General features: G+C 44.3%; 89 protein-coding genes and 3 pseudogenes (2 of these 92 running past the window's edge). 43 read left to right on the top strand and 49 right to left on the bottom strand.

Annotated features, from left to right (window positions below; translation table 11 throughout):
* From purU to C9I43_RS03765, 3 genes are all read right to left on the bottom strand, one after another.
* Positions 1-830, bottom strand: the 5' portion of a protein-coding gene (gene purU / locus C9I43_RS03775) for a formyltetrahydrofolate deformylase (RefSeq protein WP_083948130.1). It extends 37 nt beyond the left edge of the window; only the first 830 of its 867 coding nucleotides appear in the window; it begins with the start codon at positions 828-830; its stop codon lies off the left edge, out of view.
* A 185-nt stretch (positions 831-1015) separates the two neighbouring features.
* Positions 1016-2497: a PTS transporter subunit EIIC gene (locus tag C9I43_RS03770; protein ID WP_107882205.1), complete on the bottom strand. Its 1482-nt coding sequence runs from the start codon at positions 2495-2497 to the stop codon at positions 1016-1018.
* Positions 2449-2913, bottom strand: coding sequence for a flavodoxin (locus C9I43_RS03765; protein WP_076496796.1), 465 nt, complete (start codon positions 2911-2913; stop codon positions 2449-2451). Before C9I43_RS03765 ends, C9I43_RS03770 begins: the two co-directional genes overlap by 49 nt.
* A 120-nt stretch (positions 2914-3033) precedes the next feature.
* Between C9I43_RS03765 and C9I43_RS03760 the strand changes: the two genes are divergently transcribed.
* A complete protein-coding gene (locus C9I43_RS03760) occupies positions 3034-3216 on the top strand; it encodes a hypothetical protein (RefSeq protein ID WP_076496797.1) in 183 nt (60 codons plus the stop codon).
* Between the two features lie 137 nt (positions 3217-3353).
* Here C9I43_RS03760 and truC read toward each other — a convergent pair whose 3' ends face one another.
* Together truC and C9I43_RS03750 are read right to left on the bottom strand one after the other, a co-directional pair.
* Positions 3354-4196 (bottom strand): tRNA pseudouridine(65) synthase TruC, encoded by an 843-nt coding sequence (gene truC, locus C9I43_RS03755; protein WP_107882203.1) that lies wholly within the window; start codon positions 4194-4196, stop codon positions 3354-3356.
* Positions 4183-4503, bottom strand: coding sequence for a YqcC family protein (locus C9I43_RS03750; RefSeq protein WP_076496799.1), 321 nt, complete (start codon positions 4501-4503; stop codon positions 4183-4185). Before C9I43_RS03750 ends, truC begins: the two co-directional genes overlap by 14 nt.
* 159 nt (positions 4504-4662) lie before the next feature.
* Between C9I43_RS03750 and C9I43_RS03745 the strand changes: the two genes are divergently transcribed.
* Both C9I43_RS03745 and C9I43_RS03740 read left to right on the top strand, forming a co-directional pair.
* A complete protein-coding gene (locus C9I43_RS03745) occupies positions 4663-5676 on the top strand; it encodes a DUF3549 family protein (RefSeq protein WP_107882201.1) in 1014 nt (337 codons plus the stop codon).
* Positions 5673-6059 carry a DUF3301 domain-containing protein gene (locus tag C9I43_RS03740; RefSeq protein WP_076496801.1) on the top strand — a complete coding sequence of 129 codons (387 nt, stop codon included), beginning with the start codon at positions 5673-5675 and terminating at the stop codon, positions 6057-6059. The genes C9I43_RS03745 and C9I43_RS03740 overlap by 4 nt, the downstream gene beginning before the upstream one ends.
* A 279-nt stretch (positions 6060-6338) precedes the next feature.
* Here the strand turns inward: C9I43_RS03740 and C9I43_RS18870 are convergent, their stop codons facing one another.
* From C9I43_RS18870 to C9I43_RS03725, 4 genes and pseudogenes are all read right to left on the bottom strand, one after another.
* On the bottom strand, positions 6339-6479 hold the full coding sequence (locus tag C9I43_RS18870; protein WP_181317847.1) for a hypothetical protein: 141 nt from the start codon (positions 6477-6479) through the stop codon (positions 6339-6341).
* A 552-nt stretch (positions 6480-7031) separates the two neighbouring features.
* Positions 7032-7960: pseudogene (locus C9I43_RS03735) on the bottom strand (IS3 family transposase); the annotation flags it as partial.
* A 786-nt stretch (positions 7961-8746) separates the two neighbouring features.
* Positions 8747-9100, bottom strand: a complete 354-nt coding sequence (locus tag C9I43_RS03730; RefSeq protein WP_107882199.1) for an Mpo1-like protein — start codon at positions 9098-9100, stop codon at positions 8747-8749.
* Positions 9078-9716, bottom strand: a complete 639-nt coding sequence (locus C9I43_RS03725; protein ID WP_107882197.1) for a GNAT family N-acetyltransferase — start codon at positions 9714-9716, stop codon at positions 9078-9080. The genes C9I43_RS03730 and C9I43_RS03725 overlap by 23 nt, the downstream gene beginning before the upstream one ends.
* Before the next feature lie 148 nt (positions 9717-9864).
* Here C9I43_RS03725 and C9I43_RS03720 point away from each other — a divergent pair, with 148 nt between their 5' ends.
* Entirely contained in the window at positions 9865-10098 is a 234-nt protein-coding gene (locus tag C9I43_RS03720) for a DUF2789 domain-containing protein (protein WP_076496804.1), read from the top strand.
* Here the strand turns inward: C9I43_RS03720 and C9I43_RS19200 are convergent.
* Positions 10061-10174, bottom strand: a pseudogene (locus tag C9I43_RS19200) (hypothetical protein); the annotation flags it as partial. The gene C9I43_RS03720 and the pseudogene C9I43_RS19200 sit on opposite strands and share 38 nt — an antisense overlap.
* A gap of 491 nt (positions 10175-10665) precedes the next feature.
* Here C9I43_RS19200 and C9I43_RS03710 point away from each other — a divergent pair.
* Both C9I43_RS03710 and C9I43_RS03705 read left to right on the top strand, forming a co-directional pair.
* The gene (locus tag C9I43_RS03710; protein WP_107884023.1) at positions 10666-11049 is read left to right on the top strand and encodes a hypothetical protein; all 384 of its coding nucleotides are present in this window, start codon (positions 10666-10668) and stop codon (positions 11047-11049) included.
* On the top strand, positions 11049-11822 hold the full coding sequence (locus tag C9I43_RS03705) for a Zn-ribbon-containing protein (RefSeq protein ID WP_076496805.1): 774 nt from the start codon (positions 11049-11051) through the stop codon (positions 11820-11822). Before C9I43_RS03710 ends, C9I43_RS03705 begins: the two co-directional genes overlap by 1 nt.
* Positions 11823-11910: 88 nt before the next feature.
* Here the strand turns inward: C9I43_RS03705 and syd are convergent, their stop codons facing one another.
* Positions 11911-12561: a SecY-interacting protein gene (gene syd / locus C9I43_RS03700; RefSeq protein WP_107882194.1), complete on the bottom strand. Its 651-nt coding sequence runs from the start codon at positions 12559-12561 to the stop codon at positions 11911-11913.
* 59 nt (positions 12562-12620) lie between these two features.
* Here syd and queF point away from each other — a divergent pair, with 59 nt between their 5' ends.
* On the top strand, positions 12621-13478 hold the full coding sequence (gene queF, locus C9I43_RS03695; RefSeq protein WP_076496807.1) for an NADPH-dependent 7-cyano-7-deazaguanine reductase QueF: 858 nt from the start codon (positions 12621-12623) through the stop codon (positions 13476-13478).
* A gap of 234 nt (positions 13479-13712) precedes the next feature.
* On the opposite strand, the gene C9I43_RS03690 is transcribed toward queF, so the two are convergent.
* On the bottom strand, positions 13713-14258 hold the full coding sequence (locus C9I43_RS03690) for a hypothetical protein (protein ID WP_107882192.1): 546 nt from the start codon (positions 14256-14258) through the stop codon (positions 13713-13715).
* Positions 14259-14438: 180 nt separating this feature from the next.
* On the bottom strand, positions 14439-15404 hold the full coding sequence (locus C9I43_RS03685; RefSeq protein WP_107882190.1) for a 4'-phosphopantetheinyl transferase family protein: 966 nt from the start codon (positions 15402-15404) through the stop codon (positions 14439-14441).
* Between the two features lie 519 nt (positions 15405-15923).
* On the opposite strand from C9I43_RS03685, the gene C9I43_RS03680 reads away from it, so the two are divergent.
* The 8 genes from C9I43_RS03680 (at position 15924) to C9I43_RS03645 (ending at position 37266) form a co-directional block, all read left to right on the top strand.
* Positions 15924-16793: a DNA-binding protein gene (locus C9I43_RS03680; RefSeq protein ID WP_076496809.1), complete on the top strand. Its 870-nt coding sequence runs from the start codon at positions 15924-15926 to the stop codon at positions 16791-16793.
* Positions 16790-24778 (top strand): type I polyketide synthase, encoded by a 7989-nt coding sequence (locus tag C9I43_RS03675; RefSeq protein WP_107882187.1) that lies wholly within the window; start codon positions 16790-16792, stop codon positions 24776-24778. Before C9I43_RS03680 ends, C9I43_RS03675 begins: the two co-directional genes overlap by 4 nt.
* A gap of 32 nt (positions 24779-24810) precedes the next feature.
* Positions 24811-26967, top strand: coding sequence for a PfaB family protein (locus C9I43_RS03670; RefSeq protein WP_107884021.1), 2157 nt, complete (start codon positions 24811-24813; stop codon positions 26965-26967).
* A complete protein-coding gene (locus C9I43_RS03665) occupies positions 26964-32942 on the top strand; it encodes a hotdog fold thioesterase (RefSeq protein WP_107882185.1) in 5979 nt (1992 codons plus the stop codon). Before C9I43_RS03670 ends, C9I43_RS03665 begins: the two co-directional genes overlap by 4 nt.
* Positions 32943-33058: 116 nt before the next feature.
* A complete protein-coding gene (gene pfaD / locus C9I43_RS03660) occupies positions 33059-34705 on the top strand; it encodes an eicosapentaenoate synthase subunit PfaD (protein ID WP_107882183.1) in 1647 nt (548 codons plus the stop codon).
* Between the two features lie 337 nt (positions 34706-35042).
* Positions 35043-35219 carry a DUF1328 domain-containing protein gene (locus C9I43_RS03655; RefSeq protein WP_076496813.1) on the top strand — a complete coding sequence of 59 codons (177 nt, stop codon included), beginning with the start codon at positions 35043-35045 and terminating at the stop codon, positions 35217-35219.
* A gap of 27 nt (positions 35220-35246) precedes the next feature.
* The gene (locus tag C9I43_RS03650; protein WP_076496814.1) at positions 35247-35441 is read left to right on the top strand and encodes a hypothetical protein; all 195 of its coding nucleotides are present in this window, start codon (positions 35247-35249) and stop codon (positions 35439-35441) included.
* 112 nt (positions 35442-35553) lie between these two features.
* Entirely contained in the window at positions 35554-37266 is a 1713-nt protein-coding gene (locus C9I43_RS03645; protein ID WP_107882181.1) for a diacylglycerol kinase family protein, read from the top strand.
* A 712-nt stretch (positions 37267-37978) separates the two neighbouring features.
* Here the strand turns inward: C9I43_RS03645 and C9I43_RS03635 are convergent.
* Positions 37979-39352: a sigma-54 interaction domain-containing protein gene (locus tag C9I43_RS03635; protein ID WP_107882179.1), complete on the bottom strand. Its 1374-nt coding sequence runs from the start codon at positions 39350-39352 to the stop codon at positions 37979-37981.
* Positions 39353-39586: 234 nt separating this feature from the next.
* Here C9I43_RS03635 and C9I43_RS03630 point away from each other — a divergent pair, with 234 nt between their 5' ends.
* Both C9I43_RS03630 and C9I43_RS03625 read left to right on the top strand, forming a co-directional pair.
* Positions 39587-40066, top strand: coding sequence for a glutamyl-tRNA reductase (locus C9I43_RS03630; RefSeq protein WP_107882177.1), 480 nt, complete (start codon positions 39587-39589; stop codon positions 40064-40066).
* Between the two features lie 258 nt (positions 40067-40324).
* The gene (locus C9I43_RS03625; RefSeq protein ID WP_076496819.1) at positions 40325-40882 is read left to right on the top strand and encodes a BON domain-containing protein; all 558 of its coding nucleotides are present in this window, start codon (positions 40325-40327) and stop codon (positions 40880-40882) included.
* 257 nt (positions 40883-41139) lie between these two features.
* Here the strand turns inward: C9I43_RS03625 and C9I43_RS03620 are convergent, their stop codons facing one another.
* The 5 genes and pseudogenes from C9I43_RS03620 to C9I43_RS03600 all read right to left on the bottom strand — a co-directional run bounded on the left by C9I43_RS03620 (position 41140) and on the right by C9I43_RS03600 (position 44276).
* Positions 41140-41937, bottom strand: coding sequence for a hypothetical protein (locus C9I43_RS03620; protein WP_107882175.1), 798 nt, complete (start codon positions 41935-41937; stop codon positions 41140-41142).
* Between the two features lie 268 nt (positions 41938-42205).
* Positions 42206-42634 carry a PaaI family thioesterase gene (locus C9I43_RS03615; RefSeq protein ID WP_107882173.1) on the bottom strand — a complete coding sequence of 143 codons (429 nt, stop codon included), beginning with the start codon at positions 42632-42634 and terminating at the stop codon, positions 42206-42208.
* Between the two features lie 63 nt (positions 42635-42697).
* Positions 42698-43432 (bottom strand): annotated as a pseudogene (locus C9I43_RS03610) (rhodanese-like domain-containing protein); the annotation flags it as partial.
* 85 nt (positions 43433-43517) lie between these two features.
* Positions 43518-43949 carry a transcriptional repressor gene (locus tag C9I43_RS03605; RefSeq protein WP_076496822.1) on the bottom strand — a complete coding sequence of 144 codons (432 nt, stop codon included), beginning with the start codon at positions 43947-43949 and terminating at the stop codon, positions 43518-43520.
* Between the two features lie 45 nt (positions 43950-43994).
* On the bottom strand, positions 43995-44276 hold the full coding sequence (locus C9I43_RS03600) for a DUF134 domain-containing protein (protein WP_107882171.1): 282 nt from the start codon (positions 44274-44276) through the stop codon (positions 43995-43997).
* Between the two features lie 255 nt (positions 44277-44531).
* Here C9I43_RS03600 and C9I43_RS03595 point away from each other — a divergent pair, with 255 nt between their 5' ends.
* A complete protein-coding gene (locus tag C9I43_RS03595; protein ID WP_107882169.1) occupies positions 44532-44774 on the top strand; it encodes a hypothetical protein in 243 nt (80 codons plus the stop codon).
* A gap of 34 nt (positions 44775-44808) precedes the next feature.
* On the opposite strand, the gene C9I43_RS03590 is transcribed toward C9I43_RS03595, so the two are convergent.
* The 3 genes from C9I43_RS03590 to C9I43_RS03580 form a co-directional block, all read right to left on the bottom strand.
* Positions 44809-45435, bottom strand: a complete 627-nt coding sequence (locus C9I43_RS03590) for a fumarylacetoacetate hydrolase family protein (RefSeq protein WP_107882167.1) — start codon at positions 45433-45435, stop codon at positions 44809-44811.
* A gap of 22 nt (positions 45436-45457) precedes the next feature.
* On the bottom strand, positions 45458-46471 hold the full coding sequence (locus tag C9I43_RS03585; RefSeq protein ID WP_076496827.1) for a succinylglutamate desuccinylase/aspartoacylase family protein: 1014 nt from the start codon (positions 46469-46471) through the stop codon (positions 45458-45460).
* Positions 46472-46605: 134 nt separating this feature from the next.
* Entirely contained in the window at positions 46606-47142 is a 537-nt protein-coding gene (locus C9I43_RS03580) for a MarR family winged helix-turn-helix transcriptional regulator (RefSeq protein WP_076497069.1), read from the bottom strand.
* Between the two features lie 265 nt (positions 47143-47407).
* Here C9I43_RS03580 and C9I43_RS03575 point away from each other — a divergent pair, with 265 nt between their 5' ends.
* Positions 47408-48598, top strand: coding sequence for an MFS transporter (locus C9I43_RS03575; protein ID WP_107882165.1), 1191 nt, complete (start codon positions 47408-47410; stop codon positions 48596-48598).
* Positions 48599-48717: 119 nt separating this feature from the next.
* Here C9I43_RS03575 and C9I43_RS03570 read toward each other — a convergent pair whose 3' ends face one another.
* Together C9I43_RS03570 and C9I43_RS03565 are read right to left on the bottom strand one after the other, a co-directional pair.
* Entirely contained in the window at positions 48718-49281 is a 564-nt protein-coding gene (locus C9I43_RS03570; RefSeq protein ID WP_076496829.1) for a PhnA domain-containing protein, read from the bottom strand.
* A gap of 134 nt (positions 49282-49415) precedes the next feature.
* A complete protein-coding gene (locus tag C9I43_RS03565; protein WP_107882163.1) occupies positions 49416-51635 on the bottom strand; it encodes a TonB-dependent receptor domain-containing protein in 2220 nt (739 codons plus the stop codon).
* 327 nt (positions 51636-51962) lie between these two features.
* On the opposite strand from C9I43_RS03565, the gene C9I43_RS03560 reads away from it, so the two are divergent.
* The 5 genes from C9I43_RS03560 to C9I43_RS03540 all read left to right on the top strand — a co-directional run bounded on the left by C9I43_RS03560 (position 51963) and on the right by C9I43_RS03540 (position 56329).
* Complete coding sequence (locus C9I43_RS03560) at positions 51963-52676, top strand: DUF2461 domain-containing protein (RefSeq protein ID WP_107882161.1); 714 nt, start codon at positions 51963-51965, stop codon at positions 52674-52676.
* Between the two features lie 215 nt (positions 52677-52891).
* Positions 52892-53518 (top strand): glutathione S-transferase family protein, encoded by a 627-nt coding sequence (locus C9I43_RS03555; protein WP_107882158.1) that lies wholly within the window; start codon positions 52892-52894, stop codon positions 53516-53518.
* A gap of 66 nt (positions 53519-53584) precedes the next feature.
* Positions 53585-54253: a glutathione S-transferase family protein gene (locus tag C9I43_RS03550; RefSeq protein ID WP_107882156.1), complete on the top strand. Its 669-nt coding sequence runs from the start codon at positions 53585-53587 to the stop codon at positions 54251-54253.
* Between the two features lie 238 nt (positions 54254-54491).
* Positions 54492-55883: an RsmB/NOP family class I SAM-dependent RNA methyltransferase gene (locus C9I43_RS03545; protein ID WP_107882154.1), complete on the top strand. Its 1392-nt coding sequence runs from the start codon at positions 54492-54494 to the stop codon at positions 55881-55883.
* Between the two features lie 287 nt (positions 55884-56170).
* Positions 56171-56329 carry a small highly charged protein gene (locus C9I43_RS03540; protein WP_076496836.1) on the top strand — a complete coding sequence of 53 codons (159 nt, stop codon included), beginning with the start codon at positions 56171-56173 and terminating at the stop codon, positions 56327-56329.
* A gap of 336 nt (positions 56330-56665) precedes the next feature.
* Here the strand turns inward: C9I43_RS03540 and C9I43_RS03535 are convergent, their stop codons facing one another.
* The 3 genes from C9I43_RS03535 to C9I43_RS03525 form a co-directional block, all read right to left on the bottom strand.
* The gene (locus tag C9I43_RS03535) at positions 56666-57205 is read right to left on the bottom strand and encodes a YfaZ family outer membrane protein (protein WP_107882152.1); all 540 of its coding nucleotides are present in this window, start codon (positions 57203-57205) and stop codon (positions 56666-56668) included.
* A gap of 174 nt (positions 57206-57379) precedes the next feature.
* Positions 57380-57883, bottom strand: a complete 504-nt coding sequence (locus C9I43_RS03530) for a GNAT family N-acetyltransferase (protein ID WP_107882151.1) — start codon at positions 57881-57883, stop codon at positions 57380-57382.
* An 88-nt stretch (positions 57884-57971) separates the two neighbouring features.
* Positions 57972-59342, bottom strand: coding sequence for a magnesium transporter (locus C9I43_RS03525; RefSeq protein ID WP_076496839.1), 1371 nt, complete (start codon positions 59340-59342; stop codon positions 57972-57974).
* A gap of 149 nt (positions 59343-59491) precedes the next feature.
* Here C9I43_RS03525 and C9I43_RS03520 point away from each other — a divergent pair, with 149 nt between their 5' ends.
* Entirely contained in the window at positions 59492-59977 is a 486-nt protein-coding gene (locus C9I43_RS03520) for a glutathione peroxidase (RefSeq protein ID WP_107882149.1), read from the top strand.
* 565 nt (positions 59978-60542) lie between these two features.
* Here the strand turns inward: C9I43_RS03520 and C9I43_RS03515 are convergent.
* The 5 genes from C9I43_RS03515 to C9I43_RS03495 form a co-directional block, all read right to left on the bottom strand.
* Positions 60543-62387 (bottom strand): M1 family metallopeptidase, encoded by a 1845-nt coding sequence (locus C9I43_RS03515; protein WP_107882147.1) that lies wholly within the window; start codon positions 62385-62387, stop codon positions 60543-60545.
* Between the two features lie 710 nt (positions 62388-63097).
* Entirely contained in the window at positions 63098-64069 is a 972-nt protein-coding gene (locus C9I43_RS03510) for a PstS family phosphate ABC transporter substrate-binding protein (RefSeq protein ID WP_107882144.1), read from the bottom strand.
* A 226-nt stretch (positions 64070-64295) separates the two neighbouring features.
* Positions 64296-65594, bottom strand: coding sequence for a phosphate regulon sensor histidine kinase PhoR (gene phoR / locus C9I43_RS03505; RefSeq protein WP_107882142.1), 1299 nt, complete (start codon positions 65592-65594; stop codon positions 64296-64298).
* An 81-nt stretch (positions 65595-65675) separates the two neighbouring features.
* Positions 65676-66365, bottom strand: a complete 690-nt coding sequence (phoB, locus tag C9I43_RS03500; RefSeq protein ID WP_076496844.1) for a phosphate regulon transcriptional regulator PhoB — start codon at positions 66363-66365, stop codon at positions 65676-65678.
* 186 nt (positions 66366-66551) lie between these two features.
* Complete coding sequence (locus C9I43_RS03495) at positions 66552-67520, bottom strand: porin (RefSeq protein WP_181317846.1); 969 nt, start codon at positions 67518-67520, stop codon at positions 66552-66554.
* Between the two features lie 291 nt (positions 67521-67811).
* Here C9I43_RS03495 and rdgC point away from each other — a divergent pair, with 291 nt between their 5' ends.
* Positions 67812-68726, top strand: coding sequence for a recombination-associated protein RdgC (gene rdgC / locus C9I43_RS03490; protein ID WP_107882138.1), 915 nt, complete (start codon positions 67812-67814; stop codon positions 68724-68726).
* 171 nt (positions 68727-68897) lie between these two features.
* On the opposite strand, the gene C9I43_RS03485 is transcribed toward rdgC, so the two are convergent.
* Positions 68898-70709, bottom strand: coding sequence for a M61 family metallopeptidase (locus tag C9I43_RS03485; protein ID WP_107882136.1), 1812 nt, complete (start codon positions 70707-70709; stop codon positions 68898-68900).
* A gap of 134 nt (positions 70710-70843) precedes the next feature.
* Here C9I43_RS03485 and C9I43_RS03480 point away from each other — a divergent pair, with 134 nt between their 5' ends.
* The 5 genes from C9I43_RS03480 to C9I43_RS03460 all read left to right on the top strand — a co-directional run bounded on the left by C9I43_RS03480 (position 70844) and on the right by C9I43_RS03460 (position 77499).
* Positions 70844-73000, top strand: a complete 2157-nt coding sequence (locus C9I43_RS03480; RefSeq protein ID WP_107882134.1) for a tetratricopeptide repeat protein — start codon at positions 70844-70846, stop codon at positions 72998-73000.
* A 151-nt stretch (positions 73001-73151) separates the two neighbouring features.
* The gene (locus C9I43_RS03475; RefSeq protein WP_107882132.1) at positions 73152-74708 is read left to right on the top strand and encodes a GGDEF domain-containing protein; all 1557 of its coding nucleotides are present in this window, start codon (positions 73152-73154) and stop codon (positions 74706-74708) included.
* A gap of 56 nt (positions 74709-74764) precedes the next feature.
* Positions 74765-76120: a nucleotide 5'-monophosphate nucleosidase PpnN gene (gene ppnN, locus C9I43_RS03470; RefSeq protein ID WP_107882130.1), complete on the top strand. Its 1356-nt coding sequence runs from the start codon at positions 74765-74767 to the stop codon at positions 76118-76120.
* A gap of 59 nt (positions 76121-76179) precedes the next feature.
* On the top strand, positions 76180-76962 hold the full coding sequence (gene xni, locus C9I43_RS03465) for a flap endonuclease Xni (RefSeq protein WP_107882128.1): 783 nt from the start codon (positions 76180-76182) through the stop codon (positions 76960-76962).
* A 114-nt stretch (positions 76963-77076) separates the two neighbouring features.
* Positions 77077-77499 carry a DUF3192 domain-containing protein gene (locus C9I43_RS03460; protein WP_107882127.1) on the top strand — a complete coding sequence of 141 codons (423 nt, stop codon included), beginning with the start codon at positions 77077-77079 and terminating at the stop codon, positions 77497-77499.
* Positions 77500-77620: 121 nt separating this feature from the next.
* Here C9I43_RS03460 and C9I43_RS03455 read toward each other — a convergent pair whose 3' ends face one another.
* The gene (locus tag C9I43_RS03455) at positions 77621-80455 is read right to left on the bottom strand and encodes a S9 family peptidase (protein ID WP_107882125.1); all 2835 of its coding nucleotides are present in this window, start codon (positions 80453-80455) and stop codon (positions 77621-77623) included.
* Positions 80456-80707: 252 nt separating this feature from the next.
* On the opposite strand from C9I43_RS03455, the gene C9I43_RS03450 reads away from it, so the two are divergent.
* The gene (locus C9I43_RS03450) at positions 80708-81715 is read left to right on the top strand and encodes an isocitrate dehydrogenase (protein ID WP_076496854.1); all 1008 of its coding nucleotides are present in this window, start codon (positions 80708-80710) and stop codon (positions 81713-81715) included.
* 166 nt (positions 81716-81881) lie between these two features.
* Here the strand turns inward: C9I43_RS03450 and rlmM are convergent, their stop codons facing one another.
* The 4 genes from rlmM to C9I43_RS03430 form a co-directional block, all read right to left on the bottom strand.
* Positions 81882-82967 (bottom strand): 23S rRNA (cytidine(2498)-2'-O)-methyltransferase RlmM, encoded by a 1086-nt coding sequence (rlmM, locus tag C9I43_RS03445; protein ID WP_107882123.1) that lies wholly within the window; start codon positions 82965-82967, stop codon positions 81882-81884.
* Positions 82968-83145: 178 nt separating this feature from the next.
* The gene (locus C9I43_RS03440; protein ID WP_107882121.1) at positions 83146-83538 is read right to left on the bottom strand and encodes a DUF423 domain-containing protein; all 393 of its coding nucleotides are present in this window, start codon (positions 83536-83538) and stop codon (positions 83146-83148) included.
* Positions 83539-83577: 39 nt separating this feature from the next.
* Complete coding sequence (locus C9I43_RS03435; protein WP_107882119.1) at positions 83578-84240, bottom strand: alpha/beta family hydrolase; 663 nt, start codon at positions 84238-84240, stop codon at positions 83578-83580.
* The gene (locus C9I43_RS03430; protein WP_076496858.1) at positions 84221-85132 is read right to left on the bottom strand and encodes a transcriptional regulator GcvA; all 912 of its coding nucleotides are present in this window, start codon (positions 85130-85132) and stop codon (positions 84221-84223) included. The genes C9I43_RS03435 and C9I43_RS03430 overlap by 20 nt, the downstream gene beginning before the upstream one ends.
* A gap of 176 nt (positions 85133-85308) precedes the next feature.
* Between C9I43_RS03430 and C9I43_RS03425 the strand changes: the two genes are divergently transcribed.
* Positions 85309-85545, top strand: coding sequence for a hypothetical protein (locus C9I43_RS03425; protein ID WP_076496859.1), 237 nt, complete (start codon positions 85309-85311; stop codon positions 85543-85545).
* A 145-nt stretch (positions 85546-85690) separates the two neighbouring features.
* On the opposite strand, the gene thiI is transcribed toward C9I43_RS03425, so the two are convergent.
* The 3 genes from thiI to pomA form a co-directional block, all read right to left on the bottom strand.
* A complete protein-coding gene (gene thiI, locus C9I43_RS03420) occupies positions 85691-87145 on the bottom strand; it encodes a tRNA uracil 4-sulfurtransferase ThiI (protein WP_107882117.1) in 1455 nt (484 codons plus the stop codon).
* 357 nt (positions 87146-87502) lie between these two features.
* The gene (locus C9I43_RS03415; RefSeq protein WP_107882115.1) at positions 87503-88423 is read right to left on the bottom strand and encodes a flagellar motor protein MotB; all 921 of its coding nucleotides are present in this window, start codon (positions 88421-88423) and stop codon (positions 87503-87505) included.
* Positions 88424-88426: 3 nt separating this feature from the next.
* Positions 88427-89194 (bottom strand): flagellar motor protein PomA, encoded by a 768-nt coding sequence (pomA, locus tag C9I43_RS03410; protein ID WP_076496862.1) that lies wholly within the window; start codon positions 89192-89194, stop codon positions 88427-88429.
* Between the two features lie 313 nt (positions 89195-89507).
* Here pomA and xseB point away from each other — a divergent pair, with 313 nt between their 5' ends.
* Genes xseB through dxs form a run of 3 tightly spaced genes read left to right on the top strand, consistent with a single transcriptional unit; the run spans position 89508 to position 92521 of the window.
* The gene (gene xseB / locus C9I43_RS03405) at positions 89508-89747 is read left to right on the top strand and encodes an exodeoxyribonuclease VII small subunit (protein WP_076496863.1); all 240 of its coding nucleotides are present in this window, start codon (positions 89508-89510) and stop codon (positions 89745-89747) included.
* 2 nt (positions 89748-89749) lie between these two features.
* Entirely contained in the window at positions 89750-90631 is an 882-nt protein-coding gene (gene ispA, locus C9I43_RS03400) for a (2E,6E)-farnesyl diphosphate synthase (protein ID WP_076496864.1), read from the top strand.
* 21 nt (positions 90632-90652) lie between these two features.
* A complete protein-coding gene (gene dxs, locus C9I43_RS03395) occupies positions 90653-92521 on the top strand; it encodes a 1-deoxy-D-xylulose-5-phosphate synthase (RefSeq protein WP_107882113.1) in 1869 nt (622 codons plus the stop codon).
* 132 nt (positions 92522-92653) lie between these two features.
* Here the strand turns inward: dxs and grpE are convergent, their stop codons facing one another.
* Positions 92654-93274: a nucleotide exchange factor GrpE gene (gene grpE, locus C9I43_RS03390; protein WP_107882111.1), complete on the bottom strand. Its 621-nt coding sequence runs from the start codon at positions 93272-93274 to the stop codon at positions 92654-92656.
* 100 nt (positions 93275-93374) lie between these two features.
* On the opposite strand from grpE, the gene nadK reads away from it, so the two are divergent.
* From nadK to C9I43_RS03360, 6 genes are all read left to right on the top strand, one after another.
* Positions 93375-94253, top strand: a complete 879-nt coding sequence (gene nadK / locus C9I43_RS03385) for an NAD(+) kinase (RefSeq protein WP_107882108.1) — start codon at positions 93375-93377, stop codon at positions 94251-94253.
* 830 nt (positions 94254-95083) lie between these two features.
* Positions 95084-96727: an L-lactate permease gene (locus C9I43_RS03380; protein ID WP_107882107.1), complete on the top strand. Its 1644-nt coding sequence runs from the start codon at positions 95084-95086 to the stop codon at positions 96725-96727.
* Between the two features lie 64 nt (positions 96728-96791).
* Positions 96792-99596, top strand: a complete 2805-nt coding sequence (locus C9I43_RS03375) for an FAD-binding and (Fe-S)-binding domain-containing protein (protein ID WP_107882105.1) — start codon at positions 96792-96794, stop codon at positions 99594-99596.
* A 305-nt stretch (positions 99597-99901) separates the two neighbouring features.
* The gene (locus tag C9I43_RS03370; RefSeq protein ID WP_107882103.1) at positions 99902-100645 is read left to right on the top strand and encodes a (Fe-S)-binding protein; all 744 of its coding nucleotides are present in this window, start codon (positions 99902-99904) and stop codon (positions 100643-100645) included.
* Between the two features lie 10 nt (positions 100646-100655).
* Positions 100656-102053, top strand: a complete 1398-nt coding sequence (locus C9I43_RS03365; protein WP_076496871.1) for a lactate utilization protein B — start codon at positions 100656-100658, stop codon at positions 102051-102053.
* A gap of 1 nt (position 102054) precedes the next feature.
* Positions 102055-102624, top strand: coding sequence for a LutC/YkgG family protein (locus C9I43_RS03360; RefSeq protein WP_107882101.1), 570 nt, complete (start codon positions 102055-102057; stop codon positions 102622-102624).
* A 505-nt stretch (positions 102625-103129) separates the two neighbouring features.
* On the opposite strand, the gene C9I43_RS03355 is transcribed toward C9I43_RS03360, so the two are convergent.
* From C9I43_RS03355 to C9I43_RS03345, 3 genes are all read right to left on the bottom strand, one after another.
* Positions 103130-103999: a tetratricopeptide repeat protein gene (locus C9I43_RS03355; protein ID WP_107882099.1), complete on the bottom strand. Its 870-nt coding sequence runs from the start codon at positions 103997-103999 to the stop codon at positions 103130-103132.
* Positions 104000-104112: 113 nt separating this feature from the next.
* A complete protein-coding gene (gene bdpA / locus C9I43_RS03350; protein WP_107884019.1) occupies positions 104113-105624 on the bottom strand; it encodes a BAR domain-like protein A BdpA in 1512 nt (503 codons plus the stop codon).
* Between the two features lie 266 nt (positions 105625-105890).
* Positions 105891-107246, bottom strand: coding sequence for an MATE family efflux transporter (locus tag C9I43_RS03345; RefSeq protein WP_107882097.1), 1356 nt, complete (start codon positions 107244-107246; stop codon positions 105891-105893).
* Positions 107247-107638: 392 nt separating this feature from the next.
* Between C9I43_RS03345 and C9I43_RS03340 the strand changes: the two genes are divergently transcribed.
* A complete protein-coding gene (locus C9I43_RS03340) occupies positions 107639-109180 on the top strand; it encodes an MFS transporter (protein WP_107882095.1) in 1542 nt (513 codons plus the stop codon).
* 106 nt (positions 109181-109286) lie between these two features.
* Here the strand turns inward: C9I43_RS03340 and C9I43_RS03335 are convergent, their stop codons facing one another.
* The 4 genes from C9I43_RS03335 to C9I43_RS03320 form a co-directional block, all read right to left on the bottom strand.
* Entirely contained in the window at positions 109287-109802 is a 516-nt protein-coding gene (locus tag C9I43_RS03335; RefSeq protein WP_107882093.1) for a DUF3087 domain-containing protein, read from the bottom strand.
* A 149-nt stretch (positions 109803-109951) separates the two neighbouring features.
* The gene (locus C9I43_RS03330) at positions 109952-111073 is read right to left on the bottom strand and encodes a CobW family GTP-binding protein (protein WP_107884018.1); all 1122 of its coding nucleotides are present in this window, start codon (positions 111071-111073) and stop codon (positions 109952-109954) included.
* 203 nt (positions 111074-111276) lie between these two features.
* A complete protein-coding gene (locus tag C9I43_RS03325; protein WP_107882091.1) occupies positions 111277-112695 on the bottom strand; it encodes a DEAD/DEAH box helicase in 1419 nt (472 codons plus the stop codon).
* Positions 112696-112834: 139 nt separating this feature from the next.
* A protein-coding gene (locus C9I43_RS03320; RefSeq protein ID WP_107882089.1) for an EAL domain-containing protein crosses the window boundary here: on the bottom strand, positions 112835-115343 show its 3' portion. It continues 539 nt past the right edge of the window; the window shows 2509 of its 3048 coding nt (coding positions 540-3048); its start codon lies off the right edge, out of view — the gene reads right to left on this strand; it ends in the stop codon at positions 112835-112837.

Here is a 115343-nt window from a genome sequence, read left to right as displayed (position 1 = left end):
TGTTCATTCAATACTAATTGCAGTGCTTTACTCAAGACGCTTTTTTCCACATCGCGCCCTGCTCGCGCCATTTCTAAGGCACTGTAGCTGTGATCGACGGGGATGACATCCTGTTTAATAATAGGGCCTTCATCGAGGCAGTTATTGACAAAATGCGCTGTCGCGCCAATGATTTTCACCCCACGTTCCCAAGCTTGTCGATAGGGCGCTGCGCCGATAAAGGCGGGTAAGAAGGAATGGTGAATATTGATAATTCGATTAGGATATTGCGCCACAAAATCAGGGGTTAACACCCGCATGTATTTAGCCAACACCAGATAATCAGGCTCGTATTGAGATACCGCGGCTAATAAGGCTTGCTCATGTTGAATTCTGTCTAAGCCTTCGTGGCTGACCAGATGAAAGGGAATATTAAATTTTTCGGTTAATTCACGTAGTGCATCATGATTGCCCACTACTGCGGTAATTTCGACACTTAGGCCACCATAATAGGCTTTCATGAGTAAGTCGCCTAAACAGTGGGCTTCTTTTGTCACCAACACCACAATACGTTTTTTTCCAGCACTGACTAAGGTCATATGATTTTTCGCAGGCAGCACTTGTCGCAGATCCTGCAATAACTGTTCGCTGTTAAAAATGCCTTCTAATTCAGTACGCATAAAAAAACGTCCTTGGGCATTGTCGACAAACTCACTATTTTTGATGATATTAAGCTTATGGTTAAAACAAACGCTGGTGATTTTAGCAATTAAGCCTTGGGCATCGGCACAATCTGTCAGTAAGATTTTACGGGTTATGGTTGGCGGAGTATTCGTCTGATTTTCGGTCATTTGTTGCAAAGTTGGATCTCCTATATTGTCCCTAGCTTGAGTTTGCCATAGCACCCCCCACTGGCAGTATAAAAATCCTATAATGCGATAATAAAAACAACATTTCAGAAGCTTAAATCAATAAAATGCAAAATTTAAGCTATTTATGTTGTAAAAATATAATTATTGCGGCGTCTGTTACTTCCTTAACCACGTGTATCTAAATAACGCTGTAATACTTTACGCAGGTTTTCTGCCTTCGTGCCATAAACCACCTGTACGCCTTTACCCATAACGATCACCCCTTTTGCCCCCAACTGACTCAAACGTACTTTATTGACTAACTCAGGTCGGTGCACGCTTAGGCGCAAACGAGTCAAACAGGCATTAAGATCAACAATATTGTCACGCCCACCGAGCGCAGTAATAATCGCCCGCAAACTTTCTTTCGGTCCGTTATGATGAGGGTGCTCAAACCGGCCAGGCGTTTTTAAGTTAAAAGCCAAAATACTTATCCTAAACAATAGGTAATATATCATTGCCGTTAACGGACCAAGGAAAATAAACCAGCTAACATTACGGGATAATGGAAATAACAGCGTAAAGTCTACCAACCCTTGGGAAAATACAATACTGTGATGGATATCAAGCGTAATACAGACAAAATAAGCCAGCCCTGTGAGTAAGGCGTGAATGATAAATAAAATCGGCGCCACAAACATAAAAGCAAACTCGATAGGTTCAGTCACCCCAGTTAACCAACTCGCCGCCCCCGCTGACAACATAATACCAGCGACGCGATTACGCTCTGATTTATCAGCGCAGCGCCACATCGCTAAAGCCGCAGCTGGTAATCCCCACATTTTAATCAGATATCCACCGGCTAAATTACCTGCCTGCGGATCGCCCGCTAAATAGCGCGCAACTTCACCACGAACAATCTCATTCCCTAATAACTGATATTGGCCTACTTCTAAGTAAAAGGGCGCATTCCAAATATGATGCAGTCCAAGGGGAATGAGTAACCGCTCTAACGCGCCGTACACGCCAAAGGCAATAGCTGGTTTTTGATAAACCGCCCAGTCAGATAAACGCTCAATTAACAATGCCAGTGGTGGCCACATATGGGCAAGCACGTACCCAAGTCCCATCGCTAAAGGAATAATCAATAAAGAGGCGCTGCGACGCCCCTCAAAAAATGAGAAAATCGCTGGTAAGCGAATATATTGGCTCCAATGCACGGCAAGGCAGGTAATACCGCCGAGTAACATGCCGCCGGCAATCCCAGTATCTAAGGTGTCCATTCCCAATAAAGACTGAGTTGGGAGTCGATACAAATCAGCGAGAGCGGCTAACGTCGCTGTCATGACCCCATAACCAAATACGGCTGTAAATGCAGCAATGCCCTGATCGCGGCAAAAACCGATGGCCACAGCAACCGCAAATAGCATCGGCATAATAGCAAAAATGAGTTTGCCTACTGCCAGCATAAGTACTGTCAGCTCATCGGGCATAAAGGGAATAGGGCTAACCGTTAAGCCAAGCATCACCCCAGCAGCGGGTAAAATGGCAATAGGAATAAGTAGCGCTTGACTTAAGCGCTGGGCAAATTTAAACCATTGCTGAGTGACGAATCTTCCTAAGCGGCGAGCTCGGATTTGACGATTTGATTCCAGCGTTCTAGCCATTTTATTGCTTCAACCTCAGGTTCCATGGTTTCACAGGCATCAATTTCAAATAATTCCACTAACGGTTTAGCACCAAGCTCAGTCAACAGAACATCAACTGATTTACCCGCACCACAAAAAGTCTCATAACCTGAGTCCCCCAGCGCTATAACGCTATATTTAAGCGCAGGCAAATAGGGAGCGTTAGTTTTAAGATGATGATACCAAGGTTGAATATCCTCAGGTAAATCTCCTTGGCCGGTTGTTGATGTGACAACGATTAATAATTCATCTTGCGGAGGAGTAAAGTTTACGACCGCATCGGGTTGCCACAATGTCACATCATAACCTAGAGTTTTCAGCTCTTTCTCTAGGGTTTCGGCAGTAAATTGTGCGTTGCCGTACACAGTGCCAAACACCAGATTGACCTTTTTCATGATACACTCCACATTCTATTGCAAACCTTAATAGACTGACCTTACTTTATTGTTAAGTCTATGGGCAAGCTAAGGCGTAAATTTTTATAAATCAAGTCATTGAGCATGAGGAAATATCTGATGCGACAGTCTGCCCGGCAAAAACACCTCAAACAACACTACAAAACGATCCAAACTCGACGTAAAAATTATTTCCATTCCGCCCAACAAAATTTAGCATCGCGACTCGTATTAAGCTCAGGTTCTTCAACCTTGGCCGTGATGATGCCAGAAACTACGCAGACACCACAACACTCAGATTAATAAGTGTAATTCTTTTAAAACACCAGCTTGCACAGCGAAGCTAATGATTTCACAGCTTCACTGCGCGCTAATTTATCCAATTGCGGATAATAGGCTTAAATTGCCTTAATCAATACGACAGTGCCAACATTGACGGTTTATTTATCTTTGGCAATTAACAGTTCGGCTTGCTGGCTCAAGGTCATATCGTCCCAACCTAGCTCGGCAAATACGATTTCCCACAAAGGCTCAAGCTCGGTTTCAATATTAAGTCGAGTTTGAGTCACTGGATGAATAAAGGAGAGTTTTTTTGCGATAAGCCACAGACGATTAATGCCAAAATGCTCACGAAAAAATGCATTCTGCTTACCGTCTCCATGCGTAGTATCACCGAGGATAGGGTGGCGTAAATGTGCCATATGTCTTCTTAGTTGATGCTTACGTCCCGTTTTAGGAGTCAAACGTACCAACGCAAAACGACTACTGGGATAACGGCCCGACGAATAAGGAATTTCAGTATTAAGAAGTGGCTGATAAGCCGTCACCGCTTCCTGCGCCGCTTTGTTAGGACTGGCATTTTTATCACCCAGCTCATCTAACTCAACCTTAAGCGCATAGTCTAAAATACCGCTCTCATGCATATTGCCGCGCACTAAGGCCAGATATTGCTTTTCAACCGTATGGGCAGCAAATTGCTCACAGAGTGCATTGGCCACTTCACTACTTTTCGCAAATAACAATACACCGGATGTCGGCCTATCAAGGCGATGTACGGGAAATACATGACACCCCACTAAATCACGGGTGAGCTGCATCGCAAAAAATCGTTCTCGACGGGCTAAATAGCTGCGGTGGACCAATAAACCTGCGGGTTTATGAATTGCCACTAGGTGCTCATCTTCATAGAGAATGTTAATCTCAGGTGCCAGTTCATCAGTATCATCTTGGGAGGTATTCATTGCATTTTCGGGCGTTTCAAGCCAGATATCATCTTGATTCATTTAACAACATATCCAATTCATTCAATACACTTATCAGGTTTTGCCGTAGGGGCATATTCAGCCAAACATGTTCAGCCATAGGCGCTATCGCAATTTGTGTTGGTAAAGGAGCTGCGGCATCAATTAAGTTTCGCATTTTAGGTAACAACACAAACTGTAGCCACTGCTCAAGGGGCATAAGATCGCAAGCAAAAGGCGCAGTGCTTGCCATCGCATCAAGAGACGGCGCTTGCTCAGACCAGAGATTGGCCTCTTGTAGCGCTTGGGTAAGCTGAGTTAATTTAGCTTGGGTTTGACGGTATAGCATACATTCAGATCCATTCTTATTTAGCCGTTATGATTGAGAAACTTTCCATAATTACAGGCCGAATAGGTCGATTAAAGTCCAGCAATTATACCATCCAGACGCGCTTCCCCCTATAATAGCGCCAATTTATTGAGCCTCTTTGATTGATATGGCAACCAAATGACTGAAATAACCACTTTAAGCCAATTTTTAACCACAGCCAAAACCCAGTTCCAAGTGTATGATCTTGGTCGTAGGGTACAACATATCGATATGCTCGCATTTCACCAAATTGAATCTCTTGCAACACCTTATCCTTATCCAACTCAGGGGCATGCACAATTTGCTATCGTCTTTTGGGATGCAAGCCAACAACATTTTATTTGGTTTCTAAAACTGGCATTAGATGAGCAAGGGTTACTGTCACCCGCGCCGCGCTCACAATTTATCGAAATGATATTAGCCGCATTAGGGCAAGACCCCACCCAGCCACTTAGCGATGAGCAGCAAGAACGACTTACGCATAATCCGTTTAACTTCAAGCCAAGCCAGGAAAAACTCGCCGTATTTAATGCTCTTGTTCGTAAACAGCTCGGGCAACGCGCATCGTCGCAATACGAATTTGCGCTGCTATATCTGTCGGGCCAAGTTGCGCCAGCGCAATGGCAACATATTGGGATGCAAGGCATCGCCGATGTGTGCATCAGAGCAAATGAGTTAGATCATCAACAACACTTGGTATCGAGTTTTGATACGGGTGCAATCGAAGTTCAAATAGCCCTATGCCAATGTCTTGAGCATTTGTCTGTCAGCGACACGCTGGCCGATAAAATTCTTACAAAACTTCAAGATGCAGCCCCAGAACATCAAGCCTATTTCCTCCGAGCTCTAGCTTCTAGCGCCAAACACAGCCAACAGGCCTTCGAACATCTTCATCGCCAATCTTATTTAGATGCTAACACTTTAATTAGCATTGCCGGGCGTAACTGGTCGATATTAAAACACGATGCAAGTCGCAGTCTTTACTTAGAAGCTCTAGCACTACAGCCCCAAGCCTTTTTTAATCAGGTATTTGCTGATATTGTGGCTATTCCTAGTTTGCGCAATCAATTACTAAGCGAATTAAGAAATCCCAATCGAAGTGTTCAACTATCACAAGCCATCGGTGGTTTGTTTAAGGCAACGAATAAATGATGTCAGATCTACTGTTAATTATTGGCCTCGTCGTAATTGCCGCATTTTTCTGGCAATTACGCCAAATGGCAGAACTTAGCCGTGTTTTTGCTGAAAAAGAATGTTGGCGTCAAAAGGTACAATTATTAGCGATAGCAATGGAAACTGCCCGCCCGAGCGTTGGCGGCACCACAGGTATTTGTTGGAAAGCGAAATATTTATTTGAATTTAGTACAGATGGCATTAACCAATACTGTGGTCATATTTGGATGCAAGGCAAGAAAATTCAGAAAATAGAATGGCCTATCTTCCCTGAGCCAGAATGGCAAGAAGCGCCAACAGCGCAGGGCAAATTTGGCGGTTGTGGTACACAAAGCGGTTGTAGTTCAGGCAAGTGTCATTAAACTTTGATGAATAAATTGAACCCTTTGTAACTTAACTATCATTCGTCATTCGTCATTCGTCATTCGTCATTCGTGTTAGCAGATAACTCACATCAAAAATTAACAAGTAAAGGCGCGGCTATAAAGCCGCGCCTTTCTGTTCTCTGTTAAGCTATCCTGCTATTTTTGTGCTCCCTGCACCATCCATGCGTCAATCTGCATCCTGCTTCATCCCTGCTCAATCCTTGATATTCCTTGTACTTGCGTACGTCCCTATTTCTTGGTCATCCCATACCAAGCTTACTCATCCTGAGCGGTTCCATCATCATCCATGAAAAATAAGTGGTGCATCCATTCAATTTCATTCCATGTACTATTGCCATCCAGTGCAATGAGTCCATCAGTCCTTGTTCCCTTCCATGGCTGTTGACGCTGTTTCATCCTGAATAGCCTATATCCCTATCACTCCTTTAGTCACATTCCTTTGTCACTGCTCAATCATCCTTATCGCCAACATCCTGTTGCTCGTCATTCCTTGTACCAGATGAATTCTACGGCAATCACAAATTTACTCATCGAGGATTATTTAATAATGTTACCAACCATGTAAAAACCAACATGACCATCACATCCTAATATTATGATAAATATGGAATATTAATTAATATAGCGCCATTATCAACCTAATGACTTACAAATCACTTACGTGATTGTGAGAGATCTCTCACAAGAATAATGGCAATTAGAATGAAATTCATTCGTAGTTTAGTTTTGCCCCTCTGAAAATATTTTCCATTGCTTCCGTTTATCTATCAACATGAATCAAGCTTTCGGCAAATATTCAGCATTTACAGAGGGAGGGCACTACAAAATGTATAAAATAATGCGGATAAAAAACACTACAACAAAAACCATAAGAGGCTTTTCATAATTCCGTGTCAGATTAAGGCTCACACTGTCCAGTTGTAATGGTCAAGTTTTTCTGGAGGGATGTTAAGCCGCTTTTTTTAACTCATTATATTTTTGATGTGGCGTCTTATAATCTATTGCTGAATGCCTACGTTTGTAATTGTAAAACTGGATATATTGCTCAACCACGCTCACTACAGAGCTGTGATTGATAAAGGCTAAATGGTTTAATCGTTCAGTCTTTAAGCTCCTAAAAAATCGTTCCATCACCGCATTATCCCAACAATTTCCTCTACGACTCATACTTTGTTCAATACCTAAGCCCCTTAGCTTTTCTCTGAACACCTTAGCCGAGTACTGGCAACCTTGGTCAGAGTGAAACATCAACGCCTGTGTATTTGGCCTCTGGCGTTGTAGCGCGTTATTTAAGGCCGCTGTCGCTAACGCTGCATTGGGTTGGCTTGATAAGGCATACCCAACAATTTCTTTGGTGCCTAAATCAAGCACACAAGCTAAATAACTCCACCCTTGATGGGATTTTATGTAGGTAATATCACCCACCCAATGAGTATTATACGTCGTAGGGTTAAACTGCCGCTTGAGCAAATTAGGTGCGTAAACTTGCTCATCACCTGAGTTAGGATAGTAATGCTTTTTCTTTGGCCTAATCGCTATTAACCCCATACTTTTCATTATGCTAGCAATAGCGTAAACCCCTACCTTACAATCTAAATCGACTAAGTCTGCCTGTATTCGACGTTTACCATACGTCGAATTTGAGTCAGAGAACGCTTGTTCTACTAATTGTATCCGTGCCTGCTTTTCAGCGCTTTGGGGGATCGGTTTGTAATATAAACTACTGCAACTGAGCTCGAATACTCGGCACAACTCACTCATTCTAAAGCCTAGATTTGCTTTCTTTACTTCGCGGATCATTTTAAGTTTTGATTGTCTCAAATGAAGAAAGCTGCAGCCTTTTTTAGGATGTCATTATCCCTCATGGCTTGTTTTAGTGTAATGGGGGCAACAGGCAAAACAGAATTAACCATATACAATCGTAAAAATTAGCCAAAGAAAAGGGCGCAACTATATAGTGCGCCCCATTTATCCTTTGTAAGCCTTCCTGCTCGATTTGTGCTCCCTGCACCATCCATGCGTTTGTTTGCGTCCAGCATCATCCCTGTAATCCTTTTTTGTCCCTGTGTATCTAACTTTCGCGAGATAACACTCAATCCTTTGACCTGTAAATCCGTTTACAGAGCCAGTCACTTCCTATGACGTTTCCCTATTGCATCCTTCCATATATGAGTACAAGCTGTTCACCCTTATACCCCATCCTTGACTCGACACGTCCTGCATCGAGCTCATGCTTAATCCTTAAGCGTGTCCTTTTTCATCCTGATAATCATCATCCTGACAATTCAACTCGCTATCCCTAATAATCTTTGAAAAGCAACCTAGCTTTTCATTAGCCAGTCCTAGGCAGTTAACAGCTACCATGCTGTCGGCGATTTCAACCATGAAATCTAATTAATTTGTTGCGTCTTGCGTCCATTAAGCCTGTTTCGCTTTCCTTGCTATCCATTCATCTTGGCTATGAATGAATATTACGTTAACTTACACCTCTTTGTTCGGCTAAAAGAACACAATGCAAAACTTTAAGATATAACAATGGAGCGATTAAACCTTTATAAGTTGATTTAATTGGATATTAAGCCACTGAGAACAAAAAACAATCAAAAATAAAGCTAGATATCCTACAGTAGGTGTAAGCGATCTCTCACACGAAAGTGAGCACCTTACTTAACATCATTTTTTCTACCTAAAAAGTGCCAAATCATTTGAGCAAACATTACCCAATCAGCCATCAAGCTATAAAATGGATATTGAAATGTTGCGGGGCGATTTCTCTCAAATACAAAGTGTCCTATCCAAGCAAAACCATAACCAACCAATGGAACAAACCAACATAACCACCACGTTTGTGTAAATATCGTGATAGTAACCAGCAATAACACGATGCCACTACCAGCAAAGTGTAATTGTCGACAAATAGGGTTTTGGTGCTGTGATAAATAAAAAGGGTAAAAATCAGTGAAACAGCGATACAAACGAACTGAACGGTTTGAATTATGCGTGCTGTTGGCCTGCATAAAATAACAACTGTCCATCGATACTGCCAATATTCAACTCGCCCAACGAAACAAAGTCATGTTGGGTAAATAATTGCGTATGGCTCTCTTGTGTCACAAACACACCAATACCTTCGACGTCAGGCTGCTCATCACACCAACTCACAACCGCTTGAACTAAACGATGTCCAAGTCCTTTGTGCCGCTCATTAGATACCAGTGCAATAAACTGCAAAATGCCACAGTGATCATTGGGCAACAACTCAATAATACTCGACTCTTTTTTTATTAAAGCTTGTGTGGATTGCCTGCCAGTACCTAACAACATCTTTAAACGCCAATGCCAATAACGTCCTTCTCCTAAGGGGATTTTCTGGGTAACAACACAGGCTAAACCAACCAGCCTTTCACCGTTAAACAAACCAATGAGTGCTTGTTTTTGTTGCCATAAAGTATTGAGTTCTTCACGGATCGCAGCACGTAATTTTTGTTCATAAGCCGCTTTATCTGAGGAAAACAGTGATTCAATAAAAAAGGGGTCATCGTGATAAGCGTTATAAAGAATAGAAGCTGCAATACGTAAATCTTCCGCAGTCAAATAGACTGCTCGATAATTTTCCAAGGTCTGATTTTCCATTATTCGTATTCCTTGAATTAGCTCACACTTTTTACGAGTACCATTAATTTACCAAGGAAACGAAAAAGTGCAAATTTTAATCATAGATTGCATTTTTTAATCAGACGCTTACTCTAAACACTGGCAACATACTGAAAAGGAAATAATGATGGACACAACTCCAGTCGACTTAAGCCACTTATTCGAACAACTCGGTTTAGACAATAGCGATGAAGCTATAAAACAGTTTATTGAAACCCATGAGATTGACCATCATATTCATCTAAATCAAGCACCCTTTTGGAACTCCGCCCAAAAGAGTTTTCTAACTGAAGCCCTAGAAGCGGATGCTGAATGGACGCCACTTATTGAAAAATTAGATACTCGGCTGCGTAAATTATAAGGTTATTCGATTCTATTTTACCGTAAGCCGTTGCACTCCAACCCACTAAGGCATTGTTTCTGTGCACGATAGGCGTGCATTCATCCTTAGTGGTTTTTCCATCGTTATTATTGCGCTGGGTACATAAAACAAGATTAAGGTTTGTTGATTAGAACCGCCTTTTTTAACTCTTTGTTGGATGTCAGCTTCACTAAAATCAGTAATTGGCATTAAGTTCATCACTTGTTTCTGGGCATTACTAAGCTCATTTCGGATAAATTAATAAGATTTTCATTCTAAACTGCCTCCCAAGATTAACTGCAATTCCAGTCCGATTCTCCCCTCCTCCATATTGACCACACTGCCACTAAGACCTAAGCTTGCAAGCCCTAAAAAGTGATAGCGATAAGTGCGTTATTCCATTTATGGTTAATCATGTAGCCTCGGTGTAATTATTGTTTTGCTTAAAAATGATTACCACTGGACAACAAATAAAGCGAAAACAAACATAACACACTATTTTTTATTAAAAACTCAAGTGTCACTATGTAATTTGCTTAAATTATTAAAAAAGGAACTTTGCTAATGATGAGTCCTATCGACCAAGTATTAGCGGCTGCACGTTCGCTCGAAGCCAGCGGAAAAACACCCAGCCTAGCCTTAATTAAAACCCGTGTAAGCAGCCGCTTACCGCTACCGATATTGATACAAGGTTTACAACAATTTAAATCAATGCCTAAGGCGGAGCGAGAACGTTTAACCGAGTTGCAAGCAGCGTCCCCGACAGAAGAAGCCCCCATAACTCAGGACGCCATAACTCTTGTTACACTTGCTGAGCGCCTATTGACGCAACAGACATATTTTGACCGCTATGCCGAACAGCAAACAGCAGAAATAGTGCAACTAAAAAATGAGTTACTCAAACTTCAACAACGCATCAACCTACTAGAATCCCAAGGGAAAAAAGCTTAATGTTTGTCACTGAACTGCGCTTCGAATGTTTTGCCGACACGACTATTTCTGCAGCCGAAAAAGCCATTAATCAACTTCTCGAAGCCTATCGAGCCAACGGTCAAATCTTAGGGCGAGAATTTGCGGTCGCCTTTAATGACGGTGAATTTAGAGTGCGTTTGTTAATGCCAGAAAAAAACAGTTTGGCGCACAAATACCACAGCCCTTGGGTCAAAAAAGCGTTAACAGAATTAACTGAAGCCAAGCTACTGGCCCCGCGAGAAAAGTTTATCGGTCAGGACATCAACTCTGAGGTCAGCAATACCCAAACCCCAAGCTGGCAGTTACTCTATACTAGCTTTGTGCATATGTGCTCACCCCTGCGCAGTGGCGATAATTTATTGCCCATTCCCTTGTACCAAATTCCCGCCACCTTTAATGGCGATCATAAGCGCGTTATTCGTTGGCAGAGTGAATGGCAAGCCTGTGACGAGCTACAAATGGCGGCGGCGACAAAAGCTGAATTTGCCGCATTAGAGGAATTATCGAGTCCAGAGAGTGATTTATTTCGTCGAGGTTGGGATTTACGCGGTCGTATCGAATATCTCACGAAAATCCCGACCTATTACTATTTATATCGCGTTGGTGGCCAAGATCTTGCCTCTGAAATGACACGGGCTTGCCCACGTTGTCACAGTCAAGATTGGAAACTTGATGAACCACTGTTAGATATGTTTCATTTTCGCTGCGAGCCTTGTCGCATAGTGTCCAATCTGTCTTGGGATCATCAATAGCATCATAGTATCCCGCAGTAGAACTCAACCTAAGATAAGCCGTACTTAGCTTGAGTTCACTCTGATTGATGAGCGTCGCTCACGCTAGTTAGCGTTTACCCATCAAGTTTTGCCACATTAGTTTAAAACGAGCGAAAATACCGGGATGCTCTAATGCCGGCATAGGTAATTCTTCATGCTTTACTGGCGGTGCTATCCGTGGCGATAGCGCCTCAATAAATTCAGCTAAACTTGCCGATAATTGCTGCGAAGGCAACTCACCTGGTAGCTCTATCCATACACTGCCGTCATTGTTATCAATGGTGAGCATTTTATCGCCATCATCTAACAGGCCAATAAACCAAGTAGGTGGCTGCTTGAGCTTTTTTTTCATCATCAGATGGCCAATCAGGTTTTGCTGCAGGCAATCAAAATCGTTTTCATTCCATACTTGCAGCAACTCACCCGTACCCCATTTTGAGTCAAATAAGAGTGGTGCAGAGAAATATTGACCATAAAAGTGATTGATTTCTGGCCATAAAGTTAATTCTAGCGCATGCTCAACATTGGCGAAACTCCCTTCGACCTCGCGTTTAACAGGCTGCCAAAAAACCGCCTGTTCTAGTTCGGGGTGAAATTCGCCCTGAATACACACAGAAGGTTCACCCTGCGGGTAATAACGCGGTAGTTCACTTAAGCTCGTTAAGTAAGCTTTATGATAGTTTTGCAAAAATTTATCGAGTGCAGGCAGACAAGACACTTAAGCACAATCCAATTTCAGGTATAATGTATGCCTATTTTGACATGGAAACAGTATTGATGACACAGAATCACGATCCCTATAGTGATGCGCAAGCGCTTGCTGGCCTGACGTTAGGTAAAGCCACAGACTATCAAGCTGAATATGACGCGTCGCTGTTACAAGGGGTTCCACGCTCACTAAACCGTAACGCTATAGCACTCACGGAGACGCTACCATTTCATGGTGCCGATATCTGGACGGGTTATGAACTATCTTGGTTAAATACCAAAGGTAAGCCTATGGTGGCCATAGTAGAAGTGTATTTGAGCTATGAAAGCCTGAACCTGATTGAGTCAAAATCGTTTAAACTGTATCTCAATAGTTTTAATCAAACCAAGTTCGATAACATAGATTCACTGCAAAAAACGTTAACGCAAGACCTAGGCCAATGCGCCCAAGGTGATGTTAACATTAAGATTATCGAACCGAAAAACTTTGCTATTCAGCGAATCATTGAGTTACCAGGCACTTGTATTGACGATCTTGATATTGAAGTTAGTGATTATACTTTTAATCCTGATTATTTAGAAAACAGTACCGATGAGAAACAAATTGTTGCAGAAACGCTCAATTCTAATTTGCTAAAATCGAACTGCTTAATTACTTCGCAACCCGATTGGGGTAGCGTGATGATCCGCTACCAAGGGCCTAAAATCGATCGCGAGAAGCTACTGCGCTATTTGATTTCTTTTCGCCAACATAACGAGTTCCACGAGCAGTGTGTCGAGCGGATTTTTGTCGACCTAAAACGTTTTTGTCATTGCACCAAACTCACCGTTTATGCGCGTTATACTCGCCGTGGTGGTTTAGACATAAACCCGTATCGTAGCGATTTTGAGCAACCTGGTGAAAATCACAGGCTTGCGAGACAGTAAATCAAGATAACGTCAAAGGTTTACAGTAAAGTGGCTAGCTAAATAAAAGCCCAAAAAGCCCTGAATTATCAGGGCTTTTTATTGCGTTAACATGTTAATAAACCGTGACACTCCCAAATTTTCCACGCGATTCAATAACGAAATAATGCTTCAACATAGGCTTATTTATCGAGAAAGATCACTCGTACTTAATAGGCACTACCTTAAAGGCGATTTGTTTACTGAAATAGAAATTTAATTTACTGAGGTGGACGTTGGCTCGGTAGTTTTGCACTCAAGCAATAATTGCTGAAAATGTGCCCCTAAGTCTTGCTTGGCAAATTGTTCACTCGCGAGCGCCATTTGCTTAAGACTTTGTAATGCTTGCTCTAATCCCTGCTGCTCAATCAAACTCTTTGCATAAACGGCAGCATCGGCACCTTTTTGCAGAAGACTTGCAAACTTTTCAAAACTCACGTCCTGCTCCATCACTTTCTGTAAATCACCTAACAGTTCAGCTACCTTAGCCGATTCCACTAGCGAGCCTTCAACATTAACTAATTTTCCAAGCGGATCCTGCACAAGCTTTTGCGTCACGCAGGCTGAAACTGTGCCTGCCGCAGCGCTTTGTGCCACAACATCTAATCCATTAGTACGAATTTGCTCAACCACTTGCTGCAATTGTGGATCTTGAGCTAACCAAGCCTGCTCTAATTGTTGTTTATCATCACTACCAAAATAGCCACAGCCAGACAGCACCCCCAGCATAGTAGCCGATAACACGCAGTTAATCCGTTTCATGGTGAGCCTCATTTATTGCATCCCAATGCAAAATATTATGGACGTGACTATACCCAGCAATGTTTAACCGAAGATGAATAAAACAGGCTAAAAAATAGATAAAGACAGAAAGAATCATGACTAAAAGGGCTATTACAACTTAGCGGTTTACGCAGTTTTTGTACGAGTAAAGCTCATGATTTACGCGCTGACGATTAAGCTCTCAATACTGCTTAGTTGCGCTGTTAACTTCACCGCAATAGCAACATTACTAGCATGGGCTAAGCTCACTGCAAAACGGTATTCGTTGGTCAAACGCCCAAAATATGTCTGCCAATATAAAACGTCAGTATCGGAGCTTTGTAGTGGGATATTAGGATAAATGCTGAGCATAGGCGCTATGTCATAGGACTGTCTCACTTCGGCATTTTGACCTGACAGCTTAAGTGATACGTTAGCTAATTGCTCAAACGGCTTAAGCTCAAAGGCAAAAGATTTAAGCGACTGCGCTAAACCTAGGCCAGTGGCCTTAATATAGGACTCCTTTAATGCCCATAAATCGAAAAAGCGTTGCCGCTGGCTCGATTCATCAGCTAGCGCTAGCAATGCTGTGGTTTCTTGGGATGAAAAATAGTGATTTAAAATGGGAAAAATATCCGTCTTTGGCCGCGACCTTTCAATATCAACGCCGAATAAACCTGACTCAAGGCCATGAAACTGAACTACACCAATCACCAGCCAATCGCCGCTATGACTTAAATTAAACTCAAGCCCCGTTTGTTGGCGTAATTGCGCCGTTAAGCTTGGCTTTCCCTTAGCACTATATTCAAAACACCATTCTTTGGGTGATAAATCCGCATAGCAAGATAATACGGCTCGCAGCGCTGCTCTCACCTGCAATCCCTTCCTTTGCGCTTTGGGGTCGCGATAACGCGCCACCTTAGTGCGCTCATCATCACTTAACCAAGACTGGGCCAGCACGGTATGCAGCGATGACATCTCGCTAAACGGAATAAAAAATAGATCTACATTTACACTGCGCTCGCCCTTGCCCAATGTTTGAGCATCAGATACGGCAGGGTTAGGCTTTTCAGTATTTTGCGGCTGATGCTCGGTCATATTTTGGCTTTGGGGAGCACACACTGCAGCGTTATGATCTGGATTCATTCTTCATCTTAAATAGTGTTAACGACGTTTTAGAGTCACTTTAAATCGTATAATATTTTAATCGTATAATATTTTAATCGCGTAAAAATAGTCGCACGATAGCGAAATTATCAGTTTAAGGGTGAGAAAATCTAACGATAACATCAAATTCGTCACCAATAAAACCTAAGCAGCTTAAGCCAGTAGGTGCTATTTTACCCTGTAAACTCAAAAAACGGTTTTCATCTACATTACAAATCTTACGCTAGATTTATCAAAGGATTAAAAGCTAAAAACCACAAACCAACATCTAACTGACCGCACAAAAAACAGGCTCAGCTCACAAAAGCCTACAATTCACAGTCCCACATGATTGTATCGAACCAAAACCTCATGTAATCTGCTTTCCCATTAAATGACACTGATGATAAGTGCTGAGCTGACAACAAGCGCCACCCTTTTCATAAAGACTGACTGTGGTAACTTCGTAAAAACCGCTTACCAGTCCCAATAGATTATGTCGGATGATAATTATTATTAATGGCAACTCACGACGCTCAATCTAAAACGCCGTCTTACGCTCCAAAGAGTACAACTCAAGCAGCGAAAAAAGGCAGTACACCTCGGCATCGCAACGCCACCACTACGCCAGAAATGCGGCTTTTTATTCAGCAATCGGATTTAAGCGTGAGCCAACTGGCAAAGATTTTAAATATCACCGAAGTTACCGTCCGTAAGTGGCGTAAACGCGAATCCATCAGCAACAGTTCAAACACTCCTCACCATCTCAACACCACACTCACGCCGATGGAAGAATATGTGGTGGTAGGACTGCGTTACCAGTTAAGGCTGACCTTAGATAGATTACTCAGCGTCACTCAAACTTATATTAACCCCAATGTGTCGCGCTCTGGTCTTGCCCGTTGCTTAAAGCGTTATGGCATATCCCGACTCGATGAATTTGAAGCCCCACAAGTACCCGAACGCTATTTTAATCAATTGCCTGTGACTCAAGGCAGCGATATCCAAACCTATACGGTCAATCCAGAAACATTAGCCAAGGCGCTGGCACTGCCCAGTACCGACGGCGATACCGTGGTGCAAGTGGTGTCACTCACCATACCGCCGCAGCTCACGCAGCAAGCACCAAGCTCTGTGCTATTAGGCATAGACACGGCAAGTGATTGGATTTATCTCGATATTTATCAAGACAGTAACACCCAAGCAACCAATAGATATATCGCCTATGTCCTTAGACATGGGCCGTTTCATTTACGAAAGTTGCTCGTTCGCAACTATCACACTTTCTTAGCCCGTTTTCCCGGTGCCCATGGCACTCCAATGACAAGCGCGGCTGGATCCCAAAACAAGGTCACCGTATCCAGGTCGACCCGTGGAGACTCTTTATGAGCCATACCCCTTCTGTACCAAATTCTGCGACTGAGTCAAAAAAAGATAAACGACTCAACAAACGTTTGAAAGATATGCCCGTTGCCATCGTCGGCATGGCTAGTATCTTTGCCAACTCGCGTTATTTAAATAAATTTTGGGATTTGATCAGCGAAAAAATCGATGCCATTACTGACATCCCTGACACCCATTGGCGCGCCGAAGATTATTACGATGCCGACAAAAGTAAAGCCGACAAAAGCTACTGTAAACGCGGTGGTTTTTTGCCTGAAGTCGACTTTAATCCAATGGAGTTCGGTCTGCCGCCTAATATTCTTGAGCTGACAGATACCTCGCAGCTGCTGTCGCTAATTGTTGCTAAAGAAGTGCTCGCCGATGCCAATCTGCCAACCGATTACGATCGCGATCGTATCGGTATCACGCTAGGCGTAGGCGGTGGTCAAAAAATCAGTCAGAGCTTAAACTCGCGCCTGCAATATCCAGTATTGAAAAAAGTGTTCAAAAGCAGCGGCCTGAGCGATGAAGACAGCGAAATGCTGATCAAAAAGTTCCAAGACCAATATATCCACTGGGAAGAAAACTCTTTCCCTGGATCGCTCGGCAACGTAATTGCGGGCCGTATTGCCAACCGTTTTGATTTTGGCGGCATGAACTGCGTGGTCGATGCTGCCTGCGCGGGCTCGCTTGCCGCCATGCGTATGGCGTTAACTGAACTGACCGAAGGTCGCAGCGACATGATGATTACTGGCGGCGTCTGTACCGACAACTCGCCATCCATGTACATGAGCTTCTCAAAAACGCCAGCCTTCACCACCAATGAAACCATTCAACCCTTCGATATCGATTCAAAGGGCATGATGATCGGCGAAGGTATCGGCATGGTCGCACTTAAACGCCTTGAAGATGCTGAACGTGATGGCGACCGTATTTATGCCGTCATCAAAGGTGTTGGCGCCTCATCGGACGGTAAGTTTAAGAGTATTTATGCGCCGCGCCCTGAGGGCCAAGCTAAAGCATTAGAGCGCGCTTATGACGATGCAGGCTTTGCACCGCACAGCATTGGCTTAGTTGAAGCCCACGGCACAGGCACGGCCGCGGGTGATGTGGCCGAATTTAATGGTTTAAAATCGGTCTTTGCCCAAGGCAACGACACCAATCAGCATATCGCGTTAGGTTCAGTAAAATCCCAAGTGGGCCACACTAAATCAACTGCGGGCACAGCGGGAGTTATCAAAGCTGCGCTGGCACTGCATCATAAGGTATTGCCTGCGACCATTAACGTCAGTAAGCCCAATCCAAAACTGAATATCGAAAGCTCGCCATTCTATTTAAATACCGAAACGCGCCCATGGTTTCAGCGCGTCGATGCAACGCCGCGCCGCGCTGGCGTGAGCTCCTTTGGCTTTGGCGGTACTAACTTTCATTTAGTATTAGAAGAATACAAACCTGAACACAGCTCAGGCGATAAATACCGTCAGCGCAGTGTGCCGCAAACGCTATTGTTTGCCGCCGCCAATAAAGCCACACTGCTTAGCGAGTTAAAGGCGGCGTTGAGCCAAAGTAACAACGCAGGCGAAAGTGATAACACCCACCTGCGCCATATCGCCCTGCAGTATCCGCTGCGCGTATTGGCAAACAATGATGCCCGTTTAGGTTTTGTGGCTAAGGATATCGCTCAGCTACAAGCTCAATTGAATCAATCGATTGCACACCTAGAAACCAGTGCAAGCGAGGCGTGGCAGTTACCTTCTGGCATCAGTTACCGTGCGCAAGCATTAGTTGAAAAAAATGCAGCCAATAAAGTAGCCGCCCTGTTTGCCGGTCAAGGTTCACAGTACCTGAACATGGGCCGCGAACTTGCCTGTCATTTCCCTGAGATGCGCCAACAAGTGATGGCCAGCGATAAGGTATTTGCTCACCACGGCCAAACACCGTTATCGAGCATCCTTTACCCTATTCCGGCATTCGATGCCGATGCGATTAAAGCCCAAGAAGCAGCGCTGACCAATACTATGTTCGCCCAAAGCGCCATAGGCGCGATTTCAATGGCGCAATATTCGCTATTAACTCAAGCGGGGTTCGCCCCCGATATGGTGGCAGGTCACAGCTTTGGTGAACTGTCAGCGCTGTGCGCGACAGGCGTGATTTCGAGTGTTGATTATGTCGAACTGGCCTTCGCCCGTGGGCACGCTATGGCGCAAAACCCGAGCGATACAGCGAGTAAAGCAGCAGACACTGGAACCATGTACGCCATTATTCTTAAGCAAAAGAATGATATCGATGCGCTCAATAGCTGTTTAGCCCAGTTTGATGGCGTTAAAATTGCCAACTACAACGCGCCAACGCAATTAGTTATCGCAGGTGGCACAGAGCAAACTCAGCTGGCCGCTAAAGCCATTAGCGAACTGGGCTTTAAAGCGATTGCCCTGCCCGTCTCAGGCGCGTTCCATACCCCATTGGTTGGACACGCACAAAAGCCATTTGCCAAAGCCATTGATAAAGCTAAATTCAGCGCGCCAAAAGTGATGCTTTATGCCAACGGCACGGGTCAATTGCACCCAAGTGATGGCAAAGCGATTAAAGCAGAATTTAAGCAACACATGCTGCAATCGGTTCGTTTTAGCGAGCAACTACAAGCCATGTATGACGCTGGCGCCCGTGTGTTTGTTGAGTTTGGCCCTAAGAACATACTGCAAAAGTTAGTTGAAAATACCTTAGGTGAACACTTAAATGAGCTTTGCCTTGTCAGCATGAACCCGAATCCTAAGGGCGATAGTGACAGTCAATTACGCTTAGCCGCAGTTCAATTAGCCGTAGCCGGTGTGGCGTTAACTGAGGTTGACCCCTATCAAGCCGTCACGTCACAAGAGATTGGCGAACGTGAAGCACCATCAGCAATGAACATTAAACTCACTGCCACTAACCATATTAGTGCTGCGACCAAAGCGAAGATGGCTAAATCCCTCGCCACAGGCAGCGTGACTAGCCAAGTGCAATATGTGGATCGCATCGTTGAAACAATTCTCGAAAAAGAAGTCGAAAAAATTGTTGAGAAAGAAGTCGTCGTTGAAAAAATCGTAGAGAAGGTTGTTGAAGTGGAAGCTATTAAAGTGGAAAAAATATCTCAGGGCATCGCGCAAGGCTTAAACAATAACGCACAACAAGCGTCTGCACCGTTAAGCTTAAGCACACCAAGCGTTAGCGGCGATGCGTTAACGGCATTTTTCAGCGCACAATCGCAAGCGGCGCAGTTACATCAGCAGTTTTTAGCTATCCCGCAGCAATATGGCGATACTTTCACGACACTGATGACAGCACAAGCCCAAATGGCGAGCCAAGGCATTGCCATTCCAGAAAGCCTGCAACGCTCGATGGAAATGTTCCACCAGCATCAAGCACAAACTCTGCAAAGCCATAGCGATTTTATGCAGCTACAAAGCAGTAGCAGCCAAGCGGCCTTGGCGATGTTAAACAATGCGCCGATTAACTTTACCCCTGCGGTTGCTCAGCCACGTCCTGTCGCACCAGCTCAAACGGTTCCAGCGCCTGTTGCTACAACGACAGTGGCACACAATGGAGCACCAGTAGCTACTCAGGCTGTACTGACGAGACCAGCGGTTAGCACACCTGTTGCGCCTGTTGTACAAACAGCTCCTGTTGCGCCTGCGGTGACAGTACAAGTTGCACCAGTTTTAGTTGCACCTGCGGCGCCAGCAACGAGCAGTTTAAGTGCAGCCTTAGTACAACAAACCATGATGGCTGTGGTTGCCGATAAAACAGGCTACCCCACTGAAATGTTGGAACTCTCTATGGATATGGAAGCCGATCTTGGTATCGATTCCATCAAGCGCGTTGAAATCTTAGGCACAGTGCAAGACGAACTGCCGGGCTTACCTGAACTCAGCCCAGAAGATCTGGCCGAGTGTCGTACCTTAGGTGAAATCGTTGACTACATGAACAGCAAACTAGTTGCAGTTAGCTCGGTTTCAGCTACAACAGCAGCGCAAGTCACTGTTACCGCGACAACAGATAACGGTTTAAGCGCTGCCTTAGTGCAACAAACTATGATGGCTGTAGTCGCTGACAAGACAGGCTACCCCACTGAAATGTTGGAACTCTCTATGGATATGGAAGCCGATCTTGGTATCGATTCCATCAAGCGCGTTGAAATCTTAGGCACAGTGCAAGACGAACTGCCGGGCTTACCTGAACTCAGCCCAGAAGATCTGGCTGAGTGTCGTACCTTAGGTGAAATCGTTGACTACATGCAAAGTAAGCTTACACAAAACGACAAGCTGCCAGCAGCGGGAGCTGTTATTGCCCCAATAGCAGTGCCTACCGCTAACGGCTTAAGCTCTGCCTTAGTGCAACAAACCATGATGGCTGTAGTCGCTGACAAGACGGGCTACCCCACTGAAATGCTCGAACTCAGCATGGATATGGAAGCCGATCTTGGTATCGATTCCATCAAGCGCGTTGAAATCTTAGGCACAGTGCAAGACGAACTGCCGAGCTTACCTGAGCTGAATCCTGAAGATCTCGCCGAATGTCGCACCTTAGGTGAAATCGTTGACTACATGAACAGCAAACTAGTTGCAGCTGGCTCGGTTTCATCTACAACAGCAGCGCAAGTCACTGTTACCGCGACAACAAATAACGGCTTAAGTGCTGCACTTGTCCAACAAACCATGATGGCTGTGGTGGCCGACAAGACAGGCTATCCCACTGAAATGCTCGAACTCTCAATGGATATGGAAGCCGATCTTGGTATCGACTCCATCAAGCGCGTTGAAATTTTAGGCACAGTGCAAGATGAGCTACCGAGCTTACCTGAGCTGAATCCTGAAGATTTAGCTGAGTGTCGCACCTTAGGCGAAATCGTTGGCTATATGAATAGCAAATTACCCGCAACGGTCTCTGTTGTAGTTTCTCCAACAGCACCAACGACTCCTGCTGCAAACGGCTTAAGCGCTGCCTTAGTGCAACAAACCATGATGGCTGTGGTTGCCGACAAGACAGGCTACCCCACTGAAATGTTAGAACTCTCCATGGATATGGAAGCCGATCTTGGTATCGATTCCATTAAGCGCGTGGAGATTTTAGGCACAGTTCAAGATGAGCTACCAGGCTTACCTGAGCTGAATCCTGAAGATCTAGCTGAATGTCGTACCTTGGGTGAAATCGTTGGCTATATGCAAAGTAAGCTAGGCCAGAATACTACGGCAAATGTGGTAAACGTCGCTGTCGCGGCTGAGCCAGTTATCGATTTGCCACCCCATGACTTACCACCCCATAGCGAGGTGGTGCTAAAAAAGTTGCCAGCGGCGGCTGAGCTAACGCAAAAAGCAGCGCAACTATCAGCACAACAATCAGCGCAACAAGCTGTGACACGCGTTTTTGCTAAAGATGCCTGCATTATCATTAGCGATGATGGTCACAATGCTGGCGTACTTGCCGAGAAATTGCATGCTCAAGGTCTAACGGTTGCGGTTGTGCGCTCGCCAGAAAGCCTTGTAGCCAGTGCATCACCGCTCAATAGCCACATTGCCAGCTTCACATTAGCGGCGATTGACGATGCCAGCATCAGCGCAGTGATTAATGAGATCAAAAGCTTAGGTACGGTTGCAGGCTTTATTCATCTGCAACCACAACATAAAACTTCAGCCAATGCGAAAGGTTTAGTGTTGTCCAGTGCCGCCAAAGCATCGGTCGAGCAAGCATTCTTGTTCGCCAAACACTTACAACCGCTTTTAACAGCAGCAACTGCCAATAGTGGCAGCAGCTTTATCAGCGTCAGTCGTATCGACGGTGGTTTTGGTTATCTTAACCATAATCTGATAGCTAACAGCGAGTTAAACCAAGCAGCATTGGCAGGTCTAACTAAAACCTTGAGCCACGAGTGGCCAAACGTACATTGCCGTGCCTTAGATATCGCGCCAGCACTTGATGCCAAGCAACTGGCCAATGCGGTGATCGCTGAGCTATTTGCAACCGATAAGCTATTAGAAGTTGGCATCGGTGAGGATCTGACACGCGTAACCTTAGTTGCAGGTAAGGCTGATACCCGCCACGGCGCAGCTAACTTGACGAGTGCAGATAAAATTCTAGTTACTGGCGGCGCAAAAGGCGTGACCTTTGAATGTGCCTTAAGTCTCGCAAAACGCTGTAAGGCGCACTTTATCCTTGCCGGCAGAAGCAGCCAACAAGCTATTCCCACTTGGGCACAGGGTAAAAATAACAGCGAACTTAAAGCCGCTGCTATTGCCCACATCCAAAGCCTAGGCGAGAAACCTACGCCAAAACAAGTGGATGCTTTAGTCTGGCCAGTTCAAAGCAGCCTGGAGATTGCATCTGCATTGCAAGCCTTTACTGCCGTAGGCGCCAGCGCAGAGTACTTAAGCCTCGATGTTAATAATCCAGACGCGATCGCCAGCACTATCGTGCCGATCACTGAGTTATCACCTATAACTGGCATCATCCATGGTGCGGGCGTACTCGCCGATAAACACATCCAAGACAAAACCTTAGATGAGTTAGCACGGGTTTATGGCACTAAAGTCACTGGTATTAGCAATCTACTTACTGCACTGGATTTAGATAAAGTAAAACTGATCGCCCTGTTCTCTTCGGCGGCGGGATTTTACGGTAATAGCGGCCAGAGCGATTACGCTATGTCCAACGACATACTCAACAAAGCCGCACTACAACTGGCACAGCAACTACCAAACGCTAAAGTGATGAGCTTCGATTGGGGGCCGTGGGACGGCGGTATGGTGAATCCAGCGCTGAAAAAGATGTTTATCGATCGCGGTGTTTATGTGATCCCGCTAAAGGCGGGTGCTGAGTTATTTGCCAGCCAATTACTGAGCAACACAGGCGCACAATTACTGGTCGGTACGGACATGCAAGGCAGCGCGCCCCATGACGACACGCCTAACGAAGTGCAAGAAACTGAAGGTAGCAATCTAAAAAAGCCTGAAGCGGATCTGACCACTGACTCGTCGGGTCCGCATGCTTTGACCGACATGCTAAAACTAGGCACGGTAAAACTACAGCGCACACTGGACCCTAAGGCAATGATCTTTATTGAAGATCACTGCATTAATGGTAATCCCGTATTACCCACTGTGTGCGCGATTCAGTGGATGCGTGAAGCCGCCTTTGATGTGCTCAAGCAGCCGGTCAAAGTGCAAAGCTACAAGCTGTTGAAGGGCATTATTTTCGACACTGCCGTGTTACAAAATGGAGCGTTAGAAAGTGCAGCCCCCATCACGTTAGAACTTGAGCTTGCACCGATTGCGTTAACGGATACAGCCGCGAAAGACACAGACGAGTGCTTGAGTGGACAATTCAGTGCCTTAATCAGCTTTGAAGATCGTCCGCAATATCAAGCCATCCTAGTCGTTGATGATGCAGCGATTGATGATTTAGCCACTGACAGCAAAGCAAAAGCTTTCGACGCACAAAGTTTGATGGGACTTTCTGCCATCGCAACAGCGAGCAGCCTTTACAGCGACGGCACGCTTTTCCACGGTCCAAGACTGCAAGGTATTGAGTCTGTGGTGAAGTTTGACGATGCGAGCTTAGTCGCCAAGGTGAGTATTCCCCATGTTGCGTTAGCAGACTGCGGAAGTTTTGTGCCTAATCTAGCATCTAAAGGCTCGCAAGCCTTTGCAGAAGATTTGCTGCTGCAGGCGATGCTGGTATGGGCGAGGCTCAAGTATGGCGCGGCGAGTTTGCCATCAAGCATTGGTGAGTTTATCTCCCATGCGCCGTTTGCCTTTGGCGATAAAGGGTATCTAGTGCTCGAAGTAGTGAAACACTCTGGCCGCGCCCTTGAAGCCCATATCGCGCTATATCATCAAGATGGCCGCTTAAGCTGTGAGATGAACAACGCCAAAGTCACCGTCAGCAAAAGCCTTAACAATGCATTTTTAGCCAATAAAGTTGTAGTGGCAAAAAACGTAGAGGCAAAGGTCGGGTGAACTTAGCCAACACACACAGCAACCAAGCTGATATGACGATAAAAAAGCTTGCCAAGCCACTGCGTATTGCAGTGTTGCTTGGCGATACGGCCAATCTTGCAGCTCACTCCGTATCCAAATCCCCCGCCGCCAAATTAAGTAGCACTAAGCTAGCGCAAACTGGCGCTAAGCTAGAACAGCTTGAGCGGTTAGAAATTTGTGCGGCCGATATCGCCCAGTCGACATTACATGAACCAACATCAGTCACCGCATTATTAAGTCACGCGATTAGCGCTATTGAACAAGGCAAGCTAATTGAACTTAAATTCGATGATGGCAATCAGCCGCAGTCTTTATATTTGCTCGATGGTTTACGCGCCGCCAAACTGCGCCTACACGCACATGCGTTTATAGCTGGCTTTGCCGCTGGCAGTGAGATAACAAGCGTTGCCGATGAGGCGTTAACGATAGCAAAACGTAGCCCAGCGCAAACTGTTCAACATCAAATCATCATTGACTCGCTGAACGAGGCCTTTATTGCACTGCGCCAAGGCGTGATGGCCTTAGCGGCACGAACACAAGCGCCGCTAAAAGGTAAAGACGATACACATCATCAAGCTGGCTATTGGTTTAGCGGCCAACACCAAGCGCGGGTTTTATGTCTGAATTTAATAACAAAAAGTTTAATGACCAAAACTCTCAATCAAGTAGATATTTGCCAAAGTGTTGTACTGACCCAAGGCACACAACTATTAGCACCCAAGGCACTTGTCGATACAAGTAGGCTTTTTGTGCCGATAAGTGGTGACAATATTGATAATCTCATCGCGCAAGTATTGCAGATAGATAACACACTAAAAAATGGCACGGACTATCATGCTGAACAGCTCAAACCTTGGTTTGAACGCTATGATGCCAACGCGCCACTGGCGTTAGTCTTGATGGCGGCATCGATTGATGACCTAAAACTTGAAGCCAAAGCCATGCTTGGCGCGCTTGAAAATGATGCTGTTCATCATGGTCAACCCTTTAAGACACCAGCGGGTAGTTGTTTTAGCGCTAAGCCGCTAGGGGATGCGGGACTGACCTTTGTTTATCCTGGCGTTGGCACCGTTTACGCCAATATGTTCAATAACTTGCATGAATATTTCCCCGCGCTGTATCACCAGCTAGAACGAGAAGGCGATTTAAGCGCCATGCTGCAATCACCGCAGATTTATGCGGCAGATGTAAAAACTGCGGCTGGCATGAGCCTAAGTCAACAAGCTATTAGCGGCGTGGGCGCCAGTTACCTATTCACCAAGTTGTTAACCCAAGCCTTTAATATTAAGCCAAAAATGGCGCTCGGTTACTCCATGGGCGAAGCGGCAATGTGGGCAAGCCTTGATGTGTGGCAAACGCCCCACGGAATGATTACCGCCACTGAAAATAGCGATATTTTCAACCATGCGATTTCTGGTGAGCTAACCGCTGTCCGCCGAGCCTGGCAGCTTGCAGATAATGAAGCCATAGTGTGGAACAGCTTTGTAGTGCGCGCGGATAGCAACGAAATTAAGGCATTATTGCCAGAGTTTCCTCGCGCCTACTTAGCCATCACTCAAGGTGATACTTGTGTCATTGCAGGCTGCGAAGCGAGCTGTAAAGCCCTACTTGCCAAATTAGGTAAGCGCGGGATTGCCGCCAATCGCGTCACTGCAATGCATACCGCGCCTGCCATGTTAGTCCATGGACAAGTACAAGATTTCTATACTCAAGCACTAAACGCCGATGCCGAGTATTCGCCGATCCGCTTTATTAGCGCAGCGCAAACTGCGCCAGTAATTGTGGATAGCCACAGCATTGGCCGCGCGATTGCCGATACCTTTTGCTCGCCACTCGACTTTAGTGCACTCATTCAAAATGCCACTGAGCAAGGCGCAAGGCTATTTGTTGAAGTGGGCGCCGATAGGCAAACCAGTACACTCATCGATAAAATTAGCCACGCACACGCATGTCAACACAGTGACCAACATCAAAGCAGTACAAACGCTACCACTACCGCCATTGCTTGCAATGCCAAAGGTGCTGATGCGATCACCAGCTTACTCAAGTGTTTAGCTCAGCTGATAAGCCACAGAGTGCCGCTTTCGCTGGCGCCGCTCATGCAGCCATTAAGTGCTAATGCAGCCCCTTTATCATCAGCAGTATCACCAGAAGGAGAACCCCTGTGAGTTCTCAGCATTCCTCGACTATTGATAAAACTACCGAGCCTATGATTGCATCAAAAAGTGCGTCAAAAAGCGCATCAAAAATTGCGATTGTCGGTCTCGCAACTCAATATCCTGACGCCGATAATCCCCAAACCTTCTGGCAAAATCTGCTGGATAAAAAAGACTCACGCACCCAAATCAGTCGCGAAAAGCTCAATGCCAATCCCGTCGATTATCAAGGTGTGCAGGGTCAGTCTGACCGTTTTTACTGTGATAAAGGCGGCTACATCCAACACTTCCAGTTTGATGCCAAGGGTTATCAACTGCCTGAGTCTGCCTTTGACGGTTTAGATGAAAGCTTTTTATGGGCACTCGATTGCAGTCGTAAAGCCCTTCAAGACGCAGGGATTGCCCCAAACGATACCGTACTGGCGCGCACAGGTATCGTGATGGGAACCTTGTCGTTCCCGACCGCCCGCTCCAATGAATTATTTTTGCCGCTGTATCATCAAACCGTTGAAAAGGCGCTGCAAAACAAACTTAATCAAAGCGCTTTTCAACTGGCTGACTTTAACCAAGCTCATGCGGGTAAAGAGTTCAACGTCGAGCCAGCATTAAACGTCGCCAATGGCGCCGTTGCCCACACAGCCTCAAAGCTGGTCAGCGATGCACTCGGTTTAGGTGGCACTCAGTTAAGTCTGGACGCCGCCTGCGCTAGCTCAGTTTATGCGCTCAAACTCGCCTGCGATTACCTGACCACAGGCAAGGCCGATATGATGCTTGCGGGCGCAGTATCGGGCGCAGATCCCTTCTTTATCAACATGGGATTCTCGATTTTCCACGCCTATCCAGATCACGGTATTTCGGCGCCCTTTGATAGTAACAGCAAGGGTTTATTCGCCGGCGAAGGCGCTGGGGTTTTAGTGTTAAAACGCTTGGAAGATGCGCAGCGCGATGGTGATAACATCTATGCGGTCGTTAGCGGCATTGGTTTATCGAACGACGGTAAAGGCCAGTTTGTATTAAGTCCCAACAGCAAAGGCCAAGTGCAAGCCTTCGAGCGCGCCTATAGTGCGGCAAATACACTGCCCGCCAATATCGAAGTGATTGAATGCCATGCCACTGGCACACCGCTTGGCGATAAGGTCGAACTTGCCTCGATGGAGCGCTTTTTTGAGGACAAACTCGCGGGCTCTGCAGTGCCGCTTATCGGTTCGGCAAAATCCAACTTAGGCCATTTACTCACCGCCGCGGGCATGCCGGGGATCATGAAAATGATTTTTGCCATGCGCTCGGGTCGACTGCCGCCAAGTATTAACTTATCAGCGCCGATATCCTCGCCTAAGGGCTTATTTAGCGCTAAAAATTTACCGACAGAATTGCATGCTTGGCCAGATAAAGCCGGCAATGACCGCCGCCACGCGGGTGTTTCTGTGTTTGGTTTTGGCGGTTGTAACGCGCATTTATTGCTGGAATCCTATATTGCCAATACCTCCAATGCTGACAACCAGAGTGAACAGTCTACTGCTACTGTCAGTTACCAGCACACTCCATTAAATATCATTGGTTTAGCATCGCACTTCGGTCCTTTATCCTCAATTAGTGCACTGGATAACACGATAAGCGCGAAGCAAGATGCCTTTATCCCGCTGCCTGCTAAACGCTGGAAAGGCTTAGATAAACATCCAGAGATCTTAGCTAACTTTGGCTTGCCTGCTGTACCACAGGGTGCGTATATCGACCAGTTCGATTTTGACTTCCTGCGCTTTAAAGTGCCGCCCAATGAAGACGACCGCCTGATCTCCCAGCAACTGCTGCTGATCAAAGTGGCCGATGAAGCGATTCGTGATGCGAACTTAAAACCCGGCGGCAAGGTCGCCGTATTAGTGGCAATGGAAACCGAGCTTGAATTGCACCAGTTCCGTGGCCGAGTGAATCTGCACACTCAACTGGCTGACAGCCTTAAAAACCAAGGAATAACACTCACACAAGCTGAGTATGTTGCCCTTGAAAAAATCGCCATGGATAGCGTGCTCGATGCTGCCAAACTAAATCAATACACCAGTTTTATTGGCAATATTATGGCATCACGCATCGCATCCCTTTGGGACTTTAACGGCCCAGCCTTTACGATTTCGGCGGCTGAGCTTTCTGTCGCACGCTGTATTGATGTGGCCGAGAATCTGTTGTCCCAAGAATCCTTAGATGCCGTGGTGATTGCCGCCGTCGATTTAAGTGGCAGCCTTGAGCAAGTGATCCTCAAAAATGCCGTATCGCCAGTGGCATTTACTCCAACTGACACTGGTTGGAAAGTCGGTGAAGGTGCTGGCGCGTTAGTGCTCACTACAACACAATCAAGTACAGCCCAATCAAGCACTGCCGCTGACAATACCCAAAGTAATAGCGACAGTTATGGTCACATCAGCGGTCAAGTGTTTGGTGCTATGTGTGATATGCAAGGTAACAACAACACAGCGCGCATTTGCAATGACTTGTTAACCCAAGCCAAGGTGAATAGCAGTCAGATTAGCTTGATTGAAACCAGTATTGCAGTTGAGCAACGTGCCGATTCAGAGGCGCTCAATACGCAGCTGCCGAGTGTGAACCAGCGCAGCCAAGCCGCTGATACTGTGGGACATTGCTTTGCCGCGGCGGGTATGGCGAGTATGTTGAGCGCGCTGTTACAGCTTAAAAACCATGTTCCCCAGCATCAACCAATGCAGCACGCACTCGTTGCCACGTTTAGCCAAGGTAAATGCTCGCAGTTATTGCTCAGCCAAAGTGCCACGCAAGCGCACAGTTTGCAGCAAAGGCTTGAACAAGACTTAACGCTTTCTGAGCAAAAACACTTAATTAAACAAGTGACACTCGGTGGCCGCGATATCTATCAGCATATCCTAGATACGCCGTTGGCGGACATAGATGCAATACAGCAAAAAGCCCAAGCTATGACAGCATTGCCAGCGCGCAGCCAGCGCAAGCATTTGGTTCAAATAGCTAACCAAGGCACTCAGGGCTTTGCCACACGCAGCCAAACTACTGAACAACAAAAAGAGACATTAAGCAGCATGCCAATTAATGCCCTAAGCACGCCCAATAACAACGCCGCTCAAGCAGAGCTAAAAGACGCTGCATTTTTAAGAAACCAGCAACTTGCCAGTGAAGCACATTTAGCTTTTTTACACAGCCGAGCTGAAGGCTTAAAACTGGCCGATGTTTTGATGAAAGCCCAGCTTGCCAGCGAGTTAGCCACCCATGGCCAAACTACTACTGTACAACAGCAAGCCATCGTTCCTGCGTATGCATCGGCTCATACACCAGAGCTAGCCGCTGTTGTTAACTCAGAAGCAAACCCAGCTGCGTCTAATCCAAAACATGCACTCTATCCCAATCATGCAAAAGTGCCGCAGTACACGCCGCCAACACCGATAAGCAAGCCTTGTATTTGGGATTATGCAGATTTAGTTGAATACGCCGAAGGTGATATCGCTAAAGTATTTGGCCAAGATTACGCCATTATCGACAGCTACGCCCGCCGCGTACGCCTGCCAACCACCGACTATTTACTGGTATCTCGGGTGACAAAATTAAACGCCCAGATGAACCAATATCAGCCTTGCACTATGACCACCGAATACGACATCCCTGTCGATGCACCGTATTTAATTGATGGCCAAATTCCGTGGGCTGTGGCGGTTGAATCAGGCCAATGTGACTTGATGTTAATCAGCTATTTAGGTATCGATTTTGAGAATAAGGGCGAGCGCGTTTACCGCCTACTCGATTGCACCCTGACCTTCCTTGGCGACTTACCGCGCGGCGGCGACACCCTGCGCTACGATATTTCTATCAATCACTTTGCCCGCAATGGCGATACCTTACTGTTTTTCTTCTCCTACGAATGTTTCGTGGGTGATAAATTAATTCTTAAGATGGATGGTGGCTGCGCGGGCTTCTTTACTGACAAAGAGCTAGCCGACGGCAAAGGCGTTATTCACACTGAAGCTGAAATCAAAGCTCGCAACCTTGCATTGAACAATCCGAATAAGCCGCGCTTTAATCCGCTGCTTAACTGCGCGCAAAACCAATTTGATTACAACCAAATCCATAAATTGCTCAGTGCCGATATCGGCGGCTGTTTTGGCGGCGCGCACGCAGCGCATCAAGCGCAATATGGTTTGCAGCCATCCTTAAGTTTTGCATCCGAAAAATTCCTGATGATTGAACAAGTCAGCAATCTTGAGGTGCATGGCGGCGCGTGGGGCTTAGGTGCAGTACAAGGTCATAAGCAGCTCGAAGCTGATCATTGGTATTTCCCGTGTCATTTTAAGGGTGACCAAGTGATGGCGGGGTCATTAATGGCCGAAGGCTGTGGGCAATTACTGCAATTTTTTATGCTGCATATTGGGATGCACGCCAGTACAGAAGAAGGGGGCGTCAAAAACGGTCGTTTCCAGCCGCTCGAAAACGCGTCACAAAAAGTGCGCTGTCGTGGTCAAGTGTTGCCGCAATCTGGCCTACTCACCTATCGTATGGAAGTTACTGAAATAGGCATGAGCCCGCGCCCTTACGCTAAGGCGAATATCGATATTCTGCTTAATGGCAAAGTGGTGGTGGATTTCCAAAACCTTGGGGTGATGATCAAAGATGAAGCCGAATGCACCCGCTACCCTGCAGATAATACCGTCAGCACAGTTAACAATGCATCGCTTGATTGGACAACGCCAGCATCATTAGCCGCGCCGCTGATGCAGCAGCGACCTGATTTAACCGCGCCAAGTAATAAAGGCGTAGTACCACTTAAGCATGTGCCCGCACCGATTGCGCCAGCAGGTTCTAAGTACGCCAACCGCGTGCCAGATAGCCTGCCATTTACGCCGTACCACATGTTCGAATTTGCCACGGGCGATATCGAAAACTGCTTCGGCCCCGATTTCAGCATCTATCGCGGCTTTATTCCACCGCGCACGCCTTGCGGCGATTTACAGCTCACTACCCGCGTAATTGCGATTGACGGTAAACGTGGCGAGCTGAAAAAGCCATCATCTTGTGTTGCCGAATACGAAGTACCCGCAAATGCTTGGTATTACGATAAAAACAGCCATCCAAGCGTGATGCCCTATTCTGTGCTGATGGAAATATCACTGCAGCCAAACGGCTTTATCTCGGGTTATATGGGCACCACCTTGGGCTTCCCCGGCCAAGAGCTGTTTTTCCGTAACTTAGACGGTAGCGGTAAGCTGCTGCGCCATGTGGATTTGCGCGGTAAAACAATCGTGAACGACTCACGTTTGTTATCGACTGTGATTGCTGGCAGCAACATCATCCAAAATTTCAGCTTCGAGTTAAGCTGCGATGGCGAGCCTTTCTACCAAGGTAAAGCGGTATTTGGTTACTTCAAGGGCGATGCGCTGAAAAACCAACTCGGCATAGACAACGGCAAGATCACACAGCCTTGGCATGTGCAAAATGGCATAGCCGCCGATAGCCAAATCAATCTGTTAGATAAGCAGCATCGCAGCTTTAACGCGCCAGACGGTCAACCGCATTACCGTTTAGCCGGCGGCCAGCTTAACTTTATCGACAAGGCCGAAATCGTGAAAGCCGGCGGTAAAGCGGGCCTTGGCTATTTATACGCCGAGCGCACCATTGACCCGAGTGATTGGTTCTTCCAATTCCACTTCCATCAAGATCCTGTGATGCCAGGCTCATTAGGGGTTGAAGCCATTATCGAGCTGATGCAAACCTATGCGATTGACCAAAACCTTGGTGCGGGCTTTAAGAGTCCTAAATTTGGCCAAATTTTATCAGATATCAAATGGAAGTATCGCGGCCAAATTAATCCATTAAACAAGCAGATGTCGCTGGATGTACATATTACCAGCGTGACAGACGATAATGGCAAACGCATCATTATGGGCGATGCCAACTTGAGTAAAGATGGCCTGCGAATTTATGAAGTTAAAGATATCGCCATCTGTATTGAAGAAGCTTAATGCGTTAAATTCTATTTATTGAATCACTTAAAATAATCCTGTCGCTGCGTTGGCTTTACACCCGAACTTTTTACTCAAGTAATAGCAACGTAGCGGCAATAAAAACGAGACCCAAGATGACTAGCCATACTCTAGATCAATTCAATAGCAATAATGAAAAACTCAGCCCTTGGCCGTGGCAAGTCAACGATGCAGCGCTGAGCTTTGATATCGACTCATTAGGTAAAAAACTCAAAGATTTAACCCAAGCCTGCTACTTAGTTAATCACAGCGAAAAAGGCTTAGGCATTGCGCAAACGGCCGAAGTGACCACCAGTGACAGCCAAGCGCCATTTGGCTCACACCCTGTTAGCGCCTTTGCCCCTGCCCTTGGCACCCAAAGTTTAGGTGACAGTAATTTTCGCCGCGTTCACGGCGTTAAATACGCTTACTACGCCGGCGCTATGGCTAACGGGATTGCTTCGGAAGAGCTGGTTATTGCGCTGGGTCAAGCGGGCATCTTATGCTCCTTTGGCGCAGCTGGGTTAATTCCATCGCGCGTTGAAGCAGCCATTACCCGTATTCAAGCGGCGCTGCCCAATGGCCCTTACGCCTTTAACTTAATTCACAGCCCAAGCGAGCCGGCATTAGAGCGCGGCAGTGTTGAGCTGTTTTTAAAACATAAAGTACGCACGGTCGAAGCCTCAGCATTTTTAGGCTTAACGCCGCAGATCGTCTATTACCGTGCAGCGGGCTTGAGCCGTGATGCGCACGGCGAGATTGTTATTGGTAATAAAGTCATCGCAAAAATCAGCCGCACTGAAGTCGCAACTAAGTTTATGGAGCCGGCGCCTGCCAAAATTCTGCAGCAATTAGTGAGTGACGGTCTTATCAGCCAAGATCAAATGGCGATGGCATTACTTGTGCCTATGGCAGACGACATCACCGCCGAAGCCGACTCAGGCGGTCATACCGACAATCGTCCATTGGTCACGCTATTGCCGACCATTTTGGCGCTTAAAGATGAAATCCAAGCTAAGTATCAATATAAAACGCCCATCCGTGTGGGTGCTGGCGGCGGCGTTGGTACACCCGATGCAGCATTAGCCACCTTCAACATGGGCGCGGCGTTTATCGTCACAGGTTCAATCAACCAAGCTTGCATTGAAGCGGGCGCGAGCGAACACACGCGTAAGTTACTCGCCACTACCGAAATGGCCGATGTCACTATGGCGCCAGCGGCGGATATGTTCGAAATGGGCGTGAAATTACAAGTGGTTAAGCGCGGGACCTTATTCCCGATGCGCGCCAATAAATTATACGAAATCTACACCCGTTACGATTCAATAGAAGCCATCCCTGCGGACGAGCGTAAAAAGCTTGAAGAGCAAGTGTTCCGCGCATCACTCGATGATATTTGGACAGGCACTGTCGCCCACTTTAATGAGCGCGATCCTAAGCAAATCGAGCGTGCGCTGGATAATCCAAAACGCAAAATGGCGCTGATTTTCCGTTGGTATTTAGGTTTATCGAGCCGCTGGTCAAATGTTGGTGAAATCGGCCGCGAGATGGATTACCAAATTTGGGCAGGCCCGGCGCTCGGTGCATTTAACGCGTGGGCTAAAGGCAGTTATTTAGATGACTATAAAGCCCGTAACGCGGTGGATTTAGCCAAACATTTAATGGTGGGCGCGGCGTATCAAGCGCGCATAAACCTATTGCAGTCCCAAGGTGCGAGTATTCCCGTGACACTACAGCGCTGGAAACCGCTGAATCGTTTTTAAGCGCTAGCAGTAAGCGTCTTTAAAGCCGATGCTTATCTGTGTCGGCTTTTTTAATGGGCTGTCTTTTAAAATAAATTGTGCATGATGCACTTTTTGGACATTTTACGACTGAAACTCTTACCGAAGATTAGGTAAAAATTGCCTACTACATCACTACCAGCGCTAATCTGCAGCAACACGTAAATATTAATAATAACTAAAAATCAAAAGCTTAATAGATATTTATAAAGTTGGCACTAAGATAGCAATATAACTATTACCATTAACCAGTAGCCATTAACCTTCAGATGATACCAAAGATCAGATGCAGGATTAATACAAGGGCAAGGAGGTTTATATGTTAGGTTGGACATTGATATTTCTAATTGTTGCACTGATTGCAGGTGTATTTGGATTTACCGGTATTGCGGGCGCCGCAGCGGGGATCGCAAAAATTATTTTCTTTTTGTTTATTGTATTACTGGTGATTTCATTGCTGATCAACGCCTTTAAAGGTAAAGGGCCGCGACTTTAATTTTAATTTTTTAGAAAGGAGATAGATATGAAACCATTTACCCTGATGAGCACCGCAGCACTAACCTTATTCCTCGCTTTAGGTTTATCAGCCTGTAGTGATAACAATGCCGAAAGTGCTGGTGAGAAAATTGATGACGCGATTACCGATACAGGTAATGCCATCGAAGATGCCTGTGAAGATATTAAAGAAGGCGTTAATGCTAAAGATAAAAAGTGCTAATAGCCGTTAAGTTTAGGGTGGCAATGGATAAATCCATTGCCACCCTTTTTGATCCACTTGAACTGCAATAATTTACCTACATAACGGATACCAATAACCTTGGAGGAGACCTATGCTAGCCAACATTCACATTAAGTATTTCTACTTTGCGGGTGCTGTGATATTGGCCAGCTTAGCGATTATAGGTAGCTCCCCCCTACTGACGTTTATATGTGCTTGGATAAGTTTGTCATTATTTTTAGTCGGATCAGCATACTGGTTTAATCTGGCGAACATTTTTAGAAAGCGTCAAGATGGCACAATTCCTTGGTATATTCGCTGGGGTTTTATTCCCTTTTTACTGGGTAGTCATTTCTATAACTACTGGGCCAGAAAATATGATTCTGTGCCATCAATACAAAAAATTGACGAGCAACTTTACCTCGGTAGCAGGTTAGTCCCTGCCGATCTTGCCAACATAAAAGCCAATGGGATCACAGCAATTCTTGATGTTACTGCTGAATTTGATGCGCTGGACTGGTCACAATTTGAAGATCATATCGAGTATTTAAATATTCCCATCCTCGACCATAGTGTGCCAACGAGTGCCCAGATCAATCAAGCGGTTAACTGGTTACATCGCCAAGTTAGAGCTCAAAAAAACGTGCTTATTCATTGTGCTATGGGCCGTGGCCGCTCAGTATTAGTTCTGGCAGCCTATCTGGTTTGCCAAGATAAACACCAAAGTTTCCCAAAGGTTTTGCAACGCATAAAACAAGCTCGAAAAACGGCGGGATTAAATAAATGGCAATTAAGAGCCGTTGAAAAAATGTACCACCAAAAACAAATTAACATTCATAAAGTGGTATGGATTATCGCTAACCCTGTCTCGGGTGGCGGAAAATGGCAAGAATATAACGAACAAATTCAAAGTGAGCTTAAGGCATATTTTGATGTTCATTTAGCGTTAACAACAGAGGATGTTTCAGCCAACACCCTCACCAAACAAGCCCGTGGTGCTGGCGCTGATATTATTATCGCCTGCGGAGGTGATGGCACTGTCACTGAGGTTGCCTCAGAAATTGTCGATACCGATATCGCATTGGGCATAATACCTTTAGGTACGACTAACGCCTTAAGTCACGCTCTATTTGGCTTAAGCAGTAAACTGATCCCAGTATCTCAAGCCTTGGATAACATTATCCAAGGCCATTACCAAGCCATAGATACCGCCCGCTGCAATGGACAGTTAGTGTTATTACTTGTGGGTATCGGCTTTGAGCAACAAATGATTGAATCAGCGAGCCGTGAGCGTAAAAATGCCCTAGGGCAACTCGCCTATCTCGATGGGTTATGGCGCGCGGTCAATGCCAATAATGCGCTGACTATCCAGCTGAGTTTAGATGATGCAGAGCCGCTAAATATCACCACCCATAGCCTTGTTGTTGCTAATGCGGCGCCCTTCACTAGCGTACTCGCGCAGGGGGATGGCGAGCCAAATATGACAGATGGCTTGCTTGATATTACCTGGTTAAATTCGGCGGATGACCCTAGTGATAAACTCTTGAGCCTGGCAGAGCTGATGATGGCCGGATGGATAAAAGAAGACCGTTCTGAGACACATAAAAAAGCAGCCATAACCGAGCAGTCTCAGCAAACTCGCAGCAGTAAAGTTAACCACGCCCATGCAAAAAAAGTGCGTATTAGCTGTCAACCAAAGTGTAAGTACGTGATTGATGGCGAACTATTTGAGCCAGACGACATATATATTGAAGTCCAGCCCACATCGCTTAAGGTTTTTATTCCCTATCAAGAACCAGCTATAGAAACTGAATCGTTTTTATAATGAATGTTTAAATCAATTAACTGACATAAAGCCAAGATCACCACTGGCGTAAAACATAAGTATTCAATATCTAATAATCTCGGAGTAATGGTGCTAAGCCACTCAATGTTAGGCTCTAAACACATCTCTATTAGCACTCAAAAACTGGGTTTATAACGATGTAATCGTAAGCGTAGATGGCGCCGCGACCTGCTCAAAAATGATGTCGCAGGCAGCCAAATACCCACTACTGTTTAAACCATGAAATATGACCACATTTAGCACAACTGACATGTGCTGCGCTCCGATTTGCCCAATCAAACTTAAAAAACGTAGCCAATGCCGTATTTAACTGAGCCCGGCCTAACCAAAATAAATCATGATGACACACCAGACAGCGAAATGGCCGGCCCAAAACGTCAACCGTTTGGGGCTCCTTTTTCTTAAAAAACATTATTTATTCCTCAATTAATACCCGATTACAACCCACATAGCGTCTTCGTAAATTTTATTAGACCAGTAAAACTCACATTCTTAACAGCCTAAATTTACCAGCTTGTTATCCGTTTTGGGATATCAGATGCGCCGCGAGAAAAATATGGATCAACTTTTTAAGCTAACAATTCCTTAAGCTAACTATTTAAGGCGGTAATGTTTAAGTAATAACTGTAATTTTTCGATTTTCACTACATAAAGTCATCAAAAAATTTCAGTTTAATGTGAGTGATGATAGCTATTCCACAGTGGGCTCATCTGACTCAACTTGCTGCTCATATTTGCTGAGTTTGTTATAAAGAGTTTTAACACTGATACCAAGTTGTTCTGCTGTATCGGTTTTATTACCCTGCGTTGTTTCCAGTGCCTGATAAATAGCAATCCTTTCTAAATCATCTAAACGCATTCCTTGGGGGATCACCACGTGTTCGACTTCAAGGCTATTTGTTTCGCTTGCGGTGGTTAATTGCAAATGACTAGGGAGAATCTCTTGATCCGCCAAAATATACGCCCGCTCAATGGCATGCTTTAACTCACGCACATTGCCACACCAAGGGTGAGCACTAATAAGTTGAATACTCGCGTCAGTGAAATATTTACTTTGTTTTTCCGCCACATTACGGTAAGCCAGAAAATGCCGTGCCAGCCCGATGATATCATCGCCACGCTCCCGTAGGGGAGGCACTCGAATAGGGAACTGAGCTAAGCGAAAGTATAAATCTTCTCGAAACAACCCTTCTTCTATCGCCGCAATAGGATCGCGGTTTGTAGCTGCTACAATACGCACATTGGCTAATTGCACTTTGGCGCCGCCCACAGGACGATATTCACTATTTTCAAGCACTCGCAGCAACTTGACTTGATGCTCAATGGGCATTTCAGTGACCTCATCAAGAAATAGCGTTCCTCCTTCTGCTTGCTCAAACACTCCTTTGTGATCACGGTTAGCACCGGTAAAAGCCCCTTTTACATGGCCAAACAACTCACTGTCCACTAATTCAGGGCTCAGAGCTCCGCAGTTAATAGCAATAAAAGGCGCATTTACCCGTGGACTGGCAAGATGAATCGTATTAGCGACCAGCTCTTTACCCGCACCACTTTCACCGATGATCAGCACATTACTATCCGTCACTGAAACTCGGCGAATGGTACGATACAATTTATGCATCGCGCCCGACGAGCCAACCAGTACACCGTATTGGTCTAATTCACTCGAAAAAGGTCGTGGACGATGAGCAGAAGTCGAGACTAAATACTGTGCAAACTCGGCTAAGGTATCGCTAATGAGTGCCATATCGTAGGGCTGACGAAAATGATAACCCGCACACTGGGACATTAATTTATCCAAATGCGGATTAGGCTGCCCATCAGATAAAAAGATAAACTCGATATGCGTCATCGCAGCACTTTCTATTAAGCTTAAATAATCTTCATGGCTAAGGCGGGGTAACTCAATAATTGCGACGTCAATTCGATTCGACTCAAGCTGTGCTAACCAAGACATATCATCAACACTGCGTAATTTATTGAACTCTTTTGCTCCTTCAAGTTGGATTAAGGCTTGCTCGGTACCGATGTCATGCAGATGATAAAAAAGTGTGGGTCGAGTCATGCGTGCTTCACTCCCTGTGTGTAGACAGCAACTGTATGTTAACCGTGAAATATTAACAATATGAGCGGTAATAGTTTCCTAGTCAGTGGCGTAAATTTAATAAGAATAAAAAATATCAGTCTAGAAATCAGCCTCTTAAAATATCACTAAAAATGAGAACAAAAAATGCATGGTAGCTGAACAACACTGAATTATTTACTAGCATGTTAGCTACACGCATTAAGGAGGCACATTATGAAGTCTAATGTTGTGCAACATCAGACCGATATCAACACAGACATCACATTAATTGATGAGGTGGTGGCATCTAGCCAGCATAGTCTGGCGTTTTACACTCAGGCGATAACGGCCATTGATGACTATAAGCTGAAACGCATTTTTTCAATGCAGATAAATATTTACCAGCGAATATTAGCCTTATTGACTTCACCACAACAGCATATGGTGTTATCAAGTACAGCACAGCAAACCTTGTCGGCGCGCGCGCGGCAAACACAAAAGCACGCGACTTACACTCAAGCACAAACCTTATTGCACCAAGAATATTTTTACGAAGGAGTCGCCCACTTGATTGATATTGAACAGGGCAGATTAACAGTGTTAAAACAAGCCGTTAAGCAAGCATATCAACCGCACACAGCCCAAAACCTTGCCGAAAGTGCCGCTTGGCTACAAAGTAGTTGTGATGAAATGACCTCTTTTTGCCGACGTTAACATTCGAGTTAGTCTTATCCCATACCGCACCCAAAGTGCGGTTTTTTATTGCTTAAACTTCATATTTTCACAAATCCCCCGCGGCTCAACACCAGCTCTGCAACAATTACATTGAGTCGGTAAAAAAGACCGGAAAGAACGGCTAAAAAAGTAAGTCATCATAATAAAAAACACAAAAAACCTTTAAAATCATTAAAATAAAAAACTGGCACGATTAAAGCATTATCTCCATTCGAGAAAACAACGGAGGATATTCTTATGAAAACCACAACAGTAGCAGCATCAGTAATCGCCACCTTACTTGTCGGTTCAATCAGCTTAAATGTCGCCGCTCAAGATTGGAAAGACGGAACTAAAGATGCATGGATCGATGGTAAAGCTGAAACCACTTTACTACTTAACACCAACCTGAATTCCTTTGACATCAATACCGATGTGAAAGACGGAAAGGTGACACTAACAGGTAAAGTAGAAAGTAGTGTCGATAAAGCACTTGCCACTGAACTGATTAAAAGTTTAGACGGTGTGAAAGATGTCGATAATCAACTCACAGTAATGAATGAGAAAGAAGGCACCAGTGAAGTTGTCGCCACTTTAACCGATTCTAAAGTTGCTACCGTCGTCAAGACTCGCTTATTATTTTCAACCGATGTCTCTGGCACCCAGATTGATGTTGATGTCGCCAATGGTGTTGTTACGTTAAAAGGTGAAGTTGCCAGCGATGCTGAGCGTCAATTAGCACTTAAAATCGCAGAGAATACCGACGATGTGAAAAAGGTCGTTGATAAGATTAAAGTGGTTAAAAAAGCCTCTTAGATCTCGCCAATACTCGCAATTTAAACTGTACGTTAATGTAGACTCTTTTTTAGAGCACCCCATAAAAAGAGTCATAAAAAACCAGCTTAAGCTGGTTTTTTATGACTGCTCCACAATCATTCAGAATAATTACCCCGCTCACCTTAAAATACTTTATCTCAAAATATACAAACACATACGATAAAAAGTGACGTGAGCAATAATCATGAAATTTACTCGTAGCTGTACTGTGCACTCAAGGTGAGCCAAGCACTAAGTTAGTGTATGCCAGTTTCGCTCACATTCACCTCTAAAGTTTTTACTATTTCAGGGCTGGCTGACATCGGTTGATTTGGCGCTCTGTCTCGATAGGTGACTAACAGTTTATAGGGCGCTTCGAAAGGATAGATAGGCTCAATACTGTCAATTTCAACTCTATCGCCAAGCATTACACTGCTTAAATGCTTGAGACTTTTGTATTCGTAATCGAGATTAAAGAATCCAAGATACCAAAATGCTCCCGAGCCTTGGGTCGTAACCATAAAAGGGGCAACAAAGGGCATAATTTGTACTTTGGGATCGTCTTGAATTGGAGCACTACTTTGAGTATCAGGCTCAAGGGCTGGATCAAAATTAAGTGGCGTAATACGCAAATAATCAAGTAATACCCGACCTTTTACCTCGCCATCTTGATAATCTCCTATAGCAAACTCGGTCTGATTAATCTTAATAAAATGAGTTAATTTAATAGACTTGCTATTTTCTGGCAGATTTACTTCAAAATGGTTAACCGTTTGTAGACTAAAGAGTTTTTGCATCACTTCCGATGCATTAGCAACCGACTCAACTTCAACAGGCGTTGCCGCTTCAATATCATTCGTTTGTGGTGCTATTTTTGGTAGGACCGTAGTGTCATCATTAGCCTCATTATTCGTTTTATCATCTAACATAATCTGCTCAGCTTCGAACGCATCATAAAGACCATCATTGGTTAGGTTAAAACGGTAAATACCCGCAGCGAGTATGGTCAATATTACTAGGGTTGCAGCTATCGTTAACTTTGAAAACATACTCATTTATTTCCCCCAACCACGTATTTTACGTGCTACGTTTTAGACACAAATAAACATCAAATCAATACTGCTGCAGTATTACAGATATCGGGCTAAAACGGAGTGGAGAAAAATCAAAAATATAAAATTTTTTAACTTTAGTCAGATTAAGTTCAGTTATTTAACCGCTTGTTCTAGTGCCTAACCTATCAAATTCAAATAACTATCCTGTATCACAAGATATTTTAGTGCGACTTTAGACTCACCCTAAATGACTAACAAATAAAAAAGATTAATTTATTACACCTTTCCTAGGTTGAATAAATTTTGCCTTAGCAGTCACACACGCGATATCAGCCACATAAAGTGAGGCTTCCAATTGGTACATTCCCATACGTTGGCTCACGATTCGGCCGACAATTTTAATGGCATCTCCCACCTTTATTGGCGCAACAAAACGCACAGTCATTTCAGCAGTTAATGCTTTTATGCCCTGCATAAACAAACAATGGGTCATGGCAGCATCCACTAAAGAGCTTGCTACGCCACCATGTAATAGGCTGTTATAACCCTGAAGCTGGCGACTGACTTTGTGATAACCCACGACTTGATCTTTACCATCGGCAAAAAACTTACACTGCAAAGACAAAGAGTTTTGAGCTGCATCACCACAGACAACGCATTGACTGTGGCTTTGTTTACAATCTTGATAACGGTTCACGCTGCACCTTTTTATTAATCAATATGGATGGGTTTTGAATGCCAACTTAAATACGGTTCTTAGCTAAAAATGCGCATTAACCATTTGATAAGTTTTATAGCCACCACTGAGGTTGCGCACCTTAAAGCCATGTTGTACCAACATCCGATAAGCGATATGTCCTCGCAAACCCACTTGGCAAAATACGAGCAATTCTTTGTCTTTAGGGAGTTCGTTGAGTCTGTCTCTCAGTGCTGGCAGCGGAATATTAATTGCACCTGCAATAGCACTAACAGGCGTTAATTCGCTTGGATTACGCACATCAACAATAACTTGTTCAGCCGTTAAGTTGTTTAGATCTTGAGAATGACAAATGGCTTCATCACCAAGTAATACGTTAGCGGCTACCATTCCGGCTTGATTCACCGCATCACGCGCAGAACCAAAAGGCGGCGCATAGGTGAGTTCAAGATCGGCTAAATCATAAATAGTTAAACCTGCGCGCTGCGCCACAGCTAACACATCAATACGTTTATTTACACCATCAAGCCCTGCTGCCTGAGCCCCTAAAATGCGGCCATTATCAGGACAAAACAACAGCTTTAAGGTAATTGGATGCGCTCCAGGGTAATAACTGGCATGGCTAGCGGTGTGTACATAAATCTTTTCATACGGGATAGCTTGCCTTAGCAAACTCTTTTCATTTAACCCAGTTGAGGCGATGGCTATATCAAACAATTTACAGATGGCAGCGCCTTGGGTAGCACGATATTACTTATTGCCACCCAGCATATTATCCGCGGCTAATCGTCCTTGCTGCTGCAGATGCACCACCAGCAACACCACCTACAATAACGATTTTAACCATGATCTTCTCCAATGAAATTAACAAATAAGGTTATGGCTATTGGCCAGATTTGCTCTCAAGTTTTTTCTTACAATCAAAACAGTGACCATAAATATTAAGGCTGTGATGATCGATAACCACACCGTGGCGCTCTGCAGCTAGCCATAAACGTAGGTCAATCAATGGATCGGAAAACTCTATTAACTTGCCACAGGTTAAGCAAATTAAATGATCATGACGCGGTTTTCCGCTGAGCTCATAAACCGCACTTTCAGACTCAAATAGTCGCCTTATCACTAAGCCTGCTTGCTCAAAATGCGTCATAATGCGATACACAGTATTTAAGCCCATAGCCTCACCCTGTGCATTTAACCCTTTGTAAATATTTTCTACGGTTAAATGTTGCTTATCGACCTGAGTTAAAAACTTAAGCAACTTACATCTTTGAGTGGTTACTTTGAGGCCGGAATCTTTCAATACTGCTTGCATTACACTTACCTAAACACGTCAATACGCGCTACCAGTGTTTAATACTCAGCTGATATGGTTTGTCATCAGCGCTTTACCGTTGATTAAACTATCAACCACCTTATACCTAGCCCCTTTGACTAAATTCGCCAACGTTTGACGGGATACGCCCATAGACTTAGCCGCTTCTTGTTGCTGCATTCCAAGCAAATCAACTAGGCGCATAGCTTCAATTTCGTCCTCGGCCAGCGGCACTTGTTCTAACTGAATCATCGGAATGCCATTAGGCTTAAAACAGATATTGGCTCTTTGGCCACAAATAGTTCGGGGGATTTTTGGTCTGACCATGTTACACCTCGTTTATAGCATATGCTATTTATATTCAGTTTACTTCTTACATGCAACCTTTATCACAGAACGAGGGAAATGATGACAATATGCTAAGCCATGAAACCACGATGTCATCGTTTGTATTTGAGTTTTTCAGTAATGACTAAACTCAGGCTATAATCCCCACAAGCAAAGTAAATGCCGATGGCAGTATTGCTAGCAGTCCAAATTAGTACCACTTTATTGACTTAATCATTAAGGATTTTTTAGCCCATGACAACAGCTTCCACTAGCCCTTTTGCTGTGTTGAATCAAACCACTGCGACCTCATTCAATGAGCAAAAAAACCTGATTAAACGGGTATTTAAGGGTAAACCAGTACAATGTCCTAGCTGTAAACAAACACTAAAAGTGATATTGCCTGAGCAGGCAAAAATAGAACAAGCGGCAGGCATTTACTGTGCTAAAGGCTGCACTGATATCGAACTTGATATGGAAGCCGTTGCAGGACTGTAACTATCCTCCTAGTTCGACTTCATTTAAAATACGATCAAACACTTAACCATTGCCATTTAAGCAAAAGCTCAGCGCTGGCTTGTGCGCCACGGCTCAGCGTGACATTAAATACACTATTAGCTGGAATACTCCCTACACCTTTTGGGGTGCCTGTCATCACAATATCGCCTTCATCGAGACTGATAAACGCTTGCAGCTCGGACAATATGGTCTGAGGTTTGTAGATCATTAAATCGATATGTCCCTCTTGAACCAAGTTATCGTTGATACTCAAGGTAAAATGCAGCGGTGCCTCGGCATCATCAATCGCCACAAAGGGGCTAAATAATGCGGCACCATCAAAGGCCTTTGCCCGTTCCCAAGGTAATCCCTTAGCTTTTAACTGGTTTTGCAAATCACGCTTGGTGAGATCTAAACCAATCGCTACGCTACTAAAATGGCCATCTTGAAACATAAAACACAGTTCGGTTTCATAGTGCAGAGTTTCACCTTGATGCTCGGCAAGTAACACGGTCGAAATAGCCGAGTTTGGCTTTAAAAACACCACCATATCGTCGGGCATTTCATTGCCTAATTCATGGATATGATCCACATAGTTGCGCCCAATACAGATAATTTTTGTTGGTACTACGGCGTTCTCACCTAACACGACTGATTTCATCTTTTATCCTCACGCTGTCTAATCAAGCATATTCATTCAAAAATTCATCGAGTTGTTCGTTGGCAATTTCAATTTCGTCACCTTCAAACTGAGCAATATGGAACATACCCTCACCTTCATTGGTGACGGGAATATTGCTGATCCCAATAATAATGCCATCGGTAGGCGCGCGAATAGCCACACTATCACCACCATGTGGGCTGACAATATGGGCGATAATATAGCCTTTAGTGACACGTTGACCGAGCTTGAGCTTCATATTCACTAAACCGTCAGATTCACTCCGCACCCAATAACTGCGGATAGCACTAACACTTGCGCTTTTATTACTTACACGTCCCTTTTGCATACCTAAACTGCGCATCACGTTAAGCACACCTTTTAGGCCTGACTTTATTGATAACTCACTAAAACGCAGCGCTTCGCCGGCCTCGTACAAAATACAAGGGATGCCTTGTTGATTCGCATAGCCGCGCATAGAGACACTGCGTGCTTTGGAGTGCATGATCAACGGTGCACCAAAGGCATTTGCCATAGCGAGCATCGTCTCGTTATTGGTATCACAGCGAATCTGTGGCAAGTTATCTCGATGGATGGCACCGGTGTGTAAATCAATCACATGGGTAGCATGGACTAACAGTTGAGTCGCAAATAAATTCGCTAAACGGCTAGCTAGCGCTCCTTTACTCGAACCAGGGAAGCAGCGATTAAGATCGCGTCTATCGGGTAAATAACGGGATTGTTGAATAAAACCAAACACATTGACTATCGGCACCACAATTAACGTGCCTGTTAAGTTTTTGGGATTTACTCTGGCTAATAAACGACGACAAATTTCAATGCCATTAAGCTCATCCCCATGAATGGCAGCACAAACTAGCAAAGTTGGGCCGGGTTTAGCCCCGTGAAACACTTCCACATGGATATCAAGTTGTGTATCGGTGTACAGCTTAGCGGCGGCCAGCTTGATCCCCAGTTGAGTCCCTGCTGTGACTCGTTTACCCGCTAACTCGAATGCTTCACGTCTTTTTACCATGGCAACTCCCTTGTTCTATTGAATGTTGTCCCGCGCGGCTAATTTACATTGGCCAATAACGCTCGGCTATCGTTTATCGCTTAATTTCTAACACTAGAAACTAAAACTAAATGATCACGTAAAGTCTAAACGATTTATTGCGGCTCAAATTGATTCAGCCAAGATTTTAAAATTTGCAACAACATAGGTCTATCTTCAACGCTCACGCCCGCTAACAACGCACTCTGACATTGAATGTGCTGCGGCAATGCCTTATCGATAAGCGCCTTACCTTCAGCAGTTAACGAGACATGTACGCCGCGGCGATCTTCCTTACTGTGCGCCCGTTCAATCAGCCCTTTATTTTCGAGTCTGTCTAAACGGCTCGTCATAGCACCAGAACTTAACATCATGCTCTGATAAAGCTGTGAAGGCGAGAGTGTAAACGGCTCACCCGAGCGCCTTAGGGTGGCAAGTACATCGAACTCGCCTTGTCCCAAACCAAATTCAGCATGGCATTGCAGTAGTATTACTTCGATATGTTTCGTTAAACGCGCGATACGGCCAAGCGCCTCCATAGGGATCAAATCCGCTATAACGCCTTGCTGTTGCCACTGCTTAACGATTTGGTCAAGACCATCTTGTTGATTGGTTATTGTTGGATCCGTTATTGAGGGGCTGGTTTTAGCCATCTGAATATTTGTTGCCATAGGTTTTGCCACCATAGGTTTATCTCTACGCAAAGATTCTTTACATAGTAGACATTTTCACGCAAAATTAAAATAGCTTCATATAAAGATACACTTTAAAGAGATTATTTCGTGCTACTGCTTTTTTTAACCATAAAACTCATCATTGTCGATAAAAATCTAGACTGTGCAACTACATACGTATTACAACACCATGCACACCAATTGACTTTTGGTAAGCTTATATCCGTTTTCATTGGAGAAACCCATGCCATCAACCCAGTCTGAGAAAGCGAATTTATTGCTACTCGGCTTCGCTTTTATCCTTATTGGCCTCAATTTGCGCCCCATTCTTGCGTCTGTGGGTCCACTGTTACCGACAATACAACAGAATATTACATTAAGTTTTACCTTAGCTTCTATGCTGACATTATTGCCTGTTTTAGCGATGGGATTAGGCTGCTTTGTCGGTTTTAGCATTGTTAAACGCTTAGGCTTTAATTTGGTGATGACCAGTTCGATTTCTCTGCTCGTTATTGCTACAGCAATGCGATTTTGGGCAATTGACGCCTCTTGGTTGATTAGTTCAGCATTACTGGCTGGGGTCGGTATTGCGCTGATTCAAACGATTATGCCAACCATGATTAAACAAAATTTCGGTGAGCGAGCACCGGTAATGATGGGCTTGTATGTTACAGCGATCATGGCTGGTGCGGCGTTATCTGCCAGTAGTGTTTCTTATATCAGTATCAATTATGGATGGCGAGCAGGTTTAGGTCATTGGACTTGGTTAGCGGTTATAGCATTAGCACTGTGGCTAATGGTTAAACGCCTTACAATACAACAAAATAACACAGTGCTTCCTCTTGCTGAATATCGTTTTTGGCGTTTTTCTCGTAGCTGGGTGTTAGCGATATTTTTTGCTTTAGGTACCAGTTGTTATGTTTGCGCACTGGCTTGGCTTGCCCCTTATGCCACCGAACTGGGTTATAGCCAAACTCAATCAGGTTTAGTGCTCGGTTTTTTGACCAGTATGCAAGTGGTTGCTGGATTAGTGTTTCCTTGGTGGGCACATAAATCAACCGATAGACGCACTATTATCGCGCTACTTTGCCTATTACAGCTGATTGGTTTTATAGGGCTTGCGCTTGCTCCATCCGTCTCATTGTTTTTATGGGCTGGACTGACTGGATTAGGCATTGGCGGAATTTTTCCACTGGGCTTAATTGTGACTATGGATCATCAACAAAATCCGATGTTAGCGGGTAAATTAACCGCTTTTGTGCAAGGAGTGGGTTATACCATTGCAGCCATATCACCTTGGATTGCGGGGATGATCCGCGATCATTTTCATCGTTTTGATAGCGCTTGGCTATTGCTTGCCGGATTAAGCATTATAGCGTGGTTGCTGTCGCGACAATTTAATCCATTGAGTTATGCACGCCAATACCCGCAATGATGTTCAATTATCTTCTATAAAATGATGCTAATAACATAAAAAAACCGCCTAATTAAAACAAATTAGGCGGTTTTTATCGTATTGATTATTGATAAATAGTATTAATTAGCGCGAAGCCGTTAAGACTTTTTAACAAAACACGTCAGGATCACGATGCGAGTACCGTTAACACGGCCTTCGATATGTTCTGGGTTGTTGGTCAACGCAATGTTACGCACAGCTGTGCCGCGCTTAGCCACAAAGCTAGTACCTTTCACGTTTAAATCTTTGATAATCACTACCGTATCGCCAGCGTTGATTACGGCACCATTACTGTCTAAGGTTGGAGTAGTGTCGTCACCTGCGGCGGCAACTTCAGCATCGCCCCACGCTTTGACATCATCTTCAAGATACAGCATATCCAGTAAATCTTGCGCCCAACCTTCGCCATTTAAGCGCTTAAGCATACGATATGACATCACTTGAACTGCTGGTACTGGGCTCCACATGCTGTCGTTCAGACAACGCCAGTGGTTCATGTCCATAGTATCCGCTACCGCAATTTGGCCACTGCAGGTTTCACAAATCATGATCTCATTTTCATGGCCATCTGAAGCCGGCAGATCATAAATAGAGAGTTCAAGCTCGCTACCACACAGTTCACACTTGCCGCCACAGCGACTTAGCAATTCATTTTCAGTCATTTTTCTGTTCTATATGCCTAGTAAAACGCGGATTATGCCATAAACCGGCTTTTTTCGGCAGGGGGCTGAGACAATATAACCCTATTTTTTATAAGTTTTATAAACTATTCCCACACTACCTTGTTAATTAATCTTTAAAATTCATAGGCTAAACTCAAGCGAATATCGCGCCCCGCAGCAGGGATCCCATCGGAGAGAAACGGCACCACTTGCAGATTGGTGAGGTTTTTCACCATCAAACGCACACTCAATCCCTTTAAACTGGCTTGAGGTTCATAGGCGAGGTACAGGTTCTGCAAGAAGTAATTTTCGCTCGGCGATTCGGCATTAAAGATATCGTCATGGGGAACATTGGTTTGCGCATCATACCAAGCGCCCTGCCAAGCCACTGAAATATCATCAGTAACATACATGCCTAAACGCAGACGAATATCGAGCGGTGCTATGTTAGCTAAATACTCGTCGTCATCTTGGCTATCTCTAAGTGAGCCATTGTGTTGTCCTTGCAGCCATGAAACCGCCAGATCACTGAACATGTTTTGATAGCGATATTGGGCCTCAAAATCGGCACCGTAAATATGGTAACCATCAAGATTAGTATAACCACTTTGAATTAACTGGGTTTTATCAGACTTAGCCCCACGGCGCTGGGCGATATCATCGCGGCCTTGGTTGGCAAACAGAGTCAGCTGTGTCGACAATGCATCATCATTGGCAAGCAGATGCTGGTGCTGCGTCATTAGGCCTAACTTAAAAGCGTGTAAGCGTTCGACATCGATATCGCGACTCGTGCCGGTTATGCTGGCTTTTGCATATTGCACGGCGTAAATCTCATCCACCACAGGGGCTTGCAGACTATAGGCGTAATCAAAGTTTAACCGAGCGTAGTTTGTCAGCTGGTAATCTATGCCTAATCTTGGTGAGAACCCCGAGTGATGAGTCGAGCTATAATCGTGGCCTGCGATGATATCGTTATAATCTGGCGCAATATTTGGCCGACCTATGCTGTAAATAAAATCATATCGTAGCGAGGGAGTGACAGTTAAGTCATTGGTGAGATGAATCGCATCGCGAACATACACGGCATAGGTATCTTGGCGACCTTCGGGTTGATAATAAGGTGTGTACCAGCCAAAGTTTTTCTCGGGATTCTTCTCATAGCTCTTGTTAAACACAAGCGAAGTGCGGTCGAGACTGCGGTACTGTAATCCAGTGGTGATTTCGTGATCGCCAATCAAACTTAAGTTATTGATATCAAAATAATCACGTTTGTAATCCAGCCAAGATTCGTGGCCGAAATTGCCTACGGAAACCGTCATTTTTTCCCACGCGATATCGGGTCTTACCCAGTGGCGCGCATTCGCCGAATGGGAGATCACCACTTGGGTATCGATCAGCTGATTGCTTGGCGAATAACGATAATTGGCAGACCAAGTGTTGTCTTCATAGGTGTTGTAGGCGGTAGTGGCATACAGCGCCTGCTCGTAGGAACCATACTTTTTGATGTTGTAGTCTGAGATGGCAGGCATGGGGCCACGGCGATTAGCCCAAGGTTTGCGGCCTTCATCAAGATAATGGGTCACACTCAAGGCAAGTTGGTGATCGCCCTGCTCATAATCAATCTTGCCTAGATAGTTATCTTGCTCATAGCCCGAATATTCAAACTCATCGCCATTGGCTAAAGTCACATCTCCCGCATCACGGCGTGTAAGGTGCAACAACCCCGATAAATGTGGATTGACCCTGCCATAGACAGTCCCCGTATAACCCATAGCGTCATTATTGCTGGCGTAGCTGGTTTTGACTCGAGCGCCAACCGCTTGATCGTATTTGAGAAAGTCATCGGCCGATTTAGTGACTACATACATGGCGCCACCAAAAGCACCATTACCCGAGCGCACATCATGAGCACCTTTAATCACTTCCACTCGTTTAATGAGGTCAGGATCGAGAAAAAATGAGCCATAGCGATACTGCTCAAATCCCACTGGGGCATTATCTACATAAACGTTAAAATCTTCAGTCTCGCCAAAACCCCAGATATTTATCCGCTCACCGCCGCTGCGAGTGCCACCATCGATATGCGCCCCAGCCATATCATCAATCACTTCGGCAAAGGTCGTTGCCTGCATCTCCTCGATTTGTTCCATGGAAATAATTGCTTCACCGGGTTTAGCGACTGTGATGGCCCTACGATATTGCTGCCCATGAACCTGCAGGATTTCAATCGGCTCAACCTTAGGCTCGCCCAATACCTCAACTGCGTACAACGGTATTGAGGGTAACAAACATAATCCCATAAGCGACAGATTTCTATTCACTTTCCATTTTCCAAACTTAGGCAGGCAACCCATTCAACGTATTCCTATTAGCAAGCTAATCTAAAAATAGGCCGGCATTATAGGCATCAACCAATAAAATGAGAATAGTTCTCACTTGGGTTTACATGTAAATAACTGGCTGGTTGAAAACAAGGTAGAAGTGGCGCAATCCAAAAAATTTAAGTGAAGATCTTGCCGAAGAATGGCAGTATTAGTGCCATATTTGATAGCCTTTCATCCTCTTAAGAGTGCACGGTCTTGCTGTACGAGTGAATATACAGCAGGTTTTCCTCACGTTCGCCCTGCTTGCATCCAGGCTGTTTGCACTCATTTCAAATGCATTAATAAGGTTCAATGATAATGGCCACGCTCACGACTAAAATCCCTATTGCGACAGGTGCAACGTTCAGCGCTGCGAGTTTGCAATTTTTAAATCAACTGGCGCAAAACAACTCCCGCGACTGGTTTAAAGCCCATCAGGCGGAATACGAAGAGACAGTGCGAACCCCTGCGCTACAGTTTATCGAACAAATGCAGCCCAGTATTCTCGCCCTCTCACCTCGGCTGACGGCCGTGCCGAAAAAAGTCGGTGGCAGTCTGATGCGCCCCCAGCGAGACAGCCGTTTCAGCAAGGATAAAACACCTTACAAAACCAATGTCGGCATTCAATTTCGTCATTTTCAGGGCAAAGACGTGCATGCGCCGGGGCTGTACTTACACATTGCCGAAGATAGCTGTTTTATTGCCGCGGGGATTTGGCACCCAGAATCGAAAGCCTTAAATGCCATTCGCACTTGCATCGATGAGAATCCCAACGGCTATAAAAAGGCACTACAAACCTTGCAGAGTCATGGATTTAATATGGAGGGTGATAATTTAATTCGTCCACCAAAGGGGTTTGATAAAAACCACCCTATGCTGGCAGAGCTAAAACGCAAAGATTTTATCGCTATAAAAAATATCGCCTTTGAGGAGCTCTGCCGCCCAGATGCCGCCAGTTTTTGCACAGAGCAATTTGCGCATTGCACTCAATTAATGGCCTATTTGTGTTTTGCGCTGGACTTGGACTTCTAAACATAGGCTTTTGAAAATAGGCTTTTGAAAATAGATTTCTAAAAAGATGGCCTAGGCAAAACTAGGCCAATCAAGCGATATCTTTTACCACTATACAATCTGATGTGTACTTAACCTACGTAAGCGACTCTGTAATATCGCAAATATATTATCTATCCGTTCATATTCGTCGGCCTTACCGCATAATCTAATGCATTGCAATTAAAGGACTATAAATGAAACTCTACGAATTAGCCCCAACTCCCAGCGCGCGCCGCGTTAGCATTTTTCTTGCGGAAAAAGGCATAGAAATACCGAGAGTTAACGTCGATATTCGCAGCGGGGAGAATTTAAGCGCTGAATTTAAAGCCAAAAGTTTAAACGGCCGCATTCCATTACTCGAACTCGATGATGGCAGCTACCTGTGTGAATCGGTTGCCATTTGCCGTTATTTAGAAGAAATCCACCCAAGTGTTAACTCACTGTTTGGCAATACACCACTTGAGCGCGCCAACGTAGAAATGTGGCAACGTATCATAGAGTTGCAAGGATTGATGGTCGGGTTTCAAGCTTTTCGCAATTTAAGCGGCGTCTATAAAGATAGGGAAAACTGTATCGAGTCTTGGGGTACAGAATCACGCCAAAGGGTCATTGACTTTTTACCGACCTTAAACCAAAAATTAGGAAAGTCCCCGTTTATGGCGGGCGACAAATTCAGCATTGCCGATATTTCGGCTTATGTTTTTATCAGCTTTATTAAGAATTTAGACATTGAGGTCACCGACAGCTTGCCGCATCTTAAAGCTTGGTTCATCACTATGGCGCAGCGTCCCGCCATAGTGTCATTAACCCCTAAAAAATAGCAGCACGAATGCCTGAATGGGTACTAAAGTGAGTAACTATAAGCGTTATAACCTAAAGGAATCATCATGATCGATTTATACACTGCCGCGACCCCTAACGGTTTTAAAATCTCCATAGCACTGGAAGAAATGGGGCTAGAGTATCGTGTCCACAAGCTAGATTTCAGCACTAATGAGCAAAAACAACCTGAGTTCATTGCCATTAATCCTAATGGTCGAATTCCAGCCATTATCGACCGCGACAATGAAGATTTTGTGGTATTCGAATCGGGTGCAATTCTGCTGTATCTCGCCGAAAAAACAGGTAAATTCCTGCCTGCCGAACCGAAAAAACGCTCACAGGTGATCCAATGGTTAATGTTTCAAATGAGCGGCGTCGGCCCCATGATGGGGCAGGCAAACGTATTCTTCCGATATTTCCCTGAAAAAATCCCCGCTGCCATTGACCGTTATCAAAAAGAAGGCCGACGTTTATTCGAAGTCATGAATACTCAACTCGCGACAAATCAATATCTTGCAGGTGAAGAATACACAATTGCCGACATCGCTACTTGGCCTTGGGTACGTATCCACGAGTGGAGCGGCATCAATATGGACGGGCTGACGCATTTGCAACGTTGGTTAGATGAGTTAGCGCTCAGACCTGCGTGCCAAAAAGGCATAGTCACGCCGCCACCGGTGGAAATGAGCGATGAAGAACGGGCTAAACAAATCCAAAAGATGGTGACTAAATAACCATCGGCTAAATGGCAATTACGCCAATAGCCTGCAAATAACCGTTAACGGCTAAATGCATTATGAGTCTGACTGACTCAACCATAAAAGCCCCTTTGGCTCAGGCTAATTCAGGGCTTTTTTACTGCCTGTTATCGGGCAAAACTGCTACACTCTGCGCCACTTATTTTTTCACCTCTGTTACCGCCATGCCTCTCGCATAAGGTGCTGTCACAGAAGCATGATCTAGGCTAAATTTATGGGTAATCCAAGCAGCTTTTCATCCGGTAAAGCATCTAACTCAAACACATCATCAGTGTTAAATGTTCAAACAAACACGCCCGCACAAAAACGTGCACTTAGTTACGCCAGTACAATTAAGCAATTATTCGATGAAATTCAAAGCAGTAAAATGCCCGCCGACCGTATTCTGGCAAATTACTTTAGAGAACATAAAAAACACGGCTCTAAGGATCGTAAAGTCATCCGTGAATCCTTGTTTAGTCTGTTTCGCTGGTGGGGATGGTTTCAGCGATTAGGTGATCAGCAAGAATCTGCTGTTTATTTTGCCAGCCTAAGCGCCTGCGCCCTATTGGAAGCCCATGCTTGGCAAGATATCGCCAGGGCTTGGCATGAGTTATCGCAATCGACTATCGATTTTCAGCAAGCTCAAGCACTTGCCGTTGAAAGTATCGATAACAAACTAACGCTAATGCAGTATTTATTCCCAGTGACTGAGTTTAAACCACAGGATTTATTACCCGATTGGTTCTGGCAAGTGTGCCCTGTTGATACAGCGCAACAAACACGACTCATTGCCGCTATGTCTAGTCGCCCACCGATTTGGGGACGCGCGCAAGGGATCACTAGCCAAGATGCGGCGACACAACTTCAAGTGCTCGGCATAGACGCAAGTTATGGTCATTACTTTAGCGATACCATCAATCTTGGCAGCAAGAGCATGAATCTTAATGAAATAGCCCTGTATAAAGACGGTAACATTGAGATCCAAGATTTGGCTTCACAGGTCATAGGACAAATTTGCGTGCCAGAACCCGATGCCCATTGGTGGGATGCCTGTAGCGGTGCCGGCGGAAAAACCCTGCAGTTGCGCTCTTTGATGTTAGCTAAAGCTACTGATAAGCAAACGCCATCTACGGGCAGCATCATATCATCCGATATTCGCTCCAATGCCCTAGAAGAACTCACTAAACGTGCTCAAAGAGCCCATTTTAACGGCATTAGCGTAGCCCGTTGGAAAAGTGATGCCCTGCCCGTACCTACGGCTCATTTCGACGGTGTATTAGTCGATGCACCGTGCAGTTGCACAGGCACTTGGCGACGTAATCCTGATATGCGTTGGTTAGATGGTGTTGAATCTGTGGCCGATAAAGCCTCGTTACAACTTGATATTTTAAGCCGTAGTAGCCGCGCAGTTAAGGCCGGCGGCGCATTGGTTTACGCCACTTGCTCCTTGTCGCCCATTGAGAACCAAGACGTGGTGACGGCGTTTTTACAGCAACATCCAGAGTTCACTCTCACGCCGATACGCCACCCTTTTAGCGGTGAACAAACAGAAATGTTGACCGTGTGGCCCTTTGAGGCTAACAGTGATGGCATGTTCGTCGCGCGTATGCAACGCAGTAAGTAACACTAACTCATTATTTTATATCAAAACTTCGCGCCCTAAATTCTGGGCGCTTATTTTAAACGTATAATGTTCTTTTCAATGCTCATTCATTTATTCCTTATTTATCATGTGGATAAATATTCCCACCTTCAACGCCTCTCCTATTTAGCTCATTCCAGAGTCAAGATATCGCTCTTGTACAAAATATTTCACCATCAATGATGAAATATTTCGCTTTAGCTTCATCTCACCTTTGGGTAAAAAGATCGGGTGCTGCAAATGGCACAGGTATTTTTGGAATTTTGACCATGTCACACTCTTATGAATTTGACGACGATGATGCGCCATGGGGCGATAACGTCAAAGGTAAACAAAAAAGCAAGCGTGTAAAACAACGCCGTAGAGATACAAAGCGTAGTTATTCGGACGATACAGAGGTGAATGTTTATCAGAATAAAACCAAATAACGTGTTTTTAGCGAGTTTACCTAAATAAATTAGTGCTTTATGAAAGTTGACCAAATCCGAGCAAGTTGCAGTCATTGTAACTTGCTAATTCATTTACTCCCCCAACGTTATTATTCATCGAATTCCTCCACTAAATCGCGGCTAATAAATAATCAGTGCAGAGTACACACTCAAGATGAAGTAAATTTTGTCGCAGTACATAAGCTATTAAAAATTCTACTTAATGTGTCAACTGATAACAGTTCATTGTGATTGAATACACGGGTCAAAATGTTTACCAATAAAAAATCGGCTAAGGTTGCCCTTAGCCGATTTTTATAAGTAATGAATAATCACTTAAAAGCGATATTTACCACCAATATAAACACCATCTTCAAAGGTAAAATCACGCGCGTGGTCATATTCAAAGGCAATTTTACGGTAACCGACATACAGTGCCATATTTGGCGTTACACGATATTGCACTTTTGAATCTAGCTCATAATGGCCATCAACATTACCAAAAGACAAAACTGAAGGCGCATAATAAGCCGCAGCATGTAAAGAAATTTTTGGTCCCATCGTGAGTACATAACGACCGCCAACAGACAGCGCGCTACCATTGGGCGCATAATCTGCCCAAAGCTGGCTTAACTGTGCGCCCACTTCAACATGATGCACACCCGAATCATGGGTCATATGCATTGCACCTTGAGCAATATGGCCGCTCTCATCTCCGTAGATATAATTTAACACTGCATTGGTATCTTTGCTTAGTTGCAGTTCTAATTCTGTATAAACAACATCATTGTTCAACCCGAGATTAAATTCTGAAGCATTCACGTGCAGCGCCGCTGCACTCAATAATAAGACACTTGCCACTTTGAACTTAGCCATAAAAAACACCTCTATAATGACTGTGGGTAATAAGCGCAGATCATACCGAATCAACAGAGAAAATCAGCTTTTTTACTGTTAAATATTCAAAAATGGAGATAACTCATAACTAACAAACAAGTAGTAAGCAATTTGCACACACAAAACAAACCAAGTTACATCACTGAACTAACATTACACTACAGGAATACGATCGCCAACCAAAGACTGCATCACCTTACTTGCATCAATATCATCTGTTAGCGCTAAAAAATACCACCCTACGGTATTACCCGTGCCACGAATACTCAAATAGTCACGCCAAAATTGAAAACCCATCTTGAGCAAATTTGCTTTACTTGCAACATTTTCGTCACGAATCGTGGCATATAAAATAGAAATACCCAGCGTTTGTGCGACTTCGATACGCTTTTGGGTAAGCTGCTGGGCAATTCCCTGCCGCCTATAGTGACGCGATACCACCAAATAACCCAACTCACCGACAATACCCTCTCCCGCTTTAATCGCAGCACAACCAATAATATCTCCCGCGACCGTTTTAGCTAAGATAACGGCTCGAGATTTATAAAAATCTTTATGGTTAAGAGGGTGGGCATTATCATCGCGATTATCGATTAACTGTGCTGCTAAAGCTAACTCAGCAGGTACATTACTGATCACAAAATTAATTTTGCTCATAAGCTAACTCAAATCAAACGGTGATAAATACGAATGCTCATTCAGCAACGAGTGTATCGTGCTAGCCGCCACGATACACTGCGTGATTTTAGAGATACAGTAACGTAGCCACCCCTAAAAAAGTAAAAAAGCCAATCACATCAGTTACCGTAGTTAATATCACTGACCCTGACAGCGCCGCATCTTGCTTAAACTTTTGCAACACCATAGGCACCACAACGCCAGCTATCGCCGCAACGGCCATATTGATAAGAATTGCACTGCCTATCACAATGCCAATTGTAACTTCATTAAACCACCAACCTGCGACTAATCCGATAACAACAGCCCACAACAGTCCATTAACGATACCAATACCCAGTTCATTCTTCATCAATGAAAAGAGGTTACCTGCTGATATCTGTCCCATAGCCATACCGCGGATCATCAGCGTCAACGACTGACTGCCAGCGATACCACCCATAGATGCCACTATCGGCATTAATACGGCTAGAGCGACAACTTGAGATAATACGTTTTCAAATAAACCTATGGTCGCGGAGGCGAGAAAAGCCGTCAGCAAGTTTATTCCGAGCCACACAGCACGGCGCTGAGCGCCTTTCATAATCGGCGCGAACAAGTCATCGGATTCATCCATACCAGCAGTTGCCATCAATTGCGCTTCATAGTGCTCGCGTACTAATGCGGTTGCAGTACGTAAGGTAACTCGACCAATAAGCTCGCCTGCGTCGTCGATTATAGGCAATTCAATTTCACGGCTATGCTCAATCGCTTCAGCAGCTTCAAGTAAACTGGTGTCGGCAGATAAAGCGCGACTGTCATCAGCCAATAATGAAATCAATAATTCATCGGGATTGTGTTTAAAAATATCATAACGACGAACGGTACCTTGATACCTGTCTTTATCATCGACGATAAACAAATTATCGTTACAGTCGAGTTCTATACGACGGAAAAAACGCTGTGCCTGAGCAACGCTGGCCTTATCACTGAGCACCAACATTTGATGATCGGTATAGCGACCGATTTCATTCTCTGAATATTTATCATATAACTCAAATCGTTGTCGCTGGCGTTCGCCCATTTGCGCTAAAGCACGATCGGTAAAACTCTCAGGAAGATAGTCACTCCACTCAATCAAGTCTTCTGGACTTAACTGTGCGAATAGCAAATCCACTTCTTCAGTGGGCATCCGATTAAGGATCCCCATACGAGGATCTGCGCGCATTAAGCTCAGTACCGTTACGCGGTCAGCAAACTCAATTTGTTGCCATCGCTCATAACGTTCATCTAATGGCAAGGATTCAAGGGCTAGCGCAATAGTGCCTGGCTCTGAATCATTTAAGATTTCATTGAATACTTCCGCTTGCTCTTCGCCTTCCGCTTCAGTGAGTTGTTGAACAACTTGACCCACATCAGTTGGCATATTGGTTTCATATTCGGCCTCATGTTCTGTCACACAGACGCCCTTATCTTTAGCTACAAAATTATCGTAACTATATTGATAGTTAAGTAAATTAGCAAATACACAAGTAAGTTGTGCGCAATTATATTGTGCATATTGATATTTAAGTTTATGCTTGCAACTAGAACTTAATGGAGGTGAATATGACGACGAATATATACAGCCAGTCAGCAATAGATATTCAGGGCAACACAGTAAGCTTAGACCAGTATCATGACAAAGTGCTTTTGATCGTAAATACGGCCAGTGAGTGTGGATTTACACCGCAATACAAAGGATTAGAAATACTGTATCAACAATACAAAGACAAAGGATTTATAATTTTGGGGTTTCCTTGTAATCAATTTGGCGCCCAAGAAAAAGCTGACGAACAGAATATTCAAGCTTTCTGCGAACTCAACTTTGGTGTGACGTTTCCACTGTTTTCAAAAGTAGAGGTTAATGGCGAACATACTCATCCTCTGTATCAATACCTTAAAAAAGCAGCCCCAGGAATATTAGGTACTGAAGCTATAAAATGGAATTTCACTAAGTTTTTAATCAACCGGCAAGGTGAGGCAATTGAGCGCTTTGCATCAACGACAAAACCAGAAGCACTCGAAAGTAAAATTGCCGCTCTATTAAAATAACGTTTTATAAACTTGAAATGATTAAACTTATTTATTTTTAAATTTATTTTTAATTTTTTATGGAACTTAACCGTACACGCGCCCTCAAATGTATTGAACAGTGAATGTCTTTTTCATGTTCATCATCTCCCTGGAGCTTCTAGCGCAGCTCCCTTGATCTAGTAATAGGTCACTAGGCAACCATTTGGTTGCCTTTTTTTATCTGCACATCAATTTGTAAAATAAATGTACTCATTGTTGTGCAATAGGAATTTTGCAAAAAGATCATATTTTTTCTGTTCTAAAGGAACTTAATTAAAAACCATGACTCTGAGTATAGGTAAGGGTTAATAGATAAGATTAAATGCACATTGAACCATGAGATTGTTTATCGTTTCATAATTTCAAATGACACAGTTTCTGTTTTATCGCATTTTGGCTAATTTGTTGATCGTTCATCATCATCTCCCTTTGGGACACAATAGAAAACACGCTAGCGCACTGAATTCTATTTGTATTCCGCACTGATTTACTTGTGGCAACCATTGGTTGCCATTTTTTTTGCTTATTTTTTCTCAGTTCATTTTTACTCAGTTTTTATATTTAATGCTTTGTCGAGTTGCACTTGAATCGACGGGTGATATGTCGCGCGGGCTTTAGCATAAATGTCAGCTAATTCTTTATGGTATCCAGCAATTTGCAGCTCTGCATAAAGAGGTCGAACAAATTTACCTCGACCGATGTGAGTCAAAAAAGCACTTAAGGAAGGTAATACCGGATCATAGTGATTACGAATCGCTACCCTAAACCAGTCACAGGCTATCTCTGTATTGGTGGATTGCGTGAAATGGAACGTATCGTCCAAATCCATCAATTGCACTTGGCTGATGACCTCAGGTAATTGAGTCAGAAAATATTGCCAATGATGTACTCGCCATCCCTTAACAATTAAGTGAGTTGCGGCGGTACCTTGCAAAAAATGCGCGAGTGCATCATCCACTTTATCTAAACTCGATGAAGTCGGAGCACAATAATCCTTGGGTAAACCTACACCATAAACCCAAGTTAACAACTCAGTTTCAGTAATTTTATCTGGGTGTAATTGCACTAAGGTTTGCTGTGCATATTCGACAAACACTTCAGTCGTAATCGCCTGAAAAGCAAAATGTTTCACGTAGTTGAATAAGAATTTATCGAACTCTACTCGTCCGAGCCTGCGCTCTAAATCATGGACGAACATTGACGCTTTATCGTAAGTAAAACGATTAAAAGCTAAGTTAGGATCGTCCAGCTGTACATTGGAAGGTAAGGTTTGCTTATCCTTAGACAAAGATACCACTTCCTCTTTTAAGCGACCAAACTCAAGCACCCACTCAAGTTCAGCTTGTTCTTTACCGTAAACAGCTTCGACGATGCGATTAGTAAAATAAGTGGTAAAACCTTCATTTAACCAAAGATCACGCCAAGTCGCATTACTCACTAAATTACCGGTCCACGAATGCGCTAGCTCATGGGCGACGGTGGATACTAAACTCTTATCACCCGCGATTAGTGTGGGTGTTAAAAATGCTAAACGGGGATTTTCCATACCACCAAAGGGAAAACTCGGTGGCAAAATAAGCATGTCGTAGCGATCCCACGCGTAAGGACCGAGTAATGATTCGGCAACCTCCAGCATATATTCGGTATCTTCAAACTCCGCAGCGGCAGCACTGAGCATGTTCGGTTCAGCATATACGCCGCACCTTGGACCAACTGCTTTGAAAGCAATATCACCCACCGCCAACGCCATTAAATGCGTGGGAATAGGCAATTCCATTTCAAAATAAAACACACCATCAAGTGGTGTTTCGGGAGTATTCATCGCACTCATCACTGCCCGCAATCCTTTAGGCACTTGCACCTTAGCATCAAAAGTAATGCGTGCCTTCGGCGTATCTTGCAAGGGGATCCAACTGCGAGCATTAATGGGTTGTGACTGGCTAAAAAGATAAGGTAAATGTTTCCCTGCTGTTTGTTCGGGCATTAGCCACTGTAGCCCTTGGGCTGCGGGAGAGGTTTGATAGTGAATACAAACCTTCTCACAATCTAGCTTTAGTAAATTGATACACAGCTTTTGCCCTAAAATGGAACTCACTTCACTAAAAACATAATCAAGCGGTTCACCATTAACGGTTGTGACAGAAAGCACGGTCAAATCTCGGCTATCCAGCCACAATTCAGTCACATTATGTTGAAGGTATTTTAAAGACAACGTCGCGTAACCAGAAAGACACTGCACGTCAAAATCGACCACTAAGTCCAAAGATACATGGGTGACTTGCACTTGTTCAGTGTTTGCAAAAGAATGGTAATCTTGGGTTAAATCTAAAGTGGGGCTATTGGTTAATCTGCCTGTAGCTCGCTTATTTGGCTTTAACTGATTGTGCATTGATTGGACCACTGTCGCCTCGGTAGCTAAGTTCTGATATTGCAGCGCCGTATTGTTATGGCGCTGCGTTTAATAATTGATAGTAGGGTTGGATTATCAACGGCAAATTTGTTCAGAAGCAAATGACAATCACGCTTTCTATGACGTTATTGACATGTTGCAGGCGACTTTTTTGTAACCATCCGTATTATATACGTCGCCCATGGGATCTGCATTCGCAACCGTCACAACTATAGTTACAGTTACAGTTACAGCTATAATTATAGTTAGCGCCAATGGGTGCATACAGCTTAGTTAAGCGTGTATGCGAGCGAATTAAAAATAAATATTTAAAATATTTCACCGTTTCACTGAACTAATTTAGTTATGTTGAGTCTGATATTATGAACCGAATTTTTGTAATGATTGTTTGTGTTCATCATCATTCTCCTTTAGATGGTTTCTAGCGCGACCATCCCAAGATTCCGATTTGGAATTTATAGCAACCTATTTAGGTTGCTTTTTTTATGCCTTTTATCTCAGTATATTGCTGTTTAATGATTGAAGCTTAGTCGCGGTAAAAACTAAAATGCCAGCACACCTAACTTAGATAAAATATTTTACTTAACCAAATGTGATGGTCTTCTCCCACTACGGCATCACATCTGGTTGCTTATCATTAAAACAAAAAAGGATCTCCGAGGAGATCCTTAATTATCAAGCGCTTTAGTTTACAAACTGATACCGACTTGTTCTAAATCTTTAGCCACTACGCTCTTAGGTACAGTCACATAGCCATCTTTCTCAACCACTTGCTGACCTTGCTTAGACAAAACATAACGTAGGAATTCTTTTTCCATTGGCGCTAAGTCTTTGTTGGGTTGCTTATTCACGTAAACATATAAGTAACGTGATAGCGGATAAGTACCGTTAGCCGCATTTTCAGCCGTTGCTTCAATAAACTCGTTACCTTTTTTGGCAATCGCAACCGCTTTAACTCCGGCCGTTTTGTAACCAATGCCAGAGTAACCAATAGCATTTAAAGATTGAGATACTGATTGCACCACAGAGGCTGAACCCGGTTGTTCATTCACGTTTGCTTTAAAGTCTCCCTTACACAGGGCGTGTTCTTTAAAATAACCGTAAGTTCCAGAAACCGAGTTGCGACCGTAAAGCTGAACATCTTTTGCTGACCAGTTACCGTCTAAGCCCAAATCACCCCAACGTTGGATATCACTGCTACCACACTTGTGCGTAGAAGAGAAAATACCATCAACTTGCTCAAGGTTTAAGCCTTTGATTGGGTTATCTTTGTGTACGAAAACAGCTAAAGCATCGATAGCAACACGTATCGCAGTAGGTTTATAGCCATAATGCTTTTCAAACGCTTCTATTTCATTAGGCTTCATCTTACGGCTCATTGGGCCAAATTGTGAGGTGCCTTCAGTTAATGCCGGTGGCGCCGTGGAAGAACCCGCCGCCTGAATTTGAATATTCACGTTAGGATAAATATGTTTAAACTCTTCAGCCCACAGTGTCATCATGTTGGCTAAGGTATCTGAACCTACCGATGATAAATTGCCTGACACGCCGCTGGCTTTTTCATACGTTGGCAAAGATGCATCTACCGATGCCATCGCAGTGGCAGAGAATACACCCGCGGCTGTAAGGGTCATTGCGCCGACAAGTTTTTTCAGTTTCATTATGTGCTCCAGTAATAAGCTAACTAATTTGTAACTTAAGTTTCTTCAGACGCAGCCAGTATCAATCGCTACAATGACAATTCTATGTCCGTGATGTGACACTTAGATGACAATGTAATCTTTTTCGCTTTTTACTGTCATTTATTGAACATAATGTCTAAAAATGAAAAACAGGCTCTAATGGCCTGTTTTTATTGTCAATATTGATAATGTTAAATCCGCTATTTTATTTTTTACGTTCGATAAGATGCTGCGGGATCACAAAACTAAAAATGCTACCCTTGCCTACTTCACTCTGGATATTAAGCTCACTATGGTGGTGACTCAGTGCATGTTTAACTATCGCAAGCCCTAAACCACTACCACCAGTTTGCCTTGAACGGGCACTATCTACTCGATAAAAACGCTCCGTTAATCGTCCTGTGTGCTGCGCAGCAATGCCTTCACCAGTGTCGGTGACACTAAAAAGCCCTCCGCTTGCAACACTGCGCCACTGCACGGTGATTTTACCGCCAGGTTCTGTGTACCGAATCGCATTAGAAATCAAATTAGAACAAGCGCTTCTCAGTTGTAATTCATTCCCGTGGGGATTAAGGCCCGGTTCGCAATAGAAACTGAGCTCGTATCTATCTTGTGCCAACGCCTTTGCCTCTTCCTTAAGCACCTCGATTAACTGATTCATATTAACCGTATTTTCAAGGTTAATATCCGCTGCATCTTCAATCCGCGATAGCACTAAAAGCTGTTCAACCATTGATTGCATCCGCTTTGTTTGCTGCTGCATTAATATCAACGGCTTAATATTCAATGAATCGGCCTCTTCCATGCTCTGCATCATTTCGAGGTAGCCCTGCAGCACTGTCAGCGGCGTTTTCAGCTCATGTGACACATTAGCGACAAACTCTTTACGCATGCCTTCAAGCTGACGTATGCGGGTAATATCCCGCGCAATAAGCAGTAATTGTCTATCGCCATAAGCCATAATACGAATTTCGAGTAACCGTCTTTCAGACACTGGAGAGGGCAACTCCAGTGGTTCTTGGTATTGTGCAGTTTTAATATAAGCGGAAAAGTCAGGATGACGGATCAAGTTATCAATACGCTGACCATTATCCTGTGGCCAAACAAAGCCGAGAATAAGTTGCGCTAACTTATTGCACCATAAAATATTATGCTCTGAGTCGAGCACTACAGCGGCATCTGGCAGGGCTTCTGCACCTTGGCGAAATCGCGCCAGCAATGTGGCGAGTTGACCAACTCGTCGACGATTTTTCCCTTGAAGGCGATAAATGCCGTTAAACACCCCTTCCCAACTCCCATTACCCTGCGGCGGTGTGAGTTTTCTATCTTGCCATAACCAAAAGTTAAGCCGAGATAGCTGCCGATAATGCCAGATAATTAATCCTAGCATGCCGATAATAAGTATCCAGAGGGGCTTACCTATCAATAAACCTATAAACGCACAAAGCAGTAAAAACACAGCTAAGCGCGTAAACAACCGGTACCCAGAATAAGCATTAGACATAAATAAACCCAAACATCTTATCTAAATAAGAGGAGCGCAAGATAGCTTAAAAGCTAACTTGCACCTATCACTTATTTGGTACTAGATGCGCGTAGAAAAACGATAACCAGCACCACGAACGGTCTGGATCAAGCGGTCATGTCCGTATTCTTCGACGGCCTTGCGCAGCCGTCTAATATGCACATCAACGGTTCTGTCTTCAACATACACGTTTGTGCCCCATACATTATCGAGCAATTGTTCGCGGCTGTAGACACGTTCAGGGTGAGTCATAAAAAAGTGTAATAAACGAAATTCTGTTGGGCCCATCTCTAATACCGCCTCACCCACACTCACCCTATGGCTTACAGGATCAAGCATTAATCCTTGCACATCAATGGTATCTTCTAAACGCGTTGGTGCACTACGACGCAATACCGCCTTAATACGCGCAACCAGTTCTTTAGGGGAAAAAGGTTTAGTGATGTAGTCATCGGCACCAACTTCAAGGCCTTTGACTTTATCTTCCTCTTCACCGCGCGCGGTCAGCATAATGATCGGGATTTGGCGCGTAAACTCATCTTGCTTTAAACGTTTCGCCAGTTGAATACCACTGCCACCGGGGAACATCCAATCTAATAAAATTAGATCGGGGTAAGGCTCCTTGAGTAGTGCAATAGCCGAATCAAAATCTTCTGCGGCAGAGGTAGTAAACCCATGCTGCTCCATTACAAAAGTCAGCATCTCACGGATCGCTAACTCGTCTTCAACTATCAATATCCTTGCAGTCATAAGTGATTTTCTGTCAGTGAATGTCAACACAGCTATTATTCGTCATTTTTATTACAGATTTATGAATAAGCACGCTACTAATGCCATTTAGTCGTAATAATTGTCACAATAAGTTTATATAACTGTTTGTTTATAGCAATAAAAAAGGAGGCTATATGCCTCCTAAATTAAGTTTTGCTGCTGAATTTAGAATTTGTGTTCTAAACCAACACCGATATATTTATCATCATCGTTAGACGCCTCTAACGAACGATTAGTGTAAAAAGCAAGAATTTTAGTCGGCTTAGCTAATGCATAATCTGCACCGACTGACCATGAGTCACCAAGGTCTTCCATATCTTGGAACTGAGCTTTTAAAGTAACAGCATCAATATCATAAGCAGCACTTAATAGATAACCGTTAGCACTTTCTGCTGTGACTTCTACTGGCATCGATGTTGCTGAATCATATTTATAGGTTTGTTCTTGTTGCTGGTACATACCACCCAGTTTAATACCGGCTAACTTAGCTTGTAAGCTGGCACGAACAATCTCATATCCCGAAACATCTGAGTCATAGGCAAGAGATGCATAAACAGGGGTTTTCTTCAGTTTCGCATCGCCATACATGGCCGCGACACTAAAACCATCTTGAGCAAATTGACCTTTTACATCATTGCCTTCAGCAACATAGGTAACACCGAATACAAAATCACCAAAGGAAGGTGTAAGGTAAGTCGCCGTTTGAGCCGCGCGAACTTCACCCTTGAACAGTTTACCTAAGTCACCTGAAAGGTCGTTAAACTGATCAACATCACCTTGAGAAATTTTCAACAAGGTATCATTACGCCCCACTGAGAACGAACCAAAAGCGCCTTTCAAACCAACAAATTGGTTACGTGCAGTGAAGTTATCGCTTGATGCTGCTCCCGTATCAACTTGATATTCCACTGTGTAGAAAGCTTCTAACGAGCTAGACAACGCAAAATCACCCTTCACACCAAAACGAGAAGCATTACTTTGAATCGTTGTTGTTGCATCACCTTTCTCATCATTTGATTGAGCAGTAACATTCAACTTACCATACACAGTAAGTGGCTCAGCGGCATAAGCCGAAGCCAGAGTTGCAGAGGCTAGCGCAGAAGCAAGTAGAGTTTTACTAAAAACGTTCATCATTTAATCCTTTGGACGTTATGTTCGTCTTGGTTATTGGTTTGGAACGACCGAAAGTGTGCAATGAATGTGTTTCAGTTTTATTTCATTTGTGACCGTTTAGTTTGCAAGGTAAAAAAACTGACACTAAACTTGGCAGGAAACCCAGTAAAAATAAGGGCTGTAGCTGAGGTAATTCTTATATTACAGTTTGATGAATTTTGATCCGCCGCTAAAAATCAGCTGTTGAACACAGGTTTACCCCGCTCAAACTATGCCGTAAACTGCCACTTTAATTTTCAATGAGCGCCTCTTATGTGGTTTAAAAATCTTACTCTTTATCGTTTCAATAAACCTTTTGCCGTCGAAACCGAAGCGCTAGAAACTGCGTTGGCCGATTTCACTTTTTCGCCATGTTCAAGCCAAGATGTCAGTAAATTTGGTTTTTCTAACGCGTTAGGTAAAAAAGGCAGCTCGTTGGTACACAGCGCCGACAATCGCCACCTGATCTGTGTGACAAAAGAAGATAAAATTCTCCCTGGCCAAGTCATCAAAGAAGTCTTAGAAGAAAAAGTTGCGCTCATTGAAGATGAAGAAAATCGCAAACTGACAAAAAAAGAAAAAGATGCGATGAAAGAGGAAATCATCACGAGCCTACTACCACGCGCTTTCTCGCGTCGTAGCCAAACCCACGCCTTGATTTTACCAGAATTAGAAATGATCCTCGTTGACAGCTCAAGTGCCACTAAGGCTGAAGAGTTATTAGCATTATTACGCAAAGCGCTGGGAAGTTTACCGGTGATCCCATTGAGTTTTAAAGTGCCAGTCGAAGCCAATTTAACTGAATGGCTAAAGCTGGGCAGCGCGCCATTACCCTTTGAAATGCAAGATGAGGCAGAGCTTAAATCCGAAGCTGATGAGGGCGGAATTGTACGTTTTAAGCAACAGGATTTAAAAGAAGAAGAAGTGTTAGCTCACCTTGCAACAGGCAAGCAAGTACATAAGTTAGCGCTGCATTTTGGCCAATCAATTGCACTATTATTACAATCGGATGCCAGCGTGAAACGCCTTAAATTCTCAGAAGAGTTTAGAGCTGGTAACGATGAGGTAGGTACTGACGACCCAATGGCGCGTTTAGATGCTGACTTTGCCTTAATGGGCAGCGAATTAGTCGCGCTGATACATGCACTTGTGGCAGCCCTTGGTGGGCTTGAAGACGCACAAGGTTAAACAAAACTCGTTAAGCAGACGAGATCTGCAACTCGCTTATTAGACTGAACCGTACAAGATAAGAAAAGGCGCCCCCATCAAAATAATGGTTGCGCCTTTTTTACGACGATTTAACTTTAGGTGGCTTTAAGAGAAAGGCATTTAGATGCTAAATATGAAGTCCTAACCACATTAAGCTTTAGTCGCTAACTCGCCTTTATTATCAAATGGCCAATCAATACCCAACCAAGCCTTAAAAAAGGCTTTCTGCTGTTTAGTCGCCTTTGCATCACCCTTAAGCACCAACTTACCGCTTTGCTGCTCACCGAGTGCAAGCTTAACTTGTTTGATTTTATCGTTACTAAACAATGTCACTTCAATGCTATCACCAGCTTTAAAATCGTTAATACGCTTATCAAAACCAGATGCGGTTACCTTAAGGCCATTTATGGCTAATACTTCATCGCCTGCGGTTATGCCCGCTTGCCACGCGGGGCCATTACGTAGTACTTGGTCTAATAACAAAGAGCCATGGGTGCTACTTAACGTCATGCCGGCAAAGGCTTCAGTTTTTGAGTCTTTGCCATAGGACATAACAAGCCCAGCTTGCGCTAACAACTCAGGGAAATCTAAGCTCATCGGACTATTCACGTTTGCTTGCCACCAAGGCGCATAATCTTTGCCAGATAAATCTTTGAGAATATGCTGCACATCGCTCACCGCATAACCTTTTGGCACGCGGTAGTCTTGATATAAACGACGGTGCACATCACGGTAAGAATGCTTAAGCTTAGTGTCTTGCAACAGTGAAAAATCTAAGGCCAGAGAGGTTAAGTAACCCTCAGAGTAAATATTAACACTGTGGTTAATGGCATAATCACCACCCGTGCTGCTCCACTCTCCAGCACTTGCTTCGGCTACTGATTGGGTTTCACGCCCTGGATTGAGTTGATTTTTTTCAACACGTTTAGCTAAATCCTCAAAAAACTCTTTCGCCGTCATCACCCCAGCACGTAGTAATAGCTGGCCTTGGAAATAGCTAGTAGAGCCTTCGGCCATCCACAGTAATTCGGTCATGTTTTCATGCTGATAATCGTAAGGCACTAGCCCTTCTGGGCGATATGCCTTCACGTTCCAAGTATGAATAAACTCATGGGATGCCGTACCGATAAAGCGTAGGTAATCTTTGCGCTCACGGAAACTAAAACGTGGTAATTGGATAACGGTAGAATTTAAGTGTTCTGTCGCGCCACTGGCACCATTGGTGGCATGCACCATATACACATAACGGTCAAAAGGATAATCCCCCCAAATTGCCTTAACCTGACCACTTAACGCAGTTAAATCCTTAACGATTTTATCGGTGTCATAATTACCCTCTCCCCAAAATACTAACTCATAGTTTTTGCCATTAGCGCTGAACTGCTTATGAGTACTCACTCCGGTTTCAATTGGGGAATCAATTAATACATCGTAACTAGGTGCAATAAAAGAGTGTGCCAATATCCCTGATGCCATACCCGAATAACTTTGCCAAGTTTCAGGGACGTTTAATTGAACCGATACAGGCTCAGCGCGAAACTGCGGGCTATACATAAATACGCCGCTGGCATCTAAAAAAGCATGGCTCGCATCTATATGGCGCACTCTTTGGCCTAATTCATTGGCATACAACTGATAACTAACGGTAACACGGGTTGGCGCGCTGAGCGCAACTTGCCATTCGCCACTCGCCGTGCGTTTCCAAGGCAGTTCAACACCTTGACTGTCTTTAGCACTAAATAAACGCACGCCATCGGCCAAAGGTAACACTTGATATTTACCCGTGCGCCACACTGGCAAGTTAACCGTAAAATCGGTGCTCTGCACCTCAGGAAAAGTCACGCTCACTTGGGCGATATGATGCTCGGGTTTAACGAGTTCGATTTGATATTTTACATCGGCCAAGACTTGGCCTGAAAATAACGCACTTAATACCAATATTGATAATCTGCTAGGTTCCACTCTTACTTCCTTCTGTTATTATGCTTCTTATAATTTCGCCAAGTATAACAAGTCGATGTAGCATCCTCATTAGGCGCTAACAAAAGCTAACAAAATAAGTTCCTTGACTTAAGGAATGAGGAATCCCTGCTCAAATGCAAAAACTAACGGTTATTTTATTAGCTTTATTACTGTCGATCTCATTTAGCGTACAAAGCAGAGATTTCGAAGCGGATGAAGTTGAGTTTAGGGAAACACCACAGCAAATGTATGATGTGCTGAGCCAATCGATTTCCTTCCCTATTCTTTTTGAAAACCGTGAGCAATTTGAACGTGTAGCCAAAGAGCAAGGCTACAGCACCACTGACTTTGAGCATATATTGTATTTGCTTGCTCGATTAAACATGGAGCATAACGTCAAAACGAACGGTGGTATAAAAGACGCCAAAAGTATTATTGAGTGGTTAACAAAGGCGGCACAATCGCCCTATGAACAAGCCGCAGTGGCAATGCTACAAGGGCGTTACCTTGGCCGTGCAGAACAAAAATATCCAGAAGCAATAGGTCAATATAACCAAGCGCTTACTCGTATTAACGATAGCTATGACGTTAATGCGTTAATTTTAAAACATAATATTTATGAACACTTAGGTGCATTACATTTATTAATTCGCCAAGAAGTGCCCGCCTTGATGCATTTTCATACTTACCGCGACATTGCTTACAAACTCAGAAACGATTATTTAATTGCTGCCGCTGAAGCAAGGCTGGGATTTTATTACAATTTTAATCAGCAACTGACTAAATCATTACAGCATTATAGTGAAGCAGTTCGTATTTCAAATAACGCTAACTACCCATTAATGAAAACCCATCTTCAACTGCAACTATCAAAGGTATATCGCGATTTAAAACAGTGGGATGAAGCGCTTAAAAATGCTCACGAAGCCGCTGCTGGTTTTAAAAAAATGGATAACGATACTTACTTATCAAGCTGCATGACAGTGATTGCTATGGTCTATGGTGAGCAAGGGGATTGGAATAAAGCGATCGATTATTACCTTAATGCTCAGCAATTAGATGCAAAACGCGGTAATTATATTGCTCAAGGGCTCAATTTCCACAATCTAGGGCAAGCCTATTCAAATATTAATGACAATGTTAATGCCCTTAAATATTTACTGATGGCTAACCAAATATTCAAAGAAAAACAAAGTTATCATTATCAGGTTTATAACGAGCTGCTTATTGGTGAAATCGCGCAAACTAAGCAAGATTGGCCGCTGATGATGAGTCATGCAAAGATCGCCTTAGCCTTAGCCATCGATATCAAACTCATCGATGAACAAAAATCAGCCTTAACGCTTATCGCCTTCGCAGCTCAAAAACTGGGTGAGTTAACGCAAACTATCGACGCCCAAAATCGCATTATTGAGTTAGGTAAAACGGTAGAGGAAACTGACAAAAACTCTCCCGTACCGGCCTCAGCCCTTGCAGAGCAGCAGCTCAAACTTGAGCTTAACATGCTGCACGCAAAGCTGACCCAGGCAGAAAAGGAAAGCAGTAACATCAAAATGTTACTGCTATTCACTAGCCTTACCATTGGTGTTTTATTGATCATAATTAGCTTTGCGTTATACCATAGACGCAAAATAACGACAGAAAATGCAGCATTAGCCCAATTAACTCTGCAAGACCCTTTTACGCATCAGTTAGGCTATGCTGCGTTATTAGCCCATTTAAGTCATAGCCAAGAATCCACGGCAGCGTTAGGGTTAATTGCTTTCCCCACATTACTCTCGACCGATTTAGACTATGGCCAATATTTTAGCAATACTATGGCCACACAAATTGCCACACAACTAACAGAAGCCTTGGCCACTCCGGTTTACGTAATCCGCCAAGGGGTGCTTGCCGTGCGGTTCAAGCAAGCGATAGAACCGATGCAAGTGATTAATCAAATAAGGCACACTCTCGACCAACAACAAATAAAGCATCATTTTCGACTAGGTTTTGCACATTTGCCCTTTTTAGCCAAATCAGAAACTAAAATGGCTGCTAAGCTAAAATTTGAAGCGGTGCAGATGGCTCTTGCATGTGCTCGTAGCTTAGAGGGAAATAATGATTATTATGTCGCATTTAGAGCACTCGATTTTGTACCCTTGAGTTTATTTGCTAATCCTTTATTTTTGCACCTTGAAAAAGGCATTGAGCGAGGCTTGATAAGATTAGAAACGAATGGCGATAAAGAGGATATTCGCTGGCCTTGCTGGGAAAACAACCAAGATCGGCAACTACTAGAAAATATTTGATCAATATCAGTCATTAATCACAGGGGCATCGTTAAATCACATTTGCACTCTATGCCCCATGTTATAACATTAGTGACATAAGTTAACCGCTAATATCAAGACAAAGGATCGTCATGTTTTTTAGCCTTAAAGAGTTAGGACAACATTCAGGATGAAGGATTCAGGCGCTACAGTCTCACAACTTGCTTTACTGCAACAGAAGCTTCATTCGGCAAAAGCTGCCCTCGATGAAGTGAATGAAGATAGGCATGCAAAGTTGCAAATACTACTGCAATTTATTAGTCACTTAAGCCTTGCCTGTAAGGGACAGAATCTTGAGCTAGATAATAAACTTGCCAAACTTCGTCATAACTTAAATACGTTTGAACGAGTTGATGAAGCGTTGCCTGAGTTAGTTGATGTCGAGCGTCTGCTAAAAGGCCAATATTATAATGCTATGGTACAGCTCGAAGAGAGCCGAGCATGTTTGACACGTGTTATCCGTCAGCTACAGCGCGTTAAATCGGCACCCGAAAAGCTCAAAAAAGAAATCAATTATTTCAAGCAAGATCTTGATAAGCCTTTTCATACACTGTGGGAGTATATTCCTAAAGTTAAACAGATTATTGGTTTTTACGAAACGATATTACAGCAACAATTTGGTGAATCTGAAAAACTTGATGTTCAGCCAAAACACCAGCAGCTAGCCCATGAGCTAGCACAGATGGTTTCAGAAATTGAGTTTCGTAAAGATCAGCGTGAACAAGTGCTTCAGATTAAAGAAGTACTGGCCTCTGAAGTTGAAATTGATTGTTTACTCGATGCATACCACACCATTTTAGCCTTGTTACTGGATAACATTGCCCGTGAAAAGTCTGCGTCACAAGAGTTTTTATTCGCGCTCAATGATGCTTTAGCCGCAGTTCGTGAGGTGGTGAGTGAATCTTACAATCGTAATCAACGTAGCTTTCTGCTCAAGGCGCAACTTAATCGAGAAATTAACACTTACGTCGATAATGTCGGTGAAGCCATTATTGAGACAGAAGATATCGTTGCACTGAAAGCCCAATTGACGACTCAATTGAGTTCTATCCGTTCAACATTATCCCGCAAAGAAGCCTTAGAACAACGAGATCAAGCACTGTTACTTAAATCAATGGAGACCATGCGTAAAGAGCTCAATGAATTAAGTTATGAGGCAAACACCTACAAAGAGCGTTTATTCGAACAACAGAAACTCAATTTGCTTGATAGTTTAACCCAACTGCCTAACCGCGCGGCCTTAGAAGAACGCATGGACATGGAGTACCGTAACTATCAGCGTCATAAAACGCCGTTATGGGTAGCGATTGCTGACATCGACCATTTTAAAGCGATTAATGACAGCTTTGGCCATAGCACGGGGGATAAAACCCTGCAGGTTATTGCGATGGCGTTAAAAAACTCCCTGCGGGAGTCTGAATTTGTTGCCCGCTATGGCGGTGAAGAATTTGTTCTGTTATTGCCTGATGTGGCTCCTGCTGACATTGCTCAACTTTTAAACAGAGTGCGTGAAAAGATAAAAAATATACCATTTAAATTTAAGAATCAGAGAATTACGGTTACAGTATCTATAGGCGCCGCGCAAGTTATAGGAAGTGAGCTCATAAATGAGACTTTCGAACGCGCCGATGCAGCACTCTATAAAGCAAAACACGAAAGCAGAGACAGGGTTGTGATTGACGTATAATTAAGCCTCACTATACGTTTCTTTTTATCACTCCTGTCAACACGAAGGAGTGGTAAATGATAGTAAAAGTCAGCCCTAAAGGCAGCATGGATCAGCTGTCACAGCTTGAAGTAGAACGACTCAAAAAAAATGCCCAAAGTCCGTTATATCAGTTATATCGCAACTGCTCATTAGCGGTCCTTGCCGCAGGTTTAAAAACAGATAACTCTAAAGCCCTGTTTGAGCAATATCACGATTTCGACATCCATGTGTTACAACGAGAGCGTGGAGTTAAATTAGAGTTAGTTAATCCTCCCGAACAAGCCTTTGTAGATGGCCAAATTATTACTGGCATTCAAGAATATCTATTCTGCGTCTTACGCGACATCCTCTATATCAGCGATAGATATAGCGCACTAGAGCATATTAACCTAACCAATGCCCACCATATTACTAATGTGGTATTCGATATTCTACGAAACGCACGGGCAATTGCACCAATGAAAGATCCTAATGTGATCGTTTGTTGGGGCGGGCACAGTATTAATGCCATCGAATATCAATACACCCGTGAAGTCGGTTATCAGTTGGGCCTAAGAGGACTCGACATTTGTACTGGCTGTGGGCCTGGTGCAATGGAAGGCCCAATGAAAGGTGCAGCAATCGGTCACGCTAAGCAACGGATTAAAAATGCGCGTTATATTGGTTTAACTGAACCGAGTATCATTGCTGCTGAGCCGCCCAATCAAATCGTTAATGAACTGGTGATTTTACCCGATATAGAAAAACGCCTCGAAGCTTTTGTGCGCTTAGGTCACGGTATTATTATTTTTCCTGGTGGCGCAGGCACAGCTGAAGAATTGCTCTATATATTGGGTATTTTACTTAATGAAGAAAATCAAGAAACGCCGTATCCACTAATACTCACAGGCCCTATAGAAAGTGCTGACTACTTCATTAAAATTGATGAGTTTATCGCCTCAACTTTAGGCCCTATCGCGCAGAAAAAGTACCAAATTATTATCGACAACCCCACTGAAGTCGCACGGTTGATGAAACAAGGCATGGAGCAGGTCAAAGCCTATCGCCGCTCAACCGGTGATGCTTACCAATATCAGTGGGCATTAAAAATTGAGCCAGAATTCCAGCTACCTTTTATCCCTACGCACGAAGTGATGGCAAATTTAGACTTACACTTTCAAACCGATAAAGCAAAACTTGCTGCCAACCTTCGTAAAGCGTTTTCGGGTATAGTGGCGGGTAATGTCAAGTCAGACACGATCAAACAGATTGAGCACAACGGTCCTTTCCAATTAAAAGGCGATCCACAGCTCATGGATATGATGGATACGCTCTTGAATGCATTTGTACAACAACACAGAATGAAACTACCTGGTAGCGCTTATGTTCCTTGTTATCAGATAGTCAAATAGACTGTAAAATACATCATTGAATAATCAAATAAAGTTGCGAGTGAAATAAGTACATTACCATGAACAAGTTTTTAATCATCGATGCTCTCAACTTGGTTCGTCGCATCTACGCGGCGATCCCTGATGACACCGATATGCAAAGTTTAACTGAGCGCGTGAGTTTGGCGTGCACTAAGCTGCTGCGAGTTCACCGCCCAACCCATGTGGCTATGGTGTGGGACGGTGATGAAATCTCATGGCGCAAACAGCTTTACCCCGATTATAAAAAAGGCCGAAAACCTATGCCAGAACCGTTAGCAATGGGTTTAGCGGCGCTGCAAGCACATTTAAGTACAATAAACATTGGCTCAATTTATGCTGCCGCTGAAGCTGATGATGTGATTGCAACACTAGCAATGAAAATGACTAAAGCTCAAGGTGAAGCGATTATTGTATCCACCGACAAGGGATTTAGTCAGCTCAATCATCGCCACATCAGCCAGTGGGATCATTTTAATCAACAATACCTTGATATCGTTGCTCTGGAGCAAAAGTTTGGGGTCGACCGCAATCAGTTTCTCGATTTAATGGCCTTAGCGGGAGATAGTGGCAATAAAATCCCAGGTATTGCCGGCATTGGCCCAAAATCTGCGGCTGAATTATTAAAAACCTTCAGAACCCTACCCACGTTGTTTTCATCATTATCAAACTTAGGTGCTAAGCAAGCAAAAAAACTCGCCGAAGGCAAAGAGATGGCAAGGCTAAGCTATAAGCTAGCGCAGCTACAAACGGACTTACCGCTTAATATTAATTTAAAAGACTTTCGTGTTATTTATTCCCGGCCTGACAATCCCAGCAATTAAGACCAAACTACAATTAACCAAGTTGCAACATTTGCATTTACCTAAGAACAACAACAGCGTATTTTAGGGCGAGCTTAGGTCACTCATCGAATGATGATAAAGGAATAACGATAAATGAAATCAAAAATTTCAGTCATTATTGGTAGTATTTTTGCCGCTTATGTTGCCTTTGTTGCTGTGGTTATACTGGTTTATGAACCGACACCCGATGATATGAGTTGGGAAGATAGACAAGCCTACAATAGTCAGAAAATTAGCGATTTAGTTCTAGGGCAAAATATTGCCTCAGTAAAAACATTGCTGGGTAAGGCAGATTTTTCAGAGGCGAAAAGGTTAAAAGAAACTCAATTGCAGGTATTATTTTATCGCACTCACCATGAAAAATCAGATGGCGTCACCACCAAAGAAGAATGCACTCCGCTTATTTTTGAAAATGGTCAATTGATTGCATGGGGCCAAGATACCTACAAGCAATACCTCGATTCGGCTACAGACACTATGCGCAATCCGCCCCATGACATCTTAACCAATAAGTAAATACCACCAACAAAGATTTAAAAAACGCCACCCAATCGGTGGCGTTTTAGCTTTTACAATCCACTCAGTTACTCAACGATGCAGTAACTTAATAATAAATGGATGACATTAAGCCAACAGTTTATTCAACGTCAGCCTTGTACTCGACGTAAGCCTCACCTTTACTGAGCCATGCTGGCGCGGGGGTCCCCTTCAGATAATGGTCAAAATACTGCATCATACGCATACTGTAATCGAGCTTATTAGGGTACTTTTTCAAATGATGTGGCTCGTCCTCATATTGTAAGAACACTACATCTTTGCCCGCGCGGCGCATCGCTAAATACATTTCAACCCCTTGCTCCCAAGGAACGGCATCATCTTTATCACCAAACATAATCATTAAAGGCGTTTGAATACGGTCAGCGTAAAATACGGGTGAATTTTCAATATATTTTTGCGGTGCAGCAAACAAACTCGCGCCAATACGACTTTGCCCCGTTTCGTACTGGAACTGACGCGCCACTCCCGTACCATGGCGAATACCGCTGTAGGCACTGGTCATATTGGCCACCGGCGCACCCGCGACTGCGGCCTTAAACATCTTAGTTTGCGTGATGGCAAACGCCGTTTGGTAACCACTCCAAGAATGACCTTGTAACCCGATTGCATCGGGATCGGCAACGCCCATATCAATGAGCTTCTGCACGCCAGATGTCAGCGCTTGCACAGAACTCGCCCCCGGATAACCAATCTCAAAACGGATATCAGGCAGGAACACTGCATAACCATTATTGATATACCAAGCAAAATTAGGCCGGTGGTTGATGTTCATCTGCGGGAATGCATGCAGCCTATCGGTCATAAATCGATAGTAATAAACCAGCACAGGAACGCGTTTACCCGCTTGATAATTAGTGGGCTTAATCAGTACGCCATCTAACGGCTTACCATCGCTATTGGTCCAGTGAACTAACTCGGCTTTACTCCAATTAAACGCTTGGCGTTGCTTGTCTAAATCGGTCTGCCTCACTGCATTTTGCGGCGCGTTATAACTGGCCGTATACAAATCGGGGAATAAATCAAAGCGTTCCTTAGAAAATACGACAGTATCGGCATCTTTACTGCGGCCCAATACGGTCAACTTATACTCACCTTGCATCAGAGTCTTAACGCCCGCTTCGCCCAGCGTTGCTTGGTAAAAACCATCGGCTTTAGTTTTATCACTATAACCATGGAGTAAAATAGTGGCATTGTAGGCAAGCTCAGTCGGCTCGTCGGGATTATCGACTAAGCCCGCTAGTCGATATTGAATTTTTTGAGCACGGCCCTTTCCCTCAGTTAAAGTAAAACCGGCTTTAGATTCGGTATTAAATTGCCAAACATCGTATTTGTCATAGACCAATATCCCAGCGTCATCCTTAAGCCAAGGACCAAAACCGTATCCCGGCGCACTAGATGGATAATCATGATCTTCATCGGCAAAACTGACCTTTATAGATCGGGTTAGGTTAGAGCGCTGCGCCTGGGCAATATCATAAAGATACACATTACCTTGCTGATAATAGACCACATACTTACCGTTACCCGATAAGCTTGGCTCAGCATCACTGGGCTGCTGAGTCAAAAATGGCACCTTAAGGCCTGTATTTATATCAATCAGATAATAGTCTTGATAGAACCCTGCCCAAGTTGCCATTTTGCGATAGGGTAAATCGGAGCTGGCTAACATAAAGCGTTTGTGCTGCGAAATCGTCACATCAGGCACCGTTTTATCACCAAGCTGCACCACATTATTAGAGCCTAAATGTAGTACCGCTAGGTAAGTCCGTTTTTGCTCTTTGTCGTATTGTTTGATTTCATGAGGCTTAATGCGCGGATCATCACCATGCCATACCTTAAGCCCACGCTGCGCGGTGACAATATCGGTATTAAACAAATCATTTTCTTCGGTAATTTTCTGCAAACTTAACTGCTGACTCACCTCAGGTACACGACCAAAGAACAGTCGCTCACTGTCTAATGAGAAGCTTAAACGAGTGTAACGATTAAGCTTCCATTCGGGTGACTCTGGGGGTTTACTTATTTTGCCCGATGACAAATCGACCAAGGATAACTGGTAGTTGCGACCATAGGGTAACTCACTGTCTTTACCTTGGGTGAACGCCAGCCAACGACCATTTTTAGCCAGTGCTAAAGCCCCTACTTGTTGGTTAGACGAGTCAAAAACAACTGTTTTCTTGTGAGTTTTTAAATCCACTAACTGCAACTGATGCTGTTTATTAGTAATATCATTTACCGCTAATGCCAATCTGCGGCTATTTTTATCAAACACATAGCCAGTAACCTGCTCAATATCGATTTGTTGAGTTAGATTTTCTAAACTAAGCAAAGTAAAACGTCGACCTTGGTCAAACTTATCCACCTTTGGCTTCGCCGGTTTTGCTGTACTTACGGTGCCGACCTCGACTAATGTTTCAGCAACTTTTGGCTCAACTTCTTTTTTGGACTCTTCGTCGGCTTCAAACCAAATAGCCAGATGTTTACCTTCGTCGCTGAAAGCAAATTCCTGCACGCGCTCAAAACGGGTTTGTGTACCCGTTTGGGTATCAAGTAATACCATGGCGGATTTGAGTTTTTTCTTCGCTTTGGCATCGCTCGTTTCAAGCGTAAGTAAACTCGGTTTAACCACTACAGCAATATAACGACCATCGTGGCTCACTTGCGGATCTGACCCACCAGCAACTTGATAACTTTGTTGTAACGAGATGTTTTTCGCAATGACATGACTATCACCACGGTCAGGCGAGGATTCAACCGCGATAACCTGTCCAGTGTCTGAAATAACCGGTTTACCGAGGGATTCAAAATGCATAATGTCAGTTAGGGTGAGCGGCTTAGTGCTATTTTCCGCTAGTGCTGGCGGTAGTATCCCGATGGATAACAACATCACAGATGTAATAGATATTAACTTCAATGTCTTCCTCTTTTATATATTTGTTAGACTAAAGTAGACTTTTTAACCTTTGGGTTTCCATCATGGTGAGAAGCCCGTCTTTTTACAAGTAATACCACATAAAATATCGTGATATTACTCACTATTCCCTGTGAAGTTTGATCAAAGGTGGGTAAAATAATGCGCAGAAAAAATACCTATTTCATAGTCCTGCTATCCAGTTAATCTGGGGCAGACAATTGCAGTAACCACGAACCGTGGAAGGACTTCTCCATGTCAAAAAGAACGATAACCGTAATTCCAGGTGATGGAATTGGCCCAAGTATCATTGATTCAGCCTTACAAATTCTTGATAAAGTAGGCTGTGATTTTGAATATGAATTTGCCGATGCAGGCCTGACAGCACTCGAAAAACAAGGTGAGTTACTGCCGCAGCGCACTTTAGAGCTAATTGAAAAAAACCGTATTACCCTAAAAGGCCCGCTAACAACGCCTGTTGGTGAAGGTTTTACTTCAATCAACGTCACGTTACGTAAAAAATTCGGTCTATATGCAAACGTCCGCCCAGTGCTATCTTTCAAAGGCACCAAAGCTCGTTACGAAAATATTGATATCATCACTGTGCGTGAAAACACTGAAGGCATGTATTCAGGTTTCGGTCAAAAAGTGTCTGAAGATGGGTTAACGGCAGAAGCGACCAGTGTCATTACTCGTCAAGGTGCTGAGCAAATCGCCACTTTCGCTTATGAGCTGGCACGTAAAGAAAACCGTAAGAAAGTCACTATCGTTCACAAAGCTAACATTATGAAGTCAACCTCAGGTTTGTTCCTGAAAGTGGCTCGTGAAGTGAGCCTACGCTACCCAGACATCAAGACAGAAGAAATGATTGTCGATGCAACGTGCATGAAGCTAGTAATGAACCCAGAAAACTTCGATGTGATCGTTACAACCAACCTGTTTGGTGACATCTTATCGGATCTGTGTGCTGGTTTAGTCGGTGGTTTAGGTATGGCACCCGGTGCAAACATTGGCCGCGATGCGGCAATTTTTGAAGCCGTTCACGGTAGTGCACCTGATATCGCTGGCAAAAATCTAGCAAACCCAACCTCAGTCATTTTAGCGTCTATCCAAATGCTAGAATATTTAGGTATGGCTGACAAAGCAGAGCAAATCCGTAAAGCCGTATCTGCAGTGATTGCAGAAGGCGACCGTACAACTCACGATTTAGGTGGCACGCACGGTACGACTGATTTCACTCAAGCAGTACTTGAGCGTCTGTAATAGTGTATAGCGCGTTACAGACGAGTCTATAACGCGCTTGTTCAATCTTGAGCTTCGGTTTAAAACTCAAATGAACAGGCACTAAAAAGCCCCAAAGTTTCCTTTGGGGCTTTTTGTTATGTCACTTTTAAACCTGCGTCGATTTAGTGCAAGATAATCGCAGGGATTAATTCCACGCGGTATCGGGGCGCAGCCATAAATGCACAGTCACTTCATCTCGGTCATGGTAAAGATGTTTGCACTGCACTTTAAAATCGGTAACACCATTTTCTTTTAGAATAGTCTGCATGGTTTCAAGAATCGCTATGACCTCTTTATAACGACTCTTCATCGGCAATTTAAGGTTAAAAATAGCTTCCTTAAACCAACCGTTTATCGCCCATGCTTCAATCAACTCGGCTACGCGCGCGGGTTTTTCAACCATGTCACACACTAACCAATAGATATTTTTACGCTGTGGTTCAAAACGAAAACCGTCTTCACGGAAATGTTTAACCTGACCCGTTTGCATTAACTTCTCATCCATAGGGCCATTATCTACCGCAGAGACAAACATACCACGACGCACAAGTTGATAAGTCCAACCGCCTGGACATGCGCCTAAGTCAACTGAATTCATACCACTACGAATACGCTCTTCTTGCTCTTCTTTGGGCACAAACTGACCAAATGCTTCATCAAGTTTTAAGCTAGAGCGACTTGGTGCATCTGCCGCCATTCTTAGGCGTGGAATACCCATAAAATGGGGAGAGCTATTATTACTATAAGAATATCCCACATAAGCACGACCAGGCCCCACAAAACACACGTGGATAATCGGGCGTTTAGGGTTTTCTTGAGCGAGTAAACTACCCGATTTTTTCAAATGCTGACGCAAAGGTACGGTGAATTTACGGCAAAAAGCCGATAACTCTTTGGCTTCGTTGGTATCTGGCGTTTCAACGCGTAATTCACCCGCTTTACTGACATCACTTAAGGCGGCAACGATTGGCGTCACTCTGTCATTTTCTGGCAAGTCGATTAATAAATCACTGGCGGCAAACATTTGGCGAGCAAAAATTAATGAAGCAAGTGGTAATTGCTTAACTAACGCCTCAGCTGCATCGTCTTCAAAGCCTTGGAAGACCACATAAGCGTCATTGTTGTTCGCTTTAACAAAGCCGCCGACATTAAGCTCTGCGGCGCGCTGCTGAATTTCTGCCGCGCATTCTTTTTCAAAGCCAGCACGGCAAAATAAAAATAGGTTTTTCATGGGGATCCCTGAGAAATCCAAGCCAAAGTTATGGCTGACTATCAATTTGGGCGCCAGTATAGCAATTTAAGTAAAAAAATGCCCTATTTGCCGTCAATGCAAACAAGGCATCAGTGTCTTGCTGATTAAAACCATTCAGCCGATTTTAAAGCTTAAAAACGAACGTTAATTTTCTACATTAAGACTCATGGCCATCCACCACTTTATGACGCCATACTGCTGCGGCAAATAGTAACCAACCGAGTAAAAAGCATCCGCCGCCAATTGGCGTAATGGGCCCAAGCCATTTAGTGCCAATAAGTGCCAATCCATATAACGAACCAGAAAATAGCATAATACCTACAATAAATAGGTATGCCGCCCAGTCCAATAAACGTGACGTCAGCCATTGGCCAGAAAACGCGAGCATAACCAAGGCAAAAGTATGATAGAAATGATATTGCACACCTAAGTTAAACACTTCAATTAAGTCTGGTGGCGCAACAGCCTTAAGACCATGGGCACCAAAGGCACCTAAAGCAACCGCTAAGAATCCGCTCATCGCGGCGAGTAATAATAAACCTTTACGCATTTAACACCCCTGCTTAAATAGCCTTAATTCATTCAACATTCATGTAAGTACATTCTGTTCACTAATAAAATTGCTTGATAAATCAATGGCACGAGCCAGATTAGCCGCCTCTGTGGTACCTGACGACTTTCTTGGAGTAAAACTATGATCGCCATCAGTTATCCAAGCGAGTTTTATCTCAGGTTTCAACGGCCAACTCGGTATTTGCTCTTTGCCACCAAACTTATCCCGCTCGCCTTGCACAACTAATACCGGGACTTGGCATTCATTCAACGGCCCCAATCTTGGATCGCCGCCTTTGAGCGGTACAAAGGGATAGCCTAAACAAATGACGCTATCGATGCGCGTAGCTATCAACGGATCGCATGCCAATAGCGCCGCCATGCGGCCGCCCATCGATTTACCCATCAGTATCACACGCTCAACTGCTGGCAATGATTGAGCAATATCGAGCATCTGTGTCAAACAAGCGAGCAATTTAGGTGCACGGTCAGGTGGACGTCTTTTACCGTCAACAGCATTTGCCTGCATATAGAGGAAATTAAAGCGCATGACCTGAAAACCCTTAGCCACCAGCCCCGCCGACATCGCCTGCATAAAATCTGAGTCCATGTTAGCCCCTGCGCCATGGGCAAATAAAATCAAGCTACTTGCAGGCAGCCCGTCTACGATATAACTGGGCTTATCCGGGCAACAACTCACTACGTGACTCCTCAGCAAACATGTCTAACATCCATTCGCGAAACGCCACAACCTTACCCAGCTCAGCATGGTTTTGCTGGCAAACTAAGTAGTATGCATCCTTACTCACCAATACTTCTTCAAATGGACACACAAGTCGCCCCGCTTTTATATCGGGACGTGCCAGTACGCTATAGCCCAATGCCACACCTTGACCATGGGCTGCAGCTTGTAATACCAAAGATGAATGACTAAAAATAGGTCCTTGGTTCACATTAATATCAGTAATCCCACACTGCCTAAACCATGCCTGCCAATCGTGACGATTCATGTCATGTAAGAGTGTGTGATATTTCAAATCACTCGGTTGTGATAGTGGCTTTGTACCATTGAGTAACATGGGCGAACACACGGGAATAAGCACTTCGTTTCTGAGCTTATCAGCGCGCAGGCCAGGCCAACTGCCTAAGCCATAATAAATAGCGACATCGACGTCGTCCGTTAAAGAACTCGACTCACTATCTACCGCTTTAATGCGTACATCAATATCAGGATTTTTTTCACTGAACTTGGCTAAACGAGGCACTAACCACTGGATAGCAAAACTCGGTGACATACTTACAGTGAGCGAACCTACTGCACTGCGAGCTAATAGCCGGTCAGTGGCGTCGGCGAGTTGAATAAAGACGTCTTTAATGTCAAGAAAGTAACTCTGCCCTTCTTCAGTTAGTAATAAAGAACGATTCTTTCGGCGAAATAATTTTAATCCGAGAAAATCTTCTAATGCCTTAATTTGATGGCTTACCGCAGCTTGGGTAACGAACAATTCTTCCGCCGCTCGGGTAAAACTCAAGTGCCGCGCCGCGGCTTCAAATGCTTTAACCGCGTTCAGCGGTGGTAATCGTCTTGACATCGTGATCTCTATCTCATTTTTTAATTAGTTTTTCTAATCCTTATTGTTACATTTAATCGTTTGTAAAGGCCAGCTATTTTGGTTAAATTTTGTGCCAGAGAAACACACTCGTTAGACAATCTCGAATCGGTGATGGGAATGTCTGACAGCGTCATTTTGTCAGCCCGGAGGCGACTATGTTCAATGTAAAATCGGCGTTTGCGTTAGTTTTTATCGCTGCACTCAGTTTTAATGCCAATGCTAACGTGTTCGCTGACGAAATCGTCATCGATACTAGCGACTTACAAACAAGTATTACTGCAGACTTAGGTGCCGCGATGGATAAAATGCATCAAGAGCTACTGCAAGAAGCCACACTGTTGATTGCTGAGGATGATGCGATTAACACCCCGCAGGTTGTTAAAGCCCAATAGTTGATAAACGATTTCAGGTTGTTTTACAGAAGTTATCAAAATAAAAAACCGCATTAATATGCGGTTTTTTATTTTTTGTGTTAAATCGGACTAAAAGCCTACTGCTACGGTTCATTCTCCGCGCAATAAGCTCATTTACACGGTTTTATGGGCGATACACTTTCACGTTGCTGTAACCTTGCTCAATTAAATATAGCGCCTGTAATTTACTCATCACCCCGCGTTCACAATACAATAAGTAGGTCTTTTGCTTATCGAGATCGGCAAACTGAGTCGCTAACTTGAAGAAAGGAATTTGTTTGATCTCTACCCCTTCAATTTGCAACGGTTTACGCTCTTCTTCTTCGGGAGCGCGAATATCAATAACCACTTCATTAGCATCAATGCTGGCAACAGTTTCAGTCTCAGTTATCTGAGTATCCATTTGTTCAGCTATTTCCCTAATATCAATAGTGACAGATTGAGCGATGATTTGATCAATCAAGTCCTCTGAGAATTTCTTCTCTTCCGCCTCGACTTTCGCTAGTACCGCCTTCACCGTAGGCTTTTGCGAAATAACGCCGCAGTATTCAGGCATCGATTTGGCAAAGTCTTCCGTACCAATTCGGCGACTTTCATTAATAATGTCTTGTTTATCCATGGCAATCAGCGGACGTAAAATTAATAGCTCTGTACAACGGTCAATCACGTTAAGATTGGTTAACGTCTGGCTAGACACTTGGCCTAAGCTCTCACCGGTCACCAGTGCTTGAATGCCCATACGCTCAGCAATACGCGCCGCAGTGCGCATCATCATGCGTTTAAGCACAACACCCATTTGACCGTTATCAATACGCTCTAAAATTTCCGCTACAACAGGTTCAAAAGGGATTGAAATGAATTTAACTTTATGGGATTCACCGTAGGTTTTCCATAAATGGTAGGCCACTTGCTTAACGCCAATTTCATGCTGCGCGCCGCCCAAATTGAAAAAGCAGTAGTGGGTACGAGCGCCTTTTTTGATAAATTGATAGCTAGAGACACCCGAATCAAAACCACCCGAAATCAATGACAATACATCTTCCTGCGTCGCCATTGGGAAACCACCTAAGCCTTCAATACGCTTAGTGACCATGTACAGATTATCGCGGTCAATTTCGAGGTTAACGGTAATATCGGGATTTTTTAAACGCACGCCAACGGCATCAGTAAACTGATTTAAGCCGCCGCCAACATAACGCTCAACCTCAATCGACTTAAAATCATGATCGCCAGAGCGTTTCACTCGCACGCAAAAGGTTTTGCCCGCTAGTTGGTCACGATAGACGGGTAAAACTTGCTGATAAATATCATCCACAGACTCAAAGCTGTATTCATCAACTTGCACAACGTGTGCAATACCCGGAATACATGCCAGACGCTCACCAAAGGCTTGGGCTAACTCAGGTTTGTCCTTAGGTACCATCACCATAATGCGATCCCATTGACGTTGGACTTTAGCGTCCTCATCAACTTTTTTCAGCACATTACGAATATTGGTTTCGAGCATTTTGGTGAAGCGCATACGAACTGGTTTGCTCTTCATCATGATTTCTGGATACAGCTTTACAATAAACTTCATGGGATTTCCGCGGGCAATTTTGAAAAAGTAAAATTGGCTAAAATAATAATCGGGGGATTATATACCCAAGTAACCTAAACATGCGAGTTTCAGCGGGCTTGTACCACCGTAATCCAAGCTATTTTCGTATCTAAAATCACGTTGCATTTGAGTGTATTTATCGACTAAAAACTCACTAAAATTAACACCCTACTGCAATGATACAATTACCCTACTGTATTTAAGTACTCTACATTTAAGTACTCCAAAATATTGCTAAAAAATCAAAGTTTTTATCCTTAACGTAAAAATTTGGCGCATAAAAAAGCCGCGATATTATCGCGGCAGTAAAACAAACATAACCGGGCATATGAACAGCTACTTGCCGATTTGAATCTCTTCCGACTCTTTCGCTTTGCCTTGCTCTATCGCAATTTCTACTCTGCGATTACGGGCACGATTCTCCGCTGAATCGTTAGGTACTATTGGGTTATTCGATGCCATACCGACTACTTTCATTCGTTTAGCATCAAAACCTTTAACCTGTAATAATTCATGGGCTACGGCTACCGCACGTTTACTAGATAGATCCCAGTTAGAACTATAAAGTTCATCACTAATTTGCATGTCATCGGTGTAACCTGACACGGTAATAATCCCTGGCACATCTTTTAATAGTTCGCCCACAGAGCGCACAATAGGTTTAAATCGAGGTTGCAGAAAACCCGAACCCGAGGCAAACGAGCCCTTTTCACGGATGCGGATAATAATCTGCTGGCCCAAAGATTCAATTTCAATCGAACCATCAATAATTTCTTTATTGAGCTCTTGTGCCATTCTCTTGACTTGCTCATTGATTTTTTCCTGTGCAGCGCTCTCTTCGGCTTCAACCGCTTTGGCAATATCTTGCGCAGTAACACTTGCTTCACCACCGCGCTGGGAACCATCTTGCTGTTGTGAACCACCAGAACTATCGTCTTCACCCGCTTTATAATCCAGCACGGGCTCAGTCATTTCGTTAGTTTGTTGATTGATAATCTCAATCGGCGTGGGATCTGGGCGACCGGGCCTAAACTCTAAAGCAATAACTGAGGTACCTTTAGGAATATCTTTCAGCTCAACTTTATTTTGCACACCAAAAGCGTATTTCATCGAGCCTGCAATCTGTTGAAATTTCAACACGTCCATTTCAGAAAATGACAATAGCAACACGAAAAAACACATCAACAACGACATCAAGTCGGCAAATGTTGCCAACCAAGCCGGTGCGCCGGGCGGTGGACAGTTGCACTTAGCCATGGGCTACTCTCCGTCCGTGGTATCAATTTTGCGATTTTTTTCAGCCAAATAATTTTTTAAGAAACCTTCGATCACACGGGGATTTTGTCCGTCTTGAATAGCAAGTACAGCATCCATAATCAAATTACGATTAAGCATCTCTTCCCCCATGCGCAGCGATAATTTATCCGCAACAGGGATAGCAACCATGTTTGCCATCATAGAACCGTATAATGTGGTTAACAGCGCTACCGCCATAGAGGGGCCAATCGACTTAGGATCTGACATGTTGGACAACATAGCAACCAGACCAACCAGCGTACCAATCATCCCCATCGCAGGCCCAACATCACCGACGGCTCTAAATATGGCAATCCCGGTGCGATGACGTTCTTCGGTCAAAGCAATATCTTTCTCTAATGCTGCACGGACGACTTCACCATCATGACCATCAACTAACATATCAACGGCTTTTTGCATGAAACTATTGGTGATTTGTGCTTCTTCCAAGGCCAAAAAACCACCTTTACGAGCGGCATCAGCCATAGCAACCGCTTGTTCAATCAAATCTTCGGGCTTATCAAGCTTAAATATAAACGCTTTGGCTGCAATTTTTACCGCTCCAAAAAATTGTTTAAGATTAAACTTCATCATGACCACAAAGAAGGAGCCACCAAACACAATTAGAATCGAAGGCACATCGACGAAAATCATTAAGCCGCCACTCGTCACCATAGCGCCGAGAATAAAAGCAAAAGCCCCCACTATTCCTATTATTGTTGCTAAATCCACGACGGCTCCTCAATTTTTTCAATAAACAACATAATACTTACTCTGGGTAAGCAATGGCACTCAGATAATCGATTGAGTGAAAATCCTGCTGACCATACGTGTGAGACTTGTGTATCGAGCTCAAAATTACGATACAAATGATGATACTATTGTCAGTTATCGGACATACACTAAGCAAGTTTAGCGACTATTTATATTTTCTGGAAAAAATTCAGTTACAAAGCGTGCGATTGAGCAAATATTTATCGTCTGAATTTGACCCTTGCGTCGCCCTGATATACCTTGTGTCCGCTAAATTAAAGGAAATATAAACGTGGCTAAAAAACCCGAAAATCTCAGTTTCGAAGAATCCCTTGGCGAGCTAGAGCGCATCGTTGCCGATTTAGAGCAAGGCGATATCTCACTTGATGACGCGTTAAAACAATTTGAACGCGGCATTAATCTCGTACGAAACAGCCAAGCCAAACTCGAACAAGCTCAACAAAAAGTGGCCATTTTATTGAAACCAGATGAAAATGCGCCTCTGTCCCCCTATGCCGTTGAGGGCGAATAAGCGTGCTAGCCAGTACCATTCAAGAATATCAGCAACGTGTTGATAATCAATTAAAACAGCGTTTTAATACGCTTGAAGATAGCGCTCCTACATTAAAAGCTGCCATGACTTACGGCGCTTTATTAGGTGGCAAACGCATTCGTCCATTTCTGGTTTACAGTATCGGGCGCATGTTTGGGCTTGAACTCGATAAGTTAGATGCATGCGCCGCAGCCATTGAATGTATTCATGCTTACTCACTTATCCATGACGATTTACCTGCTATGGATAATGATGAACTGCGCCGTGGTCAGCCCACAGTGCATATCGCTTTTGATGAGGCGACCGCTATTTTAGCGGGAGATGCGCTGCAAACCTTAGCCTTTGAAATTATTACCGAGCCCCTAGTAGGGATCAGCAGCGAACAACATATTGCCATGGTGCGAGTTTTAGCTAAAGCTTCAGGCTATCGTGGCATGTGCGGTGGTCAAGCAATAGATTTAGCTTCAACCAATAAAAATATTGATCTTAACGCACTAACTCAATTACATAATATGAAAACCGGCGCGCTTATTAGTTGCGCCGTTGAGTTAGCTTTAATTGCCGCTAATGCGCCTAAAGAACACTATATTGCTATGATGGATTTTGCCCGTGCCATCGGGCTCGCCTTCCAAGTACAAGACGATATCCTCGATATCATAGCCACTACCGAAGAGCTCGGTAAGCCGCAAGGCTCTGATACAGAATCAAATAAGAGTACTTTTCCACAATTACTTGGACTACAAGGCGCACAAGATACCGCCAAACAACTGGTCCAAGAAGCACTATCAGTGCTGGCTAAATTGCCCTACAATAGTCAGTTAATTGCAGATTTCGCCCGCTATATCATTGAGCGAAGAATATAATAAGAGTCGAAGTATCTCGCTATGAGTTTGGACATTTCTCAGTTTCCCGTGTTGGCACAGGCCAACACCCCTAATGAACTCCGCCAACTTCCTCAGGCACTTTTACCACAAGTGGCCGATGAATTACGCGAGTTCCTGCTTAAGTCTGTTGGCATGTCCAGCGGTCATTTTGCCTCTGGCCTAGGCACGGTAGAGCTCACCGTTGCATTGCACTATGTCTACAATACTCCTTTTGACCGTTTGATTTGGGATGTTGGCCATCAAGCCTACCCGCATAAAATCCTTACAGGTCGTCGCGATAGAATGCAGACTATTCGGCAAAAAGAGGGTTTGCACCCTTTTCCTTGGCGTGAAGAAAGTGAATATGACACTTTTAGTGTCGGTCATTCGGGTACATCAATCAGCGCAGCACTGGCGATGGCAATTATCGCTGAAAAAGAGCAAGCGGGTCGTAAAGTTGTTGCCGTAATCGGCGATGGTGCGATGACAGGCGGTATGGTGTTTGAAGCCATGAACCACGCAGGCGACTTGCACAATGACATGCTTGTTGTGTTAAATGACAACGAAATGTCGATTTCTGAAAATGTCGGTGCGCTTAATAACCATTTAGCACAACTGATGTCAGGCCGTTTTTATACTACGCTGCGCGAAGGCGGCAAGAAAGTGTTGAAAGGCATGCCCGTCATCAAAGAAATGGCTAAGCGTACTGAAGAACACCTTAAAGGTATGGTGGTTCCTGGCACTTTATTTGAAGAGTTAGGTTTCAACTATATTGGCCCAATCGATGGCCACGATGTTGATGCTCTGGTCGAGACCATGCGTAATATGCGCAATCTTAAAGGTCCACAAGTGCTGCACATCATGACTAAGAAAGGTCGTGGTTATGAGCCTGCTGAAAAAGATCCTATCGGTTGGCATGCGGTGCCTAAGTTTGACCCATCGCTGTTTAAAAAACCGGCCACAAAACCCGGTTTACCGACCTTTTCGCAAGTGTTTGGTAAATGGTTATGCGACATTGCCGAACAAGATGAAAAAGTATTAGCGATTACCCCTGCCATGCGCGAAGGTTCGGGCATGGTGGAGTTTTCCCAACGCTTCCCGAAACAATATTTTGATGCCGCGATAGCCGAACAACACGCCGTAACCCTAGCGGCGGGTTTTGCCTGCGAAGGTTACAAACCGGTAGTGGCAATTTACTCCACATTTTTGCAACGCGCCTATGATCAGCTGATTCACGATGTAGCACTGCAACAATTACCGGTATTATTTGCCATTGATCGCGGCGGTATTGTCGGTGCGGATGGGCCAACCCATCAAGGCGCATTTGATCTAAGCTTTATGCGCTGCATTCCAAACATGGTCATTATGGCGCCATCGAACGAAAACGAATGTCGTCAAATGCTCTACACAGGTTATTGCTATAACGCTGGCCCAAGTGCAGTACGCTACCCTAGAGGCAGTGCAACAGGTGAAACTCAGGTCGAGACTATGACAGCCTTACCGATAGGTAAAGGCGTCATTAAGCGTACTGGTGAACGCGTTGCCATTCTCAACTTTGGTACGACTTTAGCTTCCACATTGACGGCAGCTGAAAGCTTAAATGCAACAGTAGTCGACATGCGCTTTGTAAAACCGCTGGATATTGAACTGGTCAAAGAAATGGCTAAAAGCCATGACGTACTGGTTACAGTGGAAGAAAATGCGATTATGGGCGGCGCAGGGTCTGGCGTCCTTGAACTGCTACAAAAGTTAAAGATGCCTAAGCCTGTATTGCAAATCGGTTTACCTGATGAGTTTATTAAGCACGGCGCACCAGAAGAAGTCACCCACGACTTACAACTGGATGCTGAAGGCATACTGGCGCAAATTAATACCTATTTAGCACAATAAGCTATTGAGCTTTAGAGGCGCTATTTTGTAAGACGTTAGCGACTCTCATAAAAAATTTCGCCCATAAAAAAGGACTGCTATTGCAGTCCTTTTTTGTCGCTGTCTTTATAACAGCTGCCTAGCCAATAAAGCTTAAGCTTCGATATCTATCGTTGCGCTTTCTTGGTTAGGGCCGCCTTGTGACACCATAACCATCGCAGGGCGTAGTAAGCGGCTATTCAGCTCATAACCCTTCTGCATCACCAACATCACAGTGTTAGCAGGGAATTCACTGCTTGGTTGCATGCCAATCGCTTGATGTAGATCTGGGTTAAATGACTGACCTTGTGGATCAATTTGTTTAACACCAAATTTAGCCACCGCGGTAAGCAAGCTTTTTTGAGTTAACTCAACGCCTTGATAAATCGCTTTCGTCGCGTCATCTTCTGGGTTTGTCCCCATTAAAGCGCGTTCCATATTATCAAGAACTGGCAAAAGTTCACTTGCAAACTTTTCTAAGGCAAATTTATTCGCTTTTTCCACATCCATTGCAGCGCGACGACGAATATTATCCACTTCGGCGGCGGCGCGGATCACTGAATCCTTTTGTTCTTCAACTTTCGCCAAAGCGTCAGCGAGTAACTGTTCCAGCTCTTCAATACGGAAATTGGCCTGGGTAAGCTCATCGATAAGACTTGCTTCTGTGGTAGACACTTCAGACTCTACACCCTCTTGGATCAGATCTTGTTCTACTTTAATCGATTCGTTGCTCATTTTCACTCCAGCTAAAAATGCTTTGTTTCTGAAATACTCTGGGCATATTATGGGGATCAATTTTGACGTTTCAAGGCCTAAGGGCAGATCTAGCATAAATATGACCACAAAGTTTCACACTATTGGCCTAATCGGCAAGCCCCATCATCAAGGGACTAACCAAACCTTAAAGCGTCTACATCATTGGCTGACAATGCAAGGCTTTGAAGTGTTAGTAGAAGAGCGTGTTGCTGCCGAATTAGGGCCTTATATCGAGGCTGTTGATTTGCTCGAAATTGGCACGCGCTGCGACTTAGCTATCGTCGTGGGTGGTGACGGCAATATGCTTGGTGCAGCAAGGGTATTAGCCCGCTTCGATTTAGGTGTTATTGGCGTCAACCGCGGTAATTTAGGCTTCTTAACCGACTTACCACCCGATACCTTCGAGGAAGCTCTCGCCAAAGTGCTTGACGGTGAGTTCGATACCGAGCACAGGTTCTTACTCGAAGCGAAGGTGTATCGCCACGGGGAGCTTAAAGCAAGTAATACCGCCGTGAATGAGGCGGTACTGCATCCGGGTAAAATTGCCCACATGATTGAATTTGAAGTCTATATTGACGACCAATTCATGTACAGCCAACGTGCTGATGGCATGATAGTGTCTACGCCAACAGGCTCAACAGCCTATGCACTTTCTGCAGGAGGCGCGATTCTTACACCTAATCTGCAGGCAATGATCTTAGTTCCTATGTTTCCACACACCTTATCTTGTCGTCCGATTGTGGTTGATGCTTGTAGCACCATTAAAATGGTGGTTTCCCCTGAGAATGGTGAAAACCTAGAGGTCAGCTGTGATGGTCACGTCCATTTAGCCGTATTACCCGGTGATGAAATCATAGTGCGCCGTAGCTCCGAGCGTTTACGACTTATTCATCCTAAAGGGCATAATTATTTTCATGTGTTGCGCACTAAATTAGGTTGGGGCAGCAAGTTATTTTAAGTCAGTACTATTTTTATCAATACCCTGCTAAAAGAGACTATTCAGTCTCTTTTTTATTAACATAAATATTAATTTATCTGCGCATTAAATCATTATTTTTATATTGTTCGCTGCTTAATGTTCTAACGCTATATTTCAGTTGGCGCTAGATAACTTATCTATAGAGTTTGACAACTCAGCAAAATATCTAAATACAACGTAATTAACCGTGATTAAATTTCAGTTTATTTAAAATTAATACAAAATAAGTTAAGTGATATTTGTCACAATATAAAATCACGCTTGAAAAAAGCGATATTCGTCACAACGAACAACTACCCAATAAACCAATAAAAAACAAACATGTAATACAAAACCACTAAAGGTTCATCTTTTTAAAGCTCAAAATAATGTGACATCAATCACGTGCCGTATGTGTTTTTTAGATACTGAAAATCACTCATTAATGAAATAAAAAGATCAGTTTATTGCATTATCCACGGCTTAATTGGGTAACAACCCAATTGTAATAACTAAAATCGCAGTTATTTAAATTTTTTATAAAAAATTTAAACACACAGCCATCAACTCAAGTGATCAAGCTCACATATAGAAATATCTTTTAAGTGACACATCCCTCAGCACGGTAGATTGGCATTTCATATAGCAGCGAAAATGATCTAGATCATATTAGTAAAACTCACAATAACGTCTAGTACACAACACAGAATGTCGAGGCCATTAACACTTTTAATATTAATTGCTGTTTTATCGGTCTGAGAAGTCGACATTAAAACTGATGAAAATTCTAATATTAATAATAAGACAGACCACTTGATGAAGAGGCTAGCATGACAATACTTCAACTCCTCGCCAGCTTGACGCCGGTAATCAGCGTAATGCTATTTTTAGTGTTACTCAGAATGCCCGCATCAAAGGCGATGCCCATTTCCATGATAGTCACTGCACTCGCCGCCGTGTTTATCTGGCAAATGGATACCACATTACTGGCGGCATCAGTCCTTGAAGGGCTGCTATCTGCTATTACTCCACTCACCATTATTTTTGGCGCAGTGTTCTTACTTAACACCCTGAAATATTCAGGGGCAATGGATACTATCCGCGCAGGCTTTACTAACATCAGTGCCGATGCTCGCGTGCAAGTCATCATCATTTGTTGGTTATTTGGTGCCTTTATTGAAGGCAGTGCCGGCTTTGGTACCCCAGCCGCCATTGGTGCGCCGCTGTTAGTATTATTAGGTGTTCCCCCTATTGCCGCAGCTGTGGTCGCGCTAATTGCCGACTCGGCCAGTGTGTCCTTTGGCGCGATTGGTTTACCCGTACTCTTTGGTATGGAGCAAGGTTTAATGCAAGGCGGCGTAAGTATGGCCTCCGCGCAAATTGCTGAGCATGGCGGCACCTATGCTGACTTTGCGCAGTTTATTGCTATGCACATGATCACTATCGACTTAATCACAGGCTCGTTAATCCCATTGGTGATGGTCGCTATGTTAACTGGCTTTTTTGGTCGCAATAAATCCTTTAAAGAAGGCTTAGCAATTTGGAAGTTTGCGATTTTTGCAGGCCTTGCCTTTACCGTCCCCGCTTGGATTATCAACTATATTGCTGGTCCAGAATTTCCCTCTGTTATCGGTTCTTTAGTCGGTATGGCAATGGTGATCCCTGTAGCGCGTAAAGGTTATTTACTGCCTAAAACCCCTTGGAATGATTTTGCCGAGAATGACAGTCAAGAAAGCGGAAAAGTCGCAACAACGGCTAAGTTTTCACAAATAGCCGCTTGGACGCCTTATATCATTATGGCGGCGCTGCTGGTGTTATCACGCACAGTTGCACCGTTAAAAACATGGTTATCGGGCTTTAACATCAGTTGGACAGGTCTAATGGGCACTGAGCTTAAGGCCAGCTTTGCCACTTTATACGCACCCGGTATTTTCTTCATTGTGGTGTGTATTTTAGGTTTCTTCCTGTTCAGAATGAAAAGCCCTGCAATAAAACAAACGATTGGTGTGTCATGTAAATCCATGTTACCCACCATTATTTCACTCGGCGCGTCAGTGCCTATGGTGAAAATCTTCTTAAACTCTGGTGTCAATGGAGCAGGCTTAGCCTCAATGCCAGTTGCATTAGCCGATATGCTGGCGCACTCAATGGGTTCTGTGTGGGCTTGGATGTCGCCTATTGTTGGTATTTTCGGCGCCTTTCTATCGGGCTCTGCGACCTTCTCAAATATGATGTTCTCAGGCCTACAGTACAGTGTGGCCGACAATATCGGTATGAATCACGCGTTAGTGTTAGCCCTACAGGGCATAGGTGCCAACGCAGGTAACATGATGTGTGTGATGAACGTAGTTGCGGCCGCAACGGTCGTAGGTATGGCAGGACGAGAGTCTGAAATTATTCGTAAGACAATGCCCGTTGCTATTGGTTATGCATTATTGGCAGGTACGATAGCCACACTCTGGGGTGGCTTCTAAGCCCACTGAAATCCAAGGCCGCTGTAGCGGCTTTGGTCATTTATTGCGTTAAGAGAGTAGCCTTATGTCCATTAATTATAATGCTGTATATCAAGACCTGATTAAACAGCTCGGTGAGCCTGCCGTATCCAATGATCCTGTGCGCCGTTTTGCTTGGTCTACCGACGCGAGTTATTTTCGCATTGTGCCTGAAATCGTGGTGCATGCAGATAACCTTACACAGGTAAAAGACACTCTTGCCGTTGCCCGCGCCTATAAAGTCCCCGTTACCTTTCGCGCAGCGGGCACCAGTTTATCGGGACAAGCCATTGGTGAAGGCATTTTGCTGATGTTAGGCCACGACGGCTTTAGAACCATTGAAGTAAGTCCCGACAGTCAAAAAATTACCCTCGGCGCGGCGGTGATTGGCGCAGATGCCAACGCGGTATTGCGGCCACTGGACAAAAAAATTGGCCCTGACCCTGCCACATTAGCCTCGGCAATGGTGGGCGGTATCGTGTCAAACAATGCCTCAGGTATGTGCTGCGGCACGGCGCAAAACAGCTATCAAACTATCGCCTCGGCTAAATTACTGTTTGCCGATGGTACTGAATTAAATACTGGTTGCGACAAATCCAAAGCGGCATTTGCTAAATCCCACGGCGAATTATTAGATTCATTGACTGCATTAGCCAAACTCACTCGCAGCAATGACGTCCTTACGCAACGCATTCGTAAAAAATACTCCATCAAAAACACCACAGGTTATAGCATCAACTCTTTGGTTGATTTCGAAGAGCCTTTTGAGCTCATCAACCACTTGATTGTGGGCGCCGAAGGCACCTTAGCCTTTGTTGAAGAAGTCACTTACCACACAGTCGATGAAGCCAAGTTTAAAGCCTCTGCCATGGCAGTATTCTTTAATATGGTCGATGCCGCCAGCGCAATTCCACCAATTATTGGTCACAGTGTTGCCGCCGCCGAATTACTCGACTGGGCATCGATTCAAGCCGTTACCGGTAAAAAAGGCATGCCAGATTGGCTCAGCACATTGCCAGAAGGCGCAGCCATTTTGCTGATTGAATCCCGCGCTAATGATGCACAAACCTTAGAAAGTTATACCCAAGATGTGATTGCTAAACTCGCACATCTTAAAACTGAACGCCCCATTACCTTCAGTAGCGATGCCAGTGTTTACAGCAAATACTGGGCAATGCGCTCAGGTTTGTTCCCTATTATTGGCGGCGAGCGCCCTAAGGGCAGCTCAGTTATTATTGAAGACGTCGCCTTTAACGTTGAACATTTGGCCGAAGCAGCGGCAGATTTAACCCAACTGTTCCACAAACACGGCTATCCTGAAGGCGTCATTTACGGCCATGCCTTAGCGGGTAACTTCCACTTTATTATCACCCCAACTTTTGCCTCACAAACCGATATCGACCGTTTCCAAAGATTTATGCAAGATGTGGCTGAAATGGTGATCCATAAATACGACGGTTCGATGAAAGCCGAGCACGGTACCGGCCGCGCGGTAGCGCCTTTTGTTGAAATGGAATGGGGCGCCGATGCCTACACTTTGATGAAACGCATCAAGCATATTTTTGACCCACAAGGCTTGCTCAACCCCGGCGTTATCTTGAACGATGACAGCACAGTGCATGTAAAAAACATTAAGCCCTGCCCTGTGGTCGATGATTTTATCGATAAGTGTATTGAATGTGGATTTTGTGAAAAAACCTGTCCGACATCGGCACTTAACTTCTCACCGCGCCAACGTATTGCCACTTTACGTGAAATCGAGCGCTTAGAGCAGTCAGGCGATAAAGCCGCAGCAGCCGAAATGCGCGCCGCCGCTAAATACGATGTGGTCGATACCTGCGCTGCCTGTCAGCTATGTACCATTGCCTGTCCCGTTGATAACAGCATGGGGCAACTGGTACGTAAGCTGCGCACGCCGTACATCAGTACTACTGAACAAAAAGTCTTAGATTTCCAAGCAAAACACTTTGGCGCGGTAAACCAAGTCATCAGCTCAGGTTTTGACATGCTCGGCGTGATCCACAAAATCACTGGCGATGGCATCACCCATGCCTTAATGAAAACCGGCCGCCTGATTTCAAAAGAAGTGCCGTATTGGAACCCCGATTTCCCGAAAGGCGGCAAACTGCCAACACCATCACCAGCAAAAGTGGGCCAAGAAACGGTAGTCTACTTCCCTGCCTGTGGCGGACGAACCTTTGGCCCAACGCCAAAAGACCCTGATAACCGCACTTTGCCAGAAGTGGTCGTCACGCTACTGGAACGCGCAGGCTATAACGTGATTACGCCAGAGAAAACCCGCGATTTATGCTGCGGCCAGATGTGGGAATCGAAGGGCGACTTTAAAAACGCCGATGCTAAACGCCAAGAGCTTATCGATGCAGTAAGCAAAATGACCCATGGCGGCAAGCTGCCCGTGGTAGTCGATGCGTTGTCTTGTACTTACCGGACCTTGTCAGGTGATCCCAAAGTGCAAATTATCGACTTAGTTGAATTTATGCACGACAACTTACTGACTAAGCTCAACATTAGCAAAAAAGTTAATGTGGCTCTGCACTTAGGTTGTAGCGCACGCAAGATGAAGCTCGAGCCTAAGATGCAAGCAATCGCCGATGCTTGCTCAGCGCAAGTGCTAAAACCTGCGGGAATTGATTGCTGTGGTTACGCGGGTGAAAAAGGTTTGTATAAGCCTGAAATTAACGCCAGCGCACTGCGTAATATCAAAAAACTGATCCCAGTGGAGATTAAAGAAGGCTATTACGCTAACCGTATGTGTGAGGTTGGCCTCACTCAGCACAGTGGCATTTCCTATCGCCACTTGGCTTATCTACTCGAAGAGTGCAGCCGCTAATGTAGGATAACAACCGCCGAAAACGGGGCGATATTTTGCCTCGTTTAGGCATGTCAGCACATTGCTATCATTCATTGACAACGCAACTATTAGCATAAAATTTAAACCGAAAAAATATTTTTAAACAATGTAATCAATATATTAAACATTCGCATTTATGAGGATATCAACAAGAGTATTTACTAAATTAACGCTACTTATTCTGTAAAAAACCGCCTATATTGGATTAACTACCTTAGTATTTGTGTGGTCTTCAGCTCACGCAACAAGGCAATGTCGTTCACTAATAAGAAAGAGAAAACACCATGAAAATCGCCCTTTTCATCCCGTGTCTAGTCAATCAAATGATGCCTGAGGTTGCCATTGCCACCTTAGAGCTATTAGAAAAACTCGGACACCAAGTGATTCTACCTGCGGGTCAAACCTGTTGTGGTCAGCCAATGACCAACTCAGGTTGCTTTGATGCCGCCCGCAGTACCACCCGTAAATTACTTAACGCTTTTAAGGGCGTAGAATGCGACGCCATTGTTTGCCCTGCCGCCTCTTGTTTAGTGGCTGCCAAAGAAAACTTCCACGAGTTTGATAGCAGCCCAGAAGCACAAGCTGTGATCAACAAACTCTATGAGCTTACTGAGTTTTTACACGATATCGCGCCAATCCCCGCCTTTACCAAGCCCTTCGCGCACAAAATCAGCCTGCAACTGAGTTGCCATGGCATACGCATGTTGAACCTCGCCACCCCAAGTGAGCAAATGGGGCCAAGATTCAACAAAGTCGAAGCCGTATTAGCAAATATTGACGGCATAGACATAGTCTATCCCGACCGCCGTGACGAATGCTGTGGCTTTGGTGGCACCTTCGCCGTGGACGAAGGCGCAGTGTCAGCCAAAATGGGTAAGGACAAAGCCCAAGCCCACGCCGCAACGGGTGCCGAATATGTGGTGGGTTTTGATCCATCATGTTTATTACACCTCGATGGCATGATCCGCAAACAGCAGTTGCCGATTGAAACTCGCCACATAGCCCAAGTGCTGAACGCTGCACTCTAGGAGACTCATCATGGCTTACAATCATAATCACGAAGCGAGTCAGGGCTCACAAAACCATGCCCATAAAGCCGATATTTTTTGCCGCGACGAAACCCGTGTCGACTGGCATTCAAAAGCGCTGTGGATGCTCAGAGAAAAACGTGACCGCGCCGCAGGTAGCATCCCAGAATGGGAACAACTGCGTCAGCTTGGCTCAGAAATAAAACTCCACACGTTAACCCATCTTGCCCAATATCTTGAAACCTTTGAACAAAACTGTATCGCTAATGGTATACAAGTGCATTGGGCTAAAGATGGCGCCGAGCATAATCGCATTGTTCACGAGATTTTAGCCCGCCATAAAGTGAAAAAGCTGGTGAAGTCCAAGTCTATGTTGACCGAGGAATGCCACCTCAATCCGTACTTAGAGCAACGCGGTATTGAGGTCATTGATACCGACTTAGGTGAGCGAATTATTCAGCTCGCCAAAATGCCGCCATCACACATAGTCGTGCCGGCTATTCACATGAAAAAGGAGGAAGTTGGCGAGCTTTTCCACGAATTATTAGGCACTAAAGCTGGCGAGTCCGACCCCTTATATTTAACCCGCGCCGCCCGCGCGCATTTGCGTGAAAAATTTCTCACCGCCGATGCTGCAATGACCGGCGTCAACATGGCGATTGCCGATAAAGGCGCCGTTGTGGTCTGCACCAACGAGGGCAACGCCGACATGGGCGCTAATCTACCTAAGTTGCAGCTGCATTCAATGGGTATCGACAAAGTGGTGCCCAATGTAGACAGCGCAGCTGTTTTGCTACGCACACTGGCGCGCAACGCCACAGGCCAACCCGTCACCACTTATAGCGCCTTTTACCGTGGCCCACAGCCTGAAGGCGAGATGCACATTATTATCGTCGACAATGGCCGCACTGAGATGCTCAAGGATAAAATCCTTGCAGAATCATTGAAGTGTATCCGTTGTGGTGGTTGCCTCAATACTTGCCCTGTGTATCGTCGCTCTGGCGGTTACAGCTACAACTACACCATTCCGGGCCCAATTGGCATCGCCGTAGGCGCTAAGATAGATGACACTAACTCGATTGCTTGGGCCTGTACCTTGTGCGGTAGCTGTACCTATATCTGCCCGACTAAAGTGCCGCTCGATAAAATTATTTTCCACCACAGACGCCTTAAGGCTGAAGCCGGAAAACTCCCCTATGGCAAAAACAGTTACATGCCATTAGTGGGTAAATTTATGGCAAGCGAAACTCTGTTGAACTGTTCTATGAGTGTGGCAAGAACCGCGCTGCGCATTCTGCCGGGTAGCCTACTAAAACCCTTTAGCGGTGCATGGGGAAAATACCGTGAACTGCCCGTTGCGCCGAACTCCAGCTTCGAAGCTTGGTTTAAGAAACACAGGAGCCTATAAGATGTCTAGTAAACTTGAAATTCTCAATGCGCTCAAACTGTCGGCCTTAACAAATCATCCAATGCCGAGCATAGATGTGGCGCCAAGGGGTGACAATCTCATCGGCCAGTTCGAGACCAACCTCAACACTGTCGCGGGTACGCTACATAAAGATGGTGGCATCAAAGCCCTGCAAGCCAAAGTCGATGAACTTATTGCTCAGGGGTTACAGGTGATCTCTTTAGTTGATGGCGTAACAGCAAACCGCGAAGTGCCACCCACCGCCCATGAGCTAAAAGATATAGATTATGCGGTGATCCCAGGTGACATTGGCGTTGCCGAAAACGGCGCCATTTGGGTGAACAATAAAAATTTAGGCCACAGAGTTACGCCGTTTATCTGTGAAAACCTGATTTTAGCTTTGCCAGCCAATAAAATTGTGCCAAACATGCATCAAGCAGCAAAAGAAATTACCTTAGATGTCGGTGAGTTCGGGGTGTTTATCGCGGGTCCATCAAAAACCGCCGATATCGAACAAGCCCTCGTCGTTGGTGCCCACGGCGCCTGTAGCTTGAACGTGTATTTGCTCTAATGCCTCGCCTGAAAGTCATGATGTAAAGTAACCAAGAAAACACAAAGGTTACGAGATAATCGAAACACAAAAGCCGCCTTCATTGGCGGCTTTCTTGTTTAGAATTTGGCATAACGTTATTTGAGAGATTTGATTTGTACGAGTTACATTACCTAAAGGTACAGGCTTGCCATGGCATTCACTCGTCGACTCGCAGCCAGTCCATCCGTGGATGCTCGACCGCCCCGTCCATGGGGCGGACGGTCGTCTCGCAAATTACCCTGACTCGCCTTGCAAACATCAGCGTGACCTTTAGGCTTAAAGACTCGCGCTAATATTTAGCGATGACGGGCTCTGTTAATTTTCTATTTCTAAAAATAATGAGTAGTTTAGATGGCATTTTATTAGGATGAAAAAACAGTACAATGTTGGAAATTAACGTATTAGAATCTTACCACCAATACTAAACTGCAGTTACACAGAATCTGTTACAGTCTCGGCTTTTCTGCCCTGACTTATTAGTTACTTAATTTATAGTTTTTTGGTGCTCTTTGTCTGAATCATTTTTCGATTTATTGTTAGTTATTTCCTTATGCCAAATCTCGATTTCGTTCTTTGACTTAAGTATTTCTTCATCTGATAACAAACTTTGAACGTGAGGCAAGTATTTATCCACAGCAGAATTTCCTAGTTCTTTCGATACAATTAGAAGGCTATAGGCTTGCAATATGTCTTTCTTGACGCCCAAACCCCTATAAAAATGATTGGCTAGCATTTGGGTAGCTAAGGCATTGCCGTTTAATAATGCACGTTTGCAATACTCAAAAGATTTTTCGTAATCGATTTCAGTACCCCAGCCATTTTGATAATAATCACAGACTTTGCGTTGCTCTGTATCGTCTCCTTGTGCAGAGGCTGCCAAATGCCATTTAAGAGCTTTTTCATAGTTTATTTCAACACCTTCACCCGTTTCATACGCTGATGCTAAAAATATTTGTGAAGGAAGATCTCCTAAACTAGCTCCGGAGGCAAATGCTTCAAATGCTTGTATGAAATCATTCTTCCCCGTTATTACGCCATTTTTATGCATAATACCAAGATGGAAATATGCACTACCTACATCATGTTTTGCTGCAAAGGAAAAGTACTCAAATGCTGTTTGGTAGTTTTGTTCGACTCCTTTCCCATATAAGTAAAAGAGCCCTAGAGCTGATGCACATTTTGGCTGGGTTTCTGCACATTTTTTTAAGTCGTTCATGTCAATTTTATTTGAGATAATTTCAACATTAGGAGGCGTAAAAGATATATTTTTAGTCGAAGCATCTGTTGAACTTTTAGCTTCAACAAGACTAGTAATTGTGGTTAAGGAGATCATAAAAATAAAAGATTTAAGCATATTGGTTCCTTCCGAGCAGTATTGCTTTATTCGAGCTTTATCTATTTGCGCGCCAGACTAAGTACGCAGTAATAGAGCCAACCACAAACACCACCAATCTCTAGCTCGATAAACTACATAAAGGCTTTGGTGAAGGCTTCCTTCGACTGGCGAATGTAGTTACGGGCGCTTTGGGCGTGTTGTTCCCATACGGCGCGATCGCTTGGGTCGGTGAACGGGTTTTGCTCAGTGGCAATCGAGCGTTCAAACTTATCGTAGAAAGTTAGCATGGCCGAGGTGATCTGGTTAAAACGCTCCTTGTATTCTTGAAATTCATCAATCTTCTCAGTGGTTTTAATCATGTACTGCACTAACTCAGCATTGCTATTTGACGCCAATAACGCTTCGGCTTTAGCGCTGATATTAGCACTCGCCTCGGCAATCACCAGCGCGCGAGTTTGCTCGTCTTTACTCATGACTTTGCTGTAGTTTTCAGGCGTGCGAGCAATACTGGCATGTTGTAAATAACTGCGTAGGTGTTTATCAAGATCGCGGCGAAACGCATCTAAACTCTTCTGCATGTTAACTAAGTCATTATCTAGCGCGGTGACTAATTGCAGCTCTTTTTCGATTTCAGACATAAAACGTTCGGCTTGCTGATAAATTTTCAGGCCATTTTCTTCAGCAAATTTTCGATCGCTGCGACTCAAATCGCCATTGTCATAGTTAGAACGATCAAACGTCGCCGCTACAAATGACTTAAAAGGTTCAGCAAAGGCGGAATAAGCACCGGCACTGACCACGTTTAAGGTAGCTGTGGCTAAGTCACCAAAGGGTTTAACCATAGAGCCTAAACGCGCCTGCTGGATAGGTGACGCCACCCGTTTAGTGTCGGTCAATACCGACCTAAAAGTGCTATATCCCATAGGGTTAGACATCTTATTGCGCTCAGATGTCGCGAGCACAAAGGTGATACTAGAATAAATCGCATTCGAGTATTCAAGGTATTGTCTTTGGCTTTCAAGCTGGGCGGCGTAGTTTTTACCTAAGGTGCGAAACGACTCCGACTGCACGTCGTAGTTTTTGTCTTGTTTGAGTTTATCTAAAATCCCGCCGATAATTTTCTGCTCATTTTTTTGCAGTGCCATATCAAGGCGAATTTTGTCTAAGCTCAAATCATCCAGACTAATTGGGCCATTAATGGCCTCAATGTCGAGGCGAATATACTGGCGGCTGGGGTCGTCAATCGAGACGCGGTGCGCCAAATACTCATTTGCACCCGGCGTGATATCAATTAAGGCAACATGCTGCCACTGGGCATCAAGCTTTAATACGGGTGAGGTTAATACATTGATTCGATACTGGGTTTGAGTATTTTGGGTTTTTACCCAAAACTCTAATAGCCCCGCTTCGGAAATAGGATACTTACTGACGATACTGCTATTGCCTTCGGCGCACAGCAGCGCACTTTCGCCACTGTGTGGTTCAGCGCCTTCAAATTGACAACCCATGATCCACGACCAAGGTTGAGATAAACGATTGCCTTCAAAGTCGCTGGCAAACACTAACTCATTCTCTTTGGCGCTGGCATTCACAGTGGTTAACACGCCAAGCAACAGCATTGAAATGACTGCAGTGGTGCGCATAATAGCCTCATAAAACATAAATTACTAAAATTAACGAGCGAGTCATTCGGCTCAATACCCAGTTATATCAACAGTCAAGCTAACCCAAGGTTATCTGCGAACCCATCTCCTTTACTAAGGCTATTGCCTCGAAAAGCCAGCACGCTTAAATGAGTTATTTTTGATAGCTGATTAAACCAGCGAAATGTACCAGAGGCCAACATCCCGCGCTAGCGCTAAGTCGTGTTTAGCGTAAAAGATAAATATTTAACCGTTAGCGCCAAGTATTAATGCAGCCGCGCTTCAACTCGTTTCATGGCGTAAAACATCCATATCGTCAAAATAGTGCTACAAGTTGCGAGCGACATCCACACCCCGACCACGCCAAATGCCCAAGCAAAACAGTAGATAATAACAGCAATCAAAATAAGCTTAGCGCCCGTGAGCATAGAGGCTTGTGTCGAACAATTAATCGCTTGGAAGAAACTCGCACCGACTAAAATCAAGCCTTCCATTGGTAAGCCCCAGAAATACCAGCGCATGCCTTCAATTGCTACCGGTGTTAGGCTCTGATTATCACCAGCAAACAAATACACCAACCACTCTGGACGAGAATAAATCAGTACTAAGCCTAATGCTGCGGTGAGTAGCGTCATCCCAAAGGCAATATTGCGCGCTTGTTTAACCCGGTCAAATCGCCCTGCTCCAGCGTTAAAGCTATAAATAGGTTGAGTACCAAGGGCTATGCCCTCAAAAATCAAATAGAAAAAAGCCTCCGTGTAACTGACCACGCCATAAGCTGCCACATGTAAGGGACCGCCAACCCACAAAAAAGCCATGTTGTGCAGAGTTAATACTATCGATAGATAAAGGTTCATCAACAAGCTCGGTAAACCCACACGGGCAATATTGATGCAATTGTCGAGTTTGAGCTTCATCTGCTCAAGGTTGATTTTAAGCTGAGTGCGAGGGCCGAAAAAATGCTGCAAACATAACAGCCCAGTCACTGCCTGCGACAGCATAGTCGCAATCGCGGCGCCTGCCAAACCAAAGGGGAAAACCACAATAAACAGCCAATCTAACAGAGTGTTTAATACCCCGCCTAAAATCAGCACCCAAGTCACCATCGAGGGGCGGCCGTCATTACGCAGTAGTGTGGTAAAGGTCATTGAAATAATCGGGAAATGACATAGGGCGAAATACCAGAATAGGTATTGGTTGGCATTTTCGAGTATTTCACCCTGCGCCCCGAGGGCGATTAAAATATCCCGCGAGAATATTCCACCCACAAGAGCAAAAAAGCCTCCCGCCAATAAACATAAACTAAAGGCATTACCAATGAGTTTACGGGCTTTAGCGATATTACCTTGACCAAGATTGATTGATACTAATGCCGCGCTGCCCATGCCTATCATAGCGCCAATGGCATACAAAATAGCGCCGACAGGATAAGCTAACATCATCCCCGCAAGGCCCGTTTCACCTAAATAGTGCCCAACGAAAATACCGTCAATCGTCACATACACGCCCGTCACCAACATAGAGGCAATGGTGGGTATGGTATAGCGCCAAAAAAGCTTAGTAATCGGCTCCTCAAGCAAACTCATATCCGCTGGAACATGATTAGATGTTGTTGCTGTCATTCGTATTTCTCACAAAATAAAAGGCAAGGGCCACAGAAAAATGATCGGGCGAACAAAAATGCGGCAGAGGATTGTACCTAAATTCACTCGGAACACAAAGTCCGTTAAGTAGAAAAATAAACAGTAAAGATTAGTTATCACAATGGGTTAAGTAAAAATGGCGCGGTTACTGCCAAGCTCACAAGACAAATACAGTTTAATAACAGATACGGGATAACTCATCATTTTTTGCTACTTTTTTGGTGTTTAAAGCTAAATTAGGTAAAGTATCAACCCAAGCATACCCATTCTTGCATTTTTGCGAGATAAAACGATTAATACGTTAACTTTAATCAGTTGATTAATAATGGGTTAATACAAAATAACACCTATAAAAACAATAAGGGAAGGACATGAGCCAAAATAGTCCAAATGCAGACAATGATCTGCAAGAAGTTAAACAACTCGGTATGTGGGCCTCGATTACCAGCCTAGGGTATATTTTTTGGCTGGTCGGCGGTATGGAACTCGTTGAACGTATCGCCTACTACGGCGTTAAGGCCAGCGCAGGGCTTTATGCAAAAGCACCCGAATCTGCAGGCGGCTTAGGCATTAGTCTAAGTGACTACGGCATCATTATTTCTCTTTGGGCCATAATGCAAACTTTTGTCCCAGTGTTTACCGGTGGTATGTCTGATCGCGTCGGCTACAAAGAAACCATTTTTGGCTCCACCATTATTAAAATATTTGGCTATTTAGTCATGGCATTTTTCCCTAGTTTTTGGGGCTTTCTTGTTGGAGCCTTGCTACTTGCCATCGGCACTGGAATATTTAAACCGGGCATTCAAGGTACCTTAGTGCTGTCTACCCAACGCAATAACACTTCAATGGCGTGGGGGATTTTTTACCAAGTCGTTAATATTGGCGGTTTTCTCGGGCCATTAGTCGCCGTGCATATGCGTCAACTGTCTTGGGACAATGTGTTCTTTGCCTGCGCCGCCATTATCTCACTCAACTTCTTATTTTTACTGACCTACACGGAGCCTGGCAAAGCTGAGCGGTTGGCGCGCAATAAACAAATTCAATCGGGTGAAGTCAAGCAAGAAGCCCTATGGCGTGATGCTTGGCATGAACTTAAAAAGCCAATAGTGATTTACTATATGTTGGTATTTGCAGGCTTTTGGTTTTTATTCAACGCGTTATTTGATGTGCTACCAATTCATATTTCTGAATGGGTTGATACCAGCGTAATCGTCACGACTCTCTTTGGCAGTGAAGGCACCAGTAACGGTATTCTGCAATTTTGGCTTGGCCTTAATAACGATGGTACTAAGGTGATGCCCGAAGGCATGCTTAATCTTAATGCCGGCCTTATCATGACGAGTTGCTTTATTGTTGCGGCGCTCACGGCCAAATATCGTATTACTACTGCCATGCTTATTGGCTGTTTGCTGAGTATTTTGGCGTTTGTGTTTATTGGCGCTTTCCATACTGCTTGGTTTATTGTGCTGGCGATTGCGATGTTCTCTCTTGGCGAGATGATGATCAGCCCAAAGAAAAATGAGTTCATGGGTAATATTGCGCCTAAAGGTAAAAAAGCCATGTATTTGGGATTTGTGATGTTACCCCAAGGCATAGGTTGGGGCTTAGAAGGCTACTTCGGCCCTAAGTTATATGAGATTTATGCATCGAAGGAGCTGTTTTCGCGGGATTTATTATTAGAGCGCGGCATGAATGCCGTTGATGTTAGCGCTATTCCTCAAGGTGAAGCTTTTACTACGCTGGTGAGTTTCACGGGGGAAAGCGCCGAACAACTCACTCAATTTTTGTATCACAGCAATAATATCGGCATGGCGTGGTATATCATTGCCGCCATAGGGACTATCTCAGCAGTCGGCATTTATCTTTATGGTAAGTGGTTACTCACACTGCAAAAAGCCCAGCGAGCAGCCTAATAAATTTACCGTTGAAAGCGTTAATACCAGACTAAAAGTGCGTATTTTTATACGCACTTTTAGTCTTGATTCGCTATAAACTTTAACTTGATAAACCTTAGCGTTATCAGCTCAACATTTCAGGGGTAAATTGTTCAGCTGAGAGCAACAAGCCTAAACTGTCGATTTGCGCGTTTAAACGATTCAAATCTTGGGTCAATGCAGGCAAGGTCAGTGTATTATCATCAAGCAAATATACTTGCCTTAACGTTGTGTAATAAAAAAGCAGTGTGATCAATGCATTGACATCATTTTTTGCCGCAGCAGCTTTAATTTTAACTAATTTACGATAAATACGATTATGTAACTGCTTTAATCGCCAAACGTAATAAATCTCACGAAAAAATGGCCGCTCCTTAACGTGATGCAACACAGCGCCACATAAGCCCACACTTAACATCACCCCTAAAAGGTTTAAATGAAAGTTACCCGTCGGCTCGCCCGGTACCGGGGTCGCTCCAAAAATGGCAATCAATACCGATCCGAAAGCTAATGAAAGTCCCACCAAGCTGAGCACTAAAATCACAATCAATAAATTCATGTTCTTACGATATCGGGTTTTATCTATTTCTTGCAGTTTCATCACAGTACGCTCGAATAGCCCGCCCGGTGTAGGCGTATCAATAATTAATGGTAAATCATACCCGAATCGTCTTTATTCGACCTTAATTGATTTAAACGAATCGCATACACATATGTTTAAACCGACCTACTCGACCGTTAACTGAGTAATTAGTTAAATAAGCGGGAGTTAAAACAAGCCATAAGCTGTTGTTCTATCTCATCCCAATCAACGTCATTCACGGTTATGATTTCTAATCTAGAATCTAGCGTATCATCCAGTTCAAGCACACTTAGCTCATGATCAATCCAATTAAACCCTGCAATACCATCTGACGTGATCATCACCGCCTTTAATCTGAGCAGCGCTTGCCCCATATTAGATGACTGGGATTGCCGTTGAATAAAAGCAATCAGCTTTTCAAAATCAAACTCTAATGTCGGCTCAAATACCCAACCACAGCTAAAGCAACCTTCGCCTCGATTCTGCTTGCGTACCATGCCGCGCTTATCAAAAGCTAAACTAGTCTCCATTACCCCATCAGCAAACAAACCCAATTCACTTAAATGTGAGCCACCAGTTCGCAGCAAGCTAGGCGTAGTTATCGCAAGATTACCCAGCTTAGGGTTCACGCCAGTAGGCCCACTCGTGTTGAGTGAAACACGCCGCGGCTGGTTAAGATAATCGAGCAAAGCGCGGGGCAACGACTGCTGGTTTGTATGGCTGACCACGGGAATATCGGCGCGTTCGATATGGCTTAAATAAGTCTGTAACTCATAAAGTAGCTTGGTGTTTTCAGCATCATACAAATCGGATTTCGTGGCGATAATCACATCGGCCACTTGCAGTTGTTGAATAAAATTAGCGTGTTCACGATAACGTGGATCGTGAATTTTGCGTGCATCCACTAAACATAGGGTGCTGCGTAGTGAAATCACATTCTGATAATGAGCAGCACTCAACACTTTAATAATTTCATTGGGATGGCCAAGCCCAGTAGGCTCAATCAGTAAACGGTCTGGTTTCGCTTTGGCAATCAATTGATTGATAGCGACTTGCGTCGGTACGCCTGCAGCACAACACATACAGCCCCCCGAAACCTCACGAATTTGTATGCCGTTTTCAGCGGAGTTGAGTAGACCAGCATCAATGCCGACTTCGCCAAATTCATTGACTAATACCGCCCACGTTTCACCTGCGGGTTTAGTCGCCAGCAATTGCTTAATCAAAGAGGTTTTACCCACACCTAAAAAACCTGTGATGATATTGGTAGGAATCGCTTTGATGATCATAGGGATACTCGCTTGGTAACTCACTCAAATAAGGCTCACTCGAATAGCAAGCTTGGCCCTCGAGTGTAGAAGTATTGGCTTTGAAGCTCAACAAAAAGCGCATCGATTAGGATGCGCTTTGTGGTGATAACATACGATTCAGCATGCTAAAAACTAAGCTGAAAAGCGCTATCGACTTATTGATAGCTAAAAGTTAATTGCACTTATTTAGCTTTATTAGACCGACCGCCAAAACCAGACTTATTGCTCACTAAATTTGACTTAGGTTTAGTGGCATTAAACGGTTTACCTGAGCCAGAAGCAGGCTTAGCGCGGCTAGAGTATTTGTCGTCGCCCGCTTTGCTATCCTGCGCTTTACCTTTAGCGTACTTCCCCTGACGGGACTGACCAATGGTGCGATCCTGCGGCGCTTTATGGCTCCACTTTCCAATTGGTTTAATTGGCGCGGCGGGCACGTCACGATAACGGGCAGGCAAAGGCGTACCTTCTTCATAACCTGGTTGTACCGACACTGGCAGCTTTTGATCTATCAAGGCTTCAATTTCAGCAAGCATTTCATCGTCAGCAGGCGCTACAAATGAAATGGCGCGCCCTGTTAATCCCGCGCGGCCAGTACGGCCAATACGGTGGATATAATCTTCGGCAAGGAACGGCAACTCAAGGTTAATCACCATAGGCAACGCGTGAATATCTAACCCACGGGCGGCGACATCGGTTGCCACCAGCACGCGTAATTTACCGGTTTTAAATTCTTCCAATACCCGATTGCGCGATCCTTGGGTTTTATCGCCGTGGAATACGCCTGCGGCGATGCCATCAAGCTTCAATTCTTGTAATAAATGCTCGGCGCTTTCTTTAGTGCTGGCAAATACCAACACTTGGCGCCAATTGTTACGACCAACCAGTTCAGACAATAGCTCGGCTTTACGACGCTTATCAACACGATACACTTCTTGTACCACGGTGGATGCTGTCGTGGTGTCGGCCACATTGACCCATTGGGGTTCATTCAGCATTTTCTCAGCCAGTAATTTGACCGCATCGCTATAGGTGGCTGAAAACAACATGGTTTGATGCTGCACTGCAATTAAACGTTTCACTTTTTCAATATCACGCACAAAACCCATGTCTAACATGCGGTCGGCTTCATCGATCACTAAGGTAGTGACGCTCGACAGATCTAATTGAAACTGGCCGATAATGTCAAAGAGTCGACCCGGTGTTGCCACCAGTATATCCACGCCCTGCTCTACCCCTTTACGCTGGGGGTTCATATTGGCGCCGCCATAAACCGCGAGGGTTTTGAGTGACAGGAACTGGCTGTATTTCTGGATATTTTCACAAACTTGAATCGCAAGTTCACGAGTTGGCGTCATGACTAAAGCACGCAAAATGGGTTTGTTATTGCTGTCATTGGCTAACGACTCAGCCGCCAACTTTTCAAGTACAGGCAGAGCAAAGGAAGCTGTTTTACCAGTACCCGTTTGGGCACAGGCCATAATATCTTTGCCTTCAAAGGCAAGCGGGATCACTTTCTCTTGCACTTGAGTGAGTTGCTGATAGCCACACTCAGTTATCGCATTCAAAATAGGGGAAGATAAACCGAGTGTTTCAAATTTCATAGGGACTCTTTAACTAAGTAGTAAAACTTTGATGCGAGGTAACAATGCCCCAACGCGGGGCCGCGGAGTCTAGCAAAATCCACGGCGCTTTTATAGGCAATAATTATCTCAGGCTTATTATCGCATCAGGCATCGAAAATCAAAGATCCGAAATCAAAGAACGACACTGCAGATATTGTTGCGTAAATTCGCTCGCGGGTATCGGCCTTGAGAACAAATAACCTTGGCCATAGTCACAACCTGCCGCTAACAGCACTTGGCGCTGCGCCTCGGTCTCAACCCCCTCAGCTATCACTTTCATTCCTAATTTATGGGCCATAACGATGATCGCTTCACACAGTATTTGATCGTTTTTATCAGTATCAACATTACGGGTAAAAGATTGATCAATTTTAAGGTAATCAATATCAAATTTTTTCAAATAAGCTAACGATGAGTAGCCCGTACCGAAATCATCCAGCGACACTTGCACGCCCGCATCACGATAGGCCAGTAGCTTTTCAGTGACCCCCATGCTGGCATCCAATAACAAGCCTTCGGTAATTTCAACGCACACACCTGCCCCAGTAATATTCAGCTCTTGTAATAATTTCAGCCAATCATTGAGAAGTGTGCCTTCATCGCGAAATTGGATCGGTGATTTGTTAACGCTTATTTGAATATCGACCCCTAAGCCATGGCGCCAAGCTGCACTTTGGCGCGCCGCTTGTTCAAACACCCAATTGCCAATTTCAACAATTAACCCTGTATCTTCCGCCACTGGAATAAACTCAGACGGTGGCACCGCACCGCGCTCGCAATGGTGCCAGCGGATCAAGGCTTCAGCCTTAGTCACTTCACCGGTTGCGAGTGCAACAATCGGCTGATAATGCAGTTCAAATTCTTTATTAGTAACGGCTTGACGTAAATCTTGAATCAAGCGCATGCGGTATTTGGCATATTCTTGCATTGATGGGGTGAAATAATTGAAACGATTGCGCCCTTGCTCCTTTGCCGCATACATAGCTTGGTCGGCATGTTTGAGTAGTCCTTCAATACTGGTGGAATCATCTGGATATAGGGTGATACCAATGCTGACACTAATAAACGCGGTTTCTTCGCCTAACACATAGGGCTCAGCAATACGGTGCAGAATATTTTCCGCAATGCGCTCAATACTGTAATGATCATTCATTGCACTTAACACGACCGTAAATTCGTCACCACCAAGACGCGCCACTACATCGGTGTCACGGACACAGGATTTCAACCGACTGGCGGTTTCTATCAGCAATAAATCCCCCATGGCATGGCCTAGCGTGTCATTCACTTCTTTAAAGAAATCTAAGTCTAAAAATAACAGGGCAAAGTGGGTACTATTGCGATCTGAGTTCTTAATTTCGCTACTTAAATATTCCAATAACATGCGCCGATTCGGTAAGCCTGTTAGCGTGTCGTAGTTAGCCTGTTTCCAAATTAAATGTTCATTTTGCTTCTTATCGGTAATATCCGAGAACAGTGCAACGCGTCGGTAAGGCTTACCTTCCTTATCATTAATCGTATTAATGGTTAGCCAAATAACATATTCCTCACCATTCCTACGTCGCTGCAGCATCTCGCCTTGCCATTGGCCGCTATCACGTATTTCATTATTCATTTGTTTATAAAAATCAAGACCATTAAGGTCACAATACAATAATCGAATATGCTGACCCCATACTTCGGCCTCACCATAACCAGTCATCTCGCTAAAAGCAGCGTTTACGGTAATGATCAGGCCTTTTTCATCCAGTACACTCATGGCTTCAGAGCTATTGTCGTATACCAGTGCTGACAGCTTTAAGGATTCTTCAAGCAATTTTGCGTCAGTAATATCGGAATAAGTGCCACACATCCGCAAGGCATGATTATTCGAGTCACGGCTCACCACTTTACCCGTATCTAAAACCCAACGAACATTACGATTAAGGGTATTAAGCCGATATTCCATCCTGTGTTGTGCTGTTTCACCGCGAATATGCGCTTCGATAGAGTGTAAAACCTTAGGCCTATCTTCAGCTACGATCGCATCCATCCATTGGCGGCTATTGGCGTTAAGCATGTCAATGTCGCAGCCCAAAATATCGGCACTGCGGGTATTACGTTCAACGCGATCGTTACGAATATCCCAATCCCATACCCCAAGCTCACTACTGCTTAACACCAACTCAAGTTGCTCGCGGCTCGCCAGTACTTCTTGATCGGCTAAGGTTTGCGCCGTGATATCTAAATAGCCGGCAATCACTAACAGCACTTGGTGGTCTGCTCGCTTACAGGAAACGGTCATATGGGTATAAACACATGAACCGTCTTTACTGATAAAACGTTTACCCATCTCGTAGCTGTCAATTTGTCCATTGAGCATCAATTCAAATTTGAGTAAATCAGCTTTTAAATCGTCGGGATGAGTAATCGTTGACCAGGTCATCTGCAGTAATTCATCTTCAGAATATTTGAACATTTGACACAGGCGGGGGTTTACTTTGATCCATTTATGGTCGACACCCGTTATCGCAATACCAATATTGCCAATGTTAAATTGGCTGCGAAACAAAAAATCATCTTGCAAGCGAATTTGCTCATCGCGCTCAAGCTCATAACGTCTTGATAGTAATCGACTCAACAGCCAG

The sequence above is a fragment of the Shewanella morhuae genome (assembly GCF_003028295.1).
GTDB lineage: Bacteria > Pseudomonadota > Gammaproteobacteria > Enterobacterales > Shewanellaceae > Shewanella > Shewanella morhuae.
Note: the sequence above shows the minus strand (reverse complement) of the source record. Positions and strands in the feature narration are given on the sequence as shown.

What these genes read in the sequence shown, in the direction of transcription:
- C9I43_RS03770 (WP_107882205.1), bottom strand. Translation starts at nt 2,497, where the DNA reads ATGGCTAGAACGCTGGAATCAAATCGTCAAATCCGAGCTCGCCGCTTA.
- C9I43_RS03765 (WP_076496796.1), bottom strand. Translation starts at nt 2,913, where the DNA reads ATGAAAAAGGTCAATCTGGTGTTTGGCACTGTGTACGGCAACGCACAA.
- C9I43_RS03760 (WP_076496797.1), top strand. Translation starts at nt 3,034, where the DNA reads ATGCGACAGTCTGCCCGGCAAAAACACCTCAAACAACACTACAAAACG.
- truC (WP_107882203.1), bottom strand. Translation starts at nt 4,196, where the DNA reads ATGAATCAAGATGATATCTGGCTTGAAACGCCCGAAAATGCAATGAAT.
- C9I43_RS03750 (WP_076496799.1), bottom strand. Translation starts at nt 4,503, where the DNA reads ATGCTATACCGTCAAACCCAAGCTAAATTAACTCAGCTTACCCAAGCG.
- C9I43_RS03745 (WP_107882201.1), top strand. Translation starts at nt 4,663, where the DNA reads ATGACTGAAATAACCACTTTAAGCCAATTTTTAACCACAGCCAAAACC.
- C9I43_RS03740 (WP_076496801.1), top strand. Translation starts at nt 5,673, where the DNA reads ATGATGTCAGATCTACTGTTAATTATTGGCCTCGTCGTAATTGCCGCA.
- C9I43_RS18870 (WP_181317847.1), bottom strand. Translation starts at nt 6,479, where the DNA reads ATGAAACAGCGTCAACAGCCATGGAAGGGAACAAGGACTGATGGACTC.
- C9I43_RS03730 (WP_107882199.1), bottom strand. Translation starts at nt 9,100, where the DNA reads ATGCAGGCCAACAGCACGCATAATTCAAACCGTTCAGTTCGTTTGTAT.
- C9I43_RS03725 (WP_107882197.1), bottom strand. Translation starts at nt 9,716, where the DNA reads ATGGAAAATCAGACCTTGGAAAATTATCGAGCAGTCTATTTGACTGCG.
- C9I43_RS03720 (WP_076496804.1), top strand. Translation starts at nt 9,865, where the DNA reads ATGGACACAACTCCAGTCGACTTAAGCCACTTATTCGAACAACTCGGT.
- C9I43_RS03710 (WP_107884023.1), top strand. Translation starts at nt 10,666, where the DNA reads ATGAGTCCTATCGACCAAGTATTAGCGGCTGCACGTTCGCTCGAAGCC.
- C9I43_RS03705 (WP_076496805.1), top strand. Translation starts at nt 11,049, where the DNA reads ATGTTTGTCACTGAACTGCGCTTCGAATGTTTTGCCGACACGACTATT.
- queF (WP_076496807.1), top strand. Translation starts at nt 12,621, where the DNA reads ATGACACAGAATCACGATCCCTATAGTGATGCGCAAGCGCTTGCTGGC.
- C9I43_RS03690 (WP_107882192.1), bottom strand. Translation starts at nt 14,258, where the DNA reads ATGAAACGGATTAACTGCGTGTTATCGGCTACTATGCTGGGGGTGCTG.
- C9I43_RS03685 (WP_107882190.1), bottom strand. Translation starts at nt 15,404, where the DNA reads ATGAATCCAGATCATAACGCTGCAGTGTGTGCTCCCCAAAGCCAAAAT.
- C9I43_RS03680 (WP_076496809.1), top strand. Translation starts at nt 15,924, where the DNA reads ATGGCAACTCACGACGCTCAATCTAAAACGCCGTCTTACGCTCCAAAG.
- C9I43_RS03675 (WP_107882187.1), top strand. Translation starts at nt 16,790, where the DNA reads ATGAGCCATACCCCTTCTGTACCAAATTCTGCGACTGAGTCAAAAAAA.
- C9I43_RS03670 (WP_107884021.1), top strand. Translation starts at nt 24,811, where the DNA reads ATGACGATAAAAAAGCTTGCCAAGCCACTGCGTATTGCAGTGTTGCTT.
- pfaD (WP_107882183.1), top strand. Translation starts at nt 33,059, where the DNA reads ATGACTAGCCATACTCTAGATCAATTCAATAGCAATAATGAAAAACTC.
- C9I43_RS03655 (WP_076496813.1), top strand. Translation starts at nt 35,043, where the DNA reads ATGTTAGGTTGGACATTGATATTTCTAATTGTTGCACTGATTGCAGGT.
- C9I43_RS03650 (WP_076496814.1), top strand. Translation starts at nt 35,247, where the DNA reads ATGAAACCATTTACCCTGATGAGCACCGCAGCACTAACCTTATTCCTC.
- C9I43_RS03645 (WP_107882181.1), top strand. Translation starts at nt 35,554, where the DNA reads ATGCTAGCCAACATTCACATTAAGTATTTCTACTTTGCGGGTGCTGTG.
- C9I43_RS03635 (WP_107882179.1), bottom strand. Translation starts at nt 39,352, where the DNA reads ATGACTCGACCCACACTTTTTTATCATCTGCATGACATCGGTACCGAG.
- C9I43_RS03630 (WP_107882177.1), top strand. Translation starts at nt 39,587, where the DNA reads ATGAAGTCTAATGTTGTGCAACATCAGACCGATATCAACACAGACATC.
- C9I43_RS03625 (WP_076496819.1), top strand. Translation starts at nt 40,325, where the DNA reads ATGAAAACCACAACAGTAGCAGCATCAGTAATCGCCACCTTACTTGTC.
- C9I43_RS03620 (WP_107882175.1), bottom strand. Translation starts at nt 41,937, where the DNA reads ATGAGTATGTTTTCAAAGTTAACGATAGCTGCAACCCTAGTAATATTG.
- C9I43_RS03605 (WP_076496822.1), bottom strand. Translation starts at nt 43,949, where the DNA reads ATGCAAGCAGTATTGAAAGATTCCGGCCTCAAAGTAACCACTCAAAGA.
- C9I43_RS03600 (WP_107882171.1), bottom strand. Translation starts at nt 44,276, where the DNA reads ATGGTCAGACCAAAAATCCCCCGAACTATTTGTGGCCAAAGAGCCAAT.
- C9I43_RS03595 (WP_107882169.1), top strand. Translation starts at nt 44,532, where the DNA reads ATGACAACAGCTTCCACTAGCCCTTTTGCTGTGTTGAATCAAACCACT.
- C9I43_RS03590 (WP_107882167.1), bottom strand. Translation starts at nt 45,435, where the DNA reads ATGAAATCAGTCGTGTTAGGTGAGAACGCCGTAGTACCAACAAAAATT.
- C9I43_RS03585 (WP_076496827.1), bottom strand. Translation starts at nt 46,471, where the DNA reads ATGGTAAAAAGACGTGAAGCATTCGAGTTAGCGGGTAAACGAGTCACA.
- C9I43_RS03580 (WP_076497069.1), bottom strand. Translation starts at nt 47,142, where the DNA reads ATGGCTAAAACCAGCCCCTCAATAACGGATCCAACAATAACCAATCAA.
- C9I43_RS03575 (WP_107882165.1), top strand. Translation starts at nt 47,408, where the DNA reads ATGCCATCAACCCAGTCTGAGAAAGCGAATTTATTGCTACTCGGCTTC.
- C9I43_RS03570 (WP_076496829.1), bottom strand. Translation starts at nt 49,281, where the DNA reads ATGACTGAAAATGAATTGCTAAGTCGCTGTGGCGGCAAGTGTGAACTG.
- C9I43_RS03565 (WP_107882163.1), bottom strand. Translation starts at nt 51,635, where the DNA reads ATGGGTTGCCTGCCTAAGTTTGGAAAATGGAAAGTGAATAGAAATCTG.
- C9I43_RS03560 (WP_107882161.1), top strand. Translation starts at nt 51,963, where the DNA reads ATGGCCACGCTCACGACTAAAATCCCTATTGCGACAGGTGCAACGTTC.
- C9I43_RS03555 (WP_107882158.1), top strand. Translation starts at nt 52,892, where the DNA reads ATGAAACTCTACGAATTAGCCCCAACTCCCAGCGCGCGCCGCGTTAGC.
- C9I43_RS03550 (WP_107882156.1), top strand. Translation starts at nt 53,585, where the DNA reads ATGATCGATTTATACACTGCCGCGACCCCTAACGGTTTTAAAATCTCC.
- C9I43_RS03545 (WP_107882154.1), top strand. Translation starts at nt 54,492, where the DNA reads ATGGGTAATCCAAGCAGCTTTTCATCCGGTAAAGCATCTAACTCAAAC.
- C9I43_RS03540 (WP_076496836.1), top strand. Translation starts at nt 56,171, where the DNA reads ATGTCACACTCTTATGAATTTGACGACGATGATGCGCCATGGGGCGAT.
- C9I43_RS03535 (WP_107882152.1), bottom strand. Translation starts at nt 57,205, where the DNA reads ATGGCTAAGTTCAAAGTGGCAAGTGTCTTATTATTGAGTGCAGCGGCG.
- C9I43_RS03530 (WP_107882151.1), bottom strand. Translation starts at nt 57,883, where the DNA reads ATGAGCAAAATTAATTTTGTGATCAGTAATGTACCTGCTGAGTTAGCT.
- C9I43_RS03520 (WP_107882149.1), top strand. Translation starts at nt 59,492, where the DNA reads ATGACGACGAATATATACAGCCAGTCAGCAATAGATATTCAGGGCAAC.
- C9I43_RS03515 (WP_107882147.1), bottom strand. Translation starts at nt 62,387, where the DNA reads ATGCACAATCAGTTAAAGCCAAATAAGCGAGCTACAGGCAGATTAACC.
- C9I43_RS03510 (WP_107882144.1), bottom strand. Translation starts at nt 64,069, where the DNA reads ATGAAACTGAAAAAACTTGTCGGCGCAATGACCCTTACAGCCGCGGGT.
- phoR (WP_107882142.1), bottom strand. Translation starts at nt 65,594, where the DNA reads ATGTCTAATGCTTATTCTGGGTACCGGTTGTTTACGCGCTTAGCTGTG.
- phoB (WP_076496844.1), bottom strand. Translation starts at nt 66,365, where the DNA reads ATGACTGCAAGGATATTGATAGTTGAAGACGAGTTAGCGATCCGTGAG.
- C9I43_RS03495 (WP_181317846.1), bottom strand. Translation starts at nt 67,520, where the DNA reads ATGATGAACGTTTTTAGTAAAACTCTACTTGCTTCTGCGCTAGCCTCT.
- rdgC (WP_107882138.1), top strand. Translation starts at nt 67,812, where the DNA reads ATGTGGTTTAAAAATCTTACTCTTTATCGTTTCAATAAACCTTTTGCC.
- C9I43_RS03480 (WP_107882134.1), top strand. Translation starts at nt 70,844, where the DNA reads ATGCAAAAACTAACGGTTATTTTATTAGCTTTATTACTGTCGATCTCA.
- C9I43_RS03475 (WP_107882132.1), top strand. Translation starts at nt 73,152, where the DNA reads ATGAAGGATTCAGGCGCTACAGTCTCACAACTTGCTTTACTGCAACAG.
- ppnN (WP_107882130.1), top strand. Translation starts at nt 74,765, where the DNA reads ATGATAGTAAAAGTCAGCCCTAAAGGCAGCATGGATCAGCTGTCACAG.
- xni (WP_107882128.1), top strand. Translation starts at nt 76,180, where the DNA reads ATGAACAAGTTTTTAATCATCGATGCTCTCAACTTGGTTCGTCGCATC.
- C9I43_RS03460 (WP_107882127.1), top strand. Translation starts at nt 77,077, where the DNA reads ATGAAATCAAAAATTTCAGTCATTATTGGTAGTATTTTTGCCGCTTAT.
- C9I43_RS03450 (WP_076496854.1), top strand. Translation starts at nt 80,708, where the DNA reads ATGTCAAAAAGAACGATAACCGTAATTCCAGGTGATGGAATTGGCCCA.
- rlmM (WP_107882123.1), bottom strand. Translation starts at nt 82,967, where the DNA reads ATGAAAAACCTATTTTTATTTTGCCGTGCTGGCTTTGAAAAAGAATGC.
- C9I43_RS03440 (WP_107882121.1), bottom strand. Translation starts at nt 83,538, where the DNA reads ATGCGTAAAGGTTTATTATTACTCGCCGCGATGAGCGGATTCTTAGCG.
- C9I43_RS03430 (WP_076496858.1), bottom strand. Translation starts at nt 85,132, where the DNA reads ATGTCAAGACGATTACCACCGCTGAACGCGGTTAAAGCATTTGAAGCC.
- C9I43_RS03425 (WP_076496859.1), top strand. Translation starts at nt 85,309, where the DNA reads ATGTTCAATGTAAAATCGGCGTTTGCGTTAGTTTTTATCGCTGCACTC.
- thiI (WP_107882117.1), bottom strand. Translation starts at nt 87,145, where the DNA reads ATGAAGTTTATTGTAAAGCTGTATCCAGAAATCATGATGAAGAGCAAA.
- C9I43_RS03415 (WP_107882115.1), bottom strand. Translation starts at nt 88,423, where the DNA reads ATGGCTAAGTGCAACTGTCCACCGCCCGGCGCACCGGCTTGGTTGGCA.
- dxs (WP_107882113.1), top strand. Translation starts at nt 90,653, where the DNA reads ATGAGTTTGGACATTTCTCAGTTTCCCGTGTTGGCACAGGCCAACACC.
- grpE (WP_107882111.1), bottom strand. Translation starts at nt 93,274, where the DNA reads ATGAGCAACGAATCGATTAAAGTAGAACAAGATCTGATCCAAGAGGGT.
- nadK (WP_107882108.1), top strand. Translation starts at nt 93,375, where the DNA reads ATGACCACAAAGTTTCACACTATTGGCCTAATCGGCAAGCCCCATCAT.
- C9I43_RS03380 (WP_107882107.1), top strand. Translation starts at nt 95,084, where the DNA reads ATGACAATACTTCAACTCCTCGCCAGCTTGACGCCGGTAATCAGCGTA.
- C9I43_RS03375 (WP_107882105.1), top strand. Translation starts at nt 96,792, where the DNA reads ATGTCCATTAATTATAATGCTGTATATCAAGACCTGATTAAACAGCTC.
- C9I43_RS03370 (WP_107882103.1), top strand. Translation starts at nt 99,902, where the DNA reads ATGAAAATCGCCCTTTTCATCCCGTGTCTAGTCAATCAAATGATGCCT.
- C9I43_RS03365 (WP_076496871.1), top strand. Translation starts at nt 100,656, where the DNA reads ATGGCTTACAATCATAATCACGAAGCGAGTCAGGGCTCACAAAACCAT.
- C9I43_RS03360 (WP_107882101.1), top strand. Translation starts at nt 102,055, where the DNA reads ATGTCTAGTAAACTTGAAATTCTCAATGCGCTCAAACTGTCGGCCTTA.
- C9I43_RS03355 (WP_107882099.1), bottom strand. Translation starts at nt 103,999, where the DNA reads ATGCTTAAATCTTTTATTTTTATGATCTCCTTAACCACAATTACTAGT.
- bdpA (WP_107884019.1), bottom strand. Translation starts at nt 105,624, where the DNA reads ATGCGCACCACTGCAGTCATTTCAATGCTGTTGCTTGGCGTGTTAACC.
- C9I43_RS03345 (WP_107882097.1), bottom strand. Translation starts at nt 107,246, where the DNA reads ATGACAGCAACAACATCTAATCATGTTCCAGCGGATATGAGTTTGCTT.
- C9I43_RS03340 (WP_107882095.1), top strand. Translation starts at nt 107,639, where the DNA reads ATGAGCCAAAATAGTCCAAATGCAGACAATGATCTGCAAGAAGTTAAA.
- C9I43_RS03335 (WP_107882093.1), bottom strand. Translation starts at nt 109,802, where the DNA reads ATGAAACTGCAAGAAATAGATAAAACCCGATATCGTAAGAACATGAAT.
- C9I43_RS03330 (WP_107884018.1), bottom strand. Translation starts at nt 111,073, where the DNA reads ATGATCATCAAAGCGATTCCTACCAATATCATCACAGGTTTTTTAGGT.
- C9I43_RS03325 (WP_107882091.1), bottom strand. Translation starts at nt 112,695, where the DNA reads ATGAAATTTGAAACACTCGGTTTATCTTCCCCTATTTTGAATGCGATA.